The sequence below is a fragment of the Ahrensia marina genome (genome assembly GCF_042140245.1).
Lineage (GTDB): Bacteria > Pseudomonadota > Alphaproteobacteria > Rhizobiales > MH13 > MH13.
The window spans coordinates 1,227,501-1,341,074 of sequence record NZ_CP159483.1 but is presented as its reverse complement, the minus strand read 5'-3'; the positions used below and the strand labels follow the sequence as shown (position 1 = coordinate 1,341,074).

Annotated in this window: 110 protein-coding genes, 1 tRNA gene, 2 rRNA genes, 3 pseudogenes and 1 riboswitch (1 of these 117 cut by a window edge); of the genes and pseudogenes, 35 read left to right on the top strand and 81 right to left on the bottom strand. The window is 57.8% G+C overall.

Annotated features, from left to right (window positions below):
• Positions 1-566: 566 nt before the first annotated feature.
• The 3 genes from ABWH92_RS06615 to ABWH92_RS06605 form a co-directional block, all read right to left on the bottom strand.
• Positions 567-1,028, bottom strand: a complete 462-nt coding sequence (locus tag ABWH92_RS06615; RefSeq protein ID WP_375573253.1) for a cupin domain-containing protein — start codon at positions 1,026-1,028, stop codon at positions 567-569.
• A gap of 69 nt (positions 1,029-1,097) precedes the next feature.
• Positions 1,098-1,397, bottom strand: a complete 300-nt coding sequence (locus ABWH92_RS06610; protein WP_375573252.1) for a DUF6958 family protein — start codon at positions 1,395-1,397, stop codon at positions 1,098-1,100.
• On the bottom strand, positions 1,390-1,914 hold the full coding sequence (locus ABWH92_RS06605; RefSeq protein WP_375573250.1) for a DUF6151 family protein: 525 nt from the start codon (positions 1,912-1,914) through the stop codon (positions 1,390-1,392). The genes ABWH92_RS06610 and ABWH92_RS06605 overlap by 8 nt, the downstream gene beginning before the upstream one ends.
• A 99-nt stretch (positions 1,915-2,013) precedes the next feature.
• Here ABWH92_RS06605 and ABWH92_RS06600 point away from each other — a divergent pair, with 99 nt between their 5' ends.
• Positions 2,014-2,646 carry a TetR/AcrR family transcriptional regulator gene (locus ABWH92_RS06600; protein ID WP_375573248.1) on the top strand — a complete coding sequence of 211 codons (633 nt, stop codon included), beginning with the start codon at positions 2,014-2,016 and terminating at the stop codon, positions 2,644-2,646.
• 48 nt (positions 2,647-2,694) lie between these two features.
• Here the strand turns inward: ABWH92_RS06600 and ABWH92_RS06595 are convergent, their stop codons facing one another.
• The 16 genes from ABWH92_RS06595 to ABWH92_RS06520 all read right to left on the bottom strand — a co-directional run bounded on the left by ABWH92_RS06595 (position 2,695) and on the right by ABWH92_RS06520 (position 22,464).
• Positions 2,695-3,267, bottom strand: a complete 573-nt coding sequence (locus ABWH92_RS06595) for a winged helix-turn-helix transcriptional regulator (protein WP_375573246.1) — start codon at positions 3,265-3,267, stop codon at positions 2,695-2,697.
• A gap of 546 nt (positions 3,268-3,813) precedes the next feature.
• Positions 3,814-4,890 (bottom strand): tartrate dehydrogenase, encoded by a 1,077-nt coding sequence (locus ABWH92_RS06590; RefSeq protein WP_375573244.1) that lies wholly within the window; start codon positions 4,888-4,890, stop codon positions 3,814-3,816.
• A 3-nt stretch (positions 4,891-4,893) separates the two neighbouring features.
• The gene (locus ABWH92_RS06585; RefSeq protein ID WP_375573242.1) at positions 4,894-5,823 is read right to left on the bottom strand and encodes a calcium/sodium antiporter; all 930 of its coding nucleotides are present in this window, start codon (positions 5,821-5,823) and stop codon (positions 4,894-4,896) included.
• Between the two features lie 6 nt (positions 5,824-5,829).
• On the bottom strand, positions 5,830-6,711 hold the full coding sequence (locus ABWH92_RS06580; RefSeq protein ID WP_375573240.1) for an NAD(P)-dependent oxidoreductase: 882 nt from the start codon (positions 6,709-6,711) through the stop codon (positions 5,830-5,832).
• Between the two features lie 10 nt (positions 6,712-6,721).
• Complete coding sequence (locus tag ABWH92_RS06575; RefSeq protein ID WP_375573239.1) at positions 6,722-8,827, bottom strand: beta-galactosidase; 2,106 nt, start codon at positions 8,825-8,827, stop codon at positions 6,722-6,724.
• A complete protein-coding gene (locus tag ABWH92_RS06570) occupies positions 8,824-9,909 on the bottom strand; it encodes a mandelate racemase/muconate lactonizing enzyme family protein (protein WP_375573238.1) in 1,086 nt (361 codons plus the stop codon). The genes ABWH92_RS06575 and ABWH92_RS06570 overlap by 4 nt, the downstream gene beginning before the upstream one ends.
• Positions 9,906-10,892 carry an aldo/keto reductase gene (locus ABWH92_RS06565; protein ID WP_375573236.1) on the bottom strand — a complete coding sequence of 329 codons (987 nt, stop codon included), beginning with the start codon at positions 10,890-10,892 and terminating at the stop codon, positions 9,906-9,908. Before ABWH92_RS06565 ends, ABWH92_RS06570 begins: the two co-directional genes overlap by 4 nt.
• Entirely contained in the window at positions 10,889-12,067 is a 1,179-nt protein-coding gene (gene dgoD / locus ABWH92_RS06560; protein WP_375573234.1) for a galactonate dehydratase, read from the bottom strand. The genes ABWH92_RS06565 and dgoD overlap by 4 nt, the downstream gene beginning before the upstream one ends.
• Positions 12,064-13,161, bottom strand: coding sequence for a CapA family protein (locus ABWH92_RS06555; RefSeq protein ID WP_375573233.1), 1,098 nt, complete (start codon positions 13,159-13,161; stop codon positions 12,064-12,066). The genes dgoD and ABWH92_RS06555 overlap by 4 nt, the downstream gene beginning before the upstream one ends.
• Positions 13,158-14,912, bottom strand: coding sequence for an ABC transporter ATP-binding protein (locus ABWH92_RS06550; RefSeq protein ID WP_375574204.1), 1,755 nt, complete (start codon positions 14,910-14,912; stop codon positions 13,158-13,160). The genes ABWH92_RS06555 and ABWH92_RS06550 overlap by 4 nt, the downstream gene beginning before the upstream one ends.
• A 24-nt stretch (positions 14,913-14,936) precedes the next feature.
• Complete coding sequence (locus ABWH92_RS06545; protein WP_375573232.1) at positions 14,937-16,097, bottom strand: ABC transporter permease; 1,161 nt, start codon at positions 16,095-16,097, stop codon at positions 14,937-14,939.
• Between the two features lie 10 nt (positions 16,098-16,107).
• The gene (locus ABWH92_RS06540; protein ID WP_375573230.1) at positions 16,108-17,097 is read right to left on the bottom strand and encodes an ABC transporter permease; all 990 of its coding nucleotides are present in this window, start codon (positions 17,095-17,097) and stop codon (positions 16,108-16,110) included.
• Positions 17,098-17,237: 140 nt separating this feature from the next.
• On the bottom strand, positions 17,238-19,166 hold the full coding sequence (locus tag ABWH92_RS06535; protein ID WP_375573229.1) for an ABC transporter substrate-binding protein: 1,929 nt from the start codon (positions 19,164-19,166) through the stop codon (positions 17,238-17,240).
• 105 nt (positions 19,167-19,271) lie between these two features.
• On the bottom strand, positions 19,272-20,561 hold the full coding sequence (locus ABWH92_RS06530) for an MFS transporter (protein WP_375573228.1): 1,290 nt from the start codon (positions 20,559-20,561) through the stop codon (positions 19,272-19,274).
• A 140-nt stretch (positions 20,562-20,701) separates the two neighbouring features.
• Entirely contained in the window at positions 20,702-21,544 is an 843-nt protein-coding gene (locus ABWH92_RS06525; protein WP_375573226.1) for an IclR family transcriptional regulator, read from the bottom strand.
• Between the two features lie 5 nt (positions 21,545-21,549).
• Entirely contained in the window at positions 21,550-22,464 is a 915-nt protein-coding gene (locus ABWH92_RS06520; protein ID WP_375573224.1) for an alpha/beta hydrolase, read from the bottom strand.
• A 235-nt stretch (positions 22,465-22,699) separates the two neighbouring features.
• Here ABWH92_RS06520 and ABWH92_RS06515 point away from each other — a divergent pair, with 235 nt between their 5' ends.
• Entirely contained in the window at positions 22,700-24,604 is a 1,905-nt protein-coding gene (locus tag ABWH92_RS06515; RefSeq protein ID WP_375573222.1) for an alpha-amylase family protein, read from the top strand.
• On the opposite strand, the gene ABWH92_RS06510 is transcribed toward ABWH92_RS06515, so the two are convergent.
• The 8 genes from ABWH92_RS06510 to ABWH92_RS06475 form a co-directional block, all read right to left on the bottom strand.
• Entirely contained in the window at positions 24,594-25,349 is a 756-nt protein-coding gene (locus ABWH92_RS06510; protein ID WP_375574203.1) for an SDR family oxidoreductase, read from the bottom strand. The genes ABWH92_RS06515 and ABWH92_RS06510 overlap by 11 nt on opposite strands.
• Positions 25,346-27,148: a glycosyl hydrolase gene (locus ABWH92_RS06505; protein WP_375573220.1), complete on the bottom strand. Its 1,803-nt coding sequence runs from the start codon at positions 27,146-27,148 to the stop codon at positions 25,346-25,348. Before ABWH92_RS06505 ends, ABWH92_RS06510 begins: the two co-directional genes overlap by 4 nt.
• Positions 27,145-27,987 (bottom strand): 5-deoxy-glucuronate isomerase, encoded by an 843-nt coding sequence (locus ABWH92_RS06500; protein ID WP_375573218.1) that lies wholly within the window; start codon positions 27,985-27,987, stop codon positions 27,145-27,147. Before ABWH92_RS06500 ends, ABWH92_RS06505 begins: the two co-directional genes overlap by 4 nt.
• Positions 27,988-29,049, bottom strand: coding sequence for an ABC transporter ATP-binding protein (locus tag ABWH92_RS06495; RefSeq protein WP_375573217.1), 1,062 nt, complete (start codon positions 29,047-29,049; stop codon positions 27,988-27,990). It lies immediately after the preceding gene.
• Positions 29,046-30,083, bottom strand: coding sequence for an ABC transporter ATP-binding protein (locus tag ABWH92_RS06490; RefSeq protein ID WP_375573215.1), 1,038 nt, complete (start codon positions 30,081-30,083; stop codon positions 29,046-29,048). Before ABWH92_RS06490 ends, ABWH92_RS06495 begins: the two co-directional genes overlap by 4 nt.
• Positions 30,058-31,218 carry an ABC transporter permease gene (locus tag ABWH92_RS06485; protein ID WP_375573213.1) on the bottom strand — a complete coding sequence of 387 codons (1,161 nt, stop codon included), beginning with the start codon at positions 31,216-31,218 and terminating at the stop codon, positions 30,058-30,060. Before ABWH92_RS06485 ends, ABWH92_RS06490 begins: the two co-directional genes overlap by 26 nt.
• Positions 31,211-32,197 carry an ABC transporter permease gene (locus tag ABWH92_RS06480; protein WP_375573211.1) on the bottom strand — a complete coding sequence of 329 codons (987 nt, stop codon included), beginning with the start codon at positions 32,195-32,197 and terminating at the stop codon, positions 31,211-31,213. Before ABWH92_RS06480 ends, ABWH92_RS06485 begins: the two co-directional genes overlap by 8 nt.
• A 129-nt stretch (positions 32,198-32,326) precedes the next feature.
• Positions 32,327-34,264 carry an ABC transporter substrate-binding protein gene (locus ABWH92_RS06475; protein ID WP_375573210.1) on the bottom strand — a complete coding sequence of 646 codons (1,938 nt, stop codon included), beginning with the start codon at positions 34,262-34,264 and terminating at the stop codon, positions 32,327-32,329.
• Positions 34,265-34,501: 237 nt separating this feature from the next.
• On the opposite strand from ABWH92_RS06475, the gene ABWH92_RS06470 reads away from it, so the two are divergent.
• Both ABWH92_RS06470 and ABWH92_RS06465 read left to right on the top strand, forming a co-directional pair.
• Entirely contained in the window at positions 34,502-35,524 is a 1,023-nt protein-coding gene (locus ABWH92_RS06470; protein ID WP_375574202.1) for a LacI family DNA-binding transcriptional regulator, read from the top strand.
• Positions 35,521-36,876 (top strand): sulfatase, encoded by a 1,356-nt coding sequence (locus ABWH92_RS06465; RefSeq protein WP_375573208.1) that lies wholly within the window; start codon positions 35,521-35,523, stop codon positions 36,874-36,876. The genes ABWH92_RS06470 and ABWH92_RS06465 overlap by 4 nt, the downstream gene beginning before the upstream one ends.
• Positions 36,877-37,473: 597 nt before the next feature.
• On the opposite strand, the gene ABWH92_RS06460 is transcribed toward ABWH92_RS06465, so the two are convergent.
• From ABWH92_RS06460 to ABWH92_RS06450, 3 genes are read right to left on the bottom strand one after another with little or no spacing between them, the layout of a single operon-like run.
• The gene (locus ABWH92_RS06460) at positions 37,474-38,280 is read right to left on the bottom strand and encodes an iron chelate uptake ABC transporter family permease subunit (protein ID WP_375573206.1); all 807 of its coding nucleotides are present in this window, start codon (positions 38,278-38,280) and stop codon (positions 37,474-37,476) included.
• The gene (locus ABWH92_RS06455) at positions 38,280-39,035 is read right to left on the bottom strand and encodes an ATP-binding cassette domain-containing protein (protein WP_375573205.1); all 756 of its coding nucleotides are present in this window, start codon (positions 39,033-39,035) and stop codon (positions 38,280-38,282) included. The genes ABWH92_RS06460 and ABWH92_RS06455 overlap by 1 nt, the downstream gene beginning before the upstream one ends.
• A complete protein-coding gene (locus tag ABWH92_RS06450; RefSeq protein WP_375573203.1) occupies positions 39,032-39,550 on the bottom strand; it encodes a transcriptional repressor in 519 nt (172 codons plus the stop codon). Before ABWH92_RS06450 ends, ABWH92_RS06455 begins: the two co-directional genes overlap by 4 nt.
• A gap of 62 nt (positions 39,551-39,612) precedes the next feature.
• Here ABWH92_RS06450 and ABWH92_RS06445 point away from each other — a divergent pair, with 62 nt between their 5' ends.
• From ABWH92_RS06445 to ABWH92_RS06435, 3 genes are all read left to right on the top strand, one after another.
• Entirely contained in the window at positions 39,613-40,803 is a 1,191-nt protein-coding gene (locus ABWH92_RS06445) for a zinc ABC transporter substrate-binding protein (protein WP_375573201.1), read from the top strand.
• A gap of 169 nt (positions 40,804-40,972) precedes the next feature.
• Positions 40,973-42,184 (top strand): GTP-binding protein, encoded by a 1,212-nt coding sequence (locus ABWH92_RS06440; RefSeq protein ID WP_375573199.1) that lies wholly within the window; start codon positions 40,973-40,975, stop codon positions 42,182-42,184.
• On the top strand, positions 42,181-42,834 hold the full coding sequence (locus ABWH92_RS06435) for a DUF1826 domain-containing protein (protein ID WP_375573197.1): 654 nt from the start codon (positions 42,181-42,183) through the stop codon (positions 42,832-42,834). The genes ABWH92_RS06440 and ABWH92_RS06435 overlap by 4 nt, the downstream gene beginning before the upstream one ends.
• A 355-nt stretch (positions 42,835-43,189) precedes the next feature.
• Here the strand turns inward: ABWH92_RS06435 and ABWH92_RS06430 are convergent.
• From ABWH92_RS06430 to ABWH92_RS06370, 13 genes and pseudogenes are all read right to left on the bottom strand, one after another.
• A pseudogene (locus ABWH92_RS06430) lies at positions 43,190-43,294 on the bottom strand (hypothetical protein); the annotation flags it as partial.
• Between the two features lie 134 nt (positions 43,295-43,428).
• On the bottom strand, positions 43,429-44,559 hold the full coding sequence (locus ABWH92_RS06425; RefSeq protein WP_375573195.1) for a SufD family Fe-S cluster assembly protein: 1,131 nt from the start codon (positions 44,557-44,559) through the stop codon (positions 43,429-43,431).
• Between the two features lie 52 nt (positions 44,560-44,611).
• Complete coding sequence (locus ABWH92_RS06420) at positions 44,612-45,322, bottom strand: ABC transporter ATP-binding protein (RefSeq protein ID WP_375573193.1); 711 nt, start codon at positions 45,320-45,322, stop codon at positions 44,612-44,614.
• 215 nt (positions 45,323-45,537) lie between these two features.
• A complete protein-coding gene (locus ABWH92_RS06415; protein WP_375573191.1) occupies positions 45,538-46,311 on the bottom strand; it encodes an ABC transporter ATP-binding protein in 774 nt (257 codons plus the stop codon).
• Positions 46,308-47,483 (bottom strand): FecCD family ABC transporter permease, encoded by a 1,176-nt coding sequence (locus ABWH92_RS06410; RefSeq protein ID WP_375573189.1) that lies wholly within the window; start codon positions 47,481-47,483, stop codon positions 46,308-46,310. The genes ABWH92_RS06415 and ABWH92_RS06410 overlap by 4 nt, the downstream gene beginning before the upstream one ends.
• A gap of 17 nt (positions 47,484-47,500) precedes the next feature.
• Positions 47,501-48,475 (bottom strand): ABC transporter substrate-binding protein, encoded by a 975-nt coding sequence (locus ABWH92_RS06405; protein ID WP_375573187.1) that lies wholly within the window; start codon positions 48,473-48,475, stop codon positions 47,501-47,503.
• Complete coding sequence (locus ABWH92_RS06400) at positions 48,472-48,921, bottom strand: DUF1636 domain-containing protein (RefSeq protein ID WP_375573185.1); 450 nt, start codon at positions 48,919-48,921, stop codon at positions 48,472-48,474. Before ABWH92_RS06400 ends, ABWH92_RS06405 begins: the two co-directional genes overlap by 4 nt.
• A 128-nt stretch (positions 48,922-49,049) precedes the next feature.
• A riboswitch (cobalamin riboswitch) is annotated at positions 49,050-49,279 on the bottom strand.
• Positions 49,280-49,311: 32 nt separating this feature from the next.
• Positions 49,312-50,025 (bottom strand): class I SAM-dependent methyltransferase, encoded by a 714-nt coding sequence (locus tag ABWH92_RS06395; protein WP_375573183.1) that lies wholly within the window; start codon positions 50,023-50,025, stop codon positions 49,312-49,314.
• 151 nt (positions 50,026-50,176) lie between these two features.
• Positions 50,177-50,359 (bottom strand): annotated as a pseudogene (locus ABWH92_RS06390) (tyrosine-type recombinase/integrase); the annotation flags it as partial.
• 101 nt (positions 50,360-50,460) lie between these two features.
• On the bottom strand, positions 50,461-50,865 hold the full coding sequence (locus ABWH92_RS06385) for a GNAT family N-acetyltransferase (protein ID WP_375573182.1): 405 nt from the start codon (positions 50,863-50,865) through the stop codon (positions 50,461-50,463).
• A gap of 150 nt (positions 50,866-51,015) precedes the next feature.
• Entirely contained in the window at positions 51,016-51,369 is a 354-nt protein-coding gene (locus ABWH92_RS06380) for a hypothetical protein (RefSeq protein ID WP_375573180.1), read from the bottom strand.
• Positions 51,370-51,389: 20 nt separating this feature from the next.
• A complete protein-coding gene (locus tag ABWH92_RS06375) occupies positions 51,390-52,529 on the bottom strand; it encodes a hypothetical protein (protein WP_375573178.1) in 1,140 nt (379 codons plus the stop codon).
• Positions 52,520-54,493 carry a hypothetical protein gene (locus ABWH92_RS06370; RefSeq protein ID WP_375573176.1) on the bottom strand — a complete coding sequence of 658 codons (1,974 nt, stop codon included), beginning with the start codon at positions 54,491-54,493 and terminating at the stop codon, positions 52,520-52,522. The genes ABWH92_RS06375 and ABWH92_RS06370 overlap by 10 nt, the downstream gene beginning before the upstream one ends.
• Positions 54,494-54,858: 365 nt before the next feature.
• Here ABWH92_RS06370 and ABWH92_RS06365 point away from each other — a divergent pair, with 365 nt between their 5' ends.
• Positions 54,859-55,404 (top strand): exonuclease domain-containing protein, encoded by a 546-nt coding sequence (locus ABWH92_RS06365; protein ID WP_375573174.1) that lies wholly within the window; start codon positions 54,859-54,861, stop codon positions 55,402-55,404.
• Positions 55,405-55,563: 159 nt separating this feature from the next.
• On the opposite strand, the gene ABWH92_RS06360 is transcribed toward ABWH92_RS06365, so the two are convergent.
• The gene (locus ABWH92_RS06360; RefSeq protein WP_375573173.1) at positions 55,564-56,505 is read right to left on the bottom strand and encodes a DMT family transporter; all 942 of its coding nucleotides are present in this window, start codon (positions 56,503-56,505) and stop codon (positions 55,564-55,566) included.
• Positions 56,502-56,957, bottom strand: a complete 456-nt coding sequence (locus tag ABWH92_RS06355) for a DUF2938 domain-containing protein (RefSeq protein WP_375574201.1) — start codon at positions 56,955-56,957, stop codon at positions 56,502-56,504. Before ABWH92_RS06355 ends, ABWH92_RS06360 begins: the two co-directional genes overlap by 4 nt.
• Positions 56,958-57,076: 119 nt before the next feature.
• Between ABWH92_RS06355 and ABWH92_RS06350 the strand changes: the two genes are divergently transcribed.
• Positions 57,077-57,487 (top strand): helix-turn-helix domain-containing protein, encoded by a 411-nt coding sequence (locus ABWH92_RS06350; protein WP_375573171.1) that lies wholly within the window; start codon positions 57,077-57,079, stop codon positions 57,485-57,487.
• Positions 57,488-57,598: 111 nt separating this feature from the next.
• Here the strand turns inward: ABWH92_RS06350 and ABWH92_RS06345 are convergent, their stop codons facing one another.
• The gene (locus ABWH92_RS06345; protein WP_375573169.1) at positions 57,599-58,465 is read right to left on the bottom strand and encodes a LysR family transcriptional regulator; all 867 of its coding nucleotides are present in this window, start codon (positions 58,463-58,465) and stop codon (positions 57,599-57,601) included.
• A 90-nt stretch (positions 58,466-58,555) separates the two neighbouring features.
• Here ABWH92_RS06345 and ABWH92_RS06340 point away from each other — a divergent pair, with 90 nt between their 5' ends.
• The gene (locus ABWH92_RS06340) at positions 58,556-58,966 is read left to right on the top strand and encodes a hypothetical protein (protein ID WP_375573168.1); all 411 of its coding nucleotides are present in this window, start codon (positions 58,556-58,558) and stop codon (positions 58,964-58,966) included.
• 487 nt (positions 58,967-59,453) lie between these two features.
• Here the strand turns inward: ABWH92_RS06340 and ABWH92_RS06335 are convergent, their stop codons facing one another.
• Positions 59,454-59,651: a hypothetical protein gene (locus ABWH92_RS06335; RefSeq protein WP_375573166.1), complete on the bottom strand. Its 198-nt coding sequence runs from the start codon at positions 59,649-59,651 to the stop codon at positions 59,454-59,456.
• 99 nt (positions 59,652-59,750) lie between these two features.
• Between ABWH92_RS06335 and ABWH92_RS06330 the strand changes: the two genes are divergently transcribed.
• On the top strand, positions 59,751-60,332 hold the full coding sequence (locus ABWH92_RS06330; RefSeq protein ID WP_375573164.1) for a TetR/AcrR family transcriptional regulator: 582 nt from the start codon (positions 59,751-59,753) through the stop codon (positions 60,330-60,332).
• Positions 60,333-60,622: 290 nt separating this feature from the next.
• Here the strand turns inward: ABWH92_RS06330 and ABWH92_RS06325 are convergent, their stop codons facing one another.
• Positions 60,623-61,030, bottom strand: coding sequence for a hypothetical protein (locus ABWH92_RS06325; protein ID WP_375573163.1), 408 nt, complete (start codon positions 61,028-61,030; stop codon positions 60,623-60,625).
• An 89-nt stretch (positions 61,031-61,119) separates the two neighbouring features.
• Here ABWH92_RS06325 and ABWH92_RS06320 point away from each other — a divergent pair, with 89 nt between their 5' ends.
• The 11 genes and pseudogenes from ABWH92_RS06320 to ABWH92_RS06270 all read left to right on the top strand — a co-directional run bounded on the left by ABWH92_RS06320 (position 61,120) and on the right by ABWH92_RS06270 (position 70,210).
• Positions 61,120-61,566 (top strand): SRPBCC family protein, encoded by a 447-nt coding sequence (locus tag ABWH92_RS06320; RefSeq protein ID WP_375573161.1) that lies wholly within the window; start codon positions 61,120-61,122, stop codon positions 61,564-61,566.
• A complete protein-coding gene (locus tag ABWH92_RS06315; protein ID WP_375573159.1) occupies positions 61,563-61,895 on the top strand; it encodes an ArsR/SmtB family transcription factor in 333 nt (110 codons plus the stop codon). Before ABWH92_RS06320 ends, ABWH92_RS06315 begins: the two co-directional genes overlap by 4 nt.
• Before the next feature lie 89 nt (positions 61,896-61,984).
• Positions 61,985-62,356, top strand: coding sequence for a hypothetical protein (locus ABWH92_RS06310; RefSeq protein ID WP_375573158.1), 372 nt, complete (start codon positions 61,985-61,987; stop codon positions 62,354-62,356).
• A 92-nt stretch (positions 62,357-62,448) separates the two neighbouring features.
• A pseudogene (locus ABWH92_RS06305) lies at positions 62,449-62,789 on the top strand (glyoxalase).
• 726 nt (positions 62,790-63,515) lie between these two features.
• Positions 63,516-64,607, top strand: a complete 1,092-nt coding sequence (locus ABWH92_RS06300) for a BMP family ABC transporter substrate-binding protein (RefSeq protein ID WP_375573156.1) — start codon at positions 63,516-63,518, stop codon at positions 64,605-64,607.
• On the top strand, positions 64,607-66,112 hold the full coding sequence (locus tag ABWH92_RS06295; RefSeq protein ID WP_375573154.1) for an ABC transporter ATP-binding protein: 1,506 nt from the start codon (positions 64,607-64,609) through the stop codon (positions 66,110-66,112). Before ABWH92_RS06300 ends, ABWH92_RS06295 begins: the two co-directional genes overlap by 1 nt.
• Positions 66,105-67,235: an ABC transporter permease gene (locus ABWH92_RS06290; RefSeq protein WP_375573152.1), complete on the top strand. Its 1,131-nt coding sequence runs from the start codon at positions 66,105-66,107 to the stop codon at positions 67,233-67,235. Before ABWH92_RS06295 ends, ABWH92_RS06290 begins: the two co-directional genes overlap by 8 nt.
• Positions 67,235-68,122 (top strand): ABC transporter permease, encoded by an 888-nt coding sequence (locus tag ABWH92_RS06285; RefSeq protein WP_375573150.1) that lies wholly within the window; start codon positions 67,235-67,237, stop codon positions 68,120-68,122. The genes ABWH92_RS06290 and ABWH92_RS06285 overlap by 1 nt, the downstream gene beginning before the upstream one ends.
• A 26-nt stretch (positions 68,123-68,148) precedes the next feature.
• On the top strand, positions 68,149-69,135 hold the full coding sequence (locus ABWH92_RS06280) for an isopenicillin N synthase family dioxygenase (protein ID WP_375573149.1): 987 nt from the start codon (positions 68,149-68,151) through the stop codon (positions 69,133-69,135).
• Positions 69,136-69,143: 8 nt separating this feature from the next.
• Positions 69,144-69,521, top strand: coding sequence for a VOC family protein (locus ABWH92_RS06275; protein ID WP_375573147.1), 378 nt, complete (start codon positions 69,144-69,146; stop codon positions 69,519-69,521).
• Complete coding sequence (locus tag ABWH92_RS06270) at positions 69,518-70,210, top strand: cysteine hydrolase family protein (RefSeq protein WP_375573145.1); 693 nt, start codon at positions 69,518-69,520, stop codon at positions 70,208-70,210. The genes ABWH92_RS06275 and ABWH92_RS06270 overlap by 4 nt, the downstream gene beginning before the upstream one ends.
• A gap of 407 nt (positions 70,211-70,617) precedes the next feature.
• On the opposite strand, the gene ABWH92_RS06265 is transcribed toward ABWH92_RS06270, so the two are convergent.
• Positions 70,618-71,589 (bottom strand): GlxA family transcriptional regulator, encoded by a 972-nt coding sequence (locus ABWH92_RS06265; protein ID WP_375573143.1) that lies wholly within the window; start codon positions 71,587-71,589, stop codon positions 70,618-70,620.
• 72 nt (positions 71,590-71,661) lie between these two features.
• Here ABWH92_RS06265 and ABWH92_RS06260 point away from each other — a divergent pair, with 72 nt between their 5' ends.
• Together ABWH92_RS06260 and ABWH92_RS06255 are read left to right on the top strand one after the other, a co-directional pair.
• Positions 71,662-72,852, top strand: coding sequence for an MFS transporter (locus ABWH92_RS06260; RefSeq protein WP_375573141.1), 1,191 nt, complete (start codon positions 71,662-71,664; stop codon positions 72,850-72,852).
• 13 nt (positions 72,853-72,865) lie between these two features.
• Positions 72,866-73,375, top strand: coding sequence for a DUF2938 domain-containing protein (locus ABWH92_RS06255; protein WP_375573139.1), 510 nt, complete (start codon positions 72,866-72,868; stop codon positions 73,373-73,375).
• Between the two features lie 363 nt (positions 73,376-73,738).
• Here the strand turns inward: ABWH92_RS06255 and ABWH92_RS06250 are convergent, their stop codons facing one another.
• Positions 73,739-74,380: a glutathione S-transferase family protein gene (locus tag ABWH92_RS06250; protein WP_375573138.1), complete on the bottom strand. Its 642-nt coding sequence runs from the start codon at positions 74,378-74,380 to the stop codon at positions 73,739-73,741.
• 30 nt (positions 74,381-74,410) lie between these two features.
• Positions 74,411-75,385, bottom strand: a complete 975-nt coding sequence (locus ABWH92_RS06245) for an MDR family NADPH-dependent oxidoreductase (protein ID WP_375573137.1) — start codon at positions 75,383-75,385, stop codon at positions 74,411-74,413.
• Between the two features lie 112 nt (positions 75,386-75,497).
• On the opposite strand from ABWH92_RS06245, the gene ABWH92_RS06240 reads away from it, so the two are divergent.
• Entirely contained in the window at positions 75,498-76,121 is a 624-nt protein-coding gene (locus ABWH92_RS06240) for a TetR/AcrR family transcriptional regulator (RefSeq protein WP_375573135.1), read from the top strand.
• A gap of 109 nt (positions 76,122-76,230) precedes the next feature.
• Here ABWH92_RS06240 and ABWH92_RS06235 read toward each other — a convergent pair whose 3' ends face one another.
• The 3 genes from ABWH92_RS06235 to ABWH92_RS06225 form a co-directional block, all read right to left on the bottom strand.
• Complete coding sequence (locus tag ABWH92_RS06235) at positions 76,231-79,329, bottom strand: efflux RND transporter permease subunit (RefSeq protein WP_375573134.1); 3,099 nt, start codon at positions 79,327-79,329, stop codon at positions 76,231-76,233.
• Between the two features lie 4 nt (positions 79,330-79,333).
• Positions 79,334-80,563, bottom strand: a complete 1,230-nt coding sequence (locus ABWH92_RS06230) for an efflux RND transporter periplasmic adaptor subunit (protein ID WP_375573133.1) — start codon at positions 80,561-80,563, stop codon at positions 79,334-79,336.
• Positions 80,564-80,833: 270 nt separating this feature from the next.
• On the bottom strand, positions 80,834-81,520 hold the full coding sequence (locus ABWH92_RS06225) for a TetR/AcrR family transcriptional regulator (protein ID WP_375573131.1): 687 nt from the start codon (positions 81,518-81,520) through the stop codon (positions 80,834-80,836).
• Positions 81,521-81,944: 424 nt separating this feature from the next.
• Here ABWH92_RS06225 and ABWH92_RS06220 point away from each other — a divergent pair, with 424 nt between their 5' ends.
• Together ABWH92_RS06220 and ABWH92_RS06215 are read left to right on the top strand one after the other, a co-directional pair.
• Positions 81,945-82,241 carry a hypothetical protein gene (locus tag ABWH92_RS06220; protein ID WP_375573129.1) on the top strand — a complete coding sequence of 99 codons (297 nt, stop codon included), beginning with the start codon at positions 81,945-81,947 and terminating at the stop codon, positions 82,239-82,241.
• A 20-nt stretch (positions 82,242-82,261) separates the two neighbouring features.
• Entirely contained in the window at positions 82,262-82,522 is a 261-nt protein-coding gene (locus ABWH92_RS06215; protein WP_375573127.1) for a hypothetical protein, read from the top strand.
• 251 nt (positions 82,523-82,773) lie between these two features.
• Here ABWH92_RS06215 and ABWH92_RS06210 read toward each other — a convergent pair whose 3' ends face one another.
• From ABWH92_RS06210 to rocF, 3 genes are read right to left on the bottom strand one after another with little or no spacing between them, the layout of a single operon-like run.
• Entirely contained in the window at positions 82,774-83,271 is a 498-nt protein-coding gene (locus tag ABWH92_RS06210; RefSeq protein WP_375573125.1) for a hypothetical protein, read from the bottom strand.
• Between the two features lie 60 nt (positions 83,272-83,331).
• The gene (locus ABWH92_RS06205) at positions 83,332-84,417 is read right to left on the bottom strand and encodes an ornithine cyclodeaminase (protein ID WP_375573123.1); all 1,086 of its coding nucleotides are present in this window, start codon (positions 84,415-84,417) and stop codon (positions 83,332-83,334) included.
• Positions 84,418-84,449: 32 nt separating this feature from the next.
• The gene (gene rocF / locus ABWH92_RS06200; protein ID WP_375573121.1) at positions 84,450-85,370 is read right to left on the bottom strand and encodes an arginase; all 921 of its coding nucleotides are present in this window, start codon (positions 85,368-85,370) and stop codon (positions 84,450-84,452) included.
• 119 nt (positions 85,371-85,489) lie between these two features.
• On the opposite strand from rocF, the gene ABWH92_RS06195 reads away from it, so the two are divergent.
• The 5 genes from ABWH92_RS06195 to ABWH92_RS06175 all read left to right on the top strand — a co-directional run bounded on the left by ABWH92_RS06195 (position 85,490) and on the right by ABWH92_RS06175 (position 90,311).
• Positions 85,490-85,924, top strand: a complete 435-nt coding sequence (locus ABWH92_RS06195) for an Lrp/AsnC family transcriptional regulator (RefSeq protein WP_375573119.1) — start codon at positions 85,490-85,492, stop codon at positions 85,922-85,924.
• A 112-nt stretch (positions 85,925-86,036) separates the two neighbouring features.
• Entirely contained in the window at positions 86,037-87,494 is a 1,458-nt protein-coding gene (locus tag ABWH92_RS06190) for a hypothetical protein (protein WP_375573117.1), read from the top strand.
• A gap of 3 nt (positions 87,495-87,497) precedes the next feature.
• Entirely contained in the window at positions 87,498-88,448 is a 951-nt protein-coding gene (locus tag ABWH92_RS06185) for an ornithine cyclodeaminase family protein (RefSeq protein WP_375573115.1), read from the top strand.
• A gap of 2 nt (positions 88,449-88,450) precedes the next feature.
• Positions 88,451-89,572 (top strand): aminotransferase class I/II-fold pyridoxal phosphate-dependent enzyme, encoded by a 1,122-nt coding sequence (locus tag ABWH92_RS06180; protein ID WP_375573113.1) that lies wholly within the window; start codon positions 88,451-88,453, stop codon positions 89,570-89,572.
• Entirely contained in the window at positions 89,559-90,311 is a 753-nt protein-coding gene (locus tag ABWH92_RS06175; protein WP_375573111.1) for an amino acid ABC transporter ATP-binding protein, read from the top strand. The genes ABWH92_RS06180 and ABWH92_RS06175 overlap by 14 nt, the downstream gene beginning before the upstream one ends.
• Here ABWH92_RS06175 and ABWH92_RS06170 read toward each other — a convergent pair.
• The 4 genes from ABWH92_RS06170 to ABWH92_RS06155 are packed head-to-tail and all read right to left on the bottom strand — an operon-like array spanning position 90,308 to position 93,586.
• Positions 90,308-91,012, bottom strand: coding sequence for an ABC transporter permease (locus tag ABWH92_RS06170; protein ID WP_375573109.1), 705 nt, complete (start codon positions 91,010-91,012; stop codon positions 90,308-90,310). The genes ABWH92_RS06175 and ABWH92_RS06170 overlap by 4 nt on opposite strands.
• Positions 91,013-91,021: 9 nt before the next feature.
• Entirely contained in the window at positions 91,022-91,735 is a 714-nt protein-coding gene (locus ABWH92_RS06165; protein WP_375573107.1) for an ABC transporter permease, read from the bottom strand.
• A 60-nt stretch (positions 91,736-91,795) separates the two neighbouring features.
• Positions 91,796-92,569: a transporter substrate-binding domain-containing protein gene (locus ABWH92_RS06160; protein WP_375573105.1), complete on the bottom strand. Its 774-nt coding sequence runs from the start codon at positions 92,567-92,569 to the stop codon at positions 91,796-91,798.
• A gap of 27 nt (positions 92,570-92,596) precedes the next feature.
• Positions 92,597-93,586, bottom strand: coding sequence for a succinylglutamate desuccinylase/aspartoacylase family protein (locus tag ABWH92_RS06155; RefSeq protein ID WP_375573104.1), 990 nt, complete (start codon positions 93,584-93,586; stop codon positions 92,597-92,599).
• A gap of 89 nt (positions 93,587-93,675) precedes the next feature.
• Here ABWH92_RS06155 and ABWH92_RS06150 point away from each other — a divergent pair, with 89 nt between their 5' ends.
• A complete protein-coding gene (locus tag ABWH92_RS06150) occupies positions 93,676-94,578 on the top strand; it encodes a LysR family transcriptional regulator (RefSeq protein WP_375573102.1) in 903 nt (300 codons plus the stop codon).
• Between the two features lie 104 nt (positions 94,579-94,682).
• Here ABWH92_RS06150 and ABWH92_RS06145 read toward each other — a convergent pair whose 3' ends face one another.
• Complete coding sequence (locus ABWH92_RS06145; RefSeq protein WP_375573100.1) at positions 94,683-95,489, bottom strand: aldo/keto reductase; 807 nt, start codon at positions 95,487-95,489, stop codon at positions 94,683-94,685.
• Positions 95,490-95,506: 17 nt separating this feature from the next.
• Positions 95,507-95,752, bottom strand: a complete 246-nt coding sequence (locus ABWH92_RS06140) for a DUF2798 domain-containing protein (protein ID WP_375573098.1) — start codon at positions 95,750-95,752, stop codon at positions 95,507-95,509.
• Positions 95,753-95,856: 104 nt separating this feature from the next.
• Here ABWH92_RS06140 and ABWH92_RS06135 point away from each other — a divergent pair, with 104 nt between their 5' ends.
• A complete protein-coding gene (locus ABWH92_RS06135; protein ID WP_375573096.1) occupies positions 95,857-96,774 on the top strand; it encodes a LysR family transcriptional regulator in 918 nt (305 codons plus the stop codon).
• Positions 96,775-96,904: 130 nt separating this feature from the next.
• Here the strand turns inward: ABWH92_RS06135 and ABWH92_RS06130 are convergent, their stop codons facing one another.
• The 11 genes from ABWH92_RS06130 to ABWH92_RS06080 form a co-directional block, all read right to left on the bottom strand.
• Positions 96,905-97,738: a fumarylacetoacetate hydrolase family protein gene (locus ABWH92_RS06130; RefSeq protein ID WP_375573095.1), complete on the bottom strand. Its 834-nt coding sequence runs from the start codon at positions 97,736-97,738 to the stop codon at positions 96,905-96,907.
• A gap of 11 nt (positions 97,739-97,749) precedes the next feature.
• Entirely contained in the window at positions 97,750-98,493 is a 744-nt protein-coding gene (locus tag ABWH92_RS06125) for an SDR family oxidoreductase (RefSeq protein ID WP_375573093.1), read from the bottom strand.
• The gene (locus ABWH92_RS06120) at positions 98,494-99,426 is read right to left on the bottom strand and encodes a C-terminal binding protein (RefSeq protein WP_375573091.1); all 933 of its coding nucleotides are present in this window, start codon (positions 99,424-99,426) and stop codon (positions 98,494-98,496) included.
• A gap of 17 nt (positions 99,427-99,443) precedes the next feature.
• On the bottom strand, positions 99,444-100,322 hold the full coding sequence (locus ABWH92_RS06115; protein ID WP_375573089.1) for an SMP-30/gluconolactonase/LRE family protein: 879 nt from the start codon (positions 100,320-100,322) through the stop codon (positions 99,444-99,446).
• Between the two features lie 61 nt (positions 100,323-100,383).
• Complete coding sequence (locus ABWH92_RS06110) at positions 100,384-100,767, bottom strand: nuclear transport factor 2 family protein (protein WP_375573087.1); 384 nt, start codon at positions 100,765-100,767, stop codon at positions 100,384-100,386.
• Positions 100,761-101,753 carry a substrate-binding domain-containing protein gene (locus tag ABWH92_RS06105; RefSeq protein WP_375573086.1) on the bottom strand — a complete coding sequence of 331 codons (993 nt, stop codon included), beginning with the start codon at positions 101,751-101,753 and terminating at the stop codon, positions 100,761-100,763. The genes ABWH92_RS06110 and ABWH92_RS06105 overlap by 7 nt, the downstream gene beginning before the upstream one ends.
• A gap of 38 nt (positions 101,754-101,791) precedes the next feature.
• Complete coding sequence (locus ABWH92_RS06100; protein WP_375573084.1) at positions 101,792-102,775, bottom strand: ABC transporter permease; 984 nt, start codon at positions 102,773-102,775, stop codon at positions 101,792-101,794.
• Entirely contained in the window at positions 102,762-104,270 is a 1,509-nt protein-coding gene (locus ABWH92_RS06095) for a sugar ABC transporter ATP-binding protein (RefSeq protein ID WP_375573083.1), read from the bottom strand. The genes ABWH92_RS06100 and ABWH92_RS06095 overlap by 14 nt, the downstream gene beginning before the upstream one ends.
• The gene (locus tag ABWH92_RS06090) at positions 104,267-105,307 is read right to left on the bottom strand and encodes a zinc-binding dehydrogenase (protein WP_375573081.1); all 1,041 of its coding nucleotides are present in this window, start codon (positions 105,305-105,307) and stop codon (positions 104,267-104,269) included. The genes ABWH92_RS06095 and ABWH92_RS06090 overlap by 4 nt, the downstream gene beginning before the upstream one ends.
• Positions 105,304-106,014: a FadR/GntR family transcriptional regulator gene (locus ABWH92_RS06085; protein WP_375573080.1), complete on the bottom strand. Its 711-nt coding sequence runs from the start codon at positions 106,012-106,014 to the stop codon at positions 105,304-105,306. The genes ABWH92_RS06090 and ABWH92_RS06085 overlap by 4 nt, the downstream gene beginning before the upstream one ends.
• A 319-nt stretch (positions 106,015-106,333) precedes the next feature.
• Positions 106,334-106,960, bottom strand: coding sequence for a tyrosine-type recombinase/integrase (locus tag ABWH92_RS06080; RefSeq protein WP_375573078.1), 627 nt, complete (start codon positions 106,958-106,960; stop codon positions 106,334-106,336).
• Between the two features lie 45 nt (positions 106,961-107,005).
• Between ABWH92_RS06080 and ABWH92_RS06075 the strand changes: the two genes are divergently transcribed.
• Positions 107,006-107,176 carry a hypothetical protein gene (locus ABWH92_RS06075; protein ID WP_375573076.1) on the top strand — a complete coding sequence of 57 codons (171 nt, stop codon included), beginning with the start codon at positions 107,006-107,008 and terminating at the stop codon, positions 107,174-107,176.
• 98 nt (positions 107,177-107,274) lie between these two features.
• Here ABWH92_RS06075 and ABWH92_RS06070 read toward each other — a convergent pair.
• The 7 genes from ABWH92_RS06070 to ABWH92_RS06040 form a co-directional block, all read right to left on the bottom strand.
• Positions 107,275-107,351: transfer RNA gene (locus ABWH92_RS06070), tRNA-Met, on the bottom strand.
• A gap of 146 nt (positions 107,352-107,497) precedes the next feature.
• Positions 107,498-108,262, bottom strand: coding sequence for a glycosyltransferase family 2 protein (locus ABWH92_RS06065; protein WP_375573075.1), 765 nt, complete (start codon positions 108,260-108,262; stop codon positions 107,498-107,500).
• A gap of 73 nt (positions 108,263-108,335) precedes the next feature.
• Positions 108,336-108,704: a DUF5368 domain-containing protein gene (locus ABWH92_RS06060; RefSeq protein WP_375573073.1), complete on the bottom strand. Its 369-nt coding sequence runs from the start codon at positions 108,702-108,704 to the stop codon at positions 108,336-108,338.
• A 13-nt stretch (positions 108,705-108,717) separates the two neighbouring features.
• Positions 108,718-110,034, bottom strand: coding sequence for an FAD-dependent oxidoreductase (locus ABWH92_RS06055; RefSeq protein ID WP_375573072.1), 1,317 nt, complete (start codon positions 110,032-110,034; stop codon positions 108,718-108,720).
• Positions 110,035-110,236: 202 nt separating this feature from the next.
• Complete coding sequence (locus ABWH92_RS06050; protein WP_375573070.1) at positions 110,237-111,139, bottom strand: OmpA family protein; 903 nt, start codon at positions 111,137-111,139, stop codon at positions 110,237-110,239.
• A gap of 267 nt (positions 111,140-111,406) precedes the next feature.
• A 5S ribosomal RNA gene (gene rrf / locus ABWH92_RS06045) occupies positions 111,407-111,521 on the bottom strand.
• A gap of 130 nt (positions 111,522-111,651) precedes the next feature.
• Positions 111,652-113,574: ribosomal RNA gene (locus ABWH92_RS06040) — 23S ribosomal RNA — on the bottom strand; it runs 793 nt beyond the window's last position.

Sequence of the window (113,574 nt, the reverse complement as noted above, 5' to 3'; positions counted from 1 at the left end):
AGACGTTGCTACAAAAAAACGCAAATGTGGTCCGTTGCAATCCATCGATTGAAACACGACGGCACACGGGCGACACTTCAAAATGAGGTCACTTGGCTTGGTTGCGGGTAATTTGAACCTGCAAAGCCAAGTTATTGATTTAATTGAAGTATGATTTCGGGAAAGATCAGCGACCTAGCTAATACACTGATTTATATAGGTTATTTTGGTTGAAATGGTTGCGGCGGCACGCAACCAACGATATCAGCAGTTTCTTTTTCAGACAGCGGCTTGAACTAAGCATTGGCTCACAAGATTGCCCGCGGTACCGTATTGGCTGCAATGTTGAAACCACCTAGTCCACTGATCAACGTCCAAAAATGACGGATGCTCTCGGCTGCATAGCCGCCACGAACAGTCGACGCCAATAGCCGTTTGGAGCCCATCGTGTACGATGCTGCTGTTTACCTCGGTGGCTGCTTCGCTTGCTGGTGTGGAACGACCAAGGCCATGTATACATGCAGGCGTTGGGACGCCCGTCAAGCCCCTGAAAAATCTCCGAAAATCCAGCCAATGACAACCAGCGATTACACTGATCCATACGTTGTTCCGTCCTTGCGGACGAAACGCCCATCCGCGTTCGAACTCGTCATGTCCACGTCGGAACAGGTGGTCAGGTCTTCCGGCTGGCGCGAGCCGAACTCGAGGTAGGTGGCAATCGTATCGCTTCGGTTGATGAGGTGATGTCCGATGCCAGTGCCCTTCGGAAATGCAGCGCAATCACCGGCCTGAAGAACCGTTTCGCCATCATCCTCGATCAAAATGACCTCACCCTCAATCATGTAGACAAATTCATCTTCGTGGGAGTGCCAGTGTCGTTGGCTCGACCAATTGCCCGGTGGCAGCCTGGTGAGGTTGGCCCCGAAATCGGTCAGGCCGCCCGCATCGCCCAATCTCTGGCGCAGGCGATCCTTCGATACGTCCTGAAACTCGGGCGGGTACCCTGTGCCCTTCTGCACAGGCACCGTGGCGATATCGATCTTCGGCATAAAAGGCCTCCTGGATAGGACGCGCAAGCTTGAGCATTCGTCGCGGTTCAGAGAACGGCCATTGTTTTGCTACAGGCGATAGAGCCTCACAGGGCTGCCATCGGCGCGGGCTATCACCTCTTTGGCTTCCAGATCGAGTTGGACCGCTTTTAACCACCAACCTGCCTTCGCACCACCAGGAAAGAGGTTCTCGTCCAGGTGCGGCAGCAGGGCTTCCTTCGCCTCGGCAACTTTCAGGCCCGGCGGCGCGTCTGGCAAGACTGGCAGGAGCGCGTCGCGCATGGCTTCATACTTCGCCCGGTCGATGCGTTCTGTTCGGCCTGGCGTGTTCGGGTTTTCCACCTCAATCTTGTCAGTGCTTTTAGACATGAAGTTCTCCATTGTCTTCGACTTTGGGATTCCGGAACCCCATCTTGGCCCAAGCTCCGAACAGCCGTCCGTAGAATCCCAGAGAATGGGTTTTCAAATTTGGCACATCGTTTGGCAGATCATCGCGCGTTCCAACCATTGTGCGCATTTCCAACGCAGGCCTCTCATTTGCAGGCCACAGGGCGCCGTAAACACTGAGCCAGTGTCCGCCCTTCAGTTCCATGAAGATTGGTGTGTTACAGCAAGCGGCAATAATCCTCCGAGTGCCAGCCTCCTCAGATAGTCGATACGATTTCAACTTATCCTGACCCGCCAAGATCCTCACATGATCTTTGCGATGCATGACAAAGGGCGTCGCCCCTTTTTCATCCTGGATGGACACAGCACCCGGCAAAGCTTCAAGGGTTTGTGCCGCCGCCTCACAACTTCCACACAGACATTCGACCGCCGCGATTGGCGGCCCGTCGACAGTCAATTGGACTTCGCAGCAACGGCAAGCGAGTGGGGTAGCGGCCATAAGTTTCGCCTCCTGACTTTCATTGATTAGACTGGACCGTCTAGTTTGATCAGTCAAGCGAAACGTGTATGATGTGATTGAGTATGGGGAACCGGTGTAGTGACGAACGGGGCGGAAACGAGGGTCAGGCAAAGTCGCGCAAAGATACTCGCGGCTGCCGAAGATGTATTTCTTCGCCACGGGTTTCTGGGGGCGAACATGGACGCCGTGGCTGATGTCGCGGGTGTGTCGAAGCAGACTGTCTATGCACACGGCAAATCGAAAGAGGCCCTGTTCATTCAAGTGGTTGAAAGCATGACGGGCGACGCGGCAGAAGACATCGGCGAAGACGAAGAGGACGACTTCGCCGGAGTCACGGCGGGACAGTTCTTTCTCGATGCGGGCACCCAACAGCTGCTTGTTGTGATGACGCCCCGATTGATGCGACTGCGGCGTTTAGTGATCGGTGAAGTTGAACGTTTTCCTGAATTAGGACACTCACTTTACGAAAACGGAGTGAAGCGCTCAGTGGCACGGTATGCGCGTGCGGTGGAACACTTCGACCGCATCGGAGAGCTGCGCTGCGATGATCATGCGGCTGCTGCCAACCATTTCAATTGGCTTCTGATGGGTGCGCCCACGAATTCGGCGATGTTCCTTGGGGACGCAGGCATCCCGTCAAACAACGCGCTTGAGGCCCATGCCCAGGAGAGTGTAAGGATATTTCTCGCGGCCTTTCGAAGCGCTTCTTGAGCCCAAAAATGTCATTGGTGGGCAACCGTTGTTCGTCTGCGCCAATGCTCAACCCGCATCCGTTTTGCGTGCGTGCTGAAGAACGTACCGCCCCCTGGGCGACAACCGATATCCGACCGACAAGCTCTCCGTCAGCCCTCTCTCTTTCAACTTCCTGACATGGGTTTTGAAAGGCTCTTTGGCCAATCCGAGTTCATCAGCAAGCTCCTGCGCGCGCCTTTCTGGATACCGCTCAATGAGTTCAAGTGCCTTCATTGACAAACCGCTAACGCCGATCCCTTTGTCGATATGATCCAATCTGTGAATCAACGCCAAACACTGCTCAGCAGACAAATCTACATCGTCACGCAGGGCAATCCTGCTATCCGCACCAGAGAACTGCAACGTGATCCTGTAAAACGTTCGGTCCGATTGCCGAGCAAGGTCTTTTTTTAGCCCTTCCAAAGACTGGTAGCCCGCACGTTTGGCATCATTTTCGGTCAAGCTCTCGAAACGGACGACGCTGATGTCCACAATCGACAGTTCGCCAACAGCGGTGCGCAATCGACCGCCGGTCTTCACTGTGGGGCGTTTCCACCAGCGAAAGGCAAGATCGACGTCACCCGCTACAATTCTGTTCAATATGCCTCGTCTGATAAGCATAGGACGACATTAGCTGAACGCTCCTCTCTAACCAACTGGAGCTACCGTTCGATGATGTCTAAAAAGCGGTCGTCTAGCCCCCGCTAGGTGAACGGTCGATTTGTCCGCAGAGCTGACGTTGGTCATCTCCGGTTTGCCGCCAGCTGCCGACACCGCTGCACCCAACGGAAAGCGTCAGTTTGGGAAACCATCGGCCGTTGCTGACCTTGGAAATCCAATGTCAGCGGGATGATGGCGCGACATCGTGGTCTGGATAGGATGTCATTGTGGGTTGGTTGCGGGTGATTTGAACCTGCCAAATTAAGTCATTGATTTAACTGAGGTGCGATTCTGAACAGGATCAGTCGCCCGGTTAAAATACTGATTTATAGAGGTTATTTTGAATGAGATGGTTGCGGGGGCTCGCAACCAACGATATCAGCAGCATTTGTCATCGGCGTTCGCCTAGGCACCTTGATAATGAACCGCTAGCTGAATCGTGACGCGCTTTGAACTGAAAGCATGGTGCGAAGTTCGCTAAGTTGATCATTGACCAATGGCAGCAATGATAGACTGCGCGCATGGGGCTGTGTCAGCGGTCCCGCCCAAATCACGCGTCCGGGTTACTGGGCTTTCAAGCGACACCTCGATCGCCCGTTCGAGCGTCTTGGCTGCCTCGACCTCTCCCAAATGCTCCAGCATCATAGCTGCTGTCCACACCGCTGCGACCGGGTTGGCGATCCCCTTGCCGGCAATATCTGGTGCCGACCCATGTACCGGCTCGAACATGGAAGGCGCGGTGCGATCTGGGTTGATGTTGGCCGCTGGCGCGATGCCGATGGAGCCTGCCACGGCTGGGCCGAGATCGCTTAAGATATCGCCGAAAAGATTGGAGCCCACGACCACGTCGAACCAATCGGGATGCAGGACAAAGTGCGCCGTCAGAATGTCGATGTGGTACTTGGACGTCGCAATCTCCGGGTGGCGCGTCGCCATGACTTCAAACCGCTCATCCCAAAATGGCATGGAGTGCATGATGCCATTGGACTTGGTCGCCGATGTCACATGGCCGCGATAACCGGACGCCTTGCGCTCCGATGCGATCTGAAAGGCATACTCCATGATGCGGTCGGTCCCGCGTCGGGTAAAAACCGCTTCTTGAATGGCCATTTCCTGATCGGTGCCATGGTAGAGACGCCCACCGATCTCGGAATACTCGCCCTCGACATTCTCGCGAACAACGATGAAGTCGATCTCCTCCGGGGTGCGCCCGGCAAGCGGCGACTGCACGCCTTTGAGCAGACGAACCGGACGTACATTCGCCCAGAGGTTGAGTTGCCGGCGCAAGGGAATAAGCAAACCCCACAGGGACACATGATCGGGCACGCCTGGCCAACCCACCGCGCCGAGATAGATCGCATCGTGGTTACGCACCTGATCCACGCCATCGTCCGGCATCATCTGGCCCGTTTCAGCATAACGCTGGCACGACCAGTCGAATTCGGTCCAGCTCAGGGTGAATCCATGCTTAGCGGCAGCCGCTTCGGCAGCACGCTGACCGACGGGAATGACCTCTTGGCCAATCCCGTCGCCGGGTATGGTCGCAATGGAATAACCGGTCATGCCTTAGCTCCCAAAAAGACCAAACTGAAAGGCGACGTAGGCGCCATAGGCGGCGAGCATCGCACCACCCTCACGCCTGTCGAGCCGCCAACCGGTGCGCAGCAAGAGCAGCGTCACCACGGTTGCCAGCACCATCAGCCAAAGATCGAGATGCAAAATCTCATCTGGCACCGGGATCGGCTTGATCAAAGCAGCAACACCGATCACGCCCAAGAGATTGAAAAGATTGGACCCCAGCACCCCGCCCAAAATCACCTCCGGATGCCCCCGGCGCACGGCGGCCAGCGTGGTGGCCAGCTCCGGCAGGGAGGTGCCCACCGCGACCAATGTCAGACCGATCACCGTTTCGCCAACGCCCCAGGTTCGTGCCAAGGAGACGCCACCGCGCACCAGGCAGTCCGACCCGATTATCAAGGCGAGCAGACCACCAAAAGCGGCAAGAAGCGCAAGCCACGGACCGACATTCAATGCATCATCATCAGCCTCGACACCGCCATCCTTAAGGACACAAACCAGGAAATAGCCAGCCAACAAACCGACAAACAAAACCCCGATCCATGGCGTGATCAGGCCCGTGCTTGTTCCAGCTACGAAGACAGCCGTACCGGCCAACATCGCCATGCCGTCGCGCGTGAGGGTGGCCGGTGCGGTGGACAGCGGTTTTAGCGCGGCGCCCACACCAAGGATTAGGAGAAGATTGGCGATGTTGGAGCCGACAATGTTGCCCATACCGATGCCAGGCGCGTCGTCGATCTGCGCCTTGATCACGACAAAGAACTCCGGCAGGGATGTGCCAAGCGCCACCACCGTTAAACTGATTAGCAGGGTAGAAAGGCCCAGCCGCTTGGCCAGCGTCACCACCGCGCGCACCAGCACATCGGCGCCAAGGGTCAGAAGCACCAAACCGGCACTGACCAGAGTAAGGTCGATCAACAAACCTTAAAGCTCGCCGGCCATGGCGCGGTAGCGCTGGATGAGAGACGAGGTATCCCAGCGACCACCGCCCAGTGCCTGCACTTCGGCGTAAAGCTGATCGACCAGTGCCGTCATCGGCAAGGGCACACCCATCTGCTTGCCCTGTTCCAGGGCGATACCAAGGTCCTTGCGCATCCAGTCGACGGCAAAACCATGATCGAACGCATTGTCGATCATGGTGCCGGAGCGATTGACAAGCTGCCAAGAACCGCCCGCGCCTTGGCTGACCAGTTCGGCGACAGCTTTGGGATCGAGGCCGGCCTGTTTGGCAAACCAAAGCCCTTCGGCAATACCCTGCACGATGCCGACGATACAGATTTGATTGACCATCTTGGTGAGCTGCCCGGAGCCGACATCACCAAACCGGCGCATCGCTTTGGCGTAGGCTGCCATTACTGGTTCGCCTCTATCATAGTTGGCTTGCGATCCACCACACATGATTGCTAGCTGGCCGTTCTCCGCGCCGATCTGGCCGCCGGAGACCGGTGCATCCACCCAACCGATGCCTTTCTTGCTCGCGGCTTGCGCAAGCTCGCGTGTGACAATGGCCGACACCGTGGTGTGGTCGACGAACAGCGTGCCCTCGGTCATACCCGCAAGCGCGCCGTGGTCACCCAACACCACCGCGCGCAGATCGTCATCATTGCCAACGCAAGCGAACACGATCTCTGCACCATCCACCGTCTCGCGTGGGGTGGCGCCAAAGGCACTCTCATGTTGAGCAGCCCAATTCTCAGCTTTGACGGTTGTGCGGTTGTAGACCGTCACCTGATGGCCAGCCTTCACCAAATGCCCCGCCATCGGGGCGCCCATGACGCCCATGCCCAAAAACGCAAGCTTTGCCATCCATCTCTCCTTAAACGTTGTGCAGCCGCACAATGGTGGCGTCACGGCCACCCAATCTCGCTTGGATTAGGCCGCCGCCAACTGTCGCATCGCCGCGAACCACCGCGCCGGAGCCTGCAATCTCAAGGCTCACTTCCACCGCGCCGCGTGACGGATTGACCAACCAAACAAAGCGTTGTGCGCTGCTCTCACAAAGTCGAGCGAAACACGGGGCGGGCAGATCATAGCGCGGTGAAAGGCCCGCCAAGGCAGCGGCATTCGCAAAAAACGGCGAGCCACCCTTGTGGTAAGCGCCATAACCTGGGTGCGTCCCGCAGAGCAGCGTTCGGCCTTTGCCATGAGCATGGCTTGCCAGCGCCGCCAATCCCTTTGCATAGGGACCGGCCTCGGCTGTGTACTCTGCGAGAAGCTCAGCTCCCCTCGCCTCGAAGGCTTGGGTGTAAAGCCCGCCCCGGATCGTTTCATCTTTCCACCGGAAACTCACATCGTCTGAAATATCAGCAAAGAACTCTTCATAAGTCTGGCGGACACCGAAAAGCGCCTCAAGCCAGGCGGCGGTCTCATCCGGTGTGACCCAACCCTCCTCGGTGAAGTAGCCCGGAAAGCCCTCTGAGATGAGCGTACCGCCCTCGGCAACCCAATCGGCAAGACGTTGGCGCAGCGCAACCGGCAGTGTGGCGGGGAACGGAAGATAGACGGTGCGATGGTCGTCTATCTGGTCGGGCACAATGAAATCAGGCTGATAGCCCGCTTCATGAAAGCCGCGATAGGCACCGCGAGCCGACTTGGCGTAGAAATCGGGTGAGCTATGCATCGCAAGCGCCTGGTGCTGGCTTTCTTCGACAACCAAAATGCCGAGCTCGCCGCGCACTGGCATCGCATCCCAAAGGCCGGTCCGCTCCACTTCTTTGACCCAGCGGGCCATTTCTGAAGCCATGGCCGAGCGGTTCGTCGGCCTGCCATCATTGCCATAGGGCCCAAGCGTGCCGAACAGCGGCCCTGAGAGAAGGGGGCGCATACGCGGGAACATGATGCCGCGGGCGCCGCCGGCCATGGACATCAGATTGGAGAGGCGAATGTCTTCCGGGTGCCGCAAGCGTCCATCGTCGCGCGGTCGGCCCATTTGGAAGTCACGCATCCAAACCGGTCCGCCTTGATGCTCGGCATGCCAGAAGGGCTTGCCACGGCTCGCCGAGCGCGTGAGGTCCACGGCATGCATGTGCATCCATGGCTCCACCCCGTGGCGCGACTGGACATAGGTGAAACCGTAGCTGTCGACGGTTTCAGCCGAACGCCAATCATGACTTCCAGCGATCGAGAGCGTTTGAAGCGCCTGCGCCTGGCCATGGCTGGTGATCGGTGTGTGTGGGTCCGCCGCGCGCAAGGTCTCTGCGCGCCAACGCATTTGCTCGATGATGTTGTCGACGCGAAAGCGCAGCCAATCGAGCGACTGGGTGTAGAAGGCAAGTGCCATCGGCGCGCGCACTTGGTCCCAATCGGTGTAGCCGAATTGGCACCACGCCTCGGCCAGCGCATCAAGCGATCCGTACTTTGCCTTCAGCCAGACGCGGAACGCGGCCTGCGTCGGTTCGGAAAAATCGTAGTCGCCCTGCTTGCCCCACTGGTTCTGGGGAAACTTCGCTTCGTTGACGATGTCGTACCAGCCAAGGCCCGGATGGTCCTTGTACCGTTCGGCGAGGCGGGTCAGGAACTCGCCGGCAAGCGCACGCGCACCCTCATGGTTGAGCGAAAGGCCCGGAAAGCCGCCGGACGAACAGGAGCCGGACATTTGCGGCTCGTCGGCGCGGCCGCCCCGATGCACGAGCCGCGCTTCGGGATACTTTTCAAACGCCCAGATCGGCGCGGAGGTCAGCTTTTCCTGCACCACGGTCAGAAGCCCGTGCTTGGCGGCAAGGTCCAACTGCCGGTCATAGAGCGACCAGTCCCACACGCCCGGTGCAGTATTGACCGCCGACCACAGCGTCCAATGGCGAAACACCGTCCAGCCGTCGCTGGCGGCCTGTGCGTAGTCGCGTTCCCAGTCTTTCTCCGGCGGGTTGGAGCGGCGGTAGTAGACAGAGCCGTAGGGAAAACGTGGTCGGGCGGGGCGGCTCATATCTTGTACTTGGCCATCGCCTTGTCGTTCCACTCCAGCCCAGCCCCAGGAGCGGTTGGCACGGTGACCGTTCCATCGGGGTTCAACTGCAAACCGGTCTCATACTTCATGACCCGGTAGTGGTCATACTCTTCGGGGTAGAACTCCAGATAGAGGCCATTTGGAATGGCCGAGAGCAGATGCACATGGATCTGTTGCTCACCGTGCGGGGCAACGACCCGGCCATGCGTGTCGGCATAGCTGGCAATCTTCATGAACTCCGTCACACCACCGCAATTGGTTCCGTCAGCTTGCACGATCGGCGTCCCCGACCCGTGGATGAACTCGCGAAAACCGAAGCGGGTGTATTCGTTCTCGCCGCCGACAATCGGAATGGAGGTCGTCTGCGCGATGCGGGCATAGCCTTCGATATCGTCTGGCTGAACCGGCTCCTCGAACCAGAAGACGTCATAAGGTTCCACCATGCGCGCGAACTGGATGGCCTCGAACGCCTTGTAGGCGCAGTTCGCGTCGATCATCACCTTGATGTCCGGACCGACGGCATCGCGAACGGTGCGCACACGCTCAGCATCCTCGGCCATCGGGACCGCGCCGACCTTCATTTTCACCGCCTTGGCGCCATAGCGCACATAGCCTTCCATCTCTTCGGCAAGCTCCTTCAGGCCCTTGCCCGGCGCGTAGTAGCCGCCTGCGCAATAGATGTTCAGCGTGTCGTTGAAGCCACCGATCATGGTGGAGAGCGGCAGTCCGGCCACTTTCGCCTTGATGTCCCAGAGCGCGATGTCGAGCGAGGATTGCGCCCGCGTTTCCATGCCGCGACGCCCTCGTCGTTTCGGTGAATAGAGCTTGTGCCAGAGCTTCTCCGTCATCAGCGGATTTTCGCCGATGAGAAGCTCCTTCATCATCTCACGGCTTGCTTGTTCATTATGCCGGGTTCCGCCGATGGAGTGCCCCACCACACCCTCGTCGGTGTAGATGCGGATCACCCAACCGCCGCCCTTGGAGTAGGTGTGCAGCCCGTTGGAAAGCGGCACCGGCTTGTCCCACTCATAGGCGTCGAAACTGATATCGGTGATCTTCATGAGGGGTCCTGATGGTTGTCTGTGTGGGCGGCCATGATGGCCGCGATTTCGTCCATGGCCTGTTGCGGCAAAGGGCCGTGCTCAAGCGCGCCAAGAATGTCGCGCACCTGCACCTCGGTCTTGAAACCGGGAATGGGCAGCGTGTTTGGCGAACGTGCCATGAGCCAGCCAAGGGCCCCTTGAACCGGCGTGCGCCCGCCAATGGTGAGCCACTCGCGCAACGCCTCGTATGTGGCCAGTCGGCGCGCCTCGCGGCCCTCCGTCAGGTTCCACTTTGTCTTGCGCACATCGCCTTCCGCAAGCTGGCTGCTCGCGCCGTACTTACCGGTCAAGATGCCTTGCGCCAGCGGTTCACGGCAGAGCACCGCCAAACCCTCGCGCTCCGCCATGGCGAGCAAATCCTGGACGCCATCGAACACGTTAAGCCGCATCTGCACGGCACCAAAGCGTGGTGACCCGGTCCATGTTTCAGCACATGCGACGCTATCGGTCGACCAGCCATAGGCCCGTATCTTACCGTCTTCGACTAAGCGCTCCAGCGCAGCCTGAATACCATCGCTGATAGCCGGGTCGAGCGCGTTGATATGCAACTGGTAAAGATCGATGCGGTCAGTTTTTAAACGGCGCAGTGATCCTTCGCAGGCGGCAACAACATCATCGGCATCGACAACATCGCCTGGCAACCGCTCGCGCGTGTGCTCGTTCATGCGTTTGCCGAACTTGGTGGCAAGCAGAACCTTTTCACGCCGCGCGCCGAGCAGGTCGCCAAGCTCCATCTCGGCATGACCAGCGCCATAGACATCGGCGGTGTCAATGAGACCGATACCCCCGTCAAGTACCACTTCCATCCCGCGCCTGGCTTCGGCGGGGTCGACGCCGGGCCAGCCCTTTTGCGTGCCGCCGGCCAGCGCCGTGCCGCCCATGGCAAAGGTGCCGATGCCAAGCGGCGGAATGGTCCATCCAAGGCGCTGAAACTCTCTCATTGGTCCACCACGAAGCCATCGACATGGGGACGCATGGCGACACCGCGCTTGATAGCCTTGGCATTTCGCCCAGCGTCGGTGAGGGTCATGCCAAGACCGGGTGCTGTTGGGATGTCGACAAAGCCTTTGGTCACCTCCGGGATTGAAGTTACAAGTGACTGGCCACGTAGCGTGTCGCCAGGAACCTCGCCATCTTCTTCGGTGGACTCAAATGCCAAGCCGACGGTGGGGAACTCCTGGATCGTGAAGTTCGGAATAGCCGCATCCAGTTGCAGGCAGGCTGCGAGTGAGATCGGCGACAGCGGATTGTGGGGAATGACACCGATATCGCGCGCCTCGGCCATGGCGGCGATCTTGCGCGCGCCGGTGATGCCGCCGCACAGGCACACCGAGATGCGCGCGTAGGTCAGCGCATCGCGTTCGAAATGGTTCTGAAAGTCGTAGAAGGAGTGAAAGCGTTCACCGGTCGCGACCGGCACGTCCACCTTCCCGGCGACGCGGCCCATGCTGTCGGCGGTGGTCGGCGCGATCGGGTCTTCGTAGAACATCGGCCGGTAGGGCGCGATCTCCTTGGCAAACACCACCGCTTCGGCAGGTGTCAGGCGTCGGTGGATTTCGATGCAAAGGTCGACATCGTTGCCGAGCGCGTCGCGCAGGTCGGCGACCAGGCTGACAGCCTCGTCGATCTTCTGCGCATGCGCCTTGCTGTAGGCGACCGACCGGTCCTCATCCAGGAACGGGTTGAGATGGCCGATGGCGGTGAAGCCTTGCGCCTTGCGGGCCAGGCAATTGTCGATCATCTGCTCGCGCGTCTGCGCCTTCACATGGCAGTAGACCCGCGCCCTGGTGCGGGTCGGCCCGCCGAGAAGTTCGTGGATCGGCACGCCCAGCGCCTGACCCTTGATGTCCCACAGCGCGATGTCGATGCCCGAAATGGCCGCGCAGATCGCCGCGCCGCGAAACCAGCCGAACCGATGCATCACGTTCCAATGGTGCTCGATGGGGCGGGGGTCCTTGCCGGTGAGATAGTCGCCGAACTTCTCCACCGCCGTCTTGGCGGCCTCCAACTGGCCCCACGCGCCGCATTCGCCGGTGCCGACCAGACCGGTGTCGGTCTCGATCTCGACGAACAGATAGCGGTCCGACAGGTAGGGCGTAACGCGGGTGATTTTCATGCCACGGACACCACCTGGCTATCCGCTTCGACCATCACTTCGTTGCCGCGCAGCACGAAGCGCGCGCCCAGACCCTCCGACAGTTCGCTGAGCCGGTTGACCACCAGCGCACCTTCGGGCGTGTGCGGATCGAGAACGGCGATATTGTTGTCGTCGTTGCGACGCACGGGCACCAGCCCAACATGCGCAATGCCCTGGCGCCCCACCACGCAGCGGACCATGAGCCCATCGAGATTGCGGCCGCGCATCTTCTGCCAATCGAAAGCGAAATTGCCGAGCGAGTAGAAGATCGGGCGGCCCTTATAAAGCTCCACCCCACCAATCATGTGCGAATGGGTGCCGTAAACGAGGTCGGCGCCGGCATCGATGGCCGCCTTGCCGATCTCGGTCTGATAGCCGACATGTTCCTCCTGGCTCGACACGCCCCAATGGCAGGCAACGATCACAATGTCCGCCTTCGCCTTGGCCGCCTTCACATCGTCGACCATGGCGGCCAGTTCGTCCGGATCGGCCCATGTGTGGATGTCCGGCGGTGCACCGGGCATTTCCAGCACGCGGCGACCGGGCTGGTAGGCGGTGTGGCCCTTGATGGTGGCAACGCCGGGCGTTTTGGCTGTCGCCGGTTGTTCAATCGGCCAAAACACGGAGGTGTAGGACAGCAGCGCGACCGTCACCCCACCGGACTCCACGATGGCTGGCGCACGCGCGGCCGCCCAGTCCTTGCCGCCGCCGGCATGGGCGATGCCAGCCCGGTCGAGATGCGCTGCGGTTTCCACCGCCACCGCCGGTGGAAAGGTCACGTTAGAGGCGAAACTGACCGCCTTGAAGCCGGCCTTCTTGAAACCCTCCGCCACCAACGGATCGGAATGCTTCCAGCCCTTCTTGTAGGAGATGTCAGGCGCCAGCGGATCGTCGCTCGGTTTCGACAGCGGGCATTCCAACTGGCCCATCAAAAGGTCCAGATCGTGCAACGTGTCCATAACCTCCATGAACGCCGAAGCCGGATCCCCGCGTCCCTGAATATTGGTATCGCCGACAAGACCGAGCGTGATCTCGCCGGCTTGCGGCGCGCGCGTCCAGTTCCAGCCACTCATGCGGAAGCTCCGTTCGTCAAAAGCTCGGGGTCCGGCGCCACATAGCGGTGGCGGTCGGCGATGCGCCGGCGCGTCGGGTCGGGGCGCGGCACGGCACTGAGCAGCGCCTTGGTGTAGGCGTGGCTGGGGTCGTCGCAGACCTCGCGTGCCTTGCCGATCTCCACCAACTCGCCGCGATACATCACTGCAACCCGGTCGCAGAAATAGCGCACCGTCGAAATGTCATGGCTGATGAAAATGAAGGAGAGGTCGAGCGCCTGCTGGAACTCCAACAAGAGATCGAGGATCTGCGAACGCAAGCTGACATCGAGCGCGGACGTTGCCTCGTCGGCGATGATGATCTTCGGGTTCGGCGCGAGCGCCCGGGCGATGCCGATGCGCTGGCGCTGCCCGCCGGAAAAGGCATGCGGATAGCGCTCCATATGCTCTGGCTTCAAACCGACCCGCACCAGAAGATCGGCGACCCGCTCTCTGATTTCCGCCGGCGTACCGAGCTTGCGATTGCGCAGTGGCTCGCCGATCAATTGCTCCACCGTCATGCGCGGGTTGAGGCTGGCATAGGGGTCCTGGAAGATCATCCGGACATCGGCGTGGAAGTCACGAAGACCTTTCTTGTCGAGCCCGGTGACCTCAGTGTCCTCGCCTTGGCCTCGATAGAGCACAGAGCCTGAAGTTGGCTCATGCATGCGCATAATGCAGCGCCCAAGCGTGGTCTTGCCCGACCCGCTTTCGCCAACCACGCCCAGTGTCTCACCTGGCAGGAGGTTGAGGCTGACCCCGTCCACGGCCCGCACCCCCTCAGACACCAGTTTGCCGAGCATGGTATGTTTGGACTTGAACTGTTTGACCAGATCCCGAACCTGCAAAATTGGCTCGCGCGTTGCGCTGGCTGCCATTTTGGCCTGCATGGCGACTTTGATAGGCGACGGCTCTTCCAACCGCACCGCCGACCCGATCAGCATCTTGGTATAATCCTCGCGCGGATTTGCGAAAATCTCTTCCACGCTGCCGGTCTCGACATGCTGGCCGCGATACATCACCGCCACCTCGTCTGCGATCTCGGCCACAACACCCATATCGTGGGTGATGAACATCACCGCCATGCCGTACTCGTCCTGAAGCTCCTGTATGAGATCGAGGATTTCGGCTTGCGTGGTGACATCAAGGGCCGTTGTCGGCTCGTCGGCGATGAGGACCTTCGGGTTGCAAGCGAGCGCCATGGCGATCATCGCGCGCTGGCGCATGCCGCCGGAATATTCGAACGGGTACCGGTCGGCGGTGCGTTCGGGGTCGGGAATCTCAACCCGGCGCAGAAGCTCCACCACACGCGCCAGGCGTGCCTGTTTGTCGAGGTTTGTGTGCAGCTTCAGGCTCTCGTCAATCTGGAAGCCGATCGTGTGCACCGGCGAAAGCGAGGACATCGGCTCTTGAAAGATCATGGCGATGTCGGCGCCACGGATGGCCCGAATTTCCTTCGAACGGTCTCCCAATTCGTGTAGCGCGATGTCACCGTCGTCACGGTGCAGGATCACCTCGCCGCCGGTGATCTTGCCCGGTTCCGGCACGATGCGCAGGATCGACCGCGCGGTTACGGATTTGCCCGAGCCGCTCTCGCCGACGATGCACAAGGTCTTGCCGCGCTTCAGAGTGAAGCTGACATCGTCCACGGCCTTCAGCGTGTGGGTGCGCAGCGCAAACTCCGTCTTCATGTTGCGCACGGTCAGCACTGCATCGGGCGTCATGGAGATCACTTGGCCTTGGTCCATGTCCGCCACTCAGTTCGAATAGGGGTCGGCGGCGTCGCGCAGACCATCGCCAAGAAAGTTGAACGCAAGCACGGCAACCACCACGGCGCCGCCAGGAACCATCAGCCAGGGCGCGGTCACCACGGCGCGGATGTTCTGCGCCTCTTGGAGGAGAACACCCCAGCTGACCACCGGCGGACGCAGCCCGATGCCTAGGAAGGACAGCGCCGTCTCGGCGAGGATCATCGTCGGGATCGCCAGTGTCACGGTTGCGATGATGTGGCTAAGGAAACTCGGCGCCATGTGCCGCAAAATAATGCGTGGCTCGGATGCCCCGTCGAGGCGAGCAGCTGCGACATAATCATCGTCCTTGATGGATAAGAAGCGCCCGCGCACCTCGCGCCCGAGATCCGTCCACCCCACCAAACTGACGATGGCGGTGATGATGAGGTAAACCATCAGCGGATGCAGCGTCAGCGGAATGGCAGCCGCCAAACCCATCCACAAAGGGATCGTCGGGATGGAACGGATGAACTCGATCAGCCTTTGAATGCCGGTATCGATCCAGCCGCCGTAATAGCCAGAGATCCCGCCTAAAACGACACCCAGAAACAGTGACAGGAAGACCCCAACCAGCCCGATGGACAGTGACACCCGTGCGCCATGAATGACGCGACTGAACATGTCGCGGCCAAGCCGATCGGCGCCCCAAATGTAAAAGGGCGCACCCACCTCTTTGGGGCCGAACAGTTTCAGGCTAGCCGGGATGAAGCCAAGCAGCAGATAGGGTTCGCCCTCAACGAAGAAGCCGACAGGGATGCGGTCGTCTTCGTCAAGGACGAACGTCCGCCGGAAGGTCTCGCGATCAAGCTCCGTGCGGTAATCATTGACATGCAGACCCCAATGGCGCTCGCCGGCGTCGTCGACATAGCTCCAGCGCAGCTCCTGCGGCGGCGCATAGGTGTAACGCGGGCTGAAATCATTGGGGTCGGCGGGAGCGAGCACTTCGGCAAAAATTGCGATCAGGTAAAGAAGCAGCACCACGACACCCGACGCCATAGCGAGTTTATGGCGGCGAAACTTCCACCACATCAACTTCCATTGACCTGCAACCTCGGCGCCTTGGGCATCGACAATCGCCGGCGCGTCATCAGGCCCGAGCGGCGTCGCTGTGTCGGTTGTCATAGCCATCGCCAGCGCCTCACGAGTAACGGATGCGCGGATCGAGCCACGCGAGCAGGATGTCGGAAATCAAGGTGCCGATCACGGTCAGCACCGAGAGGATGAGGATGAAGGAGCCGGCCAGGAACATGTCCTGGCTTTGCAGAGCGCTGAGCAGAATAGGGCCAGCGGTTGGCAAATTGAGCACGATGGATGTAATCGCAGCCCCCGAGACGAGCGCTGGAAGCTCCCACCCTAGCCGGCTGACGAACGGGTTCAGCGCAATGCGCACCGGATAGCGCATGATGAGAACCGCTTCGGATTGTCCTTTGGCCCGCGCCGTTTCCACATAGGGCTTGTTCAGCTCATCAAGCAGGTTGGCGCGCATCACCCGGATCAACGCAGCCGTCGATGCCGTGCCAATGATAATCATCGGGATCCAAAGGTGCGCCAGAAAATCCATCAGCTTGGCCCAGGACCATGGCGCTTCGGCATATTCAGGGCTGAACAAGCCACCTGGCGTCACGCCGAACACTTGCAGCGAGGTGACCATGAGCACCAATGCCAGCAGAAAGTTGGGCACGGCCAAACCGAGAAACCCAAAGAACGTGAAAACATAGTCACCCAGCGAGTATTTGCGGATCGCTGAGTAGACCCCGATAGGAAAGGCCACGCAGTAGACGAAAAGCAGTGAGGCGAGGGAGACAACAAAGGTCAGGGCAATACGGCCCCACAAAAGCTCACTAACCGGTCGCTCCCATTCGAACGAGCGGCCAAAATCGCCTTCAAACACGATATTGGAAATCCACTTCCAGTATTGCACCAGGAAAGGCTCATTGAGACCGTAGCGCTCGCGAAGGATTTCGATCTGTTCGCGATCGACCGTTTCACCGCCTTCCTGAGTAAGCTGCGCCACATAGGCGTTAAGATAATCGCCTGGCGGCAGCTGAACGACGATGAACGTCACTAAACTGATCAAAATCAGCGTCGGGATCATCAGCAAGATGCGGCGGGCAATGTAGCGCAGCACGAGTGTTCACTCCGTCGATCGGCGATCAGAAGACGCGCAACTTGGCCAGCGCGCCAAAAAAGTGGGGGGAGTTGGGGAGGATGGCTCGGCAGCGGGAACCGTTAAAGCTCCCCGCGCGCCATTTTGGTTAAAGCGCCCGCCTAGCGCAGGCTCTCATCATCGATCCAGAAATGGGCCGGATGATAAGGCCCTGGGGGTGCGAAGGCGAAGCTGCCATGCATCACATCGGGCACATTGCGCATGTGATCCAGCTTGAAGGCGTATTGAATCTCCTCCGAACAGGTTCCCAGCGCAAAGAAATTGTCCGCTGTGATTTGCAAGATCTCGGCAAAGATCTCGAACTGTTCTGCGGGCACCGAGGTTTCACCCATTTCGCGGTAAAGTGCGATTTGGCGTTGCACCTGTTCCGGCGGCTCCTGCGCATTGTCCATTCCGGCGTACCAATAGAACCAGGGGATGCCGAAGCCTTGGTCGTCGTCCACCGGCAGGTATGGCGCGGCGGCAAGAACCGCGTCAGCCAACGCGGAGGAATGGTCCTCCATCAGGATCATGTGCTGGTTTGCGTCGCGCCGCTGATCGGACAAAGAGCGTTCCACCACATCCAGTTGGACGTCCACCCCGACCTCAGCCCAGTAGCGGGAAGCCAGATCGGCGATGTCGATCATGTCCTGCTTGTCGGTACGAACCTGGATGACCAGCGTGATCCGCTCACCATCGGAGCGCAGCCGGAACCCCTGGTTATCCCGCTCCGTGAATCCAGCCTGATCCATCAACTGGTTGGCCAAATCGACATCATAGTCCAGATGCTGGTTCGCCAACTGCTCATTGTAGAGCGGCGGAAACTCTGGGCTCACCGCGATCTGGCGGGGCACGGCTGCGCCGGCAAACACGGTATCGCAAATCGCTTCGCGATCGAGTGCATGCGACAGGCCGGCCCGGAAGTCCCGGCTCGTCAGCACCTCGCGCATCGCCTCTTCTTCAAAGGTCTGATTGAAATAGATCGCCCCTTCGTTGGCACTTGAAGGGATAAGGCGGATAAATTCCATACCCAACTGTTCAGCCACATCAGCCAAGAGCGGCCGGTTGGGCACGGTATTGATATGCCTACCATGGAAGTCGATCTCGCCAGCCAAGGCTTGCAACAGCATCACCTCATTGTCCTGGTAGACCTGGAAGACCACATCATCGATGTAAGGAAGCTGGTTCCCCTCTTCGTCGATCTTGAAATAATAGGGGTTGCGCACGGCGCGTACCTGCGTGCCCTCGCCAAAGGGATCATCGATCACCCAAGCGGCAAGCGTCGGCTTGCCGGCGTTCTGATAGGACGACCAGCGCGCGTTGAAGAGATCGACCCAGCTGTCAAAGCCCGATTCCTCCACCAACGCGTCGATCCCATCGGGATTATAGTCCGGGTGAAACTGCGCCATATAGTGGCGCGGCAATTTCAGCAGCCCATCGCCCATCTCCGAGGAGGAAACGCGCGAGAGGTCTTGCAAGAACGTGCCGTACGGCTCGCCGAACGTCACCGTGAAGGTACGCTCGTCGATGGCCTCGACCGTCGCCCATCCGGCAGCGTTGCGGTAAGAGCGTGAGGGAATACCCAGATTTGGGTCACGAAGCATCTCCATGGCGAACACCATGTCAGCGCTGGTCAGCGGCGTCCCGTCCGACCAACGATGGCCTTCGCGCAGCGTAAACGTGAAGACGGTAGAATCCTCATTGGCCTCCACGCTCTCAGCCACATTCGGCACGACGCCAGTCCAATCCTGATTCCACATCACCAAGTGATCGTAGTTGATAGTGCGATACATCCAGCTGTCGGTACGACTGGAAGCCGCAGTACGCCAAGTCCCGCCATACTCTCCGACTTCCTCGATCGCTTCAATGACCAGAGGACTGGCTGGCAGACGTTCCGCCAGCGGCGGCAATTCGCCTGATGCCACCATGGCATCAAGCATCGGCGCCTGGTGCAGATGGCCATCGGCCGTCGCGACGGCCGCAAAGCCACCGGCAAGGGCAAGAGTCAGCGCGGCTGTACCAACCGTGCGGCGCAAATGGTGCAGGGTCATTGATAGTCCTCCCGTGACGCGAGTTTTCTCGCTGTGCGGGAGCAACGGTATTCGTTACGGCAATTATGTCAACAGTTAAAATTATATTTCATCTAATGAAATTATCTATTCAAGCGCTTCGACCTTCCGACCCGCGGCCAAGAAAGATCGGCTCATGGCCACCAAACCTGCACCACCCAAAACGGCCGCGGTCATCAGGGCTGTTGGAAGCGTCGTCAGATCGGCCAGAGCCCCAACCAAGAGGGCGCCGACGGCGCTGCCCCCCTTTAAGAACAAACCGTAGTAGCCCATCACCCGCCCCCTCATTTGGTTGTCCACAGCGAACTGAAGCAGCGTTTGGGTGCCAGACGCACGCACGATCATGCACGCGCCGATAGCGAACAGAATGACGAACCCGGCAGGCGTCCAGCGCACCAGTGCCAGCGCGATGACGAGTGTCATCAACACAATCATGAAGAGGAGCAGAAGCTGGGCCATGCCTTCGACCCGGCTGCGCGAGGCCAGCCAAAGACCGCCGACTATGGCCCCCGCCCCGATACAGGCGGTTAACAGGCCTACCGTTTGCGGACCGCCGCCGAACAACACCACCGCGATCGCTGGCATCAACGGAATCAGCGGGCGCGCGCAGACGGCGAACAGCAAATGCAAGACCAGAACAGCGCGCACCGAGGCATCGTGCGCAATGTAGCGCGCGCCATCGACAAGGCTGCGCGAGAGGCCAATCTGCCCGGCGTCAGCGATGCGATGGTTGTCCTCGCCATTAGGAGGCAGCTTGAGGCGCAGCAAAACCGCGAGAAACACTGCTTGCAGGCAAAGCGTCACCACATAGGCCGTAAGCACACCCTGCCAGGCGATCAACGCGCCAGCAGCAGCCGGCCCAACGAAAGCCGCCAGATTAAAGGTTATCGAGCCAACCGGGATCGCGACCGGCAGCCAGTGCTTCGGCACCAAGTGCCAAACAAACGCCTTGTTGGCCGGATTGGCCAGCGACTGCGCACTGCCAATAAAGGCGATGAGCACACCGAGCGACCAGATCGTCAGCAGATCGAGCGCCAGCAAGAGCGTAAGCAAGAAAAACCCGCTCACAACGGCCACTTTGCACAGCCGCATCAGATCAAGTGGCCACATCCGGTCGGCCAACACGCCGCCAATAGGCCCAAGAATGATCGATGGCGCCAAACGCAAAAAGGTTATCACGCCCAGCCATGTTGCCGAACCGGTCATCTCCCAAACCAGCCAGCCGGTTGCCAACTGTTCCATCCAGACGCCAATGGCCGCCAGCGTTCGACCCCCGTAAAACAGGCCCACATGCGGCAGAGCGAACAGGCCGAAAAGATTGCTGAAGCTGGGTTTAAGGTGAGAACCGACCGGCTGATCGTCTTCCGCGTCGGGCATGCCAGGCTCCTTAAAGCCAGGCAAAAGCCGTGGGCCAAGGACCGCACTGTCTAAGCTGGCATCACATGTGTCGAATGCGCGCCAAGCTACGCCTCTCGATCAAAATGTCAAAGAGCAAAAATTAATTTCACTATATGGAATTAATCGACCAGCGTTGCATCCGCGCGCATTGATCCAGTCTGTTGCGCGCGCCAACCCATGCGACGAGACGCATCACGGGCCGCATCCTGCAATGCCTGTTTCAGCGCGGCTTCGCGCCCGGAGAACTGACCGGTCAGCGTTGAGACAGACAAGGCTGCTACGACTGTGCCTTCGCGGTCGCGTACCGGCGCTGCCAGACAGGTGATACCAAGTTCAAACTCCTCACGGTCATAGGCGATGCCGTCCTGTCGCACCTCCGCAAGCGCTTCAAGCACCGCGTCGACATCGGACAGGCTGTTGGGCGTCATGGTGCGAAGCGGTTCGGCGCCGAGCAGTTCACGCACGCGCACCTCCCAAAGCCAAGCCAGCAGCACCTTACCCGATGCACTCAAATGCGCTGGGACGCGTGTACCAACGCGCGTTGCTGTACGGATCGAACGCTGGCTCTCGCCACTATCGACATAGACCGCATCGGCCTCCTCAAGGATTGCTAGCGAGGCTGTCTGATCGGTGTCTTCGGTGAGCCGCATTAAGATTGGGCGGCAGACTTCCTGCAAGCGCGTATGCGAGAGAAAGCGCGTTCCCACCTCGAACGCTTTGAGGCCAACACGGTAGAGCCCACCCTCATCTTGCACCACGAAATCATGGGCGCGCAGCGTATCGAGCAACCGCAAAGCTGTGGCGGGTGAGAGGTCCGAACGCTGCGCGATGTCAACCAACGGCAGATCAGGATCCTCAGCAATGATGGACAGAATGCGCAATCCCCGATCAAGCGCACGCGTCAATGGCTTGGGCTGATCGGACTTGGGAACTGGCCCTCGGCGGCGACCGGATGTTGCCATGACCGTTACGCCGCGTTTCGGCGCGCACCCAGAGCATGGGCCGCATCCACCAAAGCGTCTGCAACTTGCGTTTCGCCACCAGTGTAAAAAAAGTCGACCCCTTTAAGCACCCGGGTCTCCAAGCTGGCTGCCCGGGTGGCAGTGCCGCGCACCAGCTCCAAAAAACCATGGATGTCTCGGTCACGCCGCGTTTCGCGCGATCCAAACCAAGCAAAGACCGGGCAGCTCACGCGGGCTAAGGCCGGGGGCAAACTACCATGGCCATAAAGCTCCTTGAACATCTGCGCGCGGTCCAAATACCAGTCAGCGCTGACAGTGCTTTTCAGGCTATCGCCGCCCGTACCCCAAGGCATCAAATCTCGCCCTCGCCCTTCCGCCCGCATGGATCGTGCAAGGTCGAGATCGTCGTTCGACATTTTTGGCCGGATCGCAGATGCGGACGAAGCCAACGCAAGGCCAGCAACCTCGCGGCGACCGCTTTGCGCCTGGTAATGCAGTGCTTTTGCGCCACCAAAACCATGACCGCAGAGAACCACGCGACGGAAACCGTGCTGGCGTGCCTCATCGAGCCAAGCATCCAGATCGTATACGCAATCTGTGAACACCTCCCAGGCCGATCCGCCCAGAACAGGCTCCTCACCACCACGGCTCCAACTGCCAAAACCGTGTCCGCGCGTATTGATGGTCAAAAATGGAACGCCGGCCTGCGCGGTTCGCCGCCCAATCTCTATGTATTCCGGCTCAGCAAAGCTGAGTTGGCGGGTGTGAATCCAAATCGCAAGTAGATCGCTGCTGTCGCCCTTCGTCGGCCGCATCAACAGCCCCGACAACCTCACGCCATCCTCAGCGGTCGCAATCAGCAGCCGTTCGGTAATCTCTGGCTGCAACGCACGGTCACGAGCGGGGCGCGGTGAGGGCATCGGACCTCCGTTGGCATTCCAGCACGACATGCCAGAATTTTCATCTAATGGAATGCCATCTCAACACGCGGAAAAGCAAGGTCTTTTTTGCCTTGCAGCCTGTGGCACCCGCCCGCATGCTTAGGGCATGCAGGAAAAACCAGCGCCGATCAAGTCTAGGGGCAGCCCATCCCAACCATCATGGCCGGCTTTGGCGCGGCTGATACAGGTTAATCTTGGGCTCGATGATCTCAGCATGATCGATGCGCCGGCATTAATAAGCCAAGTGAAGGCGCTCGGCGCGAACGGTATCGTGCTCAACACCGGCGGCATTTATGCCTGGTATCCAAGCCAGGTGCCGGGCCACACCATTCATCCAAGTCTCGATGGTCGCGACATGGTGGCCGAGGCTGCCAAAGCAGCACGCGAGGCAGGTCTCGCCTTCGTTGGCCGCTACGATTTTTCACTGATCGAACAGCCACTGGCTGACCAAAACCCCAACTGGGTCGCTCGCACCGATGACGGGGCACCGCTAGAAATCGGTGGTCCGCGATCCGACGGCATGCCGCCCCTAATCGCCACCGCCATGACAGGCGCCTACCGGCGAAAAGTCGCGCTGGAGATACTGGCCGAAGCGCATTGGCGCACACCGTTGGATGCTGTCTTTTTCAACGCACCTGAATCCTTTCTGGACGCAAGCGAAGGCGCGCCGCAGCCAACCGATACCGATTCCGCCAGCGCAGCCTTCTTCGAGACATGGAACGCCTGGGGCGCGACCATCGCCCAGGTTGACCCGGACTGCTTGATCCTCGGTCGGTTCAACGCTTTTCAATATCGCGATCTGGACCAACTCACGGACACATCGGACCTACTGACCTCTCAACCTCTCGATTGGCTGGATGGCGGCCTGGAAACGCAACGGCCTTCCTGGTTTGCCGCTCTAACGACCAAAGTCGGTCGGCGGGCCATGGGTGACAAACCACCAGTGATCATTGTTCACGCCACGCCGGGGCTGAGCTGGCGCCATGTCGGGCTGCCGTCGGTCGAGGCTCGCATGTGGCTGTCTCAGGTGCTGGCAAACGGCGGCGGCCTTTGGCACACGCTCACAAGCTTACCAGATCAGCAGCAAGACACGCGCCTGCTCGACGATATCCGATGGGCCAATCAACGGGCGCAGGCAGCCGAGCCATGGCTGAAGGATACAAAGGCATTCGCCTCCATCGGCATTGTTATCGCCCGCCGCAAACCTTCCGGATCCAATCACAGTGAAGCGGCAGGGCTAGTTGATGTCTTGACGAGCGCAAGACGGTTTTATCATCCGCTCAGCGAAGCGGACCTAACCGATGAAAGTTTGAAGGGCCTGGACGCTCTTATTCTTCCATCAGTGGAATGCTTGTCCCAAGATGAGGAAGCAGCCATCACCCGGTTCGCCGAAGCCGGTGGCGCTGTTATCGCGACCTTCCGTACGGGTTGGCGCGATGAAACGGGAGCAGCGCGCTCAACACCTGCATTGGCCAATCTGATGGGCATCGCATCGGCTGGAGAACGCGTTGACGACCTTTACGCCAGCTATCTGTCTTTGACGGCTGAAACGCCGCTCTCAAGGCGATTGAGCGGCACAACACTCGTGGCGGGGCAAGGGCCCTTTCAAGAGGTGGTGCCACGCTCTGACGCGGCGGTTTGGGCGAAGCTCGCCACGCCCTTCGCAGCGCGTGGAGGTGTGGGCAAACCACCTGAGCGGGTCAGAAAACCAGAGATATCAAGATTCCCAGCCGTGATTTCGACGACCAAGGCCGTCTACTTTGCTCACGCAATCGGCAGCTTGGTCACACGTTACGGTCTGCCGGACCATAGGAACCTGGTTCTTGCGGCGCTGGATCATGTAGCCAAGCCGCAAAAGGTCCAAATCGAGGCGCCGACCGGCGTCCATGCGTCTTTGTTCGAACAGGGCGATCGGCTGGTTCTGCATCTTGTAAATGCCGTCGGCCAAAGGCCGCTGGCCGATTGTGTGCCCGTCCGCAACACCATCATCTCTGCCGATGCGGAAGTAATGCGCACCGTGCCAGACGGCAACGATTTAAAGCGGCGGGCGGATGGCAGTTTCGTTTTGAACGAGCTCGACGTTTGGAAAACAATCGAGATTCGCCCTGCTAAAGGCTGACAGAGATGCCTCCATCGACGAAGAGCGTTTGACCGTTCACGAAGCTTGAGGCTGAACTGGCTAGGAAGATGCAAGCGCCTTGCAACTCATCCACCTCGCCCCAGCGTCCCGCCGGTGTACGGGTTTCAAGCCAAGCGCTGAAATCAGCATCGGTGTAAAGTGCCTCGTTGAGCGGCGTCTTGAAGTACCCCGGCGCGATCGCATTGACCTGCAGGCCGTATCTCGCCCAGTCGGTAGCCATACCCTTCGTCAGATTGCCGACGGCACCCTTTGAGGCGGTGTAAGGCGCAATTCCAGGCCGGGCCAAGGCCGTTTGAACTGACGCGATGTTGATGATCTTTCCAGCGCCCCGGCCAATCATGTGCTTGGCGACGGCCTGCCCGACGTAGAAAGCGGAGTTCACGTTGGTGCGCATCAAGCGATCGAAGTCGGCGGGATCATAGGCTTCGAGCGGACCACGCAGTTGCATTCCAGCATTGTTGACCAGCACGTCAATGGGGCCACAGTTCGCCTCATAACTATCGACGGCCTGTTTCACAGCCTCCGCGTCGGTGACATCGAAGCTAAGACCAACGCTCCCGGGCATACTCGCGGATGCATCGGCCAGCCGTTCAGCATTTCGACCGTTCAACAGAACACTGGCCCCGGACTCGGCCAACCCCTTGGCCAGCGCAAGGCCAATGCCCTGGGAAGAGCCGGTGACAAGCGCCGTCTTCCCCGTGAGATCAAACAGCGACGACATCAGACTTGCGCCGCCTCGACCCATTCGCTCGTGGCCCCAGACAAGGCAATCGAGCGTACCATGACGCGTTTGTTTGGAATGGCGGACAAAACAAACGCATTCGCAAGAATGGGTGCATCAAGCACCGGAACGGGATCGCTAACAGAGCCATTGTCTAAGGCAACGTCATGGCGCATTCCAAATGCGCCGCCTTCCTCCCACGAAACCAGCCATTCCGGTCCATTCAGACCATCTATCTCTTGCAAGTGGGCAGGTGGCGGCGGAGGCGCTTCATCGTTCGCCGGCGCGGCCAGCACCAGTGCGACCGAGGGAAGTGGAACCTCAAGATCGAGACTGATCTCACCCAAGAAGCGCCGGCGCAAACGCTGGCGCGGTTCAGCCGCGCGGCGCATGGCGTCCAACACATCGATCGGTGCTGTCAGTTTGGGTGAAACCGGTGGTTTCGGCAGGCTGGTCGCCTCCCAAACGACGAAAGGATTGGCCTCGATGTCATCCAGCGTCAGCACGAGCACATCCCAAGCACCCTCGGTACCCGGGAGGCGGACAGATACTGTACTTGAACCGGAAACACGCACCGCGTCGCGCGAATTGTAGAGCAGGACGGCCCAGTTGCCGGATTCATCACGGGTGGCAAGCGCGCCGGGACCATCCTCGTCCGGCGTGAGGCCGGGTATCGGGACGCGGGTTTCTCCTAGCTGGGCAAGCATATCCATCACACTCAACGAGGGCTTCTTTACCAGCGAAAACGGATCAGCGCACCGCAGCTCATCGACGCGCTCCAGATCGGTTTCATGTTCTGACTGCGCCTTGGAGACCGAGCGCCCTCCAAACAGCGTGAACTGGGTCCGCTGGCCCCACTCACCCATAAAGCCATTGTCGTTGAACAACATACCCATGGGCGCGCCATGGTCGGCAAGCAGGCGCTGATGTTGATCGATGATTTTTGCAATGATGGCAGGCTTATAGGCCGTTGCGCGCCACGTGTGATGCTGCCACCAACCAACCTGCGGGTCGCACTCATTATTGATGATCGGCAGATCTGCAAGGGCTGGGTGATGCTTGCGCAGATAATCGATCGCCTGCCATTCGCGCTTGCAGATACCAACACTATCGGGCGCGATGTCCTCAAAGCTTTTTTCGACGCCTTTTTCATGCACCGAAATGAAGTCGCATCGGGGGCGTTCACCAGTCAGCCGGTTCTCGCCAGCATCGCAATGGGCCACAAACGCTTTGAACATCGGAGACAAAGTCCGCGCGGTGCCAGGGCCGCCGACAGTAAGGCCCGGCATGGCCGCATCCAGGCCGGCCACACAGGCATCGTAATAGGCCAAGAACGCCGTCTCATCCGAAGGCCACCATGGCAGGTCCGGCTCGTTCCAGCTTTCAAAATACCAGCGACGCAGTTCGTTCTCGCCATAGCGGTCCGCAAAGCGTTGGATCATTTCCGACACAAGATCGCGCCATGCCGGCGCCCAATCGGTTCCCTGGAAATCGAACGCATCGGACGGATTGCCCATGATCTCGAAAAACGGAACGAACCCGTTGCCGACCATGACATCGATAGCGTCTTCCAGCAGCGCGTAGTCATAACCATTGGCAGTCTTGCGAACGAGGTTGAGAAGGAAATGCGGACGCAGATACTCGATGCCCTTTCGCGGGGTCGCACTTAGCAGCTTCAGTGTCCGCTGCATCTCAGGCGTCAGCAGCAACTCGCCCGGTGAGAACCCGGTCCCCCGCCAAAATCTATCGAAGGCGTGCGCCATGGAAAGGTCAGGGCGGATAGTTATTGGCGATGCGGTCATTTAAACGCGTCCCGCATACCCTGAATGCCAGGTATCGCTGCCATCAAATGTGCGTGCCGAGACTCGAAGCGCTGAACTAGGCCGCGTTGTGTGTAACCCGCCAGAACCGTGAAGATATACCCCTCGTGGCCCGGTGAGGTGACGGTTGGGTGGTACCCGCGATCAAGGCAGAATGTATCACCGTGACGGGTCGTGAAGGTGGTTGGCGCTTCGCCTTCATTGTAACAACTCTGCCCACCAAACCCCGTCTCCGGATTGAACCGGTAGTGATAAAGCTCCTCGTGGTTGGTCTCTTTGACGCCATCATCAGTATCGTGTTTGTGCGGGGGATAACCGGACCAGCATCCCGGATCGGCATAAAGCTCTGAGACAAGAAGCCTTTGAACACGGCCGTTTTGTCTCTGACCGAGTATATGGCGGATGCGGCGGCGCGAATGGGTCTCCCGCGACCCGACCTCCACCTCTTCGACCTCATCCGGCGTCACGCGAAAGGGCGTGGCATCAGCATCTTCTTCCGTTTTCGCACCCGCCACACCAATCTCGCAATTGGAAAAAGCCACAAGGGAGATCCGACGGTTGGCCGGCACATAGACGGAGTCGGCAAGGCCAGAAAAGACGTCATCTCGCCCGCCCAAATCGTCGAAACGCTGTCCGTCCACCTCCACGTGAACGGTTCCAGAGAAAGGAACCAGACACACCTCATGATCGGGCTCGACGAGGGTTAGAGTCTCGCCTGCGGTCAGTTCAACCAGCCGAAAGGTGATAAGGCTCAGCGTCTCGTCTCCAGCGCCGACAATGGGCGCGTTCTTAGTATCGGAAGCAGGTATGAGGCGAGCCATTTAGGCGGTCTCCATCGGCTGGTCGTGTTGGGGGGATGCGGCGCCGTCAAAGGCGTTGGCGAGGGTCAAATCGTCGGCGTGATGGCAGGCAACTTCGTGCCCATCCGTGCTCACGCCACGCAAACCCGGCTTGTCAGTTTTGCAAATGTCAGTGGCGAACCGGCAGCGCGGATGGAAGGGGCATCCGGGCGGCGGATTGGCAGGATCGGCCACCTCACCGGGCAAACGGATGCGGGAGGACTTGCCGCGCAAAGTCGGGTCCGGGATCGGCGCTGCCGAAAGGAGCGCCTCGGTGTAGGGATGGCGCGGCGTTTCGAACAGGCCATCAGTCGGCGCAATCTCAACAATGTTGCCGACATACATTACCGCGATGCGATCGCAGATGTGTTGGACAACCGAGAGGTCATGGCTAACGAAAAGGTAGGTAAGTCCGAACTCCTCCTGCAGATCCATCAGCAGATTGATCGTTTGCGCCTGCACCGAGACATCAAGAGCAGAAACGGCTTCATCAGCGATGAGCAGTTTAGGTTCTGGTGCCAACGCGCGGGCGATACCGATGCGTTGACGTTCGCCTCCGGAAAAGGCGTGCGGATAGCGGTGCATCATTTCCGGGCGAAGGCCGACCCGTTGCATCAAGTCGGCGACATGGTCGCGCAGCTCAGAACCGGTTGCAATGCCATTGACCGCCAACACCTCCCCAATGATGTCGACAACCGGAAGACGCGGGTTCAGCGAGCTTTGAGGATCTTGAAAAACAAGACGTATGTCGCGCCGGTAGGGCGTCAGTGTCTCCTCATCCATGGAGGCAAGATCCGCCGGGTTCTCGCCATCCCCGTGATAGATCATCTGGCCGTCCGTCGGCTCATAGACCCGAAGTAGCGCACGTGTAATGGTCGACTTGCCACAGCCGGACTCGCCGACCAACCCAAGCGTTTCACCTTCCAGAATGTCGAAACTGACGCCATCCACGGCCTTCACATGCCCAACGGTCTTTCGTAGCAAGCCGGCCTTGATGGGGAAGTGCATTTTGAGGTCACGGACCTCGACAAGCGAACGGCTCATCCTGCACCCCCAGCCTTGAAGCACCGTGCCGTGCGGTCATCGCCATAGCGTTGCAACGGCGGCACCGACTGGTCACAAAGACCGGCCTCAAACAGATCGCAGCGGGGATGAAACAGGCAGCCATGTGGACGGTCGAACGGCGATGGCACCATACCGCGGATGGTGTTGAGGCGTTTCGCCCTACCCCGAGCCACGCGTGGAACGGACCCGAGCAAGGCACGGGTATAAGGATGCAGCGGATCGTGGAAGATTTGTTCCACCGGACCCTGTTCAACGACTTGGCCTAGATACATGACGACGACTTGGTCTGCGATTTCCGCGACCACACCCAGATCGTGAGTGATGAACAGGATCGAGACACCCAGATCATCTCCTAGTTCTTGAAACAGATCGAGAATGTTCGCCTGGGTGGTGACATCAAGCGCCGTGGTTGGTTCATCGGCGATCAGAAGTTTCGGCTCGCACGCCACGGCGAGCGCGATACAAACCCGTTGACGCATGCCGCCGGAAAGCTGGAAGGCGTACTGGTCGAGACGAAGTTCGGGTTTGGGAATTCCGACCTTGGCCAGCATGGCTGCGGCCCGCTCCCGCGCTTCCGCCTTGCCTTTGCCGAGATGCAGCCTGATCGTTTCCACCATCTGATTGCCGATGGTGTGTACAGGCGACAGCGCCGCCATAGGTTCCTGGGAGATCAGCGCGATGTCGTTGCCGCGGATCGCCCGGATGGCCTTGCCTTTCGGGTCGAGCGAAAGAAGGTTGGTCGGCTCGGCCCTGTTCGGACGCCACTTGACCGCGCCTTCCAAGATGCGCCCCGGATAGGGAATCATGTTGAGGATTGATCGGCCGGTCATCGATTTGCCCGATCCCGATTCCCCGACGACACAGACGGTCTTGCCCGCAGGTATCGTGAACGCTACGCCGTCAACGGCCTTCACCACGCCTTCATCGGTGAAGAAATGCGTGCGCAGGTCCTCGACTTCGATCAAATTGCGCGGCTCGCTCATGACATCAGCGTCCATAAGGATCGGCCGCATCGCGCAGGCCATCGCCAAGGAAATTGAGCGCGAGCACCGCGATGATGACCGCCAAGCCTGGCAGGAACAGCCAAGGCGCATTGGCAACGGCGAGGATGCTTTGCAACTCCTTCAGCAAAACGCCCCAACTCACCACTGGTGGACGCAGTCCAATGCCGAGGAAGGACAGCATAGTCTCCGCCAGGATCATGGCCGGGATGGCGAGTGTCGTGGATGCAATCAGATGCGACATGAAGCTCGGCACCATGTGCCGCCAGATGATGCGCTGCTGTCCGCAGCCATCAAGCCTTGCGGCCGTGACGAAATCTTCGGTTTTCAGCGAAAGGAACTTGCCGCGCACGATGCGGGCGATGTCGGTCCATCCAATGAGGGACAGGATCACCGTGATCCAGAAATAGACGATCAACGGATGGATGTTGAGCGGAATGGCCGCCGCCAACCCCATCCACAGTGGGATGGTCGGGATGGATTTGAGGAACTCGATGGTCCGTTGGATCACCTCGTCTACCCAGCCACCGGCGAGTCCCGATATGCCACCAAGAATGATGCCAATCACCAACGAGATTGCGACGCCAATCAGACCGATCGACATGGAGACGCGGGTGCCATGGATCGTGCGCGAGAAGACGTCGCGTCCGAGCCGGTCGGCACCAAAAAGATAGAAGGGCTGCCCAACCTCCTTTGGTCCGAACAACCGATGTTCCATCGGGATAAGACCCCAAAAACGGTAGGGCTCGCCGCGCACCAAAAAGCCAAGCGGGATGACGGTTTCGCGGTCCAGTTCAAACGAGCGCTGGAGCGCTATCGGGTCAACCGTGACCGTGTAGTCGTGGACGTAGAAAAGGTGGCGATTGCCATCGGCGTCCTGCCCAAACATACGGACCATCTGCGGCGGAGCGTAAGTGTATTGCGCGCTGTACGAGAAGGCAGTTGTTGGCGCAATGAAGTCGGAGAACAGCGCCACGGCGTAAATCGCAATAACCACGATCCCGCTCCAAAACGCGAGCTTGTGGCGACGAAAACGTAGCCAGATCAGTCGCCACTGCCCGGAGGCGGCGACCGTCTTCTCTGGCTTCGTCAGCGCGGACGTGTCGGTTGGTTTTTTTGCCGGTGGGCTGAGGACGGCATCACTCATAGCGGATCCTTGGATCCAGCCACGCCAACAGGATGTCAGAGACGAGCGTGCCAATCAGTGTGAGAATAGATAGCAGCAGAATAAATGCGCCAGCCAGGTACATGTCCTGCGCAAACAGCGCATTGAGAAGCAAAGGCCCGGTTGTCGGCAGGGAGAGGACAATGGCCGTCACCACTGCGCCGGAAACCAGGGTAGGCAGAATCCAACCGAGCGTCGAAACGAATGGGTTAAGGGCTACCCGGACGGGATACTTCAGAAGGAGATAGGTCTCAGACAGGCCCCGCGCTCGGGCAAGCTCCACATAGGGCTTCTTCAACTCGTCCAAAAGGTTGGCGCGCATGATGCGGATCAGCGCCGCGGTTCCACCTGTGCCCAAAACGATGACTGGTACCCATAGATGATTGATCAGATCACCCACCCTGCCCCAGGACCAATCAGCGTTGGCGTACTCTGCTGAAAACAGCCCGCCAACATTCGCGCCCATAAAGCGTGACGTAACGTACATAAGGACAAGCGCCAGCAGGAAGTTCGGAACGGCCAGCCCGATGAAGCCAATGAAGGTGGCGATATAGTCGCCTAATGAGTACTGCTTGACTGCCGAGTAGATGCCGATCGGAAAGGCCAAAACCCAGACGAAGATTAAAGTGGCCAGCGACACAACCAACGTCAGACCGAGCCGGTCCCAAATCAATTCGCTGACAGGCCGATTCCACTCAAACGACTGGCCGAAATCACCATAGAAAACGATGTTGGCGATCCACTTCCAGTATTGGACGATCACAGGCTGGTCGAATCCATAACGCTCGCGGAGTGCGGCCAGCGTCTCCGGATCGATCTGCTCATTGTTTTCCGAAGCCTGCGCGGACAATGCAGTGACGAAATCGCCCGGCGGAAGCTGGATGATAATGAACGTCACGAGCGATATCGCCAGCGTGATGGGCACCATGAAGAGGATGCGCCGTGCAATGTAGGTCAGCATGGCTCTAGCTTTCCCAACTTGAGGTCGTCGCGTTAGACGTCGGTCATCAGGATTGGTGCCGCGCCTCTAGGGATGAGGAGGCGCGGCACCGCCAAATGTGGGGGGAGAGACGAGGTTAGCGCAGTCGGATTAGTTCGCGTAGTAGAACTGTTCCGCAACCGCCGGCCCGGGTGTCATGTAGAAGAACGTGTTGGGCATGGAGCGCGGCACGTTGCGCAGATCACGGTTCACGATACCAACCCGATCAGGCTCCATGACCGTGCCGATAACGCGGAACTCTTCCTGAGTAATCGCCAGGATTTCCCGCATCAGATCGAGCTGCCCGTCCAGATCAGGCGTCGCCTGCAGCTGACGGTAGAGTTCCAACTGCCGGAGAGCGGCAGCGTCCGGTTCCTCGGCGTTCGGATCATTGGGATTTTGAACCCAGATGCCCCAAGCGCTGGCATAAGAGGACTGCCATTCAAACGGGAAGTACCATTTCGGGTCCAGCAGGCCGAGCATGTCGTAACCGCCACCGCCGATCCAGACATTGGCATCGTGATCGTTGTTTTGACGCAGCGTTTCGGAGAGAGACCGCTCGACGGGAGCCACGTTCATTTCAACACCGACCTGAGCCCAGTAGTTCTTAATCAGCTCAAGCGAGTCGATCTGAAACTGGCGGGACGTCAGCGCATTGATGTTGAACGACAGCCGTTCACCGTCAGGGCGCAGGCGGAATCCATCAGAGTCGCGCTCCGGTAGGACCCGGTCCAGATACTGGTTCGCAAGATCAAGGTCGAACTCGGTGTACTGCGTGGCCAATTCTTCGTTGAACAAAGCCGTATCCGGGCGCGGTGCGGCCTGCCACGGACGCGATGTGCCGGCATGAATGATCTGATTGAGCTCCTGCCGGTTGATGGCATGGCTGAGGCCGACGCGGAAATCGCGATTGTTAAAGATCTCACGCAGAACCGGGTCCTTGTGGGTCTGGTTGAGCATGATCATCATGGCGTTCGACCAGGCCGGTTGCGCGATCCATAGATCGTAATTGCCCTGGTCGCGGTTTTGCACGATCAGCGGCCGCGCATCGGTGGTCTCGATGTGGCGGTTCTGGAAATCAATCTCACCGTTGATGGCCGCAAGGATCACCGCCTGGCGATCTTCAAAGACGCCGTAGGTCACTTCATCGATGTAAGGCAGCTGCTGACCGTCCGTGTCGACCTTGTGGTAGTAAGGGTTGCGCACAGCCACGACCTGACCTGACCCGTCATATGGTTCCGTCAGCATCCAGGGATCAAGCACGGGGCGCCCTTCGTCGCGCCAACGCGCGTGCGGCCCTTGGATCTTGGAGGCGAAGTGCTGCACCCAATCAGCGGCGCCCGCTTCGCGAGCCATGGCATCAGCCTCGGCATTATAATCGGCATGGAACTGTTCCAGCCAATGCCGTGGCGACCCGGCCAGAACGTCCGAACCTCGCACTGTCGCCATGTTGAACAGGAACAGGGCGTTTGGCTCAGGAAAGGTGAAAACGACCGTGGTTTCATCCGGCGCACTCACAACCACCGGGTCATCGCCCGAGCGCAACCATGACGGCACCGACGGTGTGATATCCGTATTCATCAACACGTCTTCGTACCAGAACATGATATCGGCCGACGTGAAAGGCTCGCCATCCGACCAATGGTGCCCTTCGCGCAGCATGAATGTGAACGCGGTGGCATCCTCGTTGACCGACACACTCTCGGCCACATCTGGCACAACCTCTGTCCAGGCGCTGTTCCAGCGCGCCAACCGCGTGTAACCAATCGTACGCTCCAGCAAATTGTCCGATCCGCCGCGCATAGCCTGGCGCCAGGTGCCACCATAGCTACCGACGCTTTCCAGCGGTTCCACGACCAATGGCGTGGCGGGAAGGCGCTCATCAAGCGGCGGCAAATCGCCGGCTGCCACCTGATCAGCAAGCATCGGCGCCTCGGAGTAGGATTGCGCCATAATGGGCGTTGCCGCCAACGACAGCGATAGCGCCAAGGCGCCGCTGATTGAGGCTAGCTTGCACAAGTCCGAAATGAGTCGCGGTTGGTGGGTCACAATGCTTCCTCCCTCAAGGATCAGGCGACACGGCGGGCCATTCTGTGAGGTCCTATGTCGTGCCGTGACGAAGTTAGGTTATCGATAACGTAAATAAGCCTGAAACGAGTTCCATGTGTCAACCGGAAATCGTCGCTGCACCGCAAAATATGGCGTACCTGCAAAATGATCCTTGCGGAGCGGAAACGTTATCGTTATCTCAATAAAGACAACCGATCATCTTTCGACGTCAACTGAATTTCTGAAATGGCGCAAGACGAGACCCTGTTCACACTAGAAGATGTCGCAAGCCGCGCCGGCGTGTCGCGGATGACCGTTTCGCGTGTTCTCAACAATCGTGGCGGCGCGTCCGAAGAAACGCAAAGGCGCATTCGCCAAGCAGCCCGTGAACTCAACTACCGCCCAAACGCCATGGCGCGTAGTTTGAAGTCACGGCGATCTTCGATCATCGGCGTCATCGTTCCGGACATCTCCAACCCCTTCTTCCCTGAGATCTTTCGCGGTGCGGAAAGCGTCGCCCAAGCCAGTGGTTACACGCTGATCCTGTCCAACGTGGTCGAAAGCGCTGACCGCGAAGCTGAGGTTCTGGAGAAACTGCTGGCACAACAGGTGGACGGCATCATCTGGTGCTCGGCGCGGATGGAGGACGCTGCACTTAAAAAGGCGTTGGCTCCAACCAAATCGGTCGTTCTGGTCAACCGCGAGAGCGATCCGGAGCTCGCAAGCTCTGTCACAGTTGACTACGCCCTCGGCGCCCGGCTCGCCGTCGATCACCTAACAGAAATCGGGCTAAGGCAGATCGGCTTAATTGCTGGTCCGGATTGGTCGTTCGGCGCTGTAGAACGTATTCGCGGCGTTCAAAAGGCGATGGAAGCGCGCGGATTGGCGCCAGTCGACATGGTCAATTGCGACCCAACCATCCAAGGCGGTGAAACCGCGGCCGCGTCAATGCTGGCCAAACACGACTCGATTGATGGCCTTATTTGCTACAACGACCTCACGGCCATCGGTGCCCTGCAGGCAGCACGCAATCTGGAGTTGGACGTTCCCAAGGATCTCGCCTTGATCGGCTTTGACGACATTGATCTGGCACAGCTTGTTACACCCACCATCACGTCCCTCGGCGTTGAGCGTTATGAGATCGGCCGGGCCGCCATGAAGCTGCTCCTCAAACAGATTGATGGTCAGGAAACCGAGCAGAAAATCGTTTTGCATCCAAAACTGATGATGCGCGGCTCTACCTTGAAAACTGTCGTATGACTGATCGCCTGAACATCCTGGTCATCATGACCGACCAGCAAAATGGCAACGCCATGAGTTGTGTGGGCAGCACGGATGTCGCCACCCCTCACCAAGATAGGTTGGCCCACGAAGGCGTACGGTTCGACCGCGCCTATGTAGCCTTCCCGCTCTGCTGTCCTTCCCGCGCAGCAATGGCGACCGGACGTTGGCCGCATCAAATCGGAGCAATGACCAACGGGTCCAGTTTGACCGCCGATGATATCGCCTGCTCCACCGGACCATTAATGCGTGCTGCCGGCTATCGCACCGGATGGGCCGGCAAATGGCACGTGCCCAACATCGATATGGGCAAGGACGCCGAGATATTCGGTTTTCAGAATGTCTGCGGTTTTTCCGATACCTATCTCGCCGACGCCTGCGAAGCGTTCCTGCGGCAGGATCACACACAACCGTTTCTCCTGTTCGCGTCCTTCGACAATCCCCATAACATCTGTGAGCATGGCCGCGATCAGGTGCTGCCCTGGGGCGAGGTTGAGCGGGACGACGACCTGCCCGCCAACTACCCAAACCTGCCATTCAATCATGCCCGACCGGCCTTTGAGGCAAAGGTTCTAGGCGATCTGCGCAAGGGCATGCCGCCGCAGCAATATGGCTTCACACAAGAGCGTTGGCGACGTTTCCGTCATGTCTACTTCCGGCTGTGTGAAAAGGTGGATGTCGAGATCGGCCGCCTGCTGGCGGTCCTTGATGACACGGGGCTGGCCGAGAACACGGTTGTGATCATGCTGTCGGATCACGGCGAGCACAACGGTGCCCACGAGCTCATCCAGAAAAGCACGTCGTATGAGGAGTCTGTGCGGGTGCCCTTCATCGTCCGGCTTCCGGAGCATGTGAGGAACCCAAGGGGTCGCGTGACCGAGGCGATGGTCAATACGGGCCTCGACTTGATGCCGACACTGCTCGACTTCGCCGACGCCCCCATACCGGACGGGCTGGATGGGTTGTCAGTAAAACCCGTCGTGGAAGAGCGCGATCCAGTCTGGCGGGACACCTTGTTCGTTGAGTCGCAGATGGATAAGACCGATGTCCAACTGCGAATGCTGCGCACCAAGCACTTCAAGTACACGCTGTTTGATCGTGGCCAGTATCGCGAGATGTTGTTCGATCTACAGAACGATCCGGGAGAGCTAGTGAACCTCGCCGTGGAGACTCGCTATGCCGATGTACTCAATGCGCATCGCAAGCAACTCCATAAGTGGTGCCTTGCAACCGGAGACACATTCGGCAAGCACTACTCGCATGCGCCCTACCCAGTCATTCCTGGCGTCGGCTATGCCCGCGCGCCTGCACGAGAAGGTTTGAGAGGCTGATCCCGACGTGGTTTGGCGAAATACCACCAAATGATCAGCCCCGCATGTCGTGGTTCCATCATCGCCTTTGGTCTCCCAAAGCATTGGGCAAACTGAAGCCGCCGACGATGGTCCAATCCTAGCGGCTTTTTTCAGCAACGTCGCTGCGAGCCTGCCCTTTGGGTATGACCGCTTTGCCTTCCAACTGTCGACAGCGCTACACCCAACTCGCAGCATAAGTTTGGAGGCCATACGCCGTCGCTGATCTTGAAATCCAACATCCGGCGGATGATGGCCCGGCATCGCGGTCTGAACAAAATGTCATTGTGGGTTGGTTGCGGGTGATTTGTACCTGCAAAGCTAAGTAATTGATTTTGTTGAATTGCGATTCTGGGCACCATCAGCCGTCTAGCTAAAATACTGATTTATATAGGTTATCTTGAACGAGATGGTTGCGGGGGCACGCAACCAACGATATCAGCAGCTACTGTTTCAAACCAAAGCCTGAGCCTGGCGAATGTCAACTCGGCAAGGGGCAACAGGGGCGGCTGAGAAACTCGTCTGAAGCGGCCCAGTGCTAAAGGCCGATCAATCCCCATAGCGGACATATGCTTCGCGCTATGGGTGTCTGTTTTTAGGTTCGCTAACCGCGCTGAACAGACCCAAGCCAACAAAACACAGCGCCGCCACACACACGACCGTGGGCCCAGCAGGGGTGTCGAGTATGTAAGCGCTTCGTAACCCCAAAATGGCGGACAATCCACCAATGGCTGCAGCAAACATCGCCATAGCTTCAGGGGTCCGGGACAGGGTACGTGCCGCAGCAGCGGGGATGATGAGCATCGCCGCAATGAGGAGCACGCCAACAACTTTGATTGCCACAGCAACGGTGATGGCAAGACATAGCGTTAGTACCATTTGCTCGCGTCTGGGATCCATACCGCTGGCATAGGCAAGTTCTTCGTTCAACGTCGAAGTTAATAGAGCCGACCAACGCCAAGCAGTTAATGCGACAACGAGAGCAGCACCACACCAGATCACAGCCAAGTCAGTTCGCGAGACCGCGAGAATATCACCAAACAGATAGGCCATAAGGTCTATGCGAATGCCCGATAAAAAGGACACTGCTACTAAGCCAAATGCCAGAGCGGAATGCGCCATCACTCCTAGCAGTGTATCCATGGCGTAGCTTCTTTGGGAGAGCAGTGTGACGGTGGCGGCCATCACTAAAGAGACTGCAACTGTGCCCAAAAAGATCGACATGTCCAGAGCAAGAGACAATGCAACACCTAGCACGGCAGCATGGGCTGTTGCGTCACCAAAATAGGCCATACGGCGCCAAACGATGAAGCATCCAAGCGGCGCAGCGGCAAGCGCTACACCGATACCAGCAAGCGTCGCACGGACCATAAAGTCATCAAGCATTACTCGGCAGCCTCGCGCTCGATGGGACCAGAATGGTCGTGTTCGTCGTCGTGGCTGTGATCATGGTTGTGCTGATAAAGCGCAAGTGCGCCTGCCGTTCCTGACCCAAACAACGCGCGATATTCTGGTGCTGAGGCGACCATCGCAGGTGTTCCTTCGCAGCAGATATGCCCGTTGAGGCAAATGACCCGATCCGAGGCGCTCATGACCACATGCAGTTCATGACTGATCATAACGACAGCACAGCCGGTCGTGTTTCGTACGGCCTCGATCTGCTTGTAAAAAGCCGCTGAGCCGGATTGATCAAGACCTTGCGTCGCCTCATCAAGTAGCAGCACATCTGGCCTACCGGTCAGCGCGCGTGCTAAAAGTACGCGTTGAAACTGGCCCCCAGAAAGTTGCGACATCTGGCGGTTGAGCAGATTAGGAACGCCAGCTTGTTTGAGTGCTTGGATGCACTCGGCCTTTGCGATTTTGTCCGTCAGGCGTAGAAATCGCTCCACAGTTATGGGTAAGGTTTTGTCGATGTGCAGCTTCTGTGGCACATAGCCAATCCGCAAACCGTGGCGTCGCACAATGCTGCCTTTTGATGGGGCAATAGCGCCGATCATCGCACGTAGCAAAGTTGTCTTACCCGAACCGTTCGGTCCAACGATTGTGACAATCTCTGCAGGTTCAACGTTCAGCCGAACACCACGCAGAACAGTGCTAGCGCCATAAGCGACGCTAAGATCCTGTACGCTGATCAAACTCATGACTGACCAAGGTTCACGCAGGCAGGACAAATGCCCTCCGCTTCGACAACGGTCCTCTCGATACGAAAACCAGCTGACTTTGCGGCCGCCCCCAAAACGCCTTTGGCCGGTGCTGCGTGTGCTTCGGCAACGGCGCCGCATAGTCGGCAAATCATGAACGCGGGCGAGTGCTTCTCGCCAGGGTGGGAACAAGCTATAAAAGCATTGAGCCGCTCGATTTTGTGGGCAAAGCCGTGCTCCGTGAGAAAGTCGAGCGCGCGGTAGGCCACTGGTGGTTGAGAGCCAAACCCGGCTTTTCCCAGAAGCTCGAGGATGACATAAGCTCCCAAAGCACGGTGCTCTTGCAGCAAAAGCTCCAGAACCTTGCGGCGAACCGGTGTAAAGCGCAGGCCGTGCTCCGCACAGTAGTTTTCCGCAGTTTCAAGTGCAGCCACTACGCAATGGGTGTGATCATGGTGCGAGAAACCGATCATCTCGTCGCCTTCGGCGGCAACTTCGGCAGTTGGGCTTGTCATGTTATTTCATATCAGATAATTCAACGCTTCTGTTATAAAATCACATAGAGGTTTGAAAGTCCATGTCGCGTCTCTCGTTATCCGTTGCCGCTGTATTGTTGAGCAGCACGACGCTCGCGTCTGCTGATGTCCCAAATGTCGCTGCGGACATTGCGCCCATCCACTCGTTGGTGGCTCGCGTGATGGATGGTGTTGGCACGCCAAACCTTGTTATTCCGGCCGGTGCATCACCACACTCGTATAACTTGCGACCATCCGAGGCATCTGCGCTGCAAGAAGCGGATTTGGTATTCTGGATGGGGGAAGATCTCTCACCATGGCTCAAAGACACAGTCGAAACGCTGGCAAGTGGAGCTGTGGTTACTGAGCTATTGGAGGTGGATGGGATCGAACTACTCGACTTCCGCGAGAACGCATTGTTTGAGGCACACAGCCATGGTGACCATGAACATGGCCATGGCGAAGAGCACGCGCATGATGACCATGATCACGACCATGGCGAAGAGCATGCGCATGATGACCATGATCACGACCATGGCGAAGAGCATGCGCACGATGACCATGATCACGACCATGGCGAAGAGCATGCGCACGATGACCATGATCACGACCATGGCGAAGAGCATGCGCACGATGACCATGATCACGACCATGGCGAAGAGCATGCGCACGATGACCATGATCACGACCATGGCGAAGAGCACGCGCATGATGACCATGATCACGATGGCCATGCACATGGCGAGCACGATCCGCACGCATGGTTGTCACCGCAGAATGCAGCGACTTGGTTGAACGTTATCGCGGCGCAACTGTCTGCCACCGACCCGGATAATGCTGGCGCCTACTTTGCCAATGCAGCGGCCGGGATCGAGGAACTTGAAGCGCTAAACGCGGAGGTCAGTGACATGCTTGATCCGGTACGCGGCGGCAGCTTCATTGTCTTCCATGACGCCTACCAGTACTTTGAGGTTGCGTACGACTTCCCTGCTTCTGGGGCCATCTCACTAGGAGACGCCGCCGATCCAAGCCCTGCACGTATCGCGGAGATTCAAGCGCGCATTCGGGATGAAAGCGTTGACTGCGTCCTGTCCGAACCACAATATAACCCTGGTTTGGTAGCAACCGTTCTCGATGGAACAGACGCGACAACGGGCGTGATCGATCCTCTTGGCTCAGCCTTTGAACCTGGCGCTGGTTTATACCCCAAAGTGATTCGAGGGATCGCCAGAACTCTGTCAGAGTGTCTCTAGAAATCAGTGAGAAACAACGTTCGGCGGATGGTTTGTCGTCCGCCGAAATGCACTGCTTCTTGATAGCAGTGTTGCCCATGAATGCCGCTGCACCCACACAAATCAAAATGGGATCAATCGGCCTTTCATGGGGCTTTGTTTTGTTATGTAATAACATTGGAAACTAATCATGACCGATACTCGCCTCCCCGTAACGGTGCTTTCTGGCTTTTTGGGTGCCGGCAAGACCACGCTTCTCAATCGTGTTTTGAACAACCGCGAAGGGCGGCGTGTGGCGGTGATCGTCAACGACATGTCCGAGGTGAACATTGATGCTGATCTGGTGCGCGCTGACACTGAACTGTCGCGGACCGAAGAGACCATGGTGGAGATGTCCAACGGGTGCATCTGCTGCACATTACGAGACGATCTTTTGGCAGAGGTTCGCAGGCTCGCAGCTGAAGGGCGGTTTGACTACCTGCTGATAGAAAGCACGGGTATTTCCGAGCCGCTGCCTGTTGCTGCTACGTTCGACTTCCGCGACGAGGATGGTGAGAGCCTGGCGGATGTTGCGCGCCTGGATACGATGGTGACCGTTGTCGATGCAGTGAACCTGCTCAATGACTATTCAAGCCATGATTTTCTAAGCGACCGCGGTGAAACGCTGGGTGAAGAGGATGAGCGGACGCTTGTTCATCTGCTTACCGATCAGATCGAGTTTGCTGATGTCGTTGTGCTCAACAAAACCAACGATGCCGGGCCAGATCGCACGGATGCCGCGCGCAAGATCATTCGCAGTCTGAATGCCGATGCGAAGATCATCGAAACCAATCATTCCGATGTCGCCAGTGATGCGATCCTTGATACCGGGCTCTTTGATTTCCAGGCCGCGCACGAACATCCCATGTGGGCCAAAGAGCTTTACGGGTTTGCAGACCATGTGCCGGAAACCGAAGAGTATGGCGTTGCGTCCTATGTTTATCGGGCGCGAAGCCCATTTGATCCGTCGGCCATTCATGCGCTTCTGAACAGCTCCATGCCTGGCGTCATCCGCGCCAAAGGGCATTTTTGGATCGCAACCCAGCCCGATGTGGTGGCGGAGTTCTCGCTCGCTGGTGCCCTTTCCTCGGTCAAACCCTTGGGCACCTGGTGGGCATCGGTGCCCAAGGAGCGCTGGCCGGACCATGAAAGTGCGCGCTCCTACCTCGCCGAACGATGGGTTGAACCATGGGGTGATAGACGCCAGGAGATTGTTTTCATCGGGGCGGGTATTGATTGGCCGCATCTGCGCGCGCGCCTGGATGCTTGCTTGGTGCCTCAGGATGTGGCGCCGGGACCAGACGCGTTTCTTGACCTTCCCGACCCGTTCCCGTCTTGGCGACGTGCGGAGCAAGTCTCGTGAACCTGACTCAGCAATATGCTGATGAAGCTGCAGTTGGAGTGGCTTTTGCGGAGAAGCCTGAAAACCTTCAGGATTTCCTAGAGCCTGGTTGCGCGGCAGCGATTTGGAATCGAAGAGTAGACTCCTCCCTCCAAGCATGGCTGGACAATCTGGATCCTAAGCAGTTGCCCAGTGGTCGGCTCGTGCTGCCTGTGGAGGCGGTGCCATCAGCACTTACGGAGCTGTGTAATTTGGCCGATACACCAAATGGCGTCGGTAGACAGGCCCTGATAGATGACGTCGCCACACTAGCGAATATTTTCGCCAACCTGTTGGGTTCAAAATACCTCCGCCTCCGACTAGATGTAGCCTCGGAAACCACGTGCCCGAAGTTTCATATCGATGCCGTCACCGCTCGCCTCATATGCACCTATCGCGGTCCGGGTACACAGTATGGCATTGCACCAAACGGAGGCGAGCCTGCGCAGGTGTTCACGGTTCCAACAAGTGCGCCCATAATTCTTCATGGCAGCCAATCGCCGCAGCCTCCAACGTCTGGCTTACTCCATCGCTCGCCGCCAATTGAGGGTTCGGGGCAGACGAGGTTTGTGGTCGTGCTAGATCCTTTTTGGGACATGGGTCCAAGACCATCTACGCTGGAGGTGCACTAACTCATTGTGAGTTTGCACGGTGCTTTGGTTGCTCACAGTACTTTCCGTCTAACAGCGTGCTTTTGCGTGTTCGTCTGAGGGAAGCGAGCTCTACTGTTCGATGCTCTCGGCCAACTCCAAGGTTTCCAGTTCCGGAGAGGGCGATGCATCGTCCGCACTTGCCGTCGCTCATCTTCATGAGATTGGGATGCATGGCCCAGATCACAATATCTGCTTGGCTCTTGATTGGTATGCTGCAGGTGAAGCACTCGGCAACGCCGATTTTGCTGATCATGCACGTGGACTGAAAGCACAAGAACCCTCATGTTAACGTGCCCACGTGAGGTCACAGTGCCTGGCAGGTTTAGCGAGTAAGCTAAGCGGCCCGCCAAAACCCAGAAATCCTCAGCGCGTCTTTGCCCCACCCGCTCTTCAGCGCGACGTCACGCACGCGCCTTGCCTCAGCACGTTCGCCAGCAAACCAAACATGTGCACCTTCTCATACCCAGGCATTGCTTTGACCCCCGCGTCCGCCAGCACGTCGCCCTTCGCTCGTGAAAGCCAGGCGTGCGGCCACCCAACATGGTCACTTTCCGGCGGCCCGTCAGCTTCACCTCACATCCCACCCGACTTGGCTTGGACGATCATTTCTATCACACGTTCTTGAACGGTTTGCGGAATGTAGTCGCTGTTGAGCGACAGAAAACCTTGCACGATCAGACCGCGCGCGGTGTCTTCATCAAGGCCGGACGCCATAAGGTAACCAAGCTTTTCCGAACTCACCATGCCAACCGACGCTTCGTGGCTAAGCTGCGCGCCCTCGGCCTTCGCGCGAAGCGCCGGCACGGCTGTGATCTCGCCTGACTCAGTGAGCTTCAGGCCGTCACAGCCCAAAAAACCAGTGGTCTCGGCGGCATCACCAATCAGCACTGCATTGTTGATGATGGTCCCTCCGGCGGCAACCATGCGCGTCACGCTTTCGCAGCGCGCGCCTCGTGCTGCCAGGGTGATCTCATCATCGATCCGTTTGCTGGTGCCGTCTACCGCGAGCACAATTGATTGCGATACAGAATGAGCGTCTTCGGCCAAAGTGATGTGCGAAAAGGCCTCATGATCACGAATGGCCCCAAGGCTGATCGCCGTGGACGAACTGTGCGAGCCTTGGTCCATCTGGCTGTAGCTGTAGCTGCGCACCTCCATGTTGCCGCCCCAATGCTCGATCGACACCGAACGGCTTTGAGCGCCAGCGCGCATATAGGTTTCTGACAGGCAAACGTGCCGTCCGGCATGTACCGATTGGGGCACGGTTGAGCCAGAGATCATCTCCACCTCAGCGCCTTCATCTATCAGCGTGATGTCGTGGGTAAACTGGCGGCCTTGTGGCATCTCCAAAAGCGTGAAGCTTTGGACGGGCAGCATCACCTTGGCGCCTGGTTTGACCCATGTGAAGTGGCCCAGAGGGTCATCCATATGGGCGGAGATTTCCTGCAAATCCTCATTGCTGTCCGGCGCAACCTGCCCGAACATCAGATCTTGAACAAAATCATAGGTGCGCAGGGCCTCCGCCAAAGGCATCGTCACCACATCCTCGTGGGTGGATCGCACAATCCGTACGTGTCGATCGATGAGGATGGACGTGGCCGAGCGCTGCGCCTCATCGTCATAACCAACATCATGCAAGATGGCGCGCTCTTCGTTGCTCAGCCGGAAATCATCTTGCCTGTTGAGCGTCGTGGTCTCGGTCATGCGAAGCCTTTCTTGTCAGTGTGCCGTGTCGCCAAATGGGCTGTGTTGGATGTCAGGCTGCCGGTGCGCGATAGCCATGGCTTTGAACGTGACGAAACAGCTCGCGCGCATCACCGCTATGCACCAAACGACCATCGCTGATGATGTGGCCATGCGCCGTGTCGATATGGTCGAGGATGAGACCGGTGTGCGTGATGATGATTCCCGCGCGGGCCTGGCCATCGGGCGTTTGCGTAGACACAGCGCGCTTGATCGCTTGGCCAACCACAGCCACATGCTCAAGATCAACGCCGCTTTCAGGTTCATCAAACATCATCAGGCGAGGCGCTTGCAGGATGAGTTTGAGCACCTCTGAACGCTTGGTCTCCCCGCCCGAAAAGCCGACATTGAGGTCACGGTGCGCAAACTGCGCCAGATCGAGCCGCGCTGCTTCCTGCTCCAATATGTCTTCCGCGCCGATGGCGCTGGCAAAGGCGGCATAGGTCACACCTTCAAGCGCGGGAGGGCGCTGAAACGCCAAACCCATACCGCGTTTGGCCCGCTCATCGGTTGAGAGTTTGAGAACAGATTGACCATTGAACAGAACGTCACCTTGGGTCACCTGATATCCGTCGAGGCCCATAGCTGCTGCCAACAGGCTGGACTTGCCCGACCCATTTGGCCCCATCAAAACATGCAGCTCTCCCGGCGCCACCGTGAGACTGAGATCACGCACCACCTCCTGGTGACCGACGGAAACTGACACATTTTTGAACGCAAGCATGGTGCAAAATCTCCAAGTGAAAGCACTGTGCAAGGCTGCCAAAGAGGCCGGATCCGCGTAGGTTGATACGGCTTCCACGACGGCAGGGCACCTATCATCAGGCAATGCTAATTAACACTTTTTGCGATTAAAACGCAAATATCAGCGAAAAAAAATCAACTATTTGAGATTTCACAAAACTCGCTGATGATCAGCCATGCTTGGAGGTGCGCTCGTTAAACGGGCAACAGAAAAACGTTTCCTGTTCCTGGGTGACGCTCGACCAGCATTTTGACCCCATAGACCGCTTCAACTCGTTCGCTTGTTAGCACGTCTTCCGGTGTGCCGAGCGCAGCCATCTGCCCACCATCCATCAAGCAAATACGATCGCAAAATCTCGCTGCAAGATTTAGATCGTGCAAGGCCGCAACGATGGTGATCCCGAGTTCGCGTACAAATTCCAGCAGAGAGAGTTGGAAGAGAATGTCGAGGTGATTGGTCGGCTCGTCAAGCACCAAAATCGTGGGTTGTTGCACGAGCGCCCGGGCGAGTAGTGCCCGTTGGCGTTCGCCACCAGAGAGAGTTCTGAAGGAGCGACTCGACAGGTCCTCCAGGCCCTGTAACCGCAACGCCGCATCGATCAAGTCACGGTCGTGCGCCGTGTCGGGTTCGAGCACAGCTTTGTGGGCCGAACGCCCCATAGTGACGACATCGCGAACGGTCAGAGGAAAATCCGCAGGCATGTCTTGAAGGACCGCAGCAACGTTCTGCGCGACCCAAGCAGACGACCGACGCTGCACATCTTGGCCGTTGACCAGCACCGTTCCGGTTACAGGTTTCACCACCTTGTAGATTGTGCGCAGCAAGGTGGATTTCCCCGACCCATTGGGACCGAGCAAGCCTACCATTTCGCCTGGCGCGACATCAAAGCTGATCGCCTCAACGAGCCTCTTACCGGCGATCTCTACGCTGACATCGCTGAGCGACAGCGTTCCAGGTTGCAGGGTCAACGGTTGACGCTGAGGCTGCGAGCATCACGCCGCAACAGCCAGATGAAGAAAGGTCCACCAACCAAAGCGGTTACAATGCCGACCGGTAGCTCTAGCGGCGCGATGATTGAACGGGCGACCAGATCCGCAGCGATGGTGAAGCTTGCGCCCAGCAAGGCTACCGCAGGCAGCGCTTTGCGATGATCGGCACCTACCATCAGGCGCACGATGTGGGGCATGATAAGGCCGACAAAACCGATAACACCCGACACAGCGACCGTGATTCCGGTAAGGCCCGCCGTCAGCACGAACATGGTGCGACGAAAGCGCTCCACATCCAGACCCAATGCAACGGCGCTTTCATCGCCTGCCATCAACAGATTCAAGCGGCGTGCCTGCACCAGCATGATAGCCAAACCCACCGCAAGCGCCACCACGGGAATCGGGAGGATCGACCATTGCGCGCTGCCAAAGCCGCCCAGAGTCCAAAACAAAACGCGGGCAGCTAGCTGCGGATCAGGTGAGGTAAGAACAAGAAGGCTGGTGAGCGCAGACAAGACAGCGCTCACAGCAATGCCAGCCAGAACAAGACGGGTTGGCGTCATATGACCACCTGTCCGCGCAATCCAAAAGACAATGGAAAGCGCGATCAAGCCGCCGACAAAAGCCGCAATGTGCAGCGTGAACGCGCCCGCAACCAGAAGGCCAAAGCGCATGACAATGACGGCACCAGTAGCTGCGCCGGACGAAACGCCGAGGATTGAAGGGCCGGCAAGCGGATTGCGAACGATGGCCTGAATGACCATGCCAGCCACGCCGAGGCTTGCGCCAACAACAGCCGCCAGGATCACACGCGGCATGCGGGTCTGCACGATGATGATCTCATGTGCTTGCCGCCAGTCCGGCTCCAGGAGCAGACCACCGGAAATCCGGTGAAGGAGGATGGACAGCGCGGTACCAGCAGGAATGGTGACCGAACCAATCATCAGACCGGCGACTGCCGCAATACCTATCAGGGCCAGCATGCCCGCCAACACCGCGGCATAGCGCCCCTGATCTCGGGTGCTAGAGGACCGCGCAAGACGTACCACCTTGGCGTCGGTCGCCTTCGGCGGTGCCGCGCGCAACGTCGCCAGCAGGGCGGCGCGCTCATCGGAGCCACCCTGTTCGTTCGTGGTGGGCACGTCACTCACGTGCGAGGTACCAGGCCTTACTCAAACGCTTCAGGATGAAACGCGTGTGCCAGCCGCTCCAGGGCATCGACAGAGCTGGGTCCCGGTTGACCGTTCACGGAGACGATCAGCGTGTACGCATCGTTTTCAACCGCTGGCACGCCCGCAATTATTGGGTTGGCTTCCAGTGTGGCGACCCGCGCTTGACCGAGATTGACTTCGGGGTTTTCAACCACCTGTCCGCTCGACGTGCCGGAGTAAAAGACCACAATGTGCTCTGGCGCTTGTTCGACAAGCTGCTCCCACGATGTGCTGCCATAGCGATTGTCGATATCACCCAGGATGTTGGCTCCACCAGCACGCTCAACCACATGGCTTAGCATGGTGTTCCCCAAGACAGCCCATGGCGTATCCTCGCCACCATTGTAAATGAACACCGGGATGGGCTCGACGCCTTGCAGCCGCTCCTCCACATCGGCAATGCGGGCTTGCATGTCAGCAATCAGTTCCTCTCCGCGCTCAGGCACACCGAAGATCCCAGCAACGGAACGGATTTCCTCAAAAAGCTCATCGAAGCCGAACTTGCCGAGATTGCACCCTTCAGTGTTCAGGCGTGTGGCCATACCAAGGTCGTGCAGCATCGGACGGGGGTTGCGGCTTTCGGAGAACCCATCTGGGTAACCGGCATAGACAAAGTCCGCTTCGGCATTGATGAGCTGTTCGGTGGTCGCAACAAGCGGCGACAGGATTGGAACCGAATTGTAAGCGTCTTCAAACTGCGGGCTGATGGTCATGTTGGCCATGTAGGAGGTGCCGACCATGTTGGCCTCTAAGCCGAGCGCGAGCATGAGCTCGGTGGCGTTGTTGGAAAGGGTAACGGCGTTTGTTGGCGCTGTCTCATAGGTGTGCGTGAAACCGCAATTCTGGTCGACATAAGGAAAATGATCGTTGGCCTGTGCGAGCGTCGCAAACGGCACCGCGCCGACCAGCGCAAGAATGGGCAGCAGTTTCATGGAAAGTGTCCTTTGGTTGGATTTGGTGGGAAAGCAAAGGCGGGGTCGATGATGTCACCGGCGAATCCAAGCGGTGCGATGCGACCGAGAATGCCGGCACGCAGAGGCGCGGGTCGTTCCGCGCGGGGCACGAGGCCGTCGCTACTTTCGGCATATTGCTGGGCAAGCGTGATCACCGCATGGGCGTCGGTGCCCGCACTAAGGTCGCCGAATAGAAGCGTGAACTTGGCAGGTGCCGATAGGGCGACAACGCAGGGACGCTTGCACTGGCTCATGCAGCGCGCACCACGCATATGAATGGCCAGAGGTAGTGCCGCATGCCGTTGGACGCGACGCAGGATTGCTGCCGCTAGCTTGTAGCCGGGACGCTCTTCATCGGGGCTGGTGAACTCAGGCGGTCGGCAGCGCGTGCAGACCGTCAAGCAAACCCGATTGAGGGTGTGCATGGCGCATCGTCTCCCGAATCCACGGTGGGTTTCGGAAAACGGTCGATGAAAACAGGCCTTTCGGCCCCACACATGTTTGGAAAGCGTTCGTCGTCATCACATCACCGTCCCGGGGCACCCCGCCCGAAGGTTTTAAGTCACGTGATGGCAGGTCTCCTGACTTGCGGGTCTTAGCCTCTCAGCACCTTCCCAGGTTGGTGTGTAGTCACCAAACCCAGTGGTTTATCGCTGATGGGCTCACCGCTCACAGTTGCGGGGGCAGTCATGGATTTGGCGCCTGTTGGCTACACCGCACCATGTTCCCTTTTCATCCGGCCTGCATCACTGCCCAGCCAGAACCATCACAGCCAGGATGCTCAACTTGCCAGACTGTGTCAATCAAACCGACGTCTACAATGACGCCTTTGGAACCCAATCGATCAACGCCACCATGCCTGGCCCATCAGGCCGGTCGATATGGTAGTCGCGTCGATTGTGCGAGATGCCCATTTCTTCGAGTACGTCGCACAAGCAGTCTGCCCGTTCGCGCTCATGCACCATACCGTCGATATCAACAGCAAGTGGATTGGCATGGGGACGACCGATGGTTTGTACCAACGCCACGCGATGTCGTGCCACGTCATTCATTTTCATAAGAGCGGTTGTAATGTCCTTGATGCGATAGAAAGCATTAGCGCCAAAAACGAAATCTGCCTTCAAGACTGGAGCTTCTTCCCATTTGCAACCAATTGTCTTAACGGCACTCGGCCGATGCCAAAGCCGTTGAAACTCGGCGCGCATCGCTGCTGACGGTTCAATCACGGTAATCTCGGAGAGTTCAGGCGCCAGACGCCGCGTGAAAGCGCCTGAGCCTGGGCCGATCTCCACCATATCCCAATTCGCGCAGATCATGGTGCGCAAATCATTGACCAGATCGGTTGCACATTCGGCCAACGGGCTACTCCGGTCATAATTGGGCGCATAGTCCTGCCAGAAAGCTTCCTCGGCTCCATCGTCGGTCTGGCGACTGAGGTGTCGCGCGCCGTACTCATGGGCAGCCTGCCAAAAGGCCGACACCAACATGCCTGGGTGGCGCTGGGGCGGTAAATCCAAGTCAGCCGACATGGTTGTTCCTTGGGCACAGGTGTTAATCAATAGGGTGACCTTCTAGCGTCGAATGCAATCCTGTTGGAAGCACCCCACTTAAGTGAGGTCTCAAGAATGTGCTGTGGTCTGTCGGCGAACTGGCTGTTACCCTCGGCCGGTCAAAGAAGGCTCAAAGTTCGATGCTCTCTGCCAGTTCCAATGCATCTTCCACCTCGACACCGAGATAGCGAACGGTGCTGTCGATCTTTGTGTGACCGAGCAGAAGCTGAACCACACGCAGATTACCGGTTTTGCGATAGATCAGCGTTGCTTTGGTTCGACGCAAAGAGTGGGTCCCGTATGCTGATCTCCTTTCCGATGAAAATCAGCATTGAAGCATAAGATGTTTCTAATGATCACTGCGCCGCCAAGAGCGGCTGAGCCCACAACGGCAGCAGTGAGCCAAAGTGAACGTCAGTGGTCAGTCCCGTCGTAGATCCACATTGGAGCAACGGCATCGGTTCGTTTGAAACCTACGCGCTCATAAAAATCTACTGCGTCTGCGACCGCTAACAGTGTTTGCTGATGAAAGTCAGCATATTTGCCGAACATGCGAGACATAAGTTCTTGCCCAATTCCCTTTCCTTGCTGGTCTGGATGTACCAGCAGGTGAGGATAATAAACCACTAGGCTACCATCGGAAATTGCATTTGCCAGACCAACAAGTTGCTGTTCACGGAAAGCACATTCTATGTGATTAGATCCCTTTAGTGCTGCCATCAGGCGTTCAGGTTGGTTTGCTGAACTCCATTTATTGGCGGAGTATAATGAAATCACCTCAGACACTGGAGGCACTACACCACTTCTATACTCGATCATGGCGACCACGCCTCTTTGGAACAGTGCAGCAAGACTATATGCGAAGACGAATGTCTGAAAGGTCCGCATTGCCGCCAATTACTTCCGTAAACCAGATTCCGAAGGCAGCTTTACTCACAGTTCAGAAGCGTCAATTCTGTAGACTTAGCCCTAGCGGCTGCACACAAAAACAGAGCTCGCCACATCCACGCCGTCAATCACGCAAGAGGAAGCTTCTACGGTAACGGTCGAAGTAACGGACATCTCGTTGGCATCCAATCCACACGTCAGTGTTTGGTCCGTTCCATTGGACTCGACAGATAGTGGTTGGAGGACGGGGAGAAAGCTGCCGAAAAAGCGGAAATCCATCGCCCAAGCACCTGTCACATCCACCAGCTCATCATTGAAATGCGCAAAGGATGTAGGTGGACAAGCCACATTGAAGCTGGCCTCAGCCTGCGCATAAGCGGGAACCGAAGCAGACACAATCAAAAGTGGAATGGCCGCAGCCAGAGCGTTCTTCATCTGTTTTCCTATAGGTCCAGTTAACGTGGTTGGGGTTCCCAGGATGTTGCATTGGGGCCGCTGGCGCCTGCCAAGCATGCGCTCTGTGGCGCCCCATCGCTGAAGCACTGGGCTTGCATCTGCGCCTCGCGCAGGGCGCACTCAACGCCGCGCAGCGCTCCGGCAATTCCGTCCAAGTAGCCGCAGTCGCACGTGATTTCACCACACGTGACGTTGCCGATCGCCTCGGCGCCGTCGAGAATGTGATCAAATATCGACTGGCACAGCGAGCCAGTTCCAGGCACCAACGAACAGACGGACGCCAACATGTCGCGAAGGGTGTCTCGGTTCCATGGTCCACGCGCCAGAAAGCGCAGTCGCGCGTCCAGTCGCCTTAACCGTTCTTCATCGACCCTGCCGTTGCGGATCGCGTCTTCAACAATCCGCACACCCTCCGCATTAGCGTCTGCCAATTCACTGTTCCAAACCAGACCGTCACGAAGCATTGGCCAGCCCGGCCCTGCTAGGCCCGGACCTATGTAGCGCGTGAAAGGTGATCGAAGATTGTCCAGCATGCGGCGGCGCTCAGCGCCTGTAAGGTCCGGATAGCGGCGCGCATCGTTGTAAAAGCGCGCCAGTGAGACCAGCTGGCGGAGTCTTCCTAGAGCACTGGCCAGAGCCGGAGACTCAGCAAAAGGATCACTCAAGAGTGTCTCCAGCGAGTATTGTGCTCCGGCCGTTGCGAGGGCTTGGTCCAGATCCTTTAATGCTTGATCAAAGGCAGCTGCATCCTCCGGCTTTAAAATGCCGAGATCAGCCATATCGCCAAGGGCGTTGAGCGCAGGCTCCACGACGGCAGCAATCGCGTTGGGATCCAGTAGATCACCGTTTTCTATATAGTCAGCAAGTCCATCGAGCAGCCGATTTGGACCGTTTTGACGCAAAGCTATGTTGCCAGCAGCGAATGCCATGAGGCGTGCTTCATCCGATTCTGGAAAACGCTCCACCAGGTCAGTGAAGCCGCGCAATACCCCCGTCTGCTCTTCCTCGCTACCGGCTTCGGCAATGTCGCTGGCCAGCAAGTCAAAGGCCTCGCCAACCTCGTCAGCCAACGCGTGCGGCGACGCGAAGGCGATTGCGCCAACAAAAGCGCCAATCACCAGCATTTTTGTTATTGCCATACGTGCACCTCGATTGCCCCGTCTTCAAAAAGACTTTGGTATCCAAAGGACGAAGCGTACAGCGGGAAGGACAAGAACGCAGTACCCTGTCTCAAGGATGCAATTTCAACATCGACGACCAGATTGTCCATGTCATCAATCTCTTCGTCCAGAACGTAGACATGCGTCCCGTCCGGAGCGCTGCGTTGACGAGTCAGAGGGGTAGAACTGGACCCGTGGCGCAGGGTTACCGACTGGATCATGGACAGAGCACCATCAGCAAGGCTGGCGTCGATATCGTCGAACAACCTGGCAATCGACGCCCCAAACGCGGCGTCCTCGGGAATGTAATAGTCCGCAGAAAGCCGAAGGCCAAAGAGTGTGCCCGATGGGTTTTGGCGAACCCGTAGCTCAGCGATGCCGCCAGCATAAACCGGCGTAGAACCTTCGCTGTTTTGGGCAACAAAGAAGCGCCTGTCGTCCTGGCCTTGGTAAACGTCGAGATGGCCAAAATGGGCTGCAGACAGCACCCCGTGGCGCATTTGCGCAAGGTACCATAGCGGGTGGTCCGCCACTGCACGGTCTTCGACCAGGCTGCTCAGGGCCTCTTCGTTGAGCTGGTCAAGTACGGTGAACGAGAAATCGAGGTCATCGGATGTGTGATGCCCACTTAGGCGCCACTGGTCGGGGCTGGCAGCACGTGCAAAGTCTGGCAGGATGTTGAACGGGTCCTCTGCTGTGTTGTCGACTTGTGCAAGATGACGGCCGGACGGGTCGCAATTGAAGGCAGCAAAGCCCACAGTCCAGTCCAACAGAACCGTTTGCACCCTGTCCAGGAGGTGAGTGATACCGAAGGCTTCCGGCCCCCAGGCCCAGAACAGGCGTTCAATATCTTGCCAGGCGTCTGCGTCACCCGAGCGTTCTGCTGCCAGGCGCAGATGGCATAGGTCCGGCATGAGAACGAACGGGTTGGGCCGGTAGCTATCCTGTCCAGCGTTCCAACCTTTTGATATGGCGAACAACGCACGAGCGCCATCACGCGGGTCCGCCAGGAACGGCAGCAACTCCCGTAGGGCTTGACTCTTGGTAAGCTGAGCAACTGGGCCATCCAACAACAGCCGGTCCTCGCCGGCGAAGTAGGCATGTCCATAAAGAACAGCGCTGATCATTTCGTTGCCGGAGAGGCCTACAACGGATTGAGGGGAAGCTGGTTGCGAACCCACCTGGCGCCATGGTGATTGGGCCTGCAGGTAGTCGCGGACCAAGGATGTGACAGCCGGATGTTCACGCGTTGTGATGATATCAAAGGCATCAGCCAGGACCGGATAGGTAAACAGGTCTGAACGACGCTCTACGGCAATAAGTTCGACAAGGCGCTCTTGGGCCGGCGCGTAACCCCACATGGCTAAGGCCATAGTAAGGGCGGCTTGGAAAACCTCCGTCCCCGTTTGGCTCCCCCAGACTGTAAGAACTTCGCTGGTTTGTAATGCGTCACGACGCAATGCGGACCCAACGGCAGGTACGAGATAGTAAGCGCTACTCGACCACGACGTAATATCGGTGGCCAAGCCTACCAGAAAGGCTTCCTCTTCGGGTCCGCCTAAGGCTTGGATCACGTCTTGCGCGTGGCGTTGCCGCTCGAAATAAATCTGTAGTTCTGCACCACCCGCTGGCGGCTCTTCGGTAAGAGTCAGTATCGCCTCATCCAACAAGGCTCGAACCGCTGCATCGTCCGCCATCGGCTGAACGACGGAAAAAGCACGCGGTAGGTGAGGACCACTTCCGACCAATCGGTAGGGTGCGCCAAAACTACGCTCTTTTAGGATCTCAACCGTACGTGATGGAGACACAAGCCGAATGTCCGCGCGCATCTCAAGACCGTTTGTGCCGTAGGCATAGAAGCTTGGCTCAGCGTTGGCGGCCGAAGCGAGGAGACTGCTACCTAGACAAAGAACTCCGACCAGCTTTTTGTTCAGTTTTTGCATTAGAAACTCTCATCACAACAATGGCAGGGCGTGAGCCTGTGAAACGCATCAGGTTTAAGACCGATACCGCAATCGCTAACTGTTTCTTGTGACGGCGATCACGTTAGGGCGGACCGGAACCAAGCTTTGACAACGAAAACTGGTGAGACTGTCTTTTCTAGTGGGCAGACTCAAAGGAAATAGCCTTGAGTGATTAAAGCTCCGGCGATCATACGTACTAGACGATTACCCAAAGGGTGTGCCAGTGCACCCGGCCACCTTCTAGTGCCCAAAGGACTGTTGTGGGTATGTCGGGACCATGCCTAGCCCCTCTATGTTATGAAGCTCATGTAGCAAGTGCTTTTTCACTCTAGAGGTAACTTACCATGGCAAGAGGTTTTATTCTGGCCGTTGATGTCGAAGCGACTTGCGACGACCAGGGGCGCATACCTCGCGGGGAAATGGAGATCATTGAAATTGGTGCGGTTCTCTTGGACGCCAAGCTTGACCAAGTCGGTGAATTCCAGACGTTTATTAGACCGTTCAAGAACCCGGTCTTGACGCCATTTTGCATTGAACTCACCAGCATTTCACAGGATGAGATCAACAACGCACCAACGGTCCACGAAGCCTTCCGGGCGCTGGGAGCTTGGTTACAGACATTTCAACCATTTTCATGGTGCAGCTGGGGCGATTACGACCAGAAACAATTCAAGCAAGACTCGGTGCGTACGGGTGCGCCATGGCCGTTTCCTGGGCCACACTTCAATGCAAAACAACTATACGCAGACAAGACTTTGGGCCGAAAGCTGGGTTTAGCCGAAGCCATCGAAGACCAGGGTTTGGAATGGGTTGGCACCCATCACCGCGGTATCGATGATGCTAGAAACGTTGCACGGATCCTACAACGGGTCCTCTCAAAGAACGGCTAAGACGCCAAACACTAACGCTTTCTGGACTACGAGTTCCGGATGTACCAAATGTCGGCAATAGGCCGAAAACCGACAACTGGCTAATGTCCGCTTTGCCGCCACTTCAGGACGAAAACCAAGGTCCACTTCGAGCCCATTTTGGGCCTTGGTCCCTTCAGCCTATTTGTCTATAGATTGATCGCGAATGGTCTTGAGCGACAATGCAACGAGAAGGCCTAGGCAGGCGATAGCAGCCCCAATGAACTCCAAATTGGTTGGGTTTTCGCCAGTCATTGGAAGTCCGATGATGAGCGTGGTGGCTGGAATTATTGCAGGGACGAGCGATGCTTTTGCAGCACCCAGCCGCTCAACCGCCATCCCAAAAGCAACTATTGCCCCGACACCGTTGAACAATCCATGCGCCGTAACGTGGAACAAAAGCTCCGCTACGGTGAGTTGTGTTAGTCGCTCGATGACGCCAACAAAGGGCGCTATCGGCAGGACGACCAAAGCGGAAAGGACCGATACTGCGGCGGCAGCGAGAAGACCTGATATACCCCATCGTTTGAGCAACAGAGTATATGCCACCCAAAACAAACCAGCTCCGACAAACATGGAGTCGCCTATCAAAATCTCCATGTTCACAACAAAGACGCTTGGTCCTGCAATGGCGACCATACCGGCTAGCAAAAGTGCGGCACCAACATACTGACGAGCGCTCAGCGTTTCACCCAGTAGAAGTGCAGCAAGTCCCATCCCAGCCAGTGCAACGGTTGATGGTTGGATGACTGCACCATGCGCCAGAGGTGCAAATTGGAAGCCCCCGACATTCAGCCAAACGAAGGCAGGACCTGCTGCAAGCGCAAGAAAAATTGCACGTCTCGGTGTTAGTAGGCCACCATCTCCCCGCCTTATGGACCAAACAAGGACGGGTGCTAATAGGACGGCGGCTAGGCTGAACCGAAGTACCATCATGTCGATCGGAAGCAATCCATCCACAGCACCGACGCGTGACGCAATCAAAAACAGAGACCACATAACGGCAGCAGTCAGAGCGAACCCTATACCGGTCGCTTCGCGGGTCAGCCGCAACCCCATTTTCTCTCCGTCGCGATCAATCATGCTGCCAACGCTGATAAACAAAGGGCAGAAATCCAGAGGCCAACGCCGAAACTTAGATGCGCGAGCACGCTTCTTGCCCGAGTTACCACAGGTCGCGGTGCGCAGCTTGCCGCTAGACCTGCACCAAAAGCTGGCTGCAGAATGAGGAACGGAGCAAGAACTGTTAAGACCCCAAACAAAGCAGCGGGCAGCGGCGTGGGTCTGTTCATCCAAGCGTCGCCAATGGAGACAAGAAAGACAACAGCGAAAATGATGCCTATGAGATAATGTGAGATCCATCCGATCAGCCGTTCGCCTCGGATTGGTGTGCTCTCGGGGATCGCTTGATGTATGAAACGGCCTTTGAACATATGGCCTATCCAACGGCCGACCATTGCGTAGTTGAGTGGTAGTTGAGCCAGAATGTGCTTCTGCACCAATGCGACAAAGTCCATAAACAGCGTTGCGCCCACACCGACCAAAACTGCGTTTACGAATAACTCAAGAGTCAAGTAGCCCGTCTCCTATTTGGATTGATCTTTTTTCCACGGGCAGCTTTGTTACCACCTCAAGTCAAGTTGAGGTCAAGGCTGTGATTGATATTTCTGAGCTCTCCCAAACCAGCGGCTTTCCCGCGTCGAAACTTCGCTATTACGAAGAGGTTGGTCTTATCCGTTCCGTTGGACGACGAGGCATAAAGCGTCTTTATGAGAACGAGGTCCAAGATCGCGTTTCGCTTATTGCGTTGGCACAGATGGGAGGGTTCTCATTGCTTGAGATCAAGCAAATGATCGGATCGGAAGGTCGAGCGACCCTAGACCGCAGTGCGCTAGTCGAAAAAGCAGATGAGCTGGACGCAAAGATCAAACGACTGGCCAATCTAAGCGATGGTATTCGCCACATCGCCAACTGTCAGGCGGAGAACCATTTGGACTGCCCGCGATTTCAGCGGATTATGAAAGTGGCCATCACGAAGGCTGAACGAAGTCGTCAATCAACTTAGATCATACTTGTTTTGTCCGCGTTCCAGAACTTGGGCGGTTAACTGGAGAAGGACAGCATCGAGCCCGTACCCCCAAATGCTGCGGCTGGCACTAAGGGCTGCCTTAGCTGTCTAACGGATGGCTGTCAGAATGCCATCTGCCAACAACGCTTCCACGCTGCTGCCTGGGTTGGCTAGCAGTTGGGCGATTTCTTTGGCCCGAACCGATTTTCGATGTGAGATACCAGTTACCCGCATCCCAGCGTCCACGCCTTCCAACGAAAGAAGGGCTATGTCATCCCGAGACTCTGCATGCGAGGCGGGGACGAAAGCTACGCCTAGATCTGCCGAGACGAGATCCAGCAATTGACTGTCGTTTGTCGCAAGAGCCCCAAAGCCGCTCCCACCTGTGCCCAATTCCAACCGATCTGCATTGGGACAATATGGTCTCTGAATGAGCGGGAGGTTGCGAAGGTCCTCGATCTGAACCGTGCGGACTTTTGCAATTGGATGAGATCTGGCGACAGCCAAATAGAAACGTTCTTCTTTTATTGGAAGAAAGGCATGAGCTTTCGGCACACATTGATCCGAAACGTAAGCTAAGTCACTTTCCTGAGCTTCATCCGTGAAAGTGAACTGCAAGTCGGCGAACCCACGGCGGAGGCTGCTCAGCCTGGGCGCAAGCCTTCGCACCATCATGTCTGGTGCACAATAAACCCGGATGGATTGCGGTGTTTCAGAAAACAAACGTGTTTGTAGCGAAGCCAGATGCGTCACGTGGTCAACCACATCGTGGTAGAGTCGTCCTGCAAAGGGTGATGGTCTGAGTCCTGCCCTTGATCGTGTGAACAAAAGCGTTCCAAGCCGGTCTTCTAGCTTTTGTATCGCAGCCGACACTGTGGGCTGGCTGACACCGTTTAACCGAGCCGCATGACTAAAGGTACCTGTCTCGTAGGCGCTCGTGAAATAGCGCAGGGTGTTCAAGTCTATCATAGTCATAGACTATACCTAGAATAGATTGAACCGCAATTTCCTTTAACAAAGTCTCGCTTCAAATATCCGACATCGGTCATTCAAGGAGTAGAGACAATGCAACTGACACCCGTAGCCGCCAGTGACACAGTGATCGGCCAGATTCTTGCTAAGTTCGCAGTTAGAGATCCCTCGCTGTTTGAACTGATCGCCGAGGACATTGACTTTCGGATAGATCACTTCCGCGACGAGGTCGATACGGAATGGCAGAAAGCCGAGACGCGCGATTCCCTGATGTCGTTGGTAGGTCGCCTTGGCAGCGAGATCTTTCCAAAAGGTACAGAGGCGCTCGCCATCGACAGCTTCGAACTCGGTGAGGGTTGGCACCTGACATGCTTTCACCAACGTTTCTTCTACGGTTTACGCCAGCAGAACGTGACCAGCGTGACCTACATCGTCTCGCACGAAGAAAACGGCGTACTAGACTACTTTCGTGAGAATGTGACCAACATCGTGGATGTGAAGTAGAAGCTGCCAAAGAAAACAATGCTGCCTCACCTACAAGGAACGATTGCGATTGGCGAACCGAAGGCGGACCTTCGGACTTGAGTGTCCAAGGTCCGCAAAGTCCACCTAGCTGTCATTTCGTTATGTCAGGAATGCCGCCATTATCGGCCGGGTTCAAAATGGCAAGTTGGAGCCCATGTTGGACATCTGTGGCTGGCCTAAGCATCGACGCTAACATCGCTTTGCGGACTCGCTTGGCAAGCGAGGATGTAACCTTCAGCCTCATCGGCGGAGCAGAGCGCCTTTCCCTTCGGGTGCTTGACAGCACCTGCAAGCAGTCCCTGCGGCATACTCCACAGCTACCACTTCCGATAATGACCGTGTCAGCAATTTCTACGTCAGGTGTCATGTCTCCCGTGCTCACAGTCGAGTTTCCTCGGAGTTTCGTGATCGGCGATCAAGGGCGCACTGAACTGCTGCTCGAGAATAGCCCGGACAGAACCGCCGTCTATTTCAGCAAGCGGGCCAAGCGCCCTTGCTGCCACATGGCCAGGCCGGACAAACCCATGAGAGGGAAAACCCCGTACAGTGCGATCGCCGTAAAGGTTGGATCGGAAGACCATGGAGAATACAGGTACGTTCCGATCACCAAAGACGTGGCGATATGAACCCAGCGAAGGGTGCGGCGAAGTGTTGAGGCAGTCATGGTAGCTCCTTTCTATCTTTACAGCGCACATATATCTATGCGTTGTAAAGTTTACAAGGCATAGATTGCTCTTTAGTGTGCGTTCAGGAGGACTATTGTTTGGCGGAAGGATCACGCCGTTATCATCACGGTGACCTGCGCGGAGCGTTGATCGAGACGGCGATAGCCACCCTCGACCTCAGCCCAGATGCCGAGATAACGTTGCGGGGTCTGGCGAAGGAGGTGGGTGTGTCGCCAATGGCGCCATACGCGCACTTCGACGACAAAGATGCTTTGCTGGATGCGATCGCAGTTGAGGGCTTCCGCGCTCTTAGCACATGCATGCGGGAAGCACTGCGCGCCTTACCCGACAGTGCCGCGCTGGACAAAGCACTTTCGGCACTCGCTGCGGCCTATGTTGATTTCGGTTTAAAGCGGCCCGGCCTCTATCGCGTTATGTTTGCCCGGCCAGCTGCACCCCAAGGAACGGTTGTTCGCGACGCAGGCGAAGACGTGTTCGCAGAGTTGGTCAAGCAGTTCTCTGGGTCAGGCCAAAACGCCCGACGGGACGCCGAACTGGCATGGTCGATGGTCCACGGGTTAACGCTGCTGGTAGGAACCGGCTTCATCAAAGAAGGACCAGACCTTGACCATCATGTCGTTGAGATCGGCCAATTGCTGTCTATCAACCCGATGGGATGACCAGTTTAAACGTCCCTTGGTCGGTGAGCGAATGCCGCTCAGTCCGAACTATTCTCAGCTATCCGCCGGGCTTTTTGTCCGCATTTACTTCATTTGGTTATGTCTGCAACGCCGCCATTGGGCGCCACGGCGTTAACGGCGGGTTTGAGCCCAAAGTGTCAAATGCTGCCTGGCGTGCAAAAGTCTGCTTTTGTTAATCCCCCTACGATTGAAAAGAGAGAAGTGAGCGTCGACTGGTTGAACGTTGGGGCCAAAACTGAAGAAGGGTTAGGTGACCAACCCGCTACCAGTCAGGCGTAGCTTTTGATCTTCGCGACCTTGTTTGCTTTTGTATTGGTAAACTCAATAACGTGACTGAACCGTCGCGTCTCACCACTGGGCACCGTGCAGAAACCCGATGTTGCTCCGGCTTTGCCGTGCGTGATCGCATGCTCAACCACGACACTCGCGGGCTTCTCGACATTGGCCAGAGCTTCCTTGATCGCTTCCGAGCCATCAGCTACCGCGTCAGGCTGCTCCCAGACCATGTCGTCCGGGAAAGCCTCGTCAAGGAACTCACCGCTTTCGATTGCAACCCCGATTGTCTGAGCAAACGTGTTCTTCGGGGAGTTTCCGCAATCTCGACTTCCTGTGACCTTTACCATGTGGAAACGTATCCTTTCTGTCTCACGGTAGCAGCATCGTTCTGCGGCAAACATGTAACCTCTAAAACAATACGCTGAAGTCGCGCAACCATTGGGTTGCATAATAAGGCGGCAAGTGACAATGTGCAACCAAGGAGTTGCGCATGGAAGATCAGATTACCAGAACAATTGAACTTAAAGCCCCTATCGAACGGGTATGGAAGGCCCTGACCGACCATGACGAGTTCGGGTCGTGGTTCCGCCTCTCACTTCATGGTCCGTTCAAGGTCGGGGAACTGACGCTTGGCGTTACAGAATATCCGGGGCATGAGGGCCTTCCCTTCTGGGCCAGGGTCGTCGCAATGGACGAGCCGCGACTGTTCAGCTTCATCTGGCCCATGGACGAAAGCATCCGCCCTGATGATCCAGAATTGGATCATAAAACAACTCGGGTCGAATTCACCCTTGAGCCGACAGCAAGCGGCACAAAGCTTACCGTGCGCGAGACCGGCTTTGAGAGCCTTCCCGAAAACCGGCGGTTGCAAGCATTTCGCGACAACCAGGGCGGTTGGGACCAGCAAACAGCGAATATCAAAAAGTTCGTGGAATGATGATGGAACAGACTGTTGTGCCCCAAGAACTCGCGACCACATTTGCTGCGCTCGGTGATCCCCGCCGGTTGGAGATCGTTGCTCGACTACAGAAGCAGAACAGCCTTTCGATCTCGGCGCTATGCGACGGAACCGGTGTTTCCCGTCAGGCCATCAGCAAACACCTCAAGACATTGGCCGAGGCGCAACTCGTGTCAGCGCAAAAGGCCGGCCGAGAGACACGGTACAGTCTTGAGCTAATGCGCCTGCACGAGGCGAATGCATTTCTGAACCAGGTGGCCTTGAAGTGGGACGATGCACTGGAACGGCTGAGGTCACATGTCGAATGACACGTGCTGGGGCATGTGGTGTCAGGCGATCTCCTGTGGGGCGCACATGGAGTTCACTCAAACCAGCGTAAGTGGAAAGGAGAGCAGGCATGGCCGCAAAATTTACCGGCGGAAAAAACATCGCGATGAAGGTTCCGCCGCATCAGTACGATCAGACAGTTGCGTTCTACAGAGACACCTTGGCGCTCGAGCAGATTGGAGGTCCATCAGGGGACGCGGTCGGGTTCAAGTTCGGTGCGAACAACCTTTGGATCGACAAGGTCGCAGCTATGAGCCAAGCGGAACTCTGGCTTGAGATCGTTACGGATGACACCGCTGAGGCTGCTAAGGTTCTGCATGGTACAGGTGTCGCTAGATGTGACGAAATCGAGGACCTCGGTGACACCTTTGATGGGTATTGGGTTTCAAGCCCGGCATCTATCATCCACCTTGTCGATGCGAAGGCTGGGTCATGGGAGTAGCCACATCCGGCTTCAGTAAAACCGTCAAGTGGTGAGCGCTTCGCGCCAAAAGCGCTAGGCATGATAAAGTGTTCAGGGGATAGGAGACAAAAATGACGGTCAAACGCATTGTTGCAAACATCGCCGTGGAGTCCGTGGAAAACGTTCGGGCGTTTTATGCCGATCTGTTTGGCCTGGAAGTGGTCATGGACCACGGCTGGATCGTAACCCTGTCCTCTGGAGAATCCGCGCCGACACAAGTCAGCATCGCAACGGAAGGCGGCTCTAGTACGATGGTCCCGGACCTTTCCATCGAGTCGATGCTGTCCATAAGCGTGCGGTCAGCCTTGGATATGGCATCGAATATGACCTAACCGATGAACCTTGGTGCATCCGCCGTTTCTATGTACGCGACCCGGCCGGCAAGCTCTTGAACGTACTATCGTATTCTTAGTGACGATTTTACTAGCCACGCTTTTGTGTCGTCATCTTACCATTGCAACCAGTAAAGCTCACAGGTCTTCATCAAGTGGGGAACACGCCGCTTGCAGCTTATGAATTTGCCCAAAGCGGACGTTAGTGGGACCGCAGCGAATTGGTGCTTCGTGCGCATTACCGTCATTTGGCCATGTCGGTTTTGCCGCCAGAAGCGGCGGAGTGCGCAACTGCGGCTCGACCTCCAACGCAGGCGCCAGCGACGCTATGGGAAAGGGCCAAACATGAGCAGAAGGTGGACGCAGTCTTGTAAAATGGGAAAGCGCTGGGTCGAGTGTGGCTTGAATAGGTTCAGCTCCCCAAACCGTTCCCTTTCGAAGGAGAAACGCTGCTGCAGACTGCATTGGAGCCTAATTGTCCGGTAGGACTTCGCGTATCACGTTCAAATCTGTCGGACCGCCTTATCCACGCAAAAACGCTAAAAAATGTAACTTTCATTCGTTCAAGCGAACAATTGTTAGGCCGATTGACGTCAAATGCGGCGGCGCTGCTCTAATTTTGACCAAATGGAAAAAAACAGTAGATCGCCCCGAACCCAGGTGCCAGCCTAGTCAGACGCAGCGTCATGTGCGCCTCCATGGGTATCACATGGATGCTGAACACGTCGAAGCGCTCGCAATAACGCTTGGGTGCTTATGACATGCACCCGATCGTTTCGGTGCGACACATAAGCTGGAGTGGGACCATGAAAACAACAAGTAAGCGCGTCGTGATGGCGATCTTAAGTGGACTGGCGATCTCGGTTGCATCCACAACTGCTGGACAAGCACAGTTCTCAGCGGAAGGTGATCCAAGACCTGCCGTTATCCTTTTTGGTCCATCGAATGATGGTGGCTGGTCACAAGCAATAGACGAAGCACGGACCCGTCTTGAAGGTGCCTTGGACCTAAGGATCCCGCAGGCTGAAGAGATACCGGAAAGTGCGACGTCCATTCGACCGGCGGCGGAGTTGTTCATTGAGCGCGGCGCGAACATCATTTTGGGCTCGGCGTTTGGCTACTCCGACACCTTTGAGGCTCTGGCAGCGGAATATCCAGAAGTGGTGTTCCTCAATCCAGCGGGGACTACCAATAGCGACAATTTGAAGAGCTTCTACGGTCGTACTTATGAGACCCAATATCTGTGCGGCATGATTGCCGGCGGAGTCAGCGAAACCGGCAAGCTAGGCTTCGTTGCCGCCAATCCCTTCGGCCTCGTCAACTGGACAGTCAACGCGTATCTCCTGGGCGCTCGGCAGGTGAACCCGGACGCAGAACTGACGGTCGTGTTTACAGGTGCTTGGGCAGACCCTGTGAAAGAAAGAGCAGCTGCCGAAGCCCTTATCGAGCAGGGCATCGATGTGATTGGTCAGCATGTTGATACTCCGGCGGTTCAGGTCGTCGCGGCCGAAGCTGGCATTGCTGGCACTGGTCATCACCGCGACCTTTCAGAGTTCAGCGTCGCAACGCAGTGTTCTTCCGTGTGGACGTGGGACCGGTTCCTTGAACCAGAGATCGCCGCGATCGCAGCTGGGGATTTCGAACCAGCACCATTCGGAGCGTTCCTCTCCATTGCTGACGGAGCTGTCGACATCGCATGCTGCGGGCCGGCTGTTTCCGAAGAGCTGGAAGCACTGGTGATGGCTGAGCGTGAGGCCATCTTGAACGGCAAGCACGTCTTTGCAGGCCCGTTGAGCGATCGCGACGGAACTGAGCGTGTCGCCGACGGCGAGGTTCTCGGCGATGGCGATCTTTGGGGCATGGACTGGTTCGTGCCTGGTGTTGTCGGGGGCGAGTGATGGTGCCAGCGCTCTCTCTGGTGGGCGTGAGCAAGGTTTTCGGGGGCTTTCACGCGCTGGATGATGTGTCCTTTGCTGTCGCTCCCGGAGAGGTGCACGCCCTTTTGGGAGAGAACGGGGCCGGCAAGTCCACATTGATGAATGTGGCTACCGGTCTCTACGCGCCTGACAAGGGTCACATCGAGATGGATGGCGCGCCGGTGGCCTTTTCCGGCGCCAGAGACGCGGCTGAGCGTGGGGTTGGCATGGTGCATCAGCACTACAAGCTGGTGCCAAGCTTTTCGGTTTTGGAGAACTTGCGCCTCTTTAATCCGGCCTTGTCTGAAGAAGCGTTGATCAAAGCGGCGCGCTCCTACAGCGAGCAGATCGGTTTTAATATCGACTTTGCCCGCCGCGTTGGTGACCTGAGCGTTGCCGAACAGCAGCGCGTTGAAATCCTAAAGGTCCTGGTTGCAGGCGCGCGTATCATTATTCTCGATGAACCAACCGCCGTGCTCTCCGATGTGGAAGCCCTGGGGTTGATGAAACTCGTGGCTGCCTTGGCGGAGGCAGGCAAGGCCATCGTTCTGGTGACCCATAAACTTCATGAAGCGCTTGAGCATTCTGCCCGCATCACGGTCATCCGAGCCGGACGAAAGATCGTTGAGACCGTGCCCGCCAAAACTGACGCCCAGCAATTGACCACCGATATTGTAGGCTCACTGGTGGTTGAAGCAGCGCAGCGTGGTCAAGAACGTGGCCCGGTGCGACTGCGGATGGCGGAGGTCAAACAATCCGACGAAGCCGGTCGCAAAGGGCTCGAAGGTGCGACGTTGATCGTCCATGACGGTGAGATTGTTGGCGTGGCCGGCGTCGCGGGCAATGGCCAAAGCGAGTTGGCGCGGGTTCTTGCTGGTCTGGCCTCGCCTGATGGCGGCAGCATCGAAATCATCGGCGCGGGCGATGCCAGCGACGATACGCCAAAGGCGCGCCGCAAGCATGGCGTCGCAACGATTCCTGTCGACCGCTACACCCATGGGCTGGCCGGTGAGGTCAGTGTCACCGACAATTTCGCTATCCGTGGCGCTCTTGGCGGGCGGTATGGAGGTTGGTTACGCTATCGCCGTGGCAAGGCGCGCCAGGACACACAAAAGGCCATCGAAGACTTCGAGATTCAGGGTGTGCGGTCCCTCGGTCAACGCGCTGCTCTTTTGTCCGGTGGCAACGCGCAGAAGCTTGTCTTGGCGCGCGAGTTTCAAGGCGAGCCGAGCCTTGTCGTTGCCCACAGCCCGACGCGCGGCCTGGATGTGAGAGCAAGCGCCGCGGTCCATGCCCGCCTGCGAGCCGCGCGAGACCGTGGCGCTGCCGTCGTCTTGATTTCAGAGGATCTTGACGAGGTGCTGGCACTCTCTGACCGCATTGCTGTCCTGTCCAAGGGGCGTGTTGCCGCCGAATTTGAGGCCCCGGCGGAGCGCGCCGACATAGGGCGCGCCATGGTGGGGGATGTCGTGGTGGGTCATGCCTGACGCGGCCGCCCAGATATCCCAAATGCCGGTCGTCGCCGATGCCCCAGGGCGCGGGCGACCACCGCGCCTGGTCCCAATTCTTGAACGTCGACAAAAGGTCACCGATTGGGAGCGCATCGGCGTTTACATCGGCAGTCTGCTCGTCGCAGCGCTGCTTTCAGTCGTCATAATCGCAGCCTTTGGCGTCGCCCCGTCCGATCTTGGCAGAGAGATAGCAACGGTCGTGTTTTCCAGCCCGCGCACGTTTGCGTCCGTTCTGGCCCAGGCAGCGCCTTTCGCGATTGCAGGCCTCGCGACTGCCATCGCCTTCCGTGCCCGGTTTTGGAACATAGGCCTTGAGGGCCAAATGATTTTCGGCGCGATCTGTGCTTCGGTGGTTGCGCTTTATGACGTCGGGCCGGAGACCGCCCGGCTGCCCTTGATGGCTCTAGCCGCGGCTGCCGGTGGGATGCTTTGGATCGCTGGGCCCGGCGCCTTGAAGCTCAAGCTTGGCGTCAACGAAGTTATCACCACGCTCCTCCTCAACTACATCGCCTTCAACGTCCTGCTCCATTTGCTTTATGGGCCCTGGCAGGACCCGGTCAGCCGCTTCCCGCATACCGAGCTTTTTAACGACGCTGAGAAATTGCCCGTGCTCGGGTGGCAGAACTTAACTTGGGCGCTGCCGATTGCAGGAGCGCTTGCGCTTGTTCTGTGGTGGCTCTTCTCGGTCAGCCGCATTGGCTATCTGATCGACGTCCTGCGATCCAACCCACAGATGGCGTTTGCCATGGGTGTGCCCGTTACGGCCCTTTCTATCGGAGCGATCCTTGCATCTGGTGCCGTGGGTGGTCTTACTGGGTTGGTCATCTCCGCCGGGGTGGAAGGCCGGATGACGCAAGACTTTTTCACCGGCTATCTCTTTTCAGGGATTCTGATCGCCTTTCTCGGGCGCAATCACCCCTTGGGTGTAGTCTTTTTTGCCTTCTTCATGGCCGTCCTGGTTCTGGTCGGCCAGAGCCTTCAGATTTTCTTCCAAATCCCGTTTGCGCTCACACAGCTTATCCAAGCGCTCTTCATCGTCTGTGTCGCGGCATCTGAGTTCTTCCTGACGTACCGCTTGCACTGGCGGAGGGCGGCCTGATGGACTTTCTCGTCAACTGGCTCTTGAGCATACCGGCCTTTGCAGTGCCCTTTGCCCTGGCTGCGCTCGGCATCATCGTCACCGAGAAGGCCGGTGTCCTGAACCTTGGGGCCGAAGGCTTTATGTTGGTTGGCGCGATGGCCGGCGTAGGTGCGATGCTGGCGGATGCAGGGCCGTTTCTTGCCCTGGCGGGTTCGGCGCTGGCTGGCGTTGGTCTGGGCATTGTTTTCGCGCTGATGGTGGCTGGTCTCAGGATCAACCATGTGATTGCCGGCTTGGTCCTTGTCTTTGGAGCACATGCTCTCACCAGTTTTGTTGCCACCATGAACCGGTGGACAAACCAGTCGATCTCCGGCCTTGAGCCGATCTTTCTAGGTCAGGATCCGCTCGTTTTCCTGACGCCGCTGCTCGTTTTGGGAACGGTCTTCACCCTTGAGAAGACGCGTTTCGGCCTTTCCTTGCGTGCTGTGGGCGAGAACCCAGGCGCCGCTGACGCGGCGGGCTTTGATCCAACAACCTACCGATACGCTGCCATTCTTATCGGCGGCGCGCTGCTCGGTCTTGCCGGCGGTTACCTAACCGTGGCCGTGACCCGCATCTGGGTTGACGGTGTCGTCGGCGGTCGGGGCTGGATCGCCGTCGCCCTGGTGATTTTTGCTCGCTGGTATCCTTGGCGGGCGCTGTTGGGTGCCGTGCTCTTTGGATGCATCGAGGCGCTGATTCCTCGGATCGCCGCCACTGGGATCGATGTCCCACGCTACTTCCTTCAGATGACGCCGTATCTGGCAACTCTTGGCGTCATGATCTGGAGCGCGACCCGTGGTCGGTCCGGGTGGGAACAGCCTGCCGCGCTTGGCACCCACTATGTCAGAGAAGACCGAACCTAGCCCTGAACCCTAAGGAGAGTTGAGCGATGATAACGTACGAACCCCCCAGCCCAGCCAAGGAAGTGCCGCTGATTGATCTTGGTCCGGCGTTTTCCGGCGACCCCGAAGGCAAAAAGGCTGTTGTCTGGGAGATTCACAAGGCCTGTGTCGACCCCGGTTTCTTTTACATCAAGAACCATGGTGTGTCGCAGGAGGTGATGGACAATCAGCTGAAATTGGCAGCCCAGTTCTTCGATCTGCCACTGGAAGAAAAATTGGAGCTGGACAGCGTCAAAGAAGCCTCTACACGGGGCTATGAAAAGATGGCGGCCCAGACACTTGATGAAGGCTCACCGCCTGACCTGAAAGAAGGGTTTATGTCGAGCGTCGATGCCGATGAGAACCATCGCTATACAAAGCTCAATGTCCCAGGCACCGGACGCAACCAGTGGCCAGCATCCTTTCCCGAATTCCAGCCCAAATATGAGGCCTACGCCGACGAGGTGCTCGAACTTGGTCGGCGGCTAGCCGGCCTGGTCGCCCTGTCGCTGGAGCTGCCTGAAGACTACTTCGCAAAGGGCTTAGAAGAGCCTCTGCACTATTGCCGTATTCTGAAGTATCCGCCCATGCCCAAGGATGCTGCCCCGAACCAGCTGGGCGCGGGTGCGCACACGGATTGGGGGCTGCTCACGCTTCTCTTGCAGGACGATATTGGGGGGCTAGAGGTTCGCTCGGCGGATGGACAGTGGATCGCGGCTCCTCCCATTCCAGGGACCTACGTCATCAATCTGGGCGAGATGTTTCCGGTCATCACCAATGATCTCTACAAAGCGACGATGCATCGGGTGCTCAACAATCACTCTGACAAGACGCGCTATTCCTGCCCAACGTTCTGCGACCCGGAATATTTCTACAAGGTGGAATGTGCGCCGAGCTGCATGCCGGCCGACGGCAAGCCCAAATACCCACCGATGACGGCCGGTGAGCATTTGCGCGCGCAGTTCGAGAAGACCTTTGGGGTTGCAGCACAATGAACCCGATCATGCAGGTGAGCCTGTTCTCTGAGGACTTCATAGCCCTGTCCGAGTTTTATCGTGACGTGTTCGATCTGAGCGAAAATGAGAGCCTGCGCTCCGACGTTTTCCGTGGCTACATGTCGGACGATGTGATGATCGGCTTCTCCGCATTGGCTGCCTACGAGATGTTGGGGCTTGAACCTCGCAAGAACGGCGAGGGAGACCAAACTGCCTTCACGTTCAAGTTCGATAGCAAGGCTGAGCTTGATACCGCGGTTGCAACGGCTGTTACGCGGGGCGCGAGCCTGGTGAAAGAGCAGTTCATGACCTACTATGATTGGTACATGGCGGTGCTCCGTGACCCGGATGGAAACGCTTTGCGCCTAGCCTGCCCGACACCGTGACCGGCTTGCGCGCTTATGTGGACGGCGTCGCGCGGGATATCCCCGCCGACCCGTTTGCGGGCTGGGTGCAGAGAGCCGATACGGCGGTTTTGTCGATCGATATGCATCTGGGGCATCTTTCCGAGGACCCGATGTGCCCTTGTCCGTCGCCGCGCGGGCGCGAAATCATCGCGCCTGTGAATGCCTTCCACAGGGAGGCCCGCGCGATGGGCGTTCCCATCATCCATGTGCGATCTGTTCTACGAGCGACGGGCGAGGATGATCTCAAAGGGCTTGCGCCAGCCGCTTGGCGTTCCTTGGTGCAGCTCTATGCCGACCCCATACCCGGGATCGATCAGCACGCCATTGAGGGAAGCGCGTGGACAGAGTTTGCAACCGAGATCTTGGAACAGGACTTGATCGTCCAGACCAAGCGTAGGCTCTCACCCTTTTATCCAACGGACCTCGACTTTTTGCTGCGCTCCATGGGCGTGAAGCACCTGGTCATCAACGGCGGCATGACCGATTGCTGCGTGCTGCTCGGTGCTTTTGAGGCATCAAACCTCGGCTACCGTGTGGCTGTGGCAGCTGATCTTGTGCGTGGTACTAGCGCTGAGCTGGAGCATGCCGCGCTTCGCATGCTCTCGCTCCATTGCGCGCTTGTGATGAATAGCGACGCCATCCTTGAGGCATGGGGGCTGACGGGCTAGCAGCGTCGGCCAAAGCGCAACCCTCAGACACACGCTAAGCCGGCTATCAGGATTGCGTCCGAAATTGGGCTACCAATATAGCCTAGTGAATCTACACTCGTTGCTCATCTGGTATTGCAGAGTATTGCTCCTGTCTTCGGTTTGACGGAGTGCAGCCTGCTTATGGGCTGAGATATGCGCAGCACATCATGTATGGCAGACGAAAACGGACAATCTCTCCTCATTTTGGACGGCAACTTTGTCCGGTTTGCCGCCAAGATCAGTCGAGTCCCTAACGGCGGCCCCGCGCTGATTTTGAGCCTTGCGTTCGGGTTTGAACCCTTCGAGGGGTAGTCGCAAAATGCCGCGATGAACCTGTTGGATGCTGCCAAACCGCGCCTAACATCGCCTTTCAATCAGAGCGCCCGCTATCCGAACGTCCGAGCAAAATCGGCTGGATCGACACCCATTTGCCGGCGGAACGCGCGGCGCATCCTCTGATAGTCCCCGAACCCCGCTTCTACGGCGACGCGCTTGAGCAACAGACCGTCGGCGAGCAGTCCGCGCGCGTGGTCCACGCGGACCCGTTCAACGAAGCGTGCGGGTGTGGTGTCCATGGAAGCGGCAAACCTGCGCGAAAGGGTGCGTGGGTTCATCTTCGCCGCATCGGCCAGATGCTCTACGGACCAATCACTGCAAGGATTGGATATGACCGCTTCGATCAGTTTGGCCAGCGCATCCTCGGGCTGGAACTGTCCTGCAAGGTGCATGGCATATTGGCTCTGCCCGCCTGTCCGACGAAGCTGGACGACGAGTTCTCGCGCTACAGCCAGCGCTGAGGCGTTGCCGCAATCGGCGCGGATGATCGACAGGGCGAGGTCGATGCCCGTCGTAACCCCTGCCGACGTGTAGATGCCCGCTCCGGCAATGCAGATGCGATCGAGATCCCATTGGACGCTCGGATGGCGCCGCGTCTCGGGCTCGCGCGACCAATGGGTTGTCGCCGTCTGTCCATCCAAGACCCCGGCAGCTGCAAGGAGAAGCGCACCGGAACAAATCGAGATCAGGCGTGAATCCCTCGGCTTTGCGGCCCAAGCACGGACTGTCGCCAGCACGGCAGCGTCTTGTGTGAGTGCATCGACGCCGTCGCCGCCGGGAACAAGCAAGTCGTTCGACTGCGAGTTGGGGCATAGCGCATCATCGGGCTGTAGTTTCAGGCCACAGTTTGCCTGAACCGGGCGACCATCCGGTGACACATAACGGTGGCGGTAGACCCGCGCATCGCGGAAGCGGGCGCAATCGAACGCTTGCACCGGTCCCGCGACGTCGAGCAGGTTGACCCGATCGAAGATCAGGACATCGATCGTCCGTTCGCTCGGCTCTTTGTCTAATATTGACATCTCTTTGACATATCAGACAATACGCGTAGCTGCTACGACACCACCATGTCAACGCGTTAGACGAGAATGCACATGGATGACGAGCCGATCACACGGGGGGCGGTTGCTTATATCGGCCTGCTGGCGGCCAACACGATCTTGTCGTCGGCAATGCCCATGCTTATCATCCTCGGCGGCCTTGCCGGTTTGATGCTGTCACCCAGTCCGGCGCTCGCGACATTCCCCGCTTCGGTACAGGTCTTTGCAGGTTTGCTGGCCACCGGCCCCTTTTCGATGGTCATGGGACGCTTCGGGCGCCGGGCCGGTTTCTGTGCAGGTGGCCTACTGGCGGCGGCGGGCGGGCTCGCCTGCGCCTGGGCTCTGGTGGAGGGCAGTTTTGCCATGCTCTGCGCAGGCCATGCGGCTCTCGGCGCGGCGCTTGCCTGTTACCAGTATTTCCGATTCGCCGCCGCCGAGGTTGTTCCTCCGGCCTGGAGCCCGGTTGCGATCTCGCTGATGCTGACGTCGGGACTGGTCGCAGCTTTCTTCGGACCGCAGCTATTCATCTGGACCAAGGACGCCCTCGCGCCGATCCCATTCGCGGGCGCCTACCTGGCGATCAGCGCCATCAGTCTGGCCGGTCTGGTTCCTCTCACCTTCGTTCGTCTGTTGCGGCCAACCTCTGCGGGAAGACAGAGCACCGGCTTGCCGGCGCTCTCTGTGCTTCTACAGCCGGGGATCGCGACCGCCATGGCGATGGGCGCGGTCTCTCAAGGCGTCATGGTCTTCATGATGGCGCCCACGCCGCTTGCCATGATCGAATGCGGGTTTTCCGAAAGCATAGCTGGCGACGTAATCCGCTGGCATGTGGTTGCGATGTTCGCCCCGAGCTTCCTGACCGGATTCGTGATCAAGCGGATCGGAGCGAAGGCTGTCGTGGCTGCTGGGCTGCTTCTGCTCGCCGTTGCAGCGCTCGTGGCTGCCGCGGGCCTTAGCGGAGCGCACTTCTACGTCTCGTTGATCGCCCTGGGCGTTGGATGGAACTTCGGCTTCATCGGGGCAACGGCCATGCTGGCTGAACGGGTTGCCCCGGCTGACCGGGCGCTGGTCCAGGGGGCCAATGATACGATCATCGCGCTCTGCGCCACGATTTCCACGCTTGCCGCGGGAGCCATCGTGACTGGACCAGGTTGGACCTTTCTTGCCGCGGCCTCGCTCCCGGTGGTTGCCGCCACAGCCTTGGTCCTGCTCTTCGTCCGATCGACCGCGCGAGCGGCGGGATAAGCCAAGGAGATACATGCCTATGGACTGGGAAGCGGAGTTTGTGTTTCGCGCCATACTGATTGGCGTAGGCGCGACAGCCACTATGGATATCTGGGCGGTGGTGATGAAGCGTGCCTTCGGTGTGCCCTCATTGAACTATGGGTTCGTCGGCCGCTGGTTGGGCCATATGAGGCATGGCCAGTTCGCCCATGAAAGCATTGCCGAAGCTCCGCCCATAGCCGGTGAACAGATCATCGGGTGGAGCGCGCACTACGTCATAGGTGTCATATTCGCAGGCTTATTTCTTTTCGTCCTGGGCGTGGATTGGGCGCGCGATCCCACTTTGTTGCCAGCGGTCCTGTTCGGGATCGTGACAGTGTCTGCACCTTTTTTCGTGATGCAACCCGGTATGGGCCTAGGGTTCGCCGCAGCGAAAGCCCCAAAGTCGAACATTGCCCGTCTGCGCAGCTTGATCGCACATACATCTTTCGGTTTTGGATTGTTTCTTGCCACTTGGTCGGCAGCGCAGGTTTTCCAAATCTGAGTAGTAGATGCCTGCTTGCTGTACCCATCTGGGAACGCGCTACTGGGTAAAGGAAACATTGAGGCCCAGCCGAAAGGCGTCTGCTTGTCCCGCATTGCCGTTATTTCCTCATGTCCGCATTGCCGCCACAAGTAGACCAAAACAGCACCTCTTCGACCGCCTGCTTTGCGATTGCTCCCAACACCTGATTGAAACAAGGCGGTAGAAAACGTTCCTTTGCTACCGGCCATAGCAGGCTCAGATTTCACGCGAGAACGCTAGTAACTCGTCTCTTAATCCGGTTGTTGTTCTTTAAACCTCGCTGTCGGAGCGCCGATCATTGCTGGCCTGCGCTCCGACTGTGGAGATCTACTTGATGGGGCTTTAGCCAAGCGCTGCTACAGCCTCTTGCGGCAAATCCGACAAAGCCTTTTGCAGCGCGGGACGCTTCAGCAATGCGCTGAGATAGGTTTGCACACGATCAGAGTAGGTCGTGCCGGTGCACACCGCGGCAAAGATCAAGGCATAGCCGAGCGAGATGTCCGCCGCTGAAAAACCGCGATCCAGGATGTATGTCCGCCCTTCCAGACGCTCTTCAAGCATGCCAAGGGCTTTTTCGACTTGGTAGCGGCAATACTGATCATGGGCTTCGGTGACTTTGTACGGGTCAACGGAGGCAGCATGACCAAATGACGTTGCGATATAGCCGGACATGCCGCTTTCACCCATGTGCAGCCACTGTAAGTAAGCGGCAAATTCTGGGTCGTCTGCTGCAACGGTCAACTGGCCAGAGCCATAACGATCAAGAACATATTGCATGATGGCAATCAACTCGATGATGAGCTCTTTGCCGTCATACAGCGCGGGCATCTTTGCCATCGGATTGATGGCGCGAAATTCATCTGAGGCAAAATACTCACCATCATACTCAAAAGTCTTCAGGTCGTGAGGAGTGTTGAGTTCTTCCAGAACCCAGCGGGCACGAACGGATCTTGTGCCTGGTGTGTGAAACAGTGTCAGTGTCATTGTCGATTGTCTTGAATGGGGGTTGGCGGCTTAGACGCCGTTGGGGGCAAGAAGCACTTTGCCGGAGCGGCTACCTTTGAGCGTGTGCACAAGGGCTTCGTTGACGCCTTCAAGCGGGAAGACACGATCAATGGGAGCGTGCAACGCACCGCTGAGGATCAGACCTGTTAGCTCCTGATAGACGCGCTGCTGCTCTTCACGGGCTGCACTCATCAACCAGTTGACCAACCAGAAACCGCGCATCGTGATGTTTTTGAAGATCAGCAGATTGTCTGGCACCACGACTGGTTGATAGGACATGCCACCATAGCTCACGACGGTTCCACCGGGACGCAGCGTAGAGGCAAGGCGACCAAAGGCTTCGCCAGCAACAGCATCCAATGCGAGCACTGGTTCTTGGTCCAGCTGCGCAGCAACTTGCTCTGCAAGGTCGGGGCCATCGACAAATGCCGCATCACAACCAGCCTTTTTGACGTCAGCGAGTGCGGACTCGCGGCGCACAACCGATGCCACGCGGATACCGCGCGACTTTGCCAACTGGGTCACATAGCGCCCAACGGCTGAGTTGGCCGCTGACTGAATGAGCCAATCGCCTTCTTTGAGATCCACATATTGGGTCAGCAGAAGGTAGGCGGTGGCCGGATTAACGGTCAGCATGGACAGCTGATCAACGTCTGCATGAGGCACAGCCACAAGGGTTTCTGAGGGGAAAACACGCTCGGTCGACCATGCACCTGGAGGGTCGGTCAGAAGAACAAGCGTCCCGAGGGCATGGCCCTCGCCATTAACTTCCACAACCTCGCCAATCCCTTCCATGCCGGCAGGCGCGGGCAAAGGCGGCTGAAGGCCATAGACACCCTCAATCTGGGCGACGTCGGACGGGTTGATCGGGGAGCGCAGGATTTTCACGCGTGTATGGCCTGGCTGCAAATCTTCGGACGGTTCTTCGGTCAGTTCGATCACGTCGGCCGGGCTGCCATGCGTGCGGTAGATTGCTTGTTTCATTGTTCATTCCTTTGCGGTGAGACGTGCTGTTGATGAGCATTAATGAATTTGGTTCACTAGCGACATAAGCGGGCGCCTTGACGATGTCAACACTAATGAATAAAATTCAGTAATGAAAAAAGCAGAACCAAGACCAGCGCAGAAGCGTACACGCGATCCTGACAGCAAACGCGCAGCCCTGCAGACTGCGGCGATCAGGCTGTTTACAGATATCGGGTATGAGAATGTCTCGATTGCAGCGATCGCTAAGGAAGCGGGCATCGCCGTTGGGACGGTTTATCGTTTCTACGAGAACAAGCTGGCGCTACTCCAAAGCATGCTCGAAGCGCTTGAGTACGAGTATGTGGAACAGATGAAAGCCGACTGGGCAACGCCTGGTGGTGTCGACGTGCGCCTCGATCGCGTTTGTGAGGGTTTGTTTGACCTAACGGCCCAGCGCAACACCCTTTTGAACTTGATGTCGATGACAACGGATGTTGTGTTTGACGATGGCGCTCTTCCCGGCGATCACATTCAGGCGCAAATCGTTTCCATGTATCAAGATGGCGTGCGCTCGGGTGCTTTTCGTGCCGGGGATGTGGACCTCTATGGCGCCATGGCTCATGGCTTGGTGGAGGGTGCCGTGATGCGATGGCTTCGCACCGGTAAACCTTCCCAACGCGAAGCAGCTCTTCAGCTTTCAAGCGTCATGAAATACGGGTTTCTGTCTCGACAGATCAATGAGACCGGCCCTTAAAAACGCTTGCCTGCATCACGTAATACAGGGGTGATGACGGGCCTCGTCACAAACCCGCAACCAAGCGCTGGGGACCGTAATGGTCTACAGCGCTTGGCGTTCGTGGCCGTTAGCTGGCCAGTACAGCAGACGCCTCGTCCGGTGCTTGCAGACTGACGGTGTCCTCCGTCTCCTTGGCTTTGATCTGGAAAAAGATCGCATAGAGCGTCGGCACAACGATCAGTGTCAGGAGCGTTGCAAAGCTCAGGCCGCAAATGATCACGACCGCCAAAGACTGGAAGAATGGGTCCCAAAGAAGGGGCACCACACCAAGAACCGTTGTGATGACACCCAGGGATACCGGCCGGACCCGGCTGACAGCCGCATCTTTGACGGCTTGTAACCGTGGCTTTCCATCACTGATCTGAAGATCGGTCTCATCGATCAACACAATCGCGTTCTTGATTAACATACCCGTCAGCGACAGGATGCCCAAGATGGCCATGAACTCCAGAGGCGTTTGGCTGGCTGCAAGCCCCCAAAGAACGCCGATCAAGGCCAAAGGCACGGTGAGCCAGATGATCAGAGGCTGACTGATCTTGTTGAACAGCAAGACAACCACCAGAACCATGGCGCCAAAACCTAGTGGGAATGTGGACGCCAAACCGGCATTGGCCTCTTCACTGTCGCCAAATTCTCCTTTCCACACCAATGAATAGCCAGGTGGCAGTTCAATGGCTTCGATTGGGCCACGAATTTGGTTGAAGAGTTCACCAACTAACACACCCTGTGCCGGGTCAGACTGAGCCTTGATTGCCAACTGGCGGTCGACACGACGCAGATTGCCTGGCTCAAACACAAGCTGGAAGTCGTCCACCACTTCGGTGATGGGAACATAACCACCCGTGAGCTGGCTGAACACCTGAACACTGCGCACGCTCGACAGATCAGAACGCTCAGATTCAAACCTGCGCATGATGATGCTGTTGAGCTCTTCAGCCTCACGATACACGCCAATCTGAGTTCCACTGAAATGCGCGCGGATGGCCTGGTTGATATCCGCCTGAGAGAGGCCAAGTCGACGTGCGTCTTCAGTATCGATCACGGGGCGAATGACCTGAATTTGTTCACGCCAGTCGCTGTTGACCGACACAGCGCCATTGTCTGCCATGATCCGCTGTGCCTGTTCGGCCAGTGAACGCAGGGTGTTGGCATCAGGACCCAGGAACTGGGCCTGGATGGCAGAGCCGCCGCCTGGACCAATGGTGTACTTCCACACCTTCGCATTGGCTGATGGGTACTGTTCGGCCAGCCATGATTGCAGCTCATCGCGAAGACCGTTGATCAAACCAGCATCCGTCACGTCAATGAGAATTTGGCCATAGGCAGGGTTGGGGCTCTCACCCTCATAGGTCAGCTGAAAGCGCGTATGGCCTCCACCAAGAACGGTGCTGGTGCTGGTGACACCTTCACGTGTTCTGACATGCTCGGCGATCTCTAGGACATCACGCTGTGTGCGCTGAATGTCGGTTCCTTCAGGCAGATTGTAGTCAATGACAAACTGAGCCCGCGTTGAATCAGGGAAGAAACCGGGAGGCACATAGGCAGCTGCGGCCAAGGCTGACATGAACAGCCCAACGACCAAGGCAACCGTGAGATAGCGAAAGCGAATGGCTTGATCGAGCAGAACGTGGTAGCCGCGCAGCAAGATGTTCTCTTTCTTCGGCTTCTGATCACCTGAGTTGGACTTCAACATAAGGGTGCACAGGTAAGGCGTTAGCCAGATGGCCACGACCCATGAGAACAACAGGGCAATCATGATGGTGTAGAACATGCTGCCGGCATATTCGCCTGTGTTGTCCGGGGACAAACCAATCGGCGAGAAGGCGAGAAAGCCAACAATGGTGCCGCCAAGCAAAGGCCATTTGGTTTGATTGACCACCGCAATGGAGGCCGCCGCGGCGCTTTGGCCTTTTTTCATGCGAACCAGCGTGCCCTCCACGACAACAATCGCATTATCGACCAGCATACCCAGTGCGATGATCAAGGCACCCAGCGACACACGCTGCATGTCGAGCCCATAGATCAGCATTCCCACAAGCGTACCGGCAACCGTGACCAGAAGGATGGTACCCATCAAAATGCCTGAGCGCAGACCCATGAAGACAACCAGAGTGCCGACAACAATGCCGAGCGCCACAACAACATTCATGACAAAGTCATTGACCGAGCGTTCGACGCTGACTGACTGATCTGAAATCGGCAGGATTTCGATCCCAAGTGGCCGCTCGCTTTCCAGCTCCGCCATGCGCGCGCGCACAGCGTTGCCCATTTCAACGACATTGCCGCCGAGAACATTGGAGATGCCGATACCGATGGCTGGAACACCATCTTTGAAGAGCAGCTCTTCTGCTGGCTCCTCCAAACCACGCGAGACTTCAGCAATGTCCGATAATCTGAAGGAACGACCCGTCTGCGGGTTTGAAAGCACAAGGTTTTCGATCGCGGCTAAGGAGTCGACGGCATTGTCCGGTCGGATCGACAATCGGGAAGGACCGGCGACCACCGAACCAACCGGGCCAATCAGGTTTTGCCCCTCAAGAACACCAGCGATTTGCTGCGGTGTGATGCCCAGCTCAGTCAGGCGTGCGCCGGAGTATTCAACATAGATGACCTCATTTGGCACACCGTTGAGAACAACGCGGGAAACGCCGTCGATAACCACCAGATCACGCTGCAAAATTTTGGCGTACTCATGTATTTCCGGGCGTGAGAAACCCTCTCCGGTAATGGCGAAGTACAAGGCATACACGTCACCAAAATCATCGAAGATCTGTGGGGCCAGAACGTTTGGCGGGAGGAGAGGTTCAATGTCGCGAATTTTTGCGCGCATCTGCGCAAAGCGCTGATAGAGCTCCGGATAGTCCGGCGTCGACGCAATCGTGAACTCAACCGTAATGACGCTCAGTTCAGGGGATGTCACCGACCGGATTTCTTCAACACCTTGCAGCTGCTGAAGGGCGTTTTCGACCTTCTCAGTGACTTCCAAGGCCACATCATCGGCACTGGCGCCAGGATAGACGGTGACGATACGGGCCTCGCGAATAATGAACTCAGGGTCTTCAAAACGTGGCAAAGCATTGTAGGCAAACACGCCACCAAGAAGGATCAACAGGGTCATCAAGCCGGAGATGACCCGCTTTTCGATTGCAAAACGAGCAAGATCCATCGTCTTAGCCTCCCACTCGCGTGATCGGCCGGATGGACATACCGTCCATCAAGCGGGAAACGCCTGCCCGAACCACCGTGTCACCCGGCGTCAGACCGTCTGTGATCGCAACCATGTCGCCATCGATAGCGCCAAGGGTCACAGCCACCTGCGATACGGCGTTCGTGGTTTCGTTGACGGACCAGACGAAAGGTGATCCATCAGAAGTGGAGGCTATGGCGGTTAAAGGCACCAGCAGGCTGTTGGTCTCAATGGCAGTGCTCGCCGATATACGACCAACCATGCCCGGGAAGATGGGAGCCTCTTCTGGTACGTTGACCGAAACTTGCCCGCGATAGGTCTGTGTTGTGCTGTCTGCGTCCACCGCAAACTCCACCAGTTCGCCGGCGAACTGTGAATCTGGAGCAGCGTCAAACGACACTGAGATATCGATATCCTGCGCAACAGCAAAGGTCGTGACATCAGAACTGGGCACATCAAAAGCGAGGCGAACCGTGGAGAGTTCCTGCAGCGAGACAACAACCTGCCCAGCCTGGACATTGGTGAAATTATCCAGAGCGCGTTGGGCCACATAGCCATCAAACGGTGCACGCAGGGTGGTATCGCCCAGATTATCACGCGCATTTTGTAGTTGGGCTTGCAGTCCCCGCAACGCCGCCTCAGCGGCCTCAACATCCTCAGCTCTACCACCGGTCAGGCCGATGGTTAGCTGCTCTTCGTTGGTGCGCAACTGTGCTTGTGCCACGCGCAAGGCAGCCTGATCCTGATCCAAGCGCGCCTGCGAGACGACGCCACGCCCCGCCAAAGAGGCAGAGCGGGAAACCTGATCTTGAGCCTGCTCAACTTGCGCCAGCGCCGCATCCACCGCAGCTTCAAGGGCTGCAATCTCTTCGGTGCGCGCGCCGGAGCGCAGCGCCGTTAACTGCGCTGTTGCCTGGTCAACCTGGCTTTCCAGCAAGGCAATCTGAGCTTCAAAGTCGCGCGGGTCCAGTTGCGCGATGATGTCGCCTTCGGACACAAAATCAGAAGCACGAACGGGCAACGCAATCATGCGGCCTGATACGCGAAACGACAGTTCCGCCTCCTGCTCAGGCCGCACAATACCGGGATAGGTTCTCTGGTAGGTGTCGGGGCTGGAGGCCACCTCAAACACCATCGCAGGGCGTGGAGCGCTCGGCACAGTGGACGTGTCATCCTGCGCCAGAACAGTTGCCGGGATCAGCGACGCCAGCAAAGGGAGTCCCAGGAGCAAAGTTCGCCGGGATGGGGCAAATATCGATTTGGTTCTGGCGGCAGTATCGTCCGTGGCGTTCGTCAACGGACTGCTTTGCCAGATGACCGGCGTATCTTGGTGTTGCAATTCTATAAGAGCCATCGCTTAAGGCCTCTTGGTTGGGGGGAGGACGAGAAGACAAAAGGGTAGTGTTTCCGGCCCAGCGACCAGATCGCAATGTTCAGGGATTTAGGGTTAGGAAGTTAGATCAGCGGGTGGTGATATCTGAACTCATGCGGCAGGAGCCCCCTCTTTTGAGGATGCGTCCGGCGCATCATGGATGAGATGAGGATGGCCAAGTGGCTCAACTGAAACAGCCCAAGCAGCGTAGAGCATTTTCTCAGCTTCGCTCATGGCAAAGCGCCCTTCATCTTCTGACAACTCAACCGCAGTGGCGACCGCGGTTCCACCAAAATTGAGTATCAAAAAGAGCACCAACTTTGCGGCGTCATGGTTGTCCAAGGGAAAAAGGTGATCTGACTTTGCAAAAATGATCTCGAGATTGCGCATTGTGTCATTGCTTTCGATCTCTTGCAGTTCCTTGTCGGTTGCGGAACCCATCCAGACGTCGCGCACCACAGGATCATTCCGGTGGGCCACGTAGTATTTCTGAAGCAAAGCAGTTGTGCGCGCAGAAAGATCGTCAAGGCTTGAAGGACGGTCTTCAACAGCGGCGCGCACATGCTCGGCGAACTGATCAAGATAGTCCTGCGCCAAGCCCGCGATGATCGCGTGCTTGTTGGGGAAATACTGATAGATGGACCCAATAGAAATTTTGGCGGCCTTGGCAATGTCACCCATCTTCAGCCCAGCACAGCCCTTCTTCAAAATGACCTTTCGGGCGCCATTGAGAATAAGTTCAACGCGTTTTTGGCTGCGCTCCTGTTGTGGAGCTCTGATGGGTTCTTTGCGTGACATGGCAGGCAACTTTCCGCGAGGTTCATAATCTGAAATTTATTCAGTTATAGATGTGGTCGCTGAGGCTGTCAACGGCAAATCTAAATGTTTTTCATTTTTGTAACTGACGCAGTTAAGGTGTTCTCATGCTGGTCGAAGCGTCACTTCTATCGCCAGGCCACGGCCGATTTGCCTCCCTTTTCCGGCCCTGAACACTCTTAAGCCCTGGCTGCAGCCCTATATTAAATGAATATTTTTCATGTTCTACACCTTGGAAGTCAAGAAAATTCCACATTGATAACAATGGTCTATCCTGCATATTGGTCATTTTCAGAAAAATATTCAGTTTTAGTGTTGACGGTTCAAATCGCATCGATTAAATCTGAAAACAATTCAGGTTGAGATAAACGCTTCAACGCCTAAAAAACACTTACAGGTCATTCTTATGAAGATCGATCAATACCCATTTCTCGCCGTTGCACTGTTGGTTGGATCAACCGGCTATGCGTCGGCAGAAACGTCCCAGACGACAACGCATGTTATCGCGTTCGGCCAGGCTACAGGACAGATCAAGCTGGCAAACCGAGTAATTTTGCAAACCGCGCCTGGGTCAATGGCTGAAATCGCAACCATCTCTGATGGGGCCAAGGTTCAGCTGTCCTACGGGATCAACGGCCAGATCAAAGGCGCGGTGATCCAAACCAACCCCAACGTCTCCCCCCGAGACATTCACAAAAGCTAGTCACTGAAAGGACTAAACCAATGAAAAAGTTCGCTCTTGCCCTGATCGCTTCCAGCTTCGCCGTCGGTGCTGCTGCCCCAGCCCTGGCAGACAGCAACAATGACCGTTATGTCGACACCGCTATCGTGGACGTCGCACCAGGTCAGCTGGAATTAGCAAACGGCATGAAGCTCGATCAGGACATCGAGTACTTCGCAATGCCTCAGGCTGCTGCTGGCGACAAAGTGCGTATCATCTTCACCGACACAAACGAACTCAAGCAGGTTCGCGTTATTCGCTAGCCGTTTCTTACTGCCGGCGGGGTGCAACCTCCTTGCACCCCGCCGGCTCCATTCCCGTAGGGCAAAGGGCAAGAGCAAATGGGACGTCAGTTTTTTAGGTTTGTCGGTCTTATTGCGCTAATTGCAAGCGTCGCAATAACCTTTACCATGAACGATCAAGGCGCTGCCAACTCCAGTGACCTGCTACAAACCTACCTTGGTATGATTGAGACAACGCATGATGCACGATCAAGAGAGTAGTGGATCTCCTGCTAACACACTCGAACTTTTTGAAAAGTGTAAACCTGCGCCACGCGTTTGCTGCCACGGGCAACGGCATCGTCGATGGTCTCGCGGAGCACAAACTGGGCGCCCAGCTCCTTCATCGCGCGTTTGACGGCCTTGTGCAACACGTTGGCCGCGCTTTCGCCGCTGTCCAAAACTTTGCCTGTCAGCATCAACGCCCAGGTGGATGCGTTAACCAACGACGAGGCAGATTGGCCAAGATGTTCGCTCCAACGTGACGGTGCGATCTTGTCTTCGATCAGCGTATCGACGGTCTGTGCATCGGGCACACGCAGCAAGGCCTCGGCCAGGCACATCAGGGCGATACCTTCCGACGTCGACAGCCCATATTCGGCCAGAAAGATCTCCATCAAGCCCGGGTTCTTTTGCCGACGGATGGCTGAGACAAGTTCCGTTGCGCGGGTGCCAGCCGCTTCTCTGATCTGCGGCGCTATCGGGCACGCTGCAATGAGGTCGGCGCGCACGGCCGGCTAGTCCATGCGCGGACCCTGTCACGCAACCCTTGTATGTCCGGGCTACCCATTTCAGGCGCTGGCAACAGCTTGAGGCATATCCATCCGCAGACGCTCCCTTTGAATCATCCCGTAAAGATCGCGAGGATCATCGGGATCGGCAATGATGTCGAGCAGCACATAGCGCGGGCTGGTTTGCAGGGCATCGCGCAACCAACAAAGCGCGGAGAAATCCTCAATGGCGAAGCCGACACCGTCAAACAGTGTGATCGCGGACGCATCTGCCCGGCTTTCCGCCTGACCGGCAATCACCTCCCACAGTTCGGTGACGGGATGATCCGCATCCAGCTGCTGGATATCGCCCTCAACGCGAGTTTGCGGCGTGTACTCAACGAAAATGTCTGAGCGCAGAAGGATGTTGCGGTGCAGCTCGGTCTTGCCCGGGCAATCGCCTCCGATGGCGTTGATGTGAACACCGGAGCCGACCATGTTGTCGGTCAGAATGGTCGCGTACTGCTTGTCCGCGGTACAGGTGGTGATGACGTCCGCACCGGTGATCGCCTTCTCCGCGCTCTGGCAGGCGACAACGGTAAGGCCGCTCCGGGCAAGGTTAGCGGCGCATTTGCGTGTGGCAGCCGGGTCGATGTCATAGAGGCGGACCTCTTTAATCCCACACACCTGTTTGAGCCCCAGCGCTTGGAATTCCGCTTGCGCCCCGTTGCCGATCATCGCGAGCGTTTTGGGGTTCCTCGGCCCAAGATATCTTGTCGCCAAAGCTGAGGTCGCAGCCGTGCGCAGCGCGGTGAGCACCGTCATCTCCGTCAGCAACACCGGATAGCCGGTGTCCACCGACGCCAAAAGCCCAAAGGCGGTGACCGTTTGCAGCCCATCCTTGGTGTTCTTTGGATGGCCATTCACATATTTGAAGCCGTAGTCGACCCCGTCCGATGTCGGCATCAGTTCGATGACGCCCTCTTTCGAGTGAGCCGCCACACGCGGCGTTTTGTCGAAGCTCGGCCAGCGGCGAAAATCGTTCTCTAGATAGCCGACAATCTGCGCAATCGCCTCCTCAACACCGATGTCGAGGACAAGGCGCATCATGTTTTCCACGCTCACGAAGGGAACATGGGCTTTGTCGGAAACAGTCGTGACGGTCATCAGGTTCCTCGCAAATGTGTAGGGCGGAAAGATCAGGTAGGCCGGTCGAAAACGCGTCGGCCGAGCAGTGACGCCGCAAGATCCACCATCAAGGTGGCGGTCTTGCCGCGTTCATCCAGAAACGGGTTGAGTTCAGCCAGATCGAGCGAGGTGGCGAGGCCGCTGTCGCAGACAAGCTCCATCACCAGATGTGCCTCGCGGAACGTCGCGCCACCGGGCACGGTTGTGCCGACAGCCGGGGCAATCGATGGATCCAGAAAATCAGCGTCTAACGACACGTGCAGCATGCCGCCAGCGGCTGCGACACTGTCCAAAAAAGCGGTCAGCGGCCCGGTGATGCCCTGCTCATCAATAGCGCGCATGTCGATGGCCATCACATCGCTGCCCGCAAGAAACTGGTGCTCGGGTTCATCGACGGACCGCAGGCCTATCATGCACACATGATCCTGCGGGATGGGGTTTTCCAGCGGCGGGAACGCATCAAACCCATCCATGCCCAGATGGTAGGCCACAGCCGTTCCGTGCAGATTGCCGGACTGGGTCGTCGTCGGCGTGTGGATGTCACTGTGCGCATCCAGCCACAGGACGAACAGCGGGCGACCTTCGGCTTTCGCATAGGCGGCAACGCCCGCGATGGTGCCAAGCGACATGGCATGGTCACCACCGAGGAAAATCGGGAACCCGTCGCGCGCGGCCTTTTCACCGGCGGCAATCAAGCCTTCCGTCCACGCGACATTTTCGTCCAAGGCGTGGAGGGCGGGGTTGCGCGGATCCTGGTTCTCATTGGCGGGCCGAGGAACGACATTGCCAGAGTCATGAACGCTGTGGCCAAGGCTGCGCAGAGCCTCTTCAAGGCCGGCGGTGCGGTACGCATCGGGTCCCATCTTGCACCCCTGCCGTCGCTTGCCACTATCGACCGGCGCGCCAACAAGAACGCACGTCACTGCCCGCATGATCTGCTCCTGCACATCGCTTCACGCGCACAGGCTAGGAACGCTTTGGCATAGACGTAAGCGACCAAACTGCCTAATTTGCTAAGCAACTGACCATTTTGAGAAGCCTGGTACCCACTATGGACAATCAAGACATCGCCATCGTCTCAGAGTTGCGACGCAACGCGCGGGCCTCGATATCTGATCTTGCGGTGCTCGTTGGCCTGTCACGTGCAACCGTCCGCAACCGCCTGGAACGGCTGCAAAAAGAGGGCACAATCGTCGGTTTTACAGCGATCCTCGCAGACGATGTGCGCGAGCATCCGGTGCGCGGTCTGATGATGCTTGGCATTGAAGGGCGCGGCACGGATCGGATCACCCGCACGATCACCGGGCTGGCCGATGTGAAGGCGGTGCACTCCACCAATGGTAAGTGGGATCTGATTGTCGAAATTGGCACCCAAACTCTGGAAGACCTCGACAGCGTCATCACCAAAGTGCGTAAGCTTGATGGCGTTATGACCAGCGAGACCAACCTCCTGCTCACCACGCATATGACCACACGAGCGCGGTGACAGGCGCCGCCTAAGGCGCATCAAAACCCTACCGAAGTTCGCTTCGGCTTTTCACTATGATTGCTGATCAACGCCCGTGCTTTGTTCGCCTCAATGAAGGAGAGCCAAGCTTATGTATCTGCACGACTGGTACCAGTCCCTGTTCGAGCAAATCTCAGACATTGAGGCCGAGGCGGCGGCCTTTGCCGAGGCCGAAGGGTTGACCGCCTATGCGGGTGGCATAGGCACCTATCAGGGCTCTTCGGGCTGCCCGGGTCGTCTGCCGAGCTATGTGCTCGACCCCATTGTCGAGGCCAACAAGGTGGATGTTCTGCCGGCGGTTGAGATTGCCGACAAGATGCGCGCTTTGGTCAAAGATGTGTACGGCGACAGCTACGATGTTTGTGTGACCAACACCGCCGAAGCCTCGCTTCGGGTGGCCTTTGAAACCTTGGTGGCTCCGCCAACCCTACGCCGTGGTGAACAGTACCGGTCTCGATCGCTGCAAATCTATGGCGAGGATGCCGAGTGGGGCGGCGGCTATGGCCGCGCCTTCCCGCCAAAGTACCGTCATTTCGCGATGGATCGCACGGTGTCCGGCGGCGAGTTGGGGATCGATGGCAAGAGCTTGGCCAATCTGGATACGCTCTTCGTGCGTGCACCAGGCGTGCGCTATGAGCTGCACGGCGTGCGACAAAACACCGTGGCCTTGATGACTGAGTTGGACGTCGACAGCACAATGGGTGCGCTCACCAAGGCAGCAGAACGCCACGCCTCGATGCTCGCAGCGGTGCATGCCGTTGGCTATGACACGCCGGGCTGGGGCTTCGGGGAAAAGGATGCCGATGGCACGCCGGTGCTGATGGCCAAGATGGCGGACATCGCTCGCGATTTCGACGTGCCTTACATTCTCGATTGCGCAACCTGCCTGCCCTTCGTGGGGCTCGATCCGCGCGCAATCGATGCTGACATCATGATTTACTCGATGGACAAGGCCGGTCGCGCGCCCATTGGCGGACTGATGATTGGCAAGTCGGAGCCGATGAACGCGATCCGCAAGGCGATGGGGTGGATTGGTCCGCGCTCCGGCGGCGTGTCGTCCTACTCCAAGGGCGTGTTTTCCATGCACGACCCCGGTCGCGACAGCTTGGTCGGTCTGTATGCCTTCTTGAAGATGATGGTCGATAACTCTGCCAAGGTCACCGATCCCGTGGATGGAATGCACACCATCTTGATGGAAGAGCTGGAGGCCTTCCCCTCCAAGCGCTTGGCCGACGGGTTCCTGGTGACCAAGAGCTACCATATGGGCGGGCTTGAGTTAAACTATGCCGGCACTTGGAAGGATGGCGAACGCGGGCTGCCGCTCTTCAACCTGGAAGACATGTATTGCGGCGCGAACACGATTGACGCCGCTTTGATGGCCATGGGTCAGGCCGGCGCGACGATCTATGGCGGCAATGTGCTCATTGGGCCGGGCCTTGGCTTGATCGATGAGCACGGCGATCTTCGGCCAGATGCCACACGAGCCTGCTTCAAAGGGCTCGTCAAAGCCTTTGAGATTACCGCGCGGCGCGCAGGGTTGCTGGACTGATCGATGACCAGAATTGTCCCGCTTGTGACCATCCTACCCCTCATTGCCGAGATTGATGTGGTCGGCGAGGTCGAGTGCGGCTTTGTCGCGTTCTCGCAAGGCAAAGTCACTGTGCCGCCAGTGGGTGAACTGCTCTTTCCGCGCAACAAGGGTGAAATGCATATCAAGTATGGCGCGATCGAAGGTGACGATGTCTTCGTCATCAAGATTGCGACCGGCTTCTTCGACAACCCCTCCCTCGGGCTACCGCCCTTTGGCGGCTGCATGCTGGTCCTGTCTCAGAAGACCGGCATGGTGGAAGCGGTGCTGTTGGAGGAGGGCGAACTCACCAACCATCGCACTGCCGCAGCGGGCGCTGTTGCCGCCAAGGCGCTCGCGCCATCCTCGGTGGAGCGGATTGGCATCATCGGCACAGGCGTCCAGGCAAGGCTTCAGGCCGATTATCTCACGCGCGTCCTTCCCTGTCGGCGGCTTGATCTGTGGGGGCGTTCACGCGCCAATGCCGATCAGGCCGCCGGTGACATTGCGCGGCTGGGATATGATGTCGAGGTGGTCGATGACATCACAACGCTGACAAACCGCTGCCAAGTGATTGTAACCACCACCCCTGCCCACGCCCCCCTTTTGAGGGCTGACATGATCGCCCCGGGCACGCATATCACCGCCATGGGGTCCGATACGGAAGAAAAACAGGAGCTCACGCCGGACCTGGTCGCTCGCGCCGATGTGTGCGTCGTGGATAGCCTCGATCAGTCGCGCGAGCGCGGTGAGGTTTATCATGCACGCAAGGCAGGCGTGATCACCGACAGCGCCATCGTCGAACTGGGGGCTGTGCTGTCGGGGAATGCGACTGGACGCACATCCGATGATCAGATCACGATCGCGGACCTCACCGGCGTTGCGGCGCAGGACATTGCGATCGCCAAAGCGGTCTTAGCTAAAGTGGTAAGCTAACGATGCAGGTCCCCACATTTCTCCTGGAGCGCAACCAGACGCTTTTTGAAAACACGGTCGATATCAACCTGACCGAGAGCGGTGTGCACGCGGCCACCGTCGGCGATCTGGTGCCGGAGACCGAGCGCGACGCGTTGGCCGGAATCGCGCTTGGTTACGGCTACACTGAGGGCACGCCGGCGCTGAGACAAGCCATCGCCGACTGGCATCCAGGCGCGGGTGCGGACAATGTGTTTGTCGGCACGGGAACCAGCGAAGCTAATCTGATCGCCATGATGACGCTTGCGAGCAAGGGCGAACATATCGTTGTCGTGACGCCTAACTTCATGCAGATCGATGGCATGGCGCGGGCACTGAGCGTCGAGGTCACGCAGGTCGCCTTAAAAGCAGAGGATGACTGGCAGCCCGATGCGGCGACCGTGACCAAGGCCATTCGACCTGGCAAAACGGCGTTCGTGACCTTGTGTGACCCCAACAACCCCACCGGTGTCGCCATGCGAGCTGATCGCCGCCGCGCCCTTTCAGAGGCAACTGAGCGGGCGGGCGTTTGGCTGCTTGTCGACGAGATCTATCGCGGATCGGAGATTGACGGTGGGCCCGATGCCACAAGCTGGGGTCTTGGCGACAAGGTCATGGTCACGGGCGGCCTTTCCAAGAGCTTCGGCTGCCCTGGCCTGCGGATCGGTTGGTGCCTGGCTCCACCGCAGATCGTCGCAGAGATGCATCGCCGACAGGACTACACCACCATCGGCACCGGCCCCTTGGCACAGGACCTTGCGCACAGGGCCTTGCAGGAACCTTTGCGCAGTCAGCTGCTGCATCGCGGGCAGGCCATCCTGGCGCAGGGTCGAAAGCGTGTTGCTGATTGGGTTGCAAACAATGAAGGATGGAACTGGGTGAAACCCGATGCCAGCGGACAAGCCTTCATTGCCTATCCGATGCCTGTGCGCTCTAGTGAGCTTGTGGAGGCGTTGCGCAAGGAAACCGGCGTTTTCGTTTGTGCCGGTGACTGGTTCGGCATTGACGGGCATGTTCGCCTGGGTTTCGGCGTTGACGCTTCGGAGCTTGAAGAGGGCTTGCGCCGGTTTGACCGCTTTTTGATGGATCATTATGGCGCAGCCTAACGCGCTCGCCCTCAACGGCGTGTCGGTGACGATTGGCGATCATCTGATCGTCGACCATGTATCTCTTTCCGTCGGTGCCGGTGAGCGTGTCGCCCTGATTGGGCCATCCGGGTCGGGCAAAACGAGCCTTATCCGCATCGCCGCTGGCTTGCAGCCGGCGACGACAGGCTCGATCGAAGCCTTCGGCAAGACCCTGACCCGGCGCAGCGACTGGCGCACCCATCAGCGCCGGTCGGCGATGCTCTTTCAGGCCTTCAACCTTTATGAGATGCATACGGTTCTGACCAACGTCACGTGGGCAGAGGCGCGGCTGCGCAAGGTCAAGCCGTCCGCGTTGCGCGATGAGGCGATGGCACTGCTGGACTCCGTCGGCTGTGCCTCCTTGGCTGAACGCTATCCCTATCAGCTGTCGGGCGGTCAGAAGCAACGTGTGGCGTTGGCCCGCGCCTTGATCGGTCGTCCTCGCCTGTTGCTGCTCGACGAACCCACGGCCTCTCTTGATCCTGAGGCGGTCGGCGGCGTTCTCGACCTCCTGCTCCAGATCGCCAAGGCCGGCATTGACAGGCAACCCGTCACGGTTCTTTGCGCCACCCATGAAATCGGCTTCGCGCGCTCTTTCGCTGACCGGGTTTTGTTTGTTCAAGCTGGGCGTATTGCTGCTGATGGCCCTGCCGCTGCCCTGCTGGACAAACCCAGTCTACCGGCGCTCCAGCGCTTTTTGGCCGCTATCGCGCACTAGAGCTGTGATGCGTTCGCCTTCATCCGCAATTGTGGTGTCAGCCGACGCTCCAACGAGCGGATGCCCCGGCTTAAGAGCCAGATGGCGACGAAATAGATCACGCCTGCCGCGATGAGCGGCGTAAACGGATCAAATGTGCGGAAATAGATGTTGTTGGCTGCACGCGTCAGCTCAACAATGGTCACCAGGCTTGCAATCGACGTGCCCTTGATGACGAAGATGATCTCATTGCCATAGTTGCGCAGCCCCAGGCGGACTGCATTGGGCACGATAACCAAACGGGCGATGTCAAAACGGCTGAGGCCCGCCACCGTGGCAGCCTCCACTTCACCGCGTGGCACCGCGCGCACGGCGCCCGCGATCACCTCAGACAGATAGCCCGCCGAGTTCAAGGACAGGGCAAAGATCGCGCAGAAATAGGCATCGCGGAAAAACGTCCAGAGCCAAGTCTCGCGAACAAGGGGAATATCTGCCAGACCGAAATAGACAAGGAACAGCAAAACCAGCAGCGGTGCGCCGCGAAAAAACAGAACGAACGTGAGCGCAAAGGTCCGCAAGGGCCAAAGGCGCGAAAGCCGACACGTGGCAACCGGCACGGCAATGGCCAAACCGCAAACCAACGTGAAGCTGGTCAGGATCGCTGTTTCGCGCGCGCCATCCAACAGATTGGGCAAGTAACCCAGGAACGTGTGAAAATCCATAAACACGGATCAGACCCTCTGCCCACCGATGTGACGGAAGAGCCCCGCCTGACCCCGTTCCTGGGCAATCAGCGAAACGCCGGAAAGGATGAGATAGACCGCAAGCGCGGCCAGGAAGAACGCCAGATATTCACGCGTGTTTTCGCCAGCGCGGCTCGCCTGACGAATAAGGTCGGAGACCCCAATCGCCGAGACAAGCGGGGTGTTCTTAATCATCACCATCCAAAGATTGGAAAGGCCCGGAAAGGCATAGCGCAGGGCTAGCGGCAGTTTGATCTTGAAGAAGGCAAGGCGCGGCGACATGCCGAGCGCCTTGGCCGCTTCCAGATAGCCGGGCGGCACTGCGACAAAGGCGCCTTTGAAGACCTCAGCGGCGTAGGCTCCGTGCACCATAGACAGGGCAATCACGCCAGCCGCAAACGGCCCAACGCGCAGTGTGGCTTCCACGCCGACAAGGCCGAACAGTCCCGACAGGGCAAGCGTTGCGCCGTAAAACACCAGGAACAGGATGAGCAGCTCCGGCACCGAGCGAAAGAGAACGCCAAAGCCCGATGCCAGCGACGGCAGCACGCGGCCATCACGCCCCTCCACAAGGCTTAGCCCCAAGCCCAGCACGGTACCGACGGCGTAGGAGGTCAACGCCATCGCCAGGGTGATGAGGAAGCCTGTGGCCAGCTCATCACCCCATCCGGTGGCACCAAACGCAAAAAGGCTGAAATCCATACCGTGCTCGTTGCGATGGGTAGGTGTGTCCACGCACTGTGCGCGTGGCCAAAAGCGCTGTTATTCGACCCACAGATTGTCGGCGCGGATCGAGGCACCTTCGGGCAGCCAACGCGCCGCGATCTCGTCAAACGTGCCATCGGCGTAGAGCGCACGCAACGCGCCATTGATAGCCTCGCGCAGCTCGTCATCGTCCTGGCGGAACATGGCGCCAGCGCCTTTACCACCGAACTCAGCAACGCTCACAGCCTCACCGAGCTGGCCATAGGTCCCGGCGTCCGTTGATGTGGCCCAGTTGAGCCCAGCGATCTGCTCAACGAACATGGCATCGATCCGGCCGGCCTGCAGATCGGCGCCCATTTGGTCGATGTTTTCGTACTGCCGCAAGGTCACATCGGGATAGTTCTCTTCGGCATAATCCTGCTGGTTCGAGCCACCATAGACACCCATGGTGCGGCCATCGAGATCGGCGGGCGGCATGAGACCGGACGCCGTTTCACCGAAAAAGGCGGTCGGCGTCGAGTAATAAGGAATGGAGAAGTCGGCGACTTCGGCGCGCTCATCAGTGATGCTCATCGACGAAAAGATCACGTCGAACTGGCCGGCAAGCAGTGCGGCGATCGCTCCGTCAAAATCCTGCTGAACCCAGGTGCAGTTCCAGCCCAAATGCTCGCAGACAGCGTTGCCCAGATCGATCTCGAGCCCGGTGTAGCTGCCGTCGGCTTCGGTCTGGCTGAAGGGCGGAAAGCTCGCCTCAGTTGCCATTGTGACATCAAGTGCCTGAGCGGCGGACGGCATGAACAGGAGGCCGGAGGCCAAGATAATACCACGCATGTCATATCTCCATTGGTTGTGCTGGGATCAAAGGGGTTCACAAATCATTGCGACAGGCTGGTCTGGATCGAACGCGCAGCTCGCCTGCCAAGCGGCCAGAACACCCGCAATCGGTGCGTGGAGTGGCGTTGGTGTTTCCATCGGATCGCGATGGTGGATGGTGGCGATCGTCGCGCCACGCTCCACCGCCTCGCCGAGATCAACACGAGGCTCAAGCAGGCCCGCATGTGGCGGCCAGACATAGTGTTCGGGCTTATCGAGGCGCAGCAAGCGCGTAGGCGGCGTGGTGGCCGTTTCAAGCGCGTCCTCGCCGGCCAGGCAGCCAATGTGCTGTAAAAGACGGGTCACAGCCCGATAGGCTATGGTCATGGTTTGAGGTGTTACGCGGCCGGCGCCGCCCAATTCGCTGGAGATCGCTTTGACGTTTTTGCGACGCGCCGCCGCTTCCAACGTGCCGGTATGAGGCATCTGATCGCCATTGACTTCATCGAAGACGATAGCGAACGGCGCGCCAAACGCTTGGAGTGCCGGACGCATCGAAAGGTCTTCGGACGAGCCAATGGTTGCCTGCACATTGGCCGATGGTAGGAAGTCAAACGCGTTGCCGCCTGAGTGTAGATCAATCACCCAATCGACGCGGCCCAGGAGGTTCTCATCAATCCATTGCGCAACCGGCGCGTAGCCGGGGGCGCCGGGCGCGTAAGCTCTGTTAAGATCAATGTCAGTCTCGGGGGTACACCGCCTAGCTGCACTGCAAGCCCGCCGATTATGCCGCGGCATGCAAATCACCGTGCCGGTCAAATGTTGGGTGGACAAGGCCCTTGCAAATGCACCAACTGCCAGCTGCCCCTCAAACTCATCGCCGTGGGTTCCACCCACCAGGAGCACGATTGGCCCGTTGCTTGTGGCGCGGGTAACGAACGTCAGTTCCGACCCGACATGAACCATGCTACTTGACCCGCTGGGGTCAAAAAGGGCATCGGCACCGTCGTCGAAACTGAGGGCAAGGGTCTCCATGGCTCAATCATAGGTGCATTGATGCGAGGCTTGCCTTCCAAACTATTTATTCTCACTTCAAGATTTCCGAAGTATCGAAAGGCTGACCCATGACCCACCGCATTGCAGACCTGGACATTCGGCTGCTGCGTGTTTTCGTGGCGGTTGTGGATTCTGGTGGTTTTTCGCTCGCAGTCGCCCGGCTCAACGTTGCCGAGTCCACCATCAGTCAACACATGTCGGACTTGGAAACCCGGATCGGCATGCGGTTGTGCGAGCGTGGGCGCTCTGGTTTCCGGATGACGCGTGAGGGCGAACAGGTTTACGCCAAGAGCGTCGAACTGCTTCAGGGCTTGGAGCAGTTCCGTGACGACCTTTCGCTCATCAAAAATGATCTCAGCGGCACGCTGCGCCTCGGTCTGGCGGACGGGCTCATCAGCGAGCAAGAAGCCGGAATCGGCGCGCGTCTGGCAAACTTCGTGAGCGAGCATCCAAGCCTGAATGTGGAAATCGTCATCCGCTCACCACGCATGCTAGAGCGCGCGGTCTATGACGGCGATCTGCTGGTCGCTATCGGCGCGGAGCACCGGCGCGTCTCTGGGCTCACCTTCGAACCACTGTTTACCGAGCGCAACACTCTCTACTGCGGGCAAGCCAACCCGCTGTTCGATGTCGAAGACAGCGGAATTTCGGTTGAAACCCTCTACGATCAGCCGCGTATCGCACGCGGTTATCTGGACCGGTTCGACCAGCAGTTTTTCCCCAACCAGAGTTACTGTGCGACTGTCCACCAAGTTGAAGCCGCGGCCATGCTGATCCTGAACGGGCCATCGATCGGTTTCCTGCCCGACCATTTCGCCAAACCATATACGGATGCCGGACATTTGCGTGCCCTTCGTTCCGACCGCTTCACCTTCTCTAGCCGCATGGGACTGATCAGCAATGCGACGGGACGCTTGGATCCAAGGGCAAAAGCGTTTTGTGAGTTCCTCAAACAGCCGCTTGCAGCATAATGTCGAATGGCAACTTTGTCCGGTTTGCCGCCAATTCAAGGCGTACCGGTCCCGTTGGCGGGTCATTCCCCGCCTCAGGGTTCCGGTGTTATTGGGAAGTGCATTTAAGCAGCGATGTTCTCTTCGAGGTGTTTGATTGAAGTGGTGCCAGGGATCACGACGATGTTCGGCGAACGATCCAAGAGGCTGCGCAGAGCGTGCTGGGCGCCGGTTCGCATATCATTAACCTGCTGTGCCGCGAGCGGTGATCCGCGCCGCATTGGGTGCGCACCAAGCGGACCGTAGGGAATAAAGGCGATCCCCTCCTTGGCGGTCAGATCGATCATTTCGTCCTGGTCGCGCTCAAGTATGTTGTAGCGGTTCTGCACCGATGCGATCTTAGCTACGGACTGGGCCTTCCGAAGCTGTTCGATTGTCACGTTGGATACGCCGATATGCCGGACCTTGCCTGCGGCCTGCGCTTTGGCGATGGCCTCTATCGATACCTCGATGGGCGTGTTGGGGTCTACCCAATGCAGCTGGAACAGTCCGATCTGTTCGACGCGAAGGTTTGCAAGAGCATCATCAATCTGCTGCACCAGCACAGCAGGGCTGCCGTCTTTCACCATCTGGGTCGGTGAAAGCTTATCGATGCCGCCTTTGGTGGCGAACACGATGTCGGAGTAACCCTCAAGCGCTTCGCCAAGCAGTTTTTCGTTCCACTGCGGGCCGTAGGCGCGTGCGCTGTCAAAGAAGTTCACGCCTAGCTCCGCTGCACGTTGCAGTAGCGCTTTGCCCTGCTCCCAGTCAGGATAGGGGCCGAAGTTGGCCGGTTGGCCGGTGAGGCGCATCGCGCCATATCCCATACGATTGACGGTCAGATCGCCACCAATGGCAAAGGTCGGATTGGTAAAGGGTGTTTCGATGGTCATGGTTTTGGTCTCCTTCATCAGTCTGTAAGGCGATCCACCACGCGCCGAACAATCGGGGCGAGGAAGGTCACGCTTGGGAATGCGAGGGAGAAGGCAAGTGCGTAGGCAGGCAGCCAACGATCCACAAAACCTGCACCAAAGCCGGTGTTAATCCCGGTGATGACGGCTGACATCGCGCCACCCAGTGAGGCCGACATGATGAAAGCAAACAAAACCGGGGCGAACCGTTTTGGCAGGTGCATTTTGTGAGCGGTCGTTTGCACTTTGCGATCTCCTTCGCGTTGATGGAGACACTGTGCCGGACGAGTGTATTTTTTAGAATATGACTTGAATTGACATGACTTATTAGCCTGACTAAATTATGTGAGTGATTGATCTACGGCTTATTGAAACCTTCATTCAGGCTGCGCGGCGAGAAAGCTTCTCAGGAGCAGCAAAAGCGTTGCGGGTCAGCCCGGGCGCGGTCAGCCAAAACATCAAGTCGCTTGAGGACCAACTTCAAACGCGACTGTTCACCCGTACTACGCGACAGGTGAAACTCACGCCGGAGGGGCAGCGCTTCTTGCAACGCTGCGCCCCTGCGGTTGAAGCCCTAGAGGCTGCGGCAGGAGCGATACAAGAAGAGCGGGAAGCCTTTCAGGGGGGCTTGCGGATCACGTCCACCACGGCCTTTGGACGCGCTGAAATTTTGCCTCTGATCGCAGCGTTTCAAGCAGAGCATCCCGATTTGGAAATCGAGCTATCGCTGTCTGATGGCTTTGTTGATCTTGTAGCCGAAGAATTCGATCTGGCCATTCGTGGCGGCGTTCTTCCCGACAGCGAATACATCGCGCGATTACTGGTGCCAGTGACACCCCTAGTGTGTGCATCGCCGAGCTATCTCGATCAGCATGGCAGACCGAAAACGACCGGAGATATTACAAAGCATCGACTGATCGGTATGCGATCCAACCCATCCCAGAGGGTGTTTGCTTGGGAGTTTGCGACCAAGAAGGCAGGTGAGACTGAGAGGGTCGAGATCAAGCCGCAGACCATCCTCAACGATCCCGAGAGCACGGCGCGTGCCGCCGCCTTAAGCATGGGCCTGGCCCAAGTCGGCAGCAACGTGGTTCTACCCTTGGTGCAGCGTGGCGAGCTAGAGATCGTGCTTGAAGATCGAGCTGTTCAAACGCGCGGGCTTTACGCGGTCTACCCGTCAAAGCGCTACGCCCCAATCAAGCTTCGCGCATTTGTTGATCATCTTGTCGCCGCCTTCAGCGAGCGGAGCGACATCATTTTTCACTGAGGTCGGAGAAGTGAAGGCTCCCAAAAACCCTACCTTCTTTGCTAACTCCACAAAAGGTCGTTATAGAACGCGGCCATGGGCCTGGTTTATGTCTGCTTTCACTGCCAGGAGCAGAACTCACGCATCGGTATTAGCCCGCGACTGTGACTTGGCGTTGCATGCCGAGGCCTTCAATTCCAAGCTCCACCCGTTGCTGGGGCTGCAAAAAAACAGGTGGCTTCTGACCCATTCCGACACCAGGTGGCGTTCCGGTTGAGATAACATCGCCCGGCTGGAGGCTCATAAACTGCGATATGTAGGACACAAGGCGAGCAACGCCGAAGATCATCGTGCGCGTGGAACCACTTTGGTAGCGATGGCCATCGACCTCCAGCCACATGGTGAGATTTTGCGGGTCGGAGACCTCATCGCGCGTGACCAGCCAGGGGCCCATCGGACCAAAGGTATCTGCGCTCTTGCCTTTCACCCATTGGCCGCCGTGCTCGAGCTGAAAGGCACGCTCAGATACGTCGTTGATCACACAATAGCCCGCCACGTGATCGAGGGCGTCGGCCTCATCAACATATTGGGCCATCTTACCTATCACGACCCCAAGTTCGACCTCCCAATCGGTCTTTTGAGACCGGCGTGGGATGACCACATCATCGTTAGGACCACAGATCGCGCTGGTCGCTTTCATAAACAGGATTGGCTCGTCGGGCACGGGCATGCCGGCCTCGGCGGCGTGGTCGGAATAGTTTAGCCCCACGCAGATGAACTTCCCCACGTCACCCACACACGGACCAATTCGCTCAGGACGCACAATTGGAAAGGTGTTGAGGTCGAGCGCTAACAGCGGGCTGAGGTCCGCCAATAGGTCGGCGCCAAGATCGCCGAATACAGACGATACATCACGGTAGTGACCATTCTGATCAACGATCGCGAGTGTTTCTTCGCCAGGCGCGCCCAGTCGAGCAAGTTTCATGGGCCTCGTCCTTAAATTGAGATGCCGCCGTCGATGGCGACGGCTTGTCCGGTCATGAACGTTGCAGCGTCTGAAGCGAGATAAAGAACAAGAGCGGCGATCTCGTCAGCGGTGGCCAGGCGCCCCATCGGCTGGCGCGCCACAAACGCTTTCATCGCAGCATCAAAGTCGCCCGTGTCGCGCAAACGTTGATGCAACGAAGGCGTGTCGACCGTACCGGGACAGATGGCATTGCAACGGATGCCTTGGGAGACGTAGTCAGCCGCGATGGACTTGGTCATGCCGATCACGGCGGCCTTTGACGCGCCATAGGCAAAGCGGTTGGGCAGACCTTTCTCGCTAGAGACAATGGATGCCATGTTGACGATCGCGCCGCCTCCGCGTTCGAGCATCGCAGGCAAGACCGCCTTCGCCATCAAGAAGCTGCCTGTTGCATTGACGAGGAACGAGCGATCCCAATCCTCCATCGACGTTTCAAGGAGGGTTCCGCCGACCACCACACCGGCACAATTGAACAGGACATCAACGTTCGGAAGGGTCGCCATTGCAGCGCCGATGGCAGCCTCATCCGTCACATTCACAGCTGCTGGTGTGACAGCGCGCGATGTCTCGCCAAGCGCTGCGTGGAGCGCTTGGGGGTCACGGTCGATGGCGAGCACATTGGCGCCTTCGTCGGCAAACCGCAGGGTCGCGGCCAGTCCAATCCCTGCGGCAGCACCGGTAACGACCACATGATGTCCATTAAATCTGTTCATCTAGCTTACCTTGTTCACGGCGTTCAAAGGGTGGGCTCCCGCCATCACTCGGATGACCTCGTCAACCGCCTGCGTCTGAAGCGATTCAAGCGATTCTTCCGACAAAAAGGCGATGTGTGGCGTTAGGATCAGGTTGTCCGCACCGTGTAAGGGCGAGCTGCCGGGCAACGGTTCCGTCTCGAAAGCGTCCAGCGCGGCGCCAGCCAGATGGCCATCCCGCAGAGCGTTGAGCAAAGCCTGCTCGTCAACGATACCACCGCGCGAAACATTGATGAGGAAGGCACCGCGGCGCATCTCTGAAAGCCTTTGCGCATTCATGAGGTGCCTTGTGTGGTCGGTCAGCGGCAGGTGCAGCGACACCACATCAGATGCTTCAAGCAGATCATCAAGGGGAACGATGCCCACGCCATGTGTTGTTGTGCCAGACGCGAGCGCGGGGTCGAACCCGATCACTTTGAACCCCACGGCCAATGCCTTGGCAGCCGTCGCGCGGCCTAATTCGCCCAAGCCCACGATGCCCAATGTCGTTTCGCTCGCTTTGTGGATGTTTCGATAGGAAAGCTGGTTCCAGAGCCCACGCTCCAGGTCGCGCTGAGCCGGGCGCAGCTGCCGTTGAAGAGCGAGGATGAGAGCCAATGTGTGTTCGGCCACCTCGTCCGTGCAATAGCGTGGCACATTCGTTACCCAGATGCCCCGCTCTGTCGCTTGTCGAACATCGACGCCGTCAACGCCGACACCGAGCCGTGCGATGATTCTGCATCGGGGGGCGTTCTTCAAAGCAACCGTATCAATTGTTGCAAGGTTGACGATCATCGCGTCGGCTTCGGGCAGCAGCGCATGAAGTGACTTCGCGGCCGGAACCAAAACCTCCGCTCCATGGGCAGCTAGAGACCGTTCGATGAGGCTTGTGTCGCCCCCGATTGGGTCTGTCACGAGGACCTTGGCGCCAGTCACGAGGTCAACCCGGTCCGAAAAGGCGTTTCCGGCCGTCCTTGCCCAGCATCCATCAAGGACAGCACAAACCCTGCGTCGGCTTCATCATGGTCCGGCGGCAGAAGGTGGGTCGACGTCGTGATGAACAGCATTTTGAAGTCCGAGCCCCCGAAGCAGCACGCTGTCGGACAACTAACCGGAAGCGGTAAGGTTTCGAGCACCTCGCCGGTCGGCGACAGGCGGATGATTTGGCCTGCCGTGATCATCGCGACCAGCAAACTGCCGTCCGCGCTTACGCAGAGCCCATCGGGCAATCCGTCGAGCGCGATCGCGGTGCAACCGTCAGCTTCGATAGGCCCGTCGAGCGTGCCATAGGCGATTATGAGAATGCGCTTTTTGATTGTATCGGCTAGATAAAGCGTGCGCCCGTCCGGTGACCAACCGACCCCGTTGGAAATCGTGAGACCTTCAACCAACGTTTCGATCGCACCATCCGCACTCAGTCGGTACAGGGCGCCAAGCGGCTGGGCGAAGTCCGGCTCCTCGCGCCCCATCGTGCCAATCACCAAACGTCCTTGAGGGTCGATCCCGCCATCGTTTAAGCGCATGTTGGCGCCGATCTGTGGTGTCGCAAGCGGGTGCGCGAGCGGTGCGCCTTCCGCGTTCAGGACATGCAATCCCGCACCGCCGGCAATGATGAAACCGCCATTATCCGCGAGCCAAACACCGCAGAGGTAGTCAGCGTCTTCATAGAGCTTACGCGATGGGTGGCCTGATCGCTTTGCCCAAAGCGCCCCAGCATCAATATCCACCCAATACAGCGTGTCGGTCCGATGATCCCACATGGGACCTTCGGCAAGGACAGATGAATGGTCGGAGAAACGTACCGGTGTCATAGCTTCGCTTGATCTGAAGAGGCATCATCGCAGGCGCCGATAAGAGCGCCTGCGATAACCGTCAGGGGAGGAGAACTGACGTGTCGAAGTAGGCCCGCACTTCGCGAAACCGGCCCGCTTCAATGGTGACGAGATTGACCCCGACAAAGGGTATGCGCAGGTTGCTGCGGTCCGTCACAGCGGCCGACCATTCCAACGCGACGATGTTCCCACCTCTGCTCTCGCGGACGATCTCAACCTCCAGCGTCGGGTAAAGCCGACAGCTTTCGTCGTAGAACGTGCGGATTTCGGCATGGCCGGTGAGCTGCCGCCCGTTCGGCACGAACACCGCATCGCTGTGGTAATGCGCGAGCACCTTCTCCACGTCGCGATCGATTTCCGCCTGCCAGTAAGACCAGGCGACGTCACGCGCCGACGCATCCTTCGTCGGGAGTCCGGCTACCATCGACCTTCGGTTTCCCGATCAAGTGCTGCGTATTCAGCGATGTTCGATTCATCGACAATGAAGAGATCCGTGTAGAGCGGATCGTTTGGCTCAACACCGTTACGGACATAATCCACCAACACATCGACAGCGGTCGTGCCGAAGCCGTACCAGGAATAGCCGATCAAGATGTTGCAATAGCCCTCTTCAACGGCGGCGATGGCTCCGCTCAGCGCATCAAGGGACACGCAGATGCCGCCACCGGAGACGAACTCTTTGAGCTGCGGCATGGTTTCCAGATCGGCGAAGAACGGCCACATGCCGACGAAGAAATATCCGGCAAGGTTAGGCGTTGCGTTGATCCGCTGCTCAACGATTTCAACGGCACGCTGGACATCGTCAAAGTTCGGATCGGTGGCGATCACTTCAAGGTCGGAGCCTTCGATACCGCGCAGGAATCCATCGCGACGCTGCTCCAGGTTGAGCGCGCCAGGCGTGCCTGTGAGGATGGCGACCTTGCCCGATTGAATGCGGCTCAGCATCTGTTGGCCGGCCATAAAGCCCGCCTCTTCCTGGTCGATGGCAACATTGGTGAGCCGCTGGCTGTCAGGCGAGTTGGCATCCCAGGTGATGACCGCGACGCCTTCGCTCGTGGCGCGGTTGATGGCAGGCATCAGTGCGGCCGGGTCGTTGGCCGATAGGCAGATACCGTCCACACCCTGGACGACGAGATCATCAATAATCTGCGACTGGGCGGCAGCATCGGTCGTCGTGGGACCGACCCAGCGGAAACTGACCCCATCCAACTCAGCCACCCGATCTTCCGCTCCAGCGCGTGTGATCTCAAAAACTGGGTTGTTGAGCGCCTTGGGAACGAACGCGAGCGAAACAGTGCCTTGCGCGCGCGATTTCCTGGGCAAGAAAACAGTCGCGGTTGCGCCTGCGATGGTCAGTGTGACGCCGCCTTTAAGAACGTCGCGCCGGTTCATACCGGGTTTGGTGGTCATAATGGGCTCCCTAGTGCATTTTGGGTTTCTTGGTTGGCTCATCGCCTCAGGCGATCGAGAAGAGCGGCAGCGACAATGACGGCGCCAATAAATGTCTGCTGCCAGTAGGTTGGCACCGTAAGAAGGACGAGGGCGTTGTTGACGAAGGCGATCAGCAAAGCGCCCAAGACGACGCCAAACGCTGTGCCGAAGCCGCCCGCAAGGCTCGCGCCGCCAATGACGACGGAGGCGATGATCGTCAGCTCATATCCTGCGGCGGCATTGCTCACGGCCGCGCCGAGACGTGCTGTCAGAAGCACGCCCGCGAGACCGGCAAGCGTTCCGCTCGCGATGAAGACGAGATATTGAAGGCGCTTGACGGGGACGCCTGCCAAGCGGGCAGCGGATTCATTGCCGCCGATGGCGTAGAGCTCACGGCCGGCGCCGGTAAAACGCAGGAAGGCCGCGACGGACACTGCGACCACCACCAAAATGATCACGGGGATGGGCACGCCCACAATCCGTCCGGATCCGAGGAAGAGGAAGAGATCGGGAAAGCCCGTAACCGTGTCGCCTTCGGTTAAGCCGACGGTGATCCCGCGTGCGATTTGCAGCGTGCCTAAGGTGACGATGAACGATGTGATGCCAAAGCGTACGCTGAAAACGCCATTGAAGAGCCCTATGGCGGCCCCAGCAAGAACGCCGGCTGCCATAGCCACCCACATGCTCATTCCGGCGGCCATGGTGAGCGCGCAAACCATGCCAGCCAGGCCCATCACCGAGCCGCCAGATAAGTCGATCCGGCCCGTGATGATCACAAGCAACTGGCCGATGGCTGCGATCCCAACAAAGGAAAAACCAAGGAGGACGGAGCGAAGGTTGCGGCCTGTCAAAAAAGCGTCGGAGACCATCGCCAAACAGGCAACGCCAATCAGAATGGCCAGCAACAAGCGAAGCTCAGGCACTTCCCACAAAACGGAGAGTTTGCGCAGGCCTGAACTCGAGCGTCCGGTGTCGACTTGGGTTTCGTTAAGCAGCGACATCGACCGCCTCCTCACGAGATTTGGGGGTGGCGAGTTCCATGACGCAGGTCGGCGTTGCCTCGGCCTTGTCCAAGACACCGACCATCCGGCGCTCAGAGAACACCGCGACGCGATGCGACAATGCCAGAACCTCATCGAGCTCGGAGGAAACGACGATGATGGTTGTTCCGGCGGCGGCCAGATCGATGATCCGCTGATGGATTTCGTCTTTGGCGCCGATATCCACGCCGCGCGTAGGCTCGCCTACAATCAAGAGCTTGGGATCAGACTGAACGCAGCGCGAGACAATTGTCTTTTGCTGGTTGCCGCCCGACAGGGTCGAGATCGCCTGATGCGGCGATGCTAGCCGCACGTTGAATTCTTGAATGAGCGAACGGGTCTTGGCTGCCAGGGCTCGCAGGTCGACAAGTCCAAAGCGCGAAAAGCGATCGTGGCGACCAACGTGCAGATTTTGGTGCACGCTGAGGTCGGGAACAATCGCTTGCTCTTTTCGCTCTTCCGGCACCAACACAATACCGGCCCGTGCCGCCTCATGTGGTGAGGACAGCCGCACCGTACGGCCTTCTATCTCAACCGTTCCAGTGATCGCACGCTCGGCGCCAACCAGCGCCATCGCCGCATCGTGCATGCCTGAGCCTATCAGGCCCGCAAAACCGAAGATCTCTCCTCGGTGGACATCAAAGCTGAGGTCGCGAACCGAGGCGGTCGCAAGGTCGCGGACGCGGATTGCCACGTCATCACTGTGCGGCTTCAACGCGCTGGCATAGAGCGAGACAGGGCGATCCACCATCCGCTGGATCATCTCGTCCAGTGACGTCTCGCTCTTCTTGAGGTTACCAACCTCGCGACCGTCGCGCAGCACGGTGATGGTGTCGGCAATCCGCATGATCTCGGTGAGATGATGGGAGATGTAGAGGATGCCGATATCGTCCTCGCGCAGGCCCTCGATCAACGAGAGCAGACGGTCAACTTCCGCTGGGGGGAGTGCGGATGTCGGTTCATCAAAGATGATGAATTGGGCGTTCAAGGCCAGCGCTTTGGCAACTTCCAGCAACTGCGCTTCAGCAGCTGAGAGTGAAGCAGCCTTGTCTGTGGGGCGGCGCTTAAGACCGACGCGATCAAACAGGGTTTGGACGAATTGGTATTCAGCGCGCGACCCGCGACGTGCCGTCAGTCCTGGCGGCCGCACAAGCATGACATTGTCGGCAAGGTTCAGCGCGGGGACGAGCTGAAGCTCTTGATGGACAATGGCGATGCCAGCGTCGGTTGCATCGCGCGGCGAAGCCATGGTCAGCGGTGCGCCGTTGAGCGTAATAGCCCCAGCGCTTGGTGGAACGATGCCGGCAATCATCTTCATCAGCGTGGATTTACCCGCACCGTTCTCACCGATGACGGCACGGATTTCTCCCGGAGCGAGGGTCAAACCCACCCCGCGCACCACAGTCACGCGTCCATAGGTTTTGACGAGATCACGACAGACCAGACCTGCACTCATGCGTCCGGCCTCAGAATGACCTTTATCGCCTCACGCGAGCGCACGGCCTCAAAAGCTTGGGCATAGTCCGACAGCGGCAGTGTATGCGTGACGATCAGTGATGGGTCGATGCGACCACGCTCGATAAGGTCAATCACATCGGGCCAGATACCCGGGCTGCCCAGGGCGCCGCGCAGCGTCAGATCGTTGACGACGATCCGGTCAAGATCGAAGCCTTGGTCCGGCCGCGCGCCGCACAACCCTTGCAAGACGATCGTCGCGCCCGGCGTTGCGATTTCAATCGCTGCATCGACGCCGGCTGGATTGCCGCTTGCTTCCAGGATGATGTCCGGGGCTTCCCCGGAGAAGGCTTCATCGACGGCAGCGCGCCATCCCGCCGTCCGCACGTCAATCACGGCTTCCGCGCCGGACTTGCTGGCAAGCGCAAGACGCTGGGTGTCCGCACCAATCATCACGAGCCGGGCCGCGCCAAACGCAACAGCGACCTGCAAGAGCAGCAGTCCGATCGGACCATCGCCGATGATCGCAACCTTGGTGGATGGCGACACGCCGGCCAGGCGCACGCCGTTGTAGGCAATGGCTGTAGGCTCAACCAAGGCAGCGCTGGCAAGCGAGACTTGGTCGGAGACCCGATGCACAGCGCGAGATGGCAGAGCGACCTTGTCGGCCATGCCGCCATTGCGGTTCATCACGCCTGTTTCTGTACGATAGGGACAGCGATGATAGGCGCCTGACCGGCACGATTCGCACACGCCGCAGCCAATGCTGACTTCGCCGACCACTTGGTCGCCAAGGCTCAGCCCGTGAACTTCAGACCCCATAGCTTCCACGGTTCCGACCCACTCGTGGCCGATGGTGATCGGGTAGTCCGCCGCGCCGCTGGTGTAATAGGCCATGTGGCCGTCGATGATTTCAATATCGGTGCCGCATATGCCGACCGCCTTCACGGCGATGAGCACATCGTCCGGACCAACGTCCGGGTCGGGGACCTCGCGCAGCGCGATCGCCTTGGGGCCCGTGACTTGAAGCGCCCTCACGAGTGCAGCCCCCCAGACGAGGCAATCATCGTTTTGACGCTGTCACCCACCCGAGAAAGGTGTTGGACGGTTGCCTGATCGGCCGCGACGGGGTCGCTGGCACGGATCGCATCAACGATGGCCCGGTGCTCTGCAATGGTCGTATCGCGCAGCGACATGTACCCGACCTTGTCGATGTAAAGGACCCGCAGCAGATCATTGATCGGGCGGCTCACCATCAGGAAAAAAGGGTTGTGCGTGGCTTCCGCCAAGGCCTCGTGGAACGCGATATCCAGGTGGATCGTGTTGTTGCGATCAGCATTAGGCGCTGCCATTTCCGCAACGTTGGCCTCAAGGCGCGCAATGTCTTCTTCGGTTCGGTTTGAAGCGGCAATCCGCGCCATCGCCGTTTCCAGCGTTAAGCGCACTTCCAGCAGCTGGGGGAGCGAGACGCGGCTCATTTGCAGCTGCGCGGCCAGGGATTCTGCAACGCCAGTACCATCCGGCTCGCGAACGGTCATGCCACGGCGCGGACGGACTTCGACAAGGCCGCGGCTCACCAGCAAAGCGGCGGCCTCGCGCACAACGGTGCGGCTCACGCCATACTGCTCCATGAGCTCCGGCTCAGTGGGCAGCCGAGCGCCAGCTTCCAGCCTATCGTCTATGATCTGCGCCTGCAGGCGATCAGCTACCTTTTTCGGCAGACTTTCTTGCTCGATCTTGTTCAATCGAACCTCCCGTTTTATTCACCGTATGAAATGATGATTGAAAATGTCAAGAGCGTCCTTCTCGAGAGCTCTCGAGTGGTCTTCAACTGAAAGGTGTTGGAAGTGGAGAGTGTCCTACGCACCGATGGCCGGTACCAGGCCGATCTGGCCGCTCGCTTAGGGACCGACGTGAAACTCGAGTAGCGATAGATCTACAACGCGTTCTATCGACCACCCTTTATGCCTGCTTGTCAGGATTATCGATTTGTTCGGACCGCCTCTTAGCTTCCAAGGCTAAAGCTATGGTTGGCTTGGCCGCCACAAATGGACGGGCGCGAGACTACAGCTCAATGCTCTCGGCCAATTCCAACGCATCTTCGACCTCGACGCCAAGATAACGGACCGTGCTGTCAATCTTGGTGTGACCGAGTAAGAGTTGCACTGCCCGCAGGTTACCGGTCTTTCGATAAATCAGCGTCGCTTTGGTGCGGCGCATGGAGTGGGTTCCGTACGCTGAGCATCGAAGACCGATCGACTGGACCCAGTCGTCGACCAGACGGGCGTACTGGCATGTTGAGAGGTGATGGTTGCGATCCTTCCGGCTTGGGAACAGCCATTCATACTGCTCCAGCCCTTTGAACTCACACCAATCGCGGATCGCATCTCGGGACTGATCCATGATCTCAAATTGGACCGGATTGCCAGTCTTCTTTTGAATGATCTTGGTTCGGCTCCCAACATCGCCACCGGTCCGAACGTCCGAGACCTTCAGGCTTAGCAGGTCGCAGCCGCGTAGCTTGCTGTCGAGCGACAGATTGAAGAGGGCCAGGTCGCGTTTCTTGTTGGCGATCTGAAACCGGACCCGAATGGCCCAAACTTCGCGGGGTTTGAGTGGCGGTTTCTGCCCAACGAGTTTTCCCTTGTTCCAAGGGCGATATGGGGCGGCATATTGCAGTATGACAGCCATGGCTGATCTCCTTTCCCATGAAGATCAGCATTGAAACACAGGCTGATGCTTACGGCCGCTTTGCCGCCAACTGCCGACATCGCTGCACCCAACACGACGCGCAAGTTTAGGGAGCAATACGCCATCACTGACCTTGGAAATCCAATATCAGCGGATGATGGTGTGAAATCGCAGTCTGAAAAGGATGTCGTTTTGGGTTGGTTGCGGGTGATTTGAGCCTGCAAGGCTAAGTCATTGACTTAATTAGATCCGATTCTGGGCATCATCACATGTTTAGCTAAGAAGCTGATTTATTTGCATAATTTTGAATGAAATGGTTGCGGGGGCAGGATTTGAACCTGCGACCTTCAGGTTATGAGCCTGACGAGCTACCGGGCTGCTCCACCCCGCGACACGGCACGGTGACCAATCATAATGACTGCCTGATCCATCGTGCGAGCGCCTGATGTACGAGCCTTGCGCAATGAATACAAGGGGCAAATACATGATTTGTGACAGTTTTTTTGCTTTGCAGCATCCAAGGCTATCAATCGAGCACTAACGCCCCTTGATGTCTTTTTCCTCAAGCGCTTTAGCGATACGCAGAGTGCGCAAGTAAGCGGTATTAAGGGCGAAAACGAAGCCCTTCCAACCACCCAACCAATGACCGCGCAAGAAATAGTTGCGCAGAAACTGCAGCGGCATCTCGGTAACCAAGCGGATCATGAGCGCCCAGCGTGGTTTAGTCGCGATCTTGCCAATCTCGTGGCTGGTGAACCGGTTGGCTTTATCAACCATGTGAAACCAGCTGATGATGGAATGATGATAGATTGGCGCAGCTAGCTGCCGAACCGAGGTACCAGCCTCCAGCACCACACGGTCGTAGACAGGGTCATCGCGATAGCGGCCCGCAGAGCGATGATAAAGTCGAACAACATTGTAATCAGTCGCAAAAGGTCGCGGCTTTGTGTCCCCGGGGTAGAGGTTACGAATATGCACTTTGTAAGCCTCGGGCTGAAGCTCGCCTGAGTTGAAAAGCGCGTTGATCTCTTCAATCAGTGCAGGTGTCACGACCTCATCAGCATCGAGGTTCAAAAGCCAATCATTCTGGCACTGATCTTCAGCGAAACGCTTCTGCGCACCATAACCTGTCCAATCGCGATGAAACACGCGCGCACCATGCTGTTTGGCGATCTCAAGCGTGCCGTCGGTCGAACCGGAGTCAACGATCACAAGGTCATCACTTAAAGCGCTCGCGGCGCTGAGTACCTGACCAAGCCTGGCAGCCTCATTATGGGTGATCAAAAAGATAGAAAGAGGCATGCTGGCACTCAGATGAACGTCAGCACTCTATCTCCAGCAGAATGTGTTGAATTGCAATCGTGCTACAGCACAATCACCCTGCCTGGCTGTCAGCGGTGCGGCGGCTGCCAATTAGCGCTTCCAGCGTGTAAACCAAGATTGCCATTCCAACAGCACCGACCACGGCAATACCGAGCAGGATAATCACATCCACCGGGCCACCAAGGTCAGCGAATGACGAGTCGGTCACACTTTGCACGAACACCACGGCAGCAACGGCGCCAACTGGCATGGAAAGCTGAGCCAAAAGAAACTTCTTCCAGCTCACCGAACGGTCACGGATTAACACAAACAGATACGCAAGGGTTACCAGCGCCGCGACAACCACCATGGCCCAAAACAAACCGCGGCCAAAAATTTCTTCAAACACTGCGAGCAGTGTGCCGAGAGTGAGTTCTTTCATCGTTCCGTCCTCCTTAGGCCCGTCCACGCAGCATGGCATTGTAGGTGGCTTTCAGCGCCACTTCCTTCATCAACCAGCTGATCCAAAGCTCTTCCAACGGCGCAATGACGCCAGGGAACGATGGGACGAGGTTGTTGTGATAGTCGAACTCAACCAACATGGCCCGACCCACGCGAGTGATCAGAGGGCATGAGGTGTAACCATCATAAGCTTCGGTTCCATCACGCCCCTCAATGGCTGCCACCAAATGGTCTTCTACCACCGGAACCTGCCACTTTACGCTGGCAGCGGTCTTACCTTTGGGGACACCGGCCACATCACCGACAGCAAAGACGGTGGGATAACGACGGTGTTGGAGTGTTGCCGGGTCAACCTCAACCCAACCCTGACCGACCCACCGATCGGCCCATGAAAGATCAGACTCAAGCACGAAGTCCGGCGCGCGTTGCGGCGGGATGACGTGCAGATAGTCATAGGCCATTTCGGCGTCACCGCTGGCAGTAGCAAACGTGGCGCGTTTGCGTCCGGCATCCACCGATTTCAGCGTGTATCCATGGACCGGCGCGATATCGCGCTCACCAAACAGCATGCGCACTTTCTCGGCTACAATAGGCACGCCAAACAGCGAACCCTGAGGCGCAGCATAAACAAAGTTCATCGCCGAACGATCGCCAGCCCTCTCAGCCAAATCTTCAATAAGGAAGGTGTGCTTGAGTGGCGCGCCGGCACACTTCATTTCAGTGGCCGGTCGAGTGAAGATGCCCGTACCTCCCTCTTCAATGAAGCTCTGGGCAGCCTGCCACGTTCGCGCGGCATACTCAGGCCCGGCATAAAGCGCGCCAATGCCGTTCTCGCCCACCATATCGAGCGAAAACCCTTCAATGGCATCATGATCAAGCACCAGACCAGGCGCCAACACCAGCCAATCATAATCAAACCTTTGGCCGGTTTCGGTTGCAACAGTCTTCGCTTCAGCATCAACCGCCGCAACGGCTTCAGGGATCAATGTTACACCAGAAGGCAACCAGTCGGTTGTGCTGGAAACAACATAATCGGCTGGCTTCAAACCTGCTGCCACCAAAGTTAGGCCAGGTTGATAGAGATGGCGTGGTCGCGGGTCGATGATGGTAATGTCGGCGCCGTCGAGGCGACCAGTCAAACGATTGGCAAGAGCTGTCCCGGCAGCACCTGCCCCGATGATAACAATGCGCGCATTGGTCGACACTGGCGCAGTCTGCGCGATGCCAGCTGATGGCCAAGTCAATCCACTGGCGCCAGCCATAACACCGGCAAGGGCGGTGGCACTAAGAAACTGTCGTCTGTCGAGCATTGATCATCCTCCCGGTAGATGCAATCGCCTCGCTTTGTTTAAGCCAGCGCCAGACAAGCAAAGACCGCGCAGCCCCTTTTTGAGGGAGCGAAACGAATGCCGAACAGGTTGCACAGTTACGTTCTGGTGACGGTGACAATGTCACCAAGCAGAGCCCGACTTCGGGATTAGTACAGTGGGAGGAAGCGCCCGCTGATCAGCGTCAACGCGCGATGATTTCAACCCGTCGGTTGAGCGCACGGCCATCTTCGCTGGCATTGCTTGCCACAGGCGCCAGAAAACCAGCTCCAGCATGGCTTAGCCGGTCAGCACTGATGGCATAGTCCTGAACCAACGCATCGCGAACAGCCTGCGCGCGGCGCGCTGATAGATCAAGATTGTACGGCATTGTGCCCTGATTGTCCGTATGGCCAACGATAACAATCATCAGGTCTTGGTTGGCATTAAGAAACCGGGCAACCTCATCAAGCGTTGGTGTGCTTTCCGGTTGGATTGTAGCGTCGTCTAACGCGAACTGAATGCCATAGAGCGCAACCCGTCCCGTTTCAGAGATGGCGCTTTGCATCTCTTCGGCCGGCACCATCTCAAAGGCCATTGCCTCCTCTTCGGTCACGGTGACGACGGCACGCACGATGCCGTTGTTCACCGAGCCAAAAAAAGTGGCGTGGACGATTCCATCCGCACCGGTCCGGGTACCCATCACATAGCGATAGTTGAACCGGTCCGCCCAAGAGGGTGAATTACCAAATTGTTCAACCTCATAGCTCATCCCGCCGCATTCATCCTGCGAACAAGAAAGCTTGACCGAGAACCCTTCGTTTTCTAGCTGCTGCTCGAAATTGCGTGTCACCTGAACCAGAGCCGTGCCTTCAGGATAAGTGTAGGCCAAGCGCGTCACGACACCCTCGACCATCATCACCTCTTCCGGCTGCAGCGCGACAGCAACCTCATCGAAGGCCAAAGCCTCGTAGGCCGTGATGGTGCTGCCGTCGAATCGCCCAATAAGCGGATGGTCGGCGCTGCCCGCTACATCCTGCGCCATGGCCACGGCGCTGAGGATCGTCGCACCGGCAGTCAACAAGAACGAGGCAATGAAACGGAGCATGACAACCTCACCTGTCCGAGCGCTGCTGTAGAGGGCAGCTATCAACAATCAGATCAGAGGATACCATAAGGCAGGTAGTTAGCGCGTGATGGGAAGCACTTCCCTCTCCATTTTGGCCGCACTGCGATTCACTGTGACCGGTAGCTTCAGGAATGTTGAGAACGCCAACTGCTCATGAAGCGTCCAGGCCCAAACAAAAAACCCGCCCTGGCGAACCAGAGCGGGTTTTAAGGAATAGTGATGAGACGATAACCCCATTCTTTGCAGGCCTGGCAACGACCTACTCTCCCGTGCCTTAAGACAAAGTACCATCGGCGCTAGGGAGTTTCACGTCCGAGTTCGGGATGGGATCGGGTGCAGGCTCCCTGCTCAAGCCACCAGGCCGGCAAAGAATGGGGATGTGATTTTGGTCAATAACCTGATCCGTAGATCAGGAACTGTTCAGTGAGTGATTATCAGCGCAGCTAACGCCAAACCATCGCGTATTCGTACATGTGTATGGTGTAATGAGAGCAATCAAGCCAATCGAGCAATTAGTACTGGTAAGCTTCATGCATTGCTGCACGTCCACACCCAGCCTATCAACGTGGTCGTCTTCCACGGCTCTCAAGGGAACACTGGTTTTGAGGCTGGTTTCCCGCTTAGATGCCTTCAGCGGTTATCCGTTCCATACATAGCTACCCTGCAATGCGGCTGGCGCCACAACAGGTCCACCAGAGGTATGTCCATCCCGGTCCTCTCGTACTAGGGACAGATCCTCTCAATATTCCTACACCCACGGCAGATAGGGACCGAACTGTCTCACGACGTTCTAAACCCAGCTCACGTACCGCTTTAATTGGCGAACAGCCAAACCCTTGGGACCTGCTCCAGCCCCAGGATGCGATGAGCCGACATCGAGGTGCCAAACAACGCCGTCGATATGGACTCTTGGGCGTCATCAGCCTGTTATCCCCGGCGTACCTTTTATCCGTTGAGCGATGGCCCTTCCACGCGGGACCACCGGATCACTATGACCGTCTTTCGACTCTGCTCGACTTGTCAGTCTCGCAGTCAGGCAGGCTTATGCCATTGCACTCGACGACCGATTTCCGACCGGTCTGAGCCTACCTTCGCGCGCCTCCGTTACTCTTTGGGAGGCGACCGCCCCAGTCAAACTACCCACCACACACTGTCCCGGGCGTTGTTGCGCCGCGGTTAGACAATCATGACTTCAAGGGTGGTATTTCAAGGATGACTCCACACAAGCTGGCGCTTGGCTTCATAGTCTACCACCTATCCTACACATGAGGGCACAATTGCCAGTGTGAAGCTATAGTAAAGGTGCACGGGGTCTTTCCGTCTGACCGCAGGAACCCCGCATCTTCACGGGGAATTCAATTTCACTGAGTCTATGCTGGAGACAGCGGGGAAGTCGTTACGCCATTCGTGCAGGTCGGAACTTACCCGACAAGGAATTTCGCTACCTTAGGACCGTTATAGTTACGGCCGCCGTTTACCGGGGCTTCAATTCGCGGCTTGCACCGCTCCTTTTAACCTTCCGGCACCGGGCAGGCGTCAGACCCTATACGTCGTTTTGCAACTTCGCAGAGCCCTGTGTTTTTAATAAACAGTCGCCACCCCCTGGTCTGTGCCACCCTCACCTGGTTGCCCAAGCAAGGGTCTCCCTTCTCGCGAACTTACGGGAGCATTTTGCCGAGTTCCTTCAGCATAGTTCTCTCAAGCGCCTTGGTATACTCTACCAGTCCACCTGTGTCGGTTTCGGGTACGGTCAATAACGGTGGAGCTATTTCCTGGAACACCTTCGCTGCCCAACCAATCCAATAAGGATGGACAACACACGGCATTCGTCACTACCACCTGGCCCACGAATATTAACGTGGTTCCCATCGTCTACGCATTTCTGCCTCGACTTAGGGGCCGGCTAACCCTGCGCAGATTAGCTTTACGCAGGAACCCTTGGACTTTCGGCGAGCGGGTCTCTCACCCGCTTTGTCGTTACTCATGTCAGCATTCTCACTTCTGATAACTCCAAGAGCCCTCACGGGTCTCCCTTCGCAGTCGTACAGAACGCTCCGCTACCGCTTGCTTACGCAAGCCCTCAGCTTCGGTGCATGGCTTTAGCCCCGTTACATTTTCGGCGCAAAGACCCTTATTTAGACCAGTGAGCTGTTACGCTTTCTTTAAATGATGGCTGCTTCTAAGCCAACATCCTGGTTGTTTTGGGATCCTCACATCCTTTCCCACTTAGCCATGACTTGGGGACCTTAGCTGGAGGTCTGGGTTGTTTCCCTCTCCACGACGGACGTTAGCACCCGCCGTGTGTCTGCTGGATAGTACTCTCAGGTATTCGGAGTTTGGTTAGGATCAGTAAGACGGTGAGTCCCCATAGCCCATCCAGTGCTCTACCCCCTGAGGTATTCGTCCAACGCTCT

What these genes read in the sequence shown, in the direction of transcription:
- ABWH92_RS06290 (WP_375573152.1), top strand. Translation starts at nt 66,105, where the DNA reads ATGCCTGACGCGGCCGCCCAGATATCCCAAATGCCGGTCGTCGCCGAT.
- ABWH92_RS06155 (WP_375573104.1), bottom strand. Translation starts at nt 93,586, where the DNA reads ATGGAGACCCTTGCCCTCAGTTTCGACGACGGTGCCGATGCCCTTTTT.
- ABWH92_RS06220 (WP_375573129.1), top strand. Translation starts at nt 81,945, where the DNA reads ATGAAGATCGATCAATACCCATTTCTCGCCGTTGCACTGTTGGTTGGA.
- ABWH92_RS06440 (WP_375573199.1), top strand. Translation starts at nt 40,973, where the DNA reads ATGACCGATACTCGCCTCCCCGTAACGGTGCTTTCTGGCTTTTTGGGT.
- ABWH92_RS06420 (WP_375573193.1), bottom strand. Translation starts at nt 45,322, where the DNA reads ATGCTTGCGTTCAAAAATGTGTCAGTTTCCGTCGGTCACCAGGAGGTG.
- ABWH92_RS06340 (WP_375573168.1), top strand. Translation starts at nt 58,556, where the DNA reads ATGCAACTGACACCCGTAGCCGCCAGTGACACAGTGATCGGCCAGATT.
- ABWH92_RS06190 (WP_375573117.1), top strand. Translation starts at nt 86,037, where the DNA reads ATGTATCTGCACGACTGGTACCAGTCCCTGTTCGAGCAAATCTCAGAC.
- ABWH92_RS06535 (WP_375573229.1), bottom strand. Translation starts at nt 19,166, where the DNA reads ATGACCCTGCACCATTTGCGCCGCACGGTTGGTACAGCCGCGCTGACT.
- ABWH92_RS06080 (WP_375573078.1), bottom strand. Translation starts at nt 106,960, where the DNA reads ATGGCTGTCATACTGCAATATGCCGCCCCATATCGCCCTTGGAACAAG.
- ABWH92_RS06335 (WP_375573166.1), bottom strand. Translation starts at nt 59,651, where the DNA reads ATGACTGCCTCAACACTTCGCCGCACCCTTCGCTGGGTTCATATCGCC.
- ABWH92_RS06095 (WP_375573083.1), bottom strand. Translation starts at nt 104,270, where the DNA reads ATGAGTGCAGGTCTGGTCTGTCGTGATCTCGTCAAAACCTATGGACGC.
- ABWH92_RS06425 (WP_375573195.1), bottom strand. Translation starts at nt 44,559, where the DNA reads ATGACCGAGACCACGACGCTCAACAGGCAAGATGATTTCCGGCTGAGC.
- ABWH92_RS06295 (WP_375573154.1), top strand. Translation starts at nt 64,607, where the DNA reads ATGGTGCCAGCGCTCTCTCTGGTGGGCGTGAGCAAGGTTTTCGGGGGC.
- ABWH92_RS06605 (WP_375573250.1), bottom strand. Translation starts at nt 1,914, where the DNA reads ATGGCCGCTACCCCACTCGCTTGCCGTTGCTGCGAAGTCCAATTGACT.
- ABWH92_RS06380 (WP_375573180.1), bottom strand. Translation starts at nt 51,369, where the DNA reads ATGAAGAACGCTCTGGCTGCGGCCATTCCACTTTTGATTGTGTCTGCT.
- ABWH92_RS06590 (WP_375573244.1), bottom strand. Translation starts at nt 4,890, where the DNA reads ATGACCGGTTATTCCATTGCGACCATACCCGGCGACGGGATTGGCCAA.
- ABWH92_RS06065 (WP_375573075.1), bottom strand. Translation starts at nt 108,262, where the DNA reads ATGCCTCTTTCTATCTTTTTGATCACCCATAATGAGGCTGCCAGGCTT.
- ABWH92_RS06175 (WP_375573111.1), top strand. Translation starts at nt 89,559, where the DNA reads ATGGCGCAGCCTAACGCGCTCGCCCTCAACGGCGTGTCGGTGACGATT.
- ABWH92_RS06495 (WP_375573217.1), bottom strand. Translation starts at nt 29,049, where the DNA reads ATGAGCCGTTCGCTTGTCGAGGTCCGTGACCTCAAAATGCACTTCCCC.
- ABWH92_RS06515 (WP_375573222.1), top strand. Translation starts at nt 22,700, where the DNA reads ATGATCGATGCGCCGGCATTAATAAGCCAAGTGAAGGCGCTCGGCGCG.
- ABWH92_RS06400 (WP_375573185.1), bottom strand. Translation starts at nt 48,921, where the DNA reads ATGCACACCCTCAATCGGGTTTGCTTGACGGTCTGCACGCGCTGCCGA.
- ABWH92_RS06265 (WP_375573143.1), bottom strand. Translation starts at nt 71,589, where the DNA reads ATGTCAATATTAGACAAAGAGCCGAGCGAACGGACGATCGATGTCCTG.
- ABWH92_RS06075 (WP_375573076.1), top strand. Translation starts at nt 107,006, where the DNA reads ATGCTTACGGCCGCTTTGCCGCCAACTGCCGACATCGCTGCACCCAAC.
- ABWH92_RS06245 (WP_375573137.1), bottom strand. Translation starts at nt 75,385, where the DNA reads ATGAAACAAGCAATCTACCGCACGCATGGCAGCCCGGCCGACGTGATC.
- ABWH92_RS06205 (WP_375573123.1), bottom strand. Translation starts at nt 84,417, where the DNA reads ATGACCGTCACGACTGTTTCCGACAAAGCCCATGTTCCCTTCGTGAGC.
- ABWH92_RS06130 (WP_375573095.1), bottom strand. Translation starts at nt 97,738, where the DNA reads ATGAAACTTGCTCGACTGGGCGCGCCTGGCGAAGAAACACTCGCGATC.
- ABWH92_RS06060 (WP_375573073.1), bottom strand. Translation starts at nt 108,704, where the DNA reads ATGAAAGAACTCACTCTCGGCACACTGCTCGCAGTGTTTGAAGAAATT.
- ABWH92_RS06385 (WP_375573182.1), bottom strand. Translation starts at nt 50,865, where the DNA reads ATGATCGAGTATAGAAGTGGTGTAGTGCCTCCAGTGTCTGAGGTGATT.
- ABWH92_RS06345 (WP_375573169.1), bottom strand. Translation starts at nt 58,465, where the DNA reads ATGACTATGATAGACTTGAACACCCTGCGCTATTTCACGAGCGCCTAC.
- ABWH92_RS06360 (WP_375573173.1), bottom strand. Translation starts at nt 56,505, where the DNA reads ATGATTGATCGCGACGGAGAGAAAATGGGGTTGCGGCTGACCCGCGAA.
- ABWH92_RS06260 (WP_375573141.1), top strand. Translation starts at nt 71,662, where the DNA reads ATGGATGACGAGCCGATCACACGGGGGGCGGTTGCTTATATCGGCCTG.
- ABWH92_RS06250 (WP_375573138.1), bottom strand. Translation starts at nt 74,380, where the DNA reads ATGACACTGACACTGTTTCACACACCAGGCACAAGATCCGTTCGTGCC.
- ABWH92_RS06115 (WP_375573089.1), bottom strand. Translation starts at nt 100,322, where the DNA reads ATGACACCGGTACGTTTCTCCGACCATTCATCTGTCCTTGCCGAAGGT.
- ABWH92_RS06325 (WP_375573163.1), bottom strand. Translation starts at nt 61,030, where the DNA reads ATGTTTGCCGCAGAACGATGCTGCTACCGTGAGACAGAAAGGATACGT.
- ABWH92_RS06615 (WP_375573253.1), bottom strand. Translation starts at nt 1,028, where the DNA reads ATGCCGAAGATCGATATCGCCACGGTGCCTGTGCAGAAGGGCACAGGG.
- ABWH92_RS06055 (WP_375573072.1), bottom strand. Translation starts at nt 110,034, where the DNA reads ATGCTCGACAGACGACAGTTTCTTAGTGCCACCGCCCTTGCCGGTGTT.
- ABWH92_RS06275 (WP_375573147.1), top strand. Translation starts at nt 69,144, where the DNA reads ATGCAGGTGAGCCTGTTCTCTGAGGACTTCATAGCCCTGTCCGAGTTT.
- ABWH92_RS06180 (WP_375573113.1), top strand. Translation starts at nt 88,451, where the DNA reads ATGCAGGTCCCCACATTTCTCCTGGAGCGCAACCAGACGCTTTTTGAA.
- ABWH92_RS06610 (WP_375573252.1), bottom strand. Translation starts at nt 1,397, where the DNA reads ATGTCTAAAAGCACTGACAAGATTGAGGTGGAAAACCCGAACACGCCA.
- ABWH92_RS06100 (WP_375573084.1), bottom strand. Translation starts at nt 102,775, where the DNA reads ATGTCGCTGCTTAACGAAACCCAAGTCGACACCGGACGCTCGAGTTCA.
- ABWH92_RS06170 (WP_375573109.1), bottom strand. Translation starts at nt 91,012, where the DNA reads ATGGATTTTCACACGTTCCTGGGTTACTTGCCCAATCTGTTGGATGGC.
- ABWH92_RS06375 (WP_375573178.1), bottom strand. Translation starts at nt 52,529, where the DNA reads ATGGCAATAACAAAAATGCTGGTGATTGGCGCTTTTGTTGGCGCAATC.
- ABWH92_RS06555 (WP_375573233.1), bottom strand. Translation starts at nt 13,161, where the DNA reads ATGAGTGGCTGGAACTGGACGCGCGCGCCGCAAGCCGGCGAGATCACG.
- ABWH92_RS06280 (WP_375573149.1), top strand. Translation starts at nt 68,149, where the DNA reads ATGATAACGTACGAACCCCCCAGCCCAGCCAAGGAAGTGCCGCTGATT.
- ABWH92_RS06580 (WP_375573240.1), bottom strand. Translation starts at nt 6,711, where the DNA reads ATGGCAAAGCTTGCGTTTTTGGGCATGGGCGTCATGGGCGCCCCGATG.
- ABWH92_RS06255 (WP_375573139.1), top strand. Translation starts at nt 72,866, where the DNA reads ATGCCTATGGACTGGGAAGCGGAGTTTGTGTTTCGCGCCATACTGATT.
- ABWH92_RS06570 (WP_375573238.1), bottom strand. Translation starts at nt 9,909, where the DNA reads ATGAAGATCACCGATATCAGTTTCGACGCCTATGAGTGGGACAAGCCG.
- ABWH92_RS06320 (WP_375573161.1), top strand. Translation starts at nt 61,120, where the DNA reads ATGGAAGATCAGATTACCAGAACAATTGAACTTAAAGCCCCTATCGAA.
- ABWH92_RS06460 (WP_375573206.1), bottom strand. Translation starts at nt 38,280, where the DNA reads ATGCTTGATGACTTTATGGTCCGTGCGACGCTTGCTGGTATCGGTGTA.
- ABWH92_RS06050 (WP_375573070.1), bottom strand. Translation starts at nt 111,139, where the DNA reads ATGCTCCGTTTCATTGCCTCGTTCTTGTTGACTGCCGGTGCGACGATC.
- ABWH92_RS06235 (WP_375573134.1), bottom strand. Translation starts at nt 79,329, where the DNA reads ATGGATCTTGCTCGTTTTGCAATCGAAAAGCGGGTCATCTCCGGCTTG.
- ABWH92_RS06195 (WP_375573119.1), top strand. Translation starts at nt 85,490, where the DNA reads ATGGACAATCAAGACATCGCCATCGTCTCAGAGTTGCGACGCAACGCG.
- ABWH92_RS06315 (WP_375573159.1), top strand. Translation starts at nt 61,563, where the DNA reads ATGATGATGGAACAGACTGTTGTGCCCCAAGAACTCGCGACCACATTT.
- ABWH92_RS06500 (WP_375573218.1), bottom strand. Translation starts at nt 27,987, where the DNA reads ATGGCTCGCCTCATACCTGCTTCCGATACTAAGAACGCGCCCATTGTC.
- ABWH92_RS06310 (WP_375573158.1), top strand. Translation starts at nt 61,985, where the DNA reads ATGGCCGCAAAATTTACCGGCGGAAAAAACATCGCGATGAAGGTTCCG.
- ABWH92_RS06105 (WP_375573086.1), bottom strand. Translation starts at nt 101,753, where the DNA reads ATGACCACCAAACCCGGTATGAACCGGCGCGACGTTCTTAAAGGCGGC.
- ABWH92_RS06285 (WP_375573150.1), top strand. Translation starts at nt 67,235, where the DNA reads ATGGACTTTCTCGTCAACTGGCTCTTGAGCATACCGGCCTTTGCAGTG.
- ABWH92_RS06370 (WP_375573176.1), bottom strand. Translation starts at nt 54,493, where the DNA reads ATGCAAAAACTGAACAAAAAGCTGGTCGGAGTTCTTTGTCTAGGTAGC.
- ABWH92_RS06405 (WP_375573187.1), bottom strand. Translation starts at nt 48,475, where the DNA reads ATGAAACTGCTGCCCATTCTTGCGCTGGTCGGCGCGGTGCCGTTTGCG.
- ABWH92_RS06225 (WP_375573131.1), bottom strand. Translation starts at nt 81,520, where the DNA reads ATGTCACGCAAAGAACCCATCAGAGCTCCACAACAGGAGCGCAGCCAA.
- ABWH92_RS06150 (WP_375573102.1), top strand. Translation starts at nt 93,676, where the DNA reads ATGACCCACCGCATTGCAGACCTGGACATTCGGCTGCTGCGTGTTTTC.
- ABWH92_RS06145 (WP_375573100.1), bottom strand. Translation starts at nt 95,489, where the DNA reads ATGACCATCGAAACACCCTTTACCAATCCGACCTTTGCCATTGGTGGC.
- ABWH92_RS06300 (WP_375573156.1), top strand. Translation starts at nt 63,516, where the DNA reads ATGAAAACAACAAGTAAGCGCGTCGTGATGGCGATCTTAAGTGGACTG.
- ABWH92_RS06530 (WP_375573228.1), bottom strand. Translation starts at nt 20,561, where the DNA reads ATGCCCGACGCGGAAGACGATCAGCCGGTCGGTTCTCACCTTAAACCC.
- ABWH92_RS06395 (WP_375573183.1), bottom strand. Translation starts at nt 50,025, where the DNA reads ATGTCGGCTGACTTGGATTTACCGCCCCAGCGCCACCCAGGCATGTTG.
- ABWH92_RS06165 (WP_375573107.1), bottom strand. Translation starts at nt 91,735, where the DNA reads ATGGATTTCAGCCTTTTTGCGTTTGGTGCCACCGGATGGGGTGATGAG.
- ABWH92_RS06445 (WP_375573201.1), top strand. Translation starts at nt 39,613, where the DNA reads ATGTCGCGTCTCTCGTTATCCGTTGCCGCTGTATTGTTGAGCAGCACG.
- ABWH92_RS06545 (WP_375573232.1), bottom strand. Translation starts at nt 16,097, where the DNA reads ATGGCTATGACAACCGACACAGCGACGCCGCTCGGGCCTGATGACGCG.
- dgoD (WP_375573234.1), bottom strand. Translation starts at nt 12,067, where the DNA reads ATGAAAATCACCCGCGTTACGCCCTACCTGTCGGACCGCTATCTGTTC.
- ABWH92_RS06505 (WP_375573220.1), bottom strand. Translation starts at nt 27,148, where the DNA reads ATGACCGCATCGCCAATAACTATCCGCCCTGACCTTTCCATGGCGCAC.
- ABWH92_RS06455 (WP_375573205.1), bottom strand. Translation starts at nt 39,035, where the DNA reads ATGAGTTTGATCAGCGTACAGGATCTTAGCGTCGCTTATGGCGCTAGC.
- ABWH92_RS06520 (WP_375573224.1), bottom strand. Translation starts at nt 22,464, where the DNA reads ATGCCCTCACCGCGCCCCGCTCGTGACCGTGCGTTGCAGCCAGAGATT.
- ABWH92_RS06215 (WP_375573127.1), top strand. Translation starts at nt 82,262, where the DNA reads ATGAAAAAGTTCGCTCTTGCCCTGATCGCTTCCAGCTTCGCCGTCGGT.
- ABWH92_RS06450 (WP_375573203.1), bottom strand. Translation starts at nt 39,550, where the DNA reads ATGACAAGCCCAACTGCCGAAGTTGCCGCCGAAGGCGACGAGATGATC.
- ABWH92_RS06160 (WP_375573105.1), bottom strand. Translation starts at nt 92,569, where the DNA reads ATGCGTGGTATTATCTTGGCCTCCGGCCTCCTGTTCATGCCGTCCGCC.
- ABWH92_RS06240 (WP_375573135.1), top strand. Translation starts at nt 75,498, where the DNA reads ATGAAAAAAGCAGAACCAAGACCAGCGCAGAAGCGTACACGCGATCCT.
- ABWH92_RS06525 (WP_375573226.1), bottom strand. Translation starts at nt 21,544, where the DNA reads ATGGCAACATCCGGTCGCCGCCGAGGGCCAGTTCCCAAGTCCGATCAG.
- ABWH92_RS06185 (WP_375573115.1), top strand. Translation starts at nt 87,498, where the DNA reads ATGACCAGAATTGTCCCGCTTGTGACCATCCTACCCCTCATTGCCGAG.
- ABWH92_RS06485 (WP_375573213.1), bottom strand. Translation starts at nt 31,218, where the DNA reads ATGAGTGATGCCGTCCTCAGCCCACCGGCAAAAAAACCAACCGACACG.
- ABWH92_RS06125 (WP_375573093.1), bottom strand. Translation starts at nt 98,493, where the DNA reads ATGAACAGATTTAATGGACATCATGTGGTCGTTACCGGTGCTGCCGCA.
- ABWH92_RS06480 (WP_375573211.1), bottom strand. Translation starts at nt 32,197, where the DNA reads ATGCTGACCTACATTGCACGGCGCATCCTCTTCATGGTGCCCATCACG.
- rocF (WP_375573121.1), bottom strand. Translation starts at nt 85,370, where the DNA reads ATGCGGGCAGTGACGTGCGTTCTTGTTGGCGCGCCGGTCGATAGTGGC.
- ABWH92_RS06465 (WP_375573208.1), top strand. Translation starts at nt 35,521, where the DNA reads ATGACTGATCGCCTGAACATCCTGGTCATCATGACCGACCAGCAAAAT.
- ABWH92_RS06565 (WP_375573236.1), bottom strand. Translation starts at nt 10,892, where the DNA reads ATGAGAGAGTTTCAGCGCCTTGGATGGACCATTCCGCCGCTTGGCATC.
- ABWH92_RS06490 (WP_375573215.1), bottom strand. Translation starts at nt 30,083, where the DNA reads ATGCGGCCGATCCTTATGGACGCTGATGTCATGAGCGAGCCGCGCAAT.
- ABWH92_RS06575 (WP_375573239.1), bottom strand. Translation starts at nt 8,827, where the DNA reads ATGAGCCGCCCCGCCCGACCACGTTTTCCCTACGGCTCTGTCTACTAC.
- ABWH92_RS06110 (WP_375573087.1), bottom strand. Translation starts at nt 100,767, where the DNA reads ATGGTAGCCGGACTCCCGACGAAGGATGCGTCGGCGCGTGACGTCGCC.
- ABWH92_RS06365 (WP_375573174.1), top strand. Translation starts at nt 54,859, where the DNA reads ATGGCAAGAGGTTTTATTCTGGCCGTTGATGTCGAAGCGACTTGCGAC.